Origin of the sequence: Paracholeplasma morum, from assembly GCF_016907055.1 — a bacterium.
Lineage (GTDB): Bacteria > Bacillota_I > Bacilli_A > Acholeplasmatales > UBA5453 > Paracholeplasma > Paracholeplasma morum.
Window position 1 is genome coordinate 115344 of sequence record NZ_JAFBBG010000001.1, and the last position, 115343, is coordinate 230686.

At 35.5% G+C, this 115343-nt stretch carries 105 protein-coding genes and 2 other annotated features (2 of these 107 cut by a window edge); of the genes, 7 read left to right on the plus strand and 98 right to left on the minus strand.

The features are described 5' to 3' along the window. From JN09_RS00545 to JN09_RS00555, 3 genes are all read right to left on the minus strand, one after another. A protein-coding gene (locus JN09_RS00545) for a glycerophosphodiester phosphodiesterase (protein WP_204431849.1) crosses the window boundary here: on the minus strand, positions 1-799 show its 5' portion. It extends 677 nt beyond the left edge of the window; the window shows 799 of its 1476 coding nt (coding positions 1-799); it begins with the start codon at positions 797-799; the stop codon falls past the left edge of the window. Between the two features lie 205 nt (positions 800-1004). After that, the gene (gene gdhA / locus JN09_RS00550) at positions 1005-2345 is read right to left on the minus strand and encodes an NADP-specific glutamate dehydrogenase (protein WP_204431850.1); all 1341 of its coding nucleotides are present in this window, start codon (positions 2343-2345) and stop codon (positions 1005-1007) included. Between the two features lie 154 nt (positions 2346-2499). Further along, positions 2500-3345 carry a glycosyl hydrolase 53 family protein gene (locus JN09_RS00555; RefSeq protein ID WP_204431851.1) on the minus strand — a complete coding sequence of 282 codons (846 nt, stop codon included), beginning with the start codon at positions 3343-3345 and terminating at the stop codon, positions 2500-2502. Between the two features lie 103 nt (positions 3346-3448). Here JN09_RS00555 and ald point away from each other — a divergent pair, with 103 nt between their 5' ends. Next, positions 3449-4528: an alanine dehydrogenase gene (gene ald / locus JN09_RS00560; protein ID WP_204431852.1), complete on the plus strand. Its 1080-nt coding sequence runs from the start codon at positions 3449-3451 to the stop codon at positions 4526-4528. 38 nt (positions 4529-4566) lie between these two features. On the opposite strand, the gene gcvPB is transcribed toward ald, so the two are convergent. The 16 genes from gcvPB to pfkA form a co-directional block, all read right to left on the minus strand. Continuing rightward, positions 4567-6018: an aminomethyl-transferring glycine dehydrogenase subunit GcvPB gene (gene gcvPB, locus JN09_RS00565; protein WP_204431853.1), complete on the minus strand. Its 1452-nt coding sequence runs from the start codon at positions 6016-6018 to the stop codon at positions 4567-4569. Further along, a complete protein-coding gene (gene gcvPA, locus JN09_RS00570) occupies positions 6015-7328 on the minus strand; it encodes an aminomethyl-transferring glycine dehydrogenase subunit GcvPA (RefSeq protein WP_204431854.1) in 1314 nt (437 codons plus the stop codon). Before gcvPA ends, gcvPB begins: the two co-directional genes overlap by 4 nt. 3 nt (positions 7329-7331) lie before the next feature. Further along, positions 7332-7709, minus strand: a complete 378-nt coding sequence (gene gcvH / locus JN09_RS00575) for a glycine cleavage system protein GcvH (RefSeq protein WP_204431855.1) — start codon at positions 7707-7709, stop codon at positions 7332-7334. Between the two features lie 2 nt (positions 7710-7711). Then, positions 7712-8797 (minus strand): glycine cleavage system aminomethyltransferase GcvT, encoded by a 1086-nt coding sequence (gene gcvT, locus JN09_RS00580; protein WP_204431856.1) that lies wholly within the window; start codon positions 8795-8797, stop codon positions 7712-7714. A 1-nt stretch (position 8798) separates the two neighbouring features. Further along, complete coding sequence (gene lplA, locus JN09_RS00585) at positions 8799-9767, minus strand: lipoate--protein ligase (protein ID WP_204431857.1); 969 nt, start codon at positions 9765-9767, stop codon at positions 8799-8801. A gap of 87 nt (positions 9768-9854) precedes the next feature. Next, the gene (locus tag JN09_RS00590; protein WP_204431858.1) at positions 9855-10475 is read right to left on the minus strand and encodes a cyclase family protein; all 621 of its coding nucleotides are present in this window, start codon (positions 10473-10475) and stop codon (positions 9855-9857) included. Beyond that, the gene (gene zwf / locus JN09_RS00595; protein WP_204431859.1) at positions 10475-11845 is read right to left on the minus strand and encodes a glucose-6-phosphate dehydrogenase; all 1371 of its coding nucleotides are present in this window, start codon (positions 11843-11845) and stop codon (positions 10475-10477) included. Before zwf ends, JN09_RS00590 begins: the two co-directional genes overlap by 1 nt. After that, positions 11842-12732 (minus strand): phosphogluconate dehydrogenase (NAD(+)-dependent, decarboxylating), encoded by an 891-nt coding sequence (gnd, locus tag JN09_RS00600; protein WP_204431860.1) that lies wholly within the window; start codon positions 12730-12732, stop codon positions 11842-11844. The genes zwf and gnd overlap by 4 nt, the downstream gene beginning before the upstream one ends. 113 nt (positions 12733-12845) lie before the next feature. After that, on the minus strand, positions 12846-14072 hold the full coding sequence (locus tag JN09_RS00605; RefSeq protein ID WP_204431861.1) for a pyridoxal phosphate-dependent aminotransferase: 1227 nt from the start codon (positions 14070-14072) through the stop codon (positions 12846-12848). Between the two features lie 40 nt (positions 14073-14112). Beyond that, complete coding sequence (locus JN09_RS00610) at positions 14113-14808, minus strand: CpsB/CapC family capsule biosynthesis tyrosine phosphatase (protein ID WP_204431862.1); 696 nt, start codon at positions 14806-14808, stop codon at positions 14113-14115. Beyond that, positions 14801-15499: a CpsD/CapB family tyrosine-protein kinase gene (locus tag JN09_RS00615; protein WP_204431863.1), complete on the minus strand. Its 699-nt coding sequence runs from the start codon at positions 15497-15499 to the stop codon at positions 14801-14803. Before JN09_RS00615 ends, JN09_RS00610 begins: the two co-directional genes overlap by 8 nt. A 1-nt stretch (position 15500) precedes the next feature. Further along, positions 15501-16199, minus strand: a complete 699-nt coding sequence (locus JN09_RS00620; RefSeq protein ID WP_204431864.1) for a YveK family protein — start codon at positions 16197-16199, stop codon at positions 15501-15503. Between the two features lie 101 nt (positions 16200-16300). Continuing rightward, on the minus strand, positions 16301-18052 hold the full coding sequence (locus JN09_RS00625; RefSeq protein WP_204431865.1) for a M3 family oligoendopeptidase: 1752 nt from the start codon (positions 18050-18052) through the stop codon (positions 16301-16303). Positions 18053-18054: 2 nt separating this feature from the next. Next, a complete protein-coding gene (gene uvrB, locus JN09_RS00630) occupies positions 18055-20019 on the minus strand; it encodes an excinuclease ABC subunit UvrB (RefSeq protein ID WP_204431866.1) in 1965 nt (654 codons plus the stop codon). Positions 20020-20082: 63 nt separating this feature from the next. After that, positions 20083-21783: a Na/Pi cotransporter family protein gene (locus JN09_RS00635; protein ID WP_204431867.1), complete on the minus strand. Its 1701-nt coding sequence runs from the start codon at positions 21781-21783 to the stop codon at positions 20083-20085. A 146-nt stretch (positions 21784-21929) separates the two neighbouring features. After that, positions 21930-22883 (minus strand): 6-phosphofructokinase, encoded by a 954-nt coding sequence (pfkA, locus tag JN09_RS00640; protein WP_235985142.1) that lies wholly within the window; start codon positions 22881-22883, stop codon positions 21930-21932. Between the two features lie 153 nt (positions 22884-23036). Here pfkA and JN09_RS00645 point away from each other — a divergent pair, with 153 nt between their 5' ends. After that, entirely contained in the window at positions 23037-24281 is a 1245-nt protein-coding gene (locus tag JN09_RS00645; protein WP_204431868.1) for a 6-phosphofructokinase, read from the plus strand. Between the two features lie 97 nt (positions 24282-24378). Here the strand turns inward: JN09_RS00645 and JN09_RS00650 are convergent, their stop codons facing one another. From JN09_RS00650 to JN09_RS00760, 23 genes are all read right to left on the minus strand, one after another. Beyond that, positions 24379-25152: an alpha/beta hydrolase gene (locus tag JN09_RS00650; RefSeq protein WP_204431869.1), complete on the minus strand. Its 774-nt coding sequence runs from the start codon at positions 25150-25152 to the stop codon at positions 24379-24381. Then, a complete protein-coding gene (locus tag JN09_RS00655; protein ID WP_204431870.1) occupies positions 25149-28109 on the minus strand; it encodes a DNA polymerase III subunit alpha in 2961 nt (986 codons plus the stop codon). Before JN09_RS00655 ends, JN09_RS00650 begins: the two co-directional genes overlap by 4 nt. A gap of 61 nt (positions 28110-28170) precedes the next feature. Beyond that, the gene (locus tag JN09_RS00660) at positions 28171-29541 is read right to left on the minus strand and encodes a hypothetical protein (protein WP_204431871.1); all 1371 of its coding nucleotides are present in this window, start codon (positions 29539-29541) and stop codon (positions 28171-28173) included. Positions 29542-29629: 88 nt separating this feature from the next. Next, positions 29630-31459, minus strand: coding sequence for an ABC transporter ATP-binding protein (locus tag JN09_RS00665; RefSeq protein ID WP_204431872.1), 1830 nt, complete (start codon positions 31457-31459; stop codon positions 29630-29632). Then, on the minus strand, positions 31459-33267 hold the full coding sequence (locus tag JN09_RS00670; RefSeq protein ID WP_204431873.1) for an ABC transporter ATP-binding protein: 1809 nt from the start codon (positions 33265-33267) through the stop codon (positions 31459-31461). The genes JN09_RS00665 and JN09_RS00670 overlap by 1 nt, the downstream gene beginning before the upstream one ends. Positions 33268-33375: 108 nt before the next feature. Then, positions 33376-34557 (minus strand): helix-turn-helix domain-containing protein, encoded by a 1182-nt coding sequence (locus JN09_RS00675; RefSeq protein ID WP_204431874.1) that lies wholly within the window; start codon positions 34555-34557, stop codon positions 33376-33378. 153 nt (positions 34558-34710) lie between these two features. Beyond that, complete coding sequence (gene nth / locus JN09_RS00680; RefSeq protein WP_204431875.1) at positions 34711-35340, minus strand: endonuclease III; 630 nt, start codon at positions 35338-35340, stop codon at positions 34711-34713. Further along, complete coding sequence (locus JN09_RS00685) at positions 35337-35957, minus strand: DnaD domain protein (RefSeq protein ID WP_204431876.1); 621 nt, start codon at positions 35955-35957, stop codon at positions 35337-35339. The genes nth and JN09_RS00685 overlap by 4 nt, the downstream gene beginning before the upstream one ends. Positions 35958-35959: 2 nt before the next feature. Next, positions 35960-36628: a ribonuclease III gene (gene rnc / locus JN09_RS00690; RefSeq protein WP_308699509.1), complete on the minus strand. Its 669-nt coding sequence runs from the start codon at positions 36626-36628 to the stop codon at positions 35960-35962. After that, positions 36621-37634 carry a phosphate acyltransferase PlsX gene (gene plsX, locus JN09_RS00695; RefSeq protein ID WP_204431877.1) on the minus strand — a complete coding sequence of 338 codons (1014 nt, stop codon included), beginning with the start codon at positions 37632-37634 and terminating at the stop codon, positions 36621-36623. The genes rnc and plsX overlap by 8 nt, the downstream gene beginning before the upstream one ends. A gap of 71 nt (positions 37635-37705) precedes the next feature. After that, positions 37706-39655, minus strand: coding sequence for an ATP-dependent DNA helicase RecG (locus JN09_RS00700; RefSeq protein ID WP_204431878.1), 1950 nt, complete (start codon positions 39653-39655; stop codon positions 37706-37708). Between the two features lie 78 nt (positions 39656-39733). After that, a complete protein-coding gene (locus tag JN09_RS00705; protein ID WP_204431879.1) occupies positions 39734-40720 on the minus strand; it encodes a chorismate synthase in 987 nt (328 codons plus the stop codon). Then, positions 40717-41499, minus strand: a complete 783-nt coding sequence (locus JN09_RS00710; protein WP_204431880.1) for a shikimate dehydrogenase family protein — start codon at positions 41497-41499, stop codon at positions 40717-40719. The genes JN09_RS00705 and JN09_RS00710 overlap by 4 nt, the downstream gene beginning before the upstream one ends. Continuing rightward, entirely contained in the window at positions 41492-41761 is a 270-nt protein-coding gene (locus tag JN09_RS00715; protein WP_204431881.1) for a chorismate mutase, read from the minus strand. The genes JN09_RS00710 and JN09_RS00715 overlap by 8 nt, the downstream gene beginning before the upstream one ends. After that, positions 41754-43016, minus strand: a complete 1263-nt coding sequence (gene aroA, locus JN09_RS00720; protein ID WP_204431882.1) for a 3-phosphoshikimate 1-carboxyvinyltransferase — start codon at positions 43014-43016, stop codon at positions 41754-41756. The genes JN09_RS00715 and aroA overlap by 8 nt, the downstream gene beginning before the upstream one ends. After that, positions 42988-44016 carry a 3-dehydroquinate synthase gene (gene aroB, locus JN09_RS00725; RefSeq protein ID WP_204431883.1) on the minus strand — a complete coding sequence of 343 codons (1029 nt, stop codon included), beginning with the start codon at positions 44014-44016 and terminating at the stop codon, positions 42988-42990. The genes aroA and aroB overlap by 29 nt, the downstream gene beginning before the upstream one ends. Beyond that, positions 44013-44834 (minus strand): prephenate dehydrogenase, encoded by an 822-nt coding sequence (locus tag JN09_RS00730; RefSeq protein ID WP_204431884.1) that lies wholly within the window; start codon positions 44832-44834, stop codon positions 44013-44015. The genes aroB and JN09_RS00730 overlap by 4 nt, the downstream gene beginning before the upstream one ends. A 1-nt stretch (position 44835) precedes the next feature. Further along, on the minus strand, positions 44836-45855 hold the full coding sequence (gene aroF, locus JN09_RS00735; RefSeq protein ID WP_204431885.1) for a 3-deoxy-7-phosphoheptulonate synthase: 1020 nt from the start codon (positions 45853-45855) through the stop codon (positions 44836-44838). 211 nt (positions 45856-46066) lie between these two features. Next, a complete protein-coding gene (locus JN09_RS00740; protein WP_204431886.1) occupies positions 46067-46954 on the minus strand; it encodes a hypothetical protein in 888 nt (295 codons plus the stop codon). Between the two features lie 26 nt (positions 46955-46980). Continuing rightward, the gene (gene mscL, locus JN09_RS00745; RefSeq protein ID WP_204431887.1) at positions 46981-47445 is read right to left on the minus strand and encodes a large conductance mechanosensitive channel protein MscL; all 465 of its coding nucleotides are present in this window, start codon (positions 47443-47445) and stop codon (positions 46981-46983) included. Positions 47446-47461: 16 nt separating this feature from the next. Further along, the gene (locus JN09_RS00750) at positions 47462-48097 is read right to left on the minus strand and encodes an HAD family hydrolase (protein ID WP_204431888.1); all 636 of its coding nucleotides are present in this window, start codon (positions 48095-48097) and stop codon (positions 47462-47464) included. Continuing rightward, positions 48094-48540, minus strand: a complete 447-nt coding sequence (rlmH, locus tag JN09_RS00755; RefSeq protein ID WP_204431889.1) for a 23S rRNA (pseudouridine(1915)-N(3))-methyltransferase RlmH — start codon at positions 48538-48540, stop codon at positions 48094-48096. The genes JN09_RS00750 and rlmH overlap by 4 nt, the downstream gene beginning before the upstream one ends. Continuing rightward, on the minus strand, positions 48537-49319 hold the full coding sequence (locus JN09_RS00760) for an MBL fold metallo-hydrolase (protein WP_204431890.1): 783 nt from the start codon (positions 49317-49319) through the stop codon (positions 48537-48539). The genes rlmH and JN09_RS00760 overlap by 4 nt, the downstream gene beginning before the upstream one ends. Positions 49320-49482: 163 nt before the next feature. Here JN09_RS00760 and JN09_RS00765 point away from each other — a divergent pair, with 163 nt between their 5' ends. After that, positions 49483-52320, plus strand: coding sequence for a hypothetical protein (locus JN09_RS00765; protein ID WP_204431891.1), 2838 nt, complete (start codon positions 49483-49485; stop codon positions 52318-52320). Positions 52321-52396: 76 nt separating this feature from the next. On the opposite strand, the gene JN09_RS00770 is transcribed toward JN09_RS00765, so the two are convergent. The 6 genes from JN09_RS00770 to JN09_RS00795 form a co-directional block, all read right to left on the minus strand. After that, on the minus strand, positions 52397-53296 hold the full coding sequence (locus tag JN09_RS00770; protein ID WP_204431892.1) for an HD domain-containing protein: 900 nt from the start codon (positions 53294-53296) through the stop codon (positions 52397-52399). A gap of 1 nt (position 53297) precedes the next feature. Continuing rightward, complete coding sequence (gene pulA, locus JN09_RS00775) at positions 53298-55379, minus strand: type I pullulanase (RefSeq protein ID WP_204431893.1); 2082 nt, start codon at positions 55377-55379, stop codon at positions 53298-53300. Next, the gene (locus JN09_RS00780; RefSeq protein ID WP_204431894.1) at positions 55369-56532 is read right to left on the minus strand and encodes a CCA tRNA nucleotidyltransferase; all 1164 of its coding nucleotides are present in this window, start codon (positions 56530-56532) and stop codon (positions 55369-55371) included. The genes pulA and JN09_RS00780 overlap by 11 nt, the downstream gene beginning before the upstream one ends. 56 nt (positions 56533-56588) lie before the next feature. Next, the gene (locus JN09_RS00785; protein ID WP_204431895.1) at positions 56589-57929 is read right to left on the minus strand and encodes a hemolysin family protein; all 1341 of its coding nucleotides are present in this window, start codon (positions 57927-57929) and stop codon (positions 56589-56591) included. A 117-nt stretch (positions 57930-58046) separates the two neighbouring features. Then, complete coding sequence (locus JN09_RS00790; RefSeq protein ID WP_204431896.1) at positions 58047-59474, minus strand: sodium/glutamate symporter family protein; 1428 nt, start codon at positions 59472-59474, stop codon at positions 58047-58049. Beyond that, positions 59458-60651: a lysophospholipid acyltransferase family protein gene (locus JN09_RS00795; protein WP_204431897.1), complete on the minus strand. Its 1194-nt coding sequence runs from the start codon at positions 60649-60651 to the stop codon at positions 59458-59460. Before JN09_RS00795 ends, JN09_RS00790 begins: the two co-directional genes overlap by 17 nt. 42 nt (positions 60652-60693) lie before the next feature. Here JN09_RS00795 and JN09_RS00800 point away from each other — a divergent pair, with 42 nt between their 5' ends. Further along, positions 60694-61296 carry an IMPACT family protein gene (locus JN09_RS00800; protein WP_204431898.1) on the plus strand — a complete coding sequence of 201 codons (603 nt, stop codon included), beginning with the start codon at positions 60694-60696 and terminating at the stop codon, positions 61294-61296. Here JN09_RS00800 and JN09_RS00805 read toward each other — a convergent pair. From JN09_RS00805 to prfA, 8 genes are all read right to left on the minus strand, one after another. Continuing rightward, the gene (locus tag JN09_RS00805; protein WP_204431899.1) at positions 61279-61482 is read right to left on the minus strand and encodes a DUF1146 family protein; all 204 of its coding nucleotides are present in this window, start codon (positions 61480-61482) and stop codon (positions 61279-61281) included. The genes JN09_RS00800 and JN09_RS00805 overlap by 18 nt on opposite strands. Before the next feature lie 30 nt (positions 61483-61512). Continuing rightward, positions 61513-62139: a uracil phosphoribosyltransferase gene (gene upp, locus JN09_RS00810; protein ID WP_204431900.1), complete on the minus strand. Its 627-nt coding sequence runs from the start codon at positions 62137-62139 to the stop codon at positions 61513-61515. After that, a complete protein-coding gene (gene rpiB, locus JN09_RS00815) occupies positions 62132-62578 on the minus strand; it encodes a ribose 5-phosphate isomerase B (RefSeq protein WP_204431901.1) in 447 nt (148 codons plus the stop codon). The genes upp and rpiB overlap by 8 nt, the downstream gene beginning before the upstream one ends. 101 nt (positions 62579-62679) lie before the next feature. Further along, positions 62680-64491 carry a translational GTPase TypA gene (typA, locus tag JN09_RS00820; protein WP_204431902.1) on the minus strand — a complete coding sequence of 604 codons (1812 nt, stop codon included), beginning with the start codon at positions 64489-64491 and terminating at the stop codon, positions 62680-62682. A gap of 181 nt (positions 64492-64672) precedes the next feature. Beyond that, positions 64673-65914 carry a lysophospholipid acyltransferase family protein gene (locus tag JN09_RS00825; RefSeq protein WP_204431903.1) on the minus strand — a complete coding sequence of 414 codons (1242 nt, stop codon included), beginning with the start codon at positions 65912-65914 and terminating at the stop codon, positions 64673-64675. Positions 65915-65998: 84 nt separating this feature from the next. Continuing rightward, on the minus strand, positions 65999-66604 hold the full coding sequence (locus JN09_RS00830; protein ID WP_204431904.1) for an L-threonylcarbamoyladenylate synthase: 606 nt from the start codon (positions 66602-66604) through the stop codon (positions 65999-66001). 2 nt (positions 66605-66606) lie between these two features. Further along, complete coding sequence (gene prmC / locus JN09_RS00835; protein ID WP_204431905.1) at positions 66607-67452, minus strand: peptide chain release factor N(5)-glutamine methyltransferase; 846 nt, start codon at positions 67450-67452, stop codon at positions 66607-66609. After that, positions 67442-68515, minus strand: coding sequence for a peptide chain release factor 1 (prfA, locus tag JN09_RS00840; RefSeq protein WP_204431906.1), 1074 nt, complete (start codon positions 68513-68515; stop codon positions 67442-67444). Before prfA ends, prmC begins: the two co-directional genes overlap by 11 nt. A 132-nt stretch (positions 68516-68647) precedes the next feature. Here prfA and JN09_RS00845 point away from each other — a divergent pair, with 132 nt between their 5' ends. Next, positions 68648-69082, plus strand: a complete 435-nt coding sequence (locus tag JN09_RS00845; RefSeq protein ID WP_204431907.1) for a Dps family protein — start codon at positions 68648-68650, stop codon at positions 69080-69082. Positions 69083-69137: 55 nt separating this feature from the next. Next, the gene (locus tag JN09_RS00850) at positions 69138-69635 is read left to right on the plus strand and encodes a hypothetical protein (RefSeq protein WP_204431908.1); all 498 of its coding nucleotides are present in this window, start codon (positions 69138-69140) and stop codon (positions 69633-69635) included. Between the two features lie 38 nt (positions 69636-69673). Here JN09_RS00850 and dnaB read toward each other — a convergent pair whose 3' ends face one another. From dnaB to JN09_RS00955, 21 genes are all read right to left on the minus strand, one after another. Further along, a complete protein-coding gene (gene dnaB, locus JN09_RS00855; RefSeq protein WP_204431909.1) occupies positions 69674-71026 on the minus strand; it encodes a replicative DNA helicase in 1353 nt (450 codons plus the stop codon). 9 nt (positions 71027-71035) lie between these two features. Next, a complete protein-coding gene (gene rplI, locus JN09_RS00860; RefSeq protein WP_204431910.1) occupies positions 71036-73471 on the minus strand; it encodes a 50S ribosomal protein L9 in 2436 nt (811 codons plus the stop codon). A gap of 201 nt (positions 73472-73672) precedes the next feature. Beyond that, positions 73673-73903, minus strand: a complete 231-nt coding sequence (gene rpsR, locus JN09_RS00865; RefSeq protein WP_204431911.1) for a 30S ribosomal protein S18 — start codon at positions 73901-73903, stop codon at positions 73673-73675. A 14-nt stretch (positions 73904-73917) separates the two neighbouring features. Further along, positions 73918-74340 carry a single-stranded DNA-binding protein gene (gene ssb, locus JN09_RS00870; protein ID WP_204431912.1) on the minus strand — a complete coding sequence of 141 codons (423 nt, stop codon included), beginning with the start codon at positions 74338-74340 and terminating at the stop codon, positions 73918-73920. A 12-nt stretch (positions 74341-74352) separates the two neighbouring features. Beyond that, positions 74353-74640 (minus strand): 30S ribosomal protein S6, encoded by a 288-nt coding sequence (rpsF, locus tag JN09_RS00875; RefSeq protein ID WP_204431913.1) that lies wholly within the window; start codon positions 74638-74640, stop codon positions 74353-74355. Positions 74641-74767: 127 nt separating this feature from the next. After that, a complete protein-coding gene (locus JN09_RS00880) occupies positions 74768-75238 on the minus strand; it encodes a CinA family protein (protein WP_204431914.1) in 471 nt (156 codons plus the stop codon). 1 nt (position 75239) lies between these two features. Further along, positions 75240-76013: a hypothetical protein gene (locus tag JN09_RS00885; protein WP_204431915.1), complete on the minus strand. Its 774-nt coding sequence runs from the start codon at positions 76011-76013 to the stop codon at positions 75240-75242. Positions 76014-76022: 9 nt separating this feature from the next. Beyond that, a complete protein-coding gene (locus JN09_RS00890; protein ID WP_204431916.1) occupies positions 76023-77084 on the minus strand; it encodes a S1C family serine protease in 1062 nt (353 codons plus the stop codon). Between the two features lie 3 nt (positions 77085-77087). Beyond that, positions 77088-77849 carry a TatD family hydrolase gene (locus JN09_RS00895; protein ID WP_204431917.1) on the minus strand — a complete coding sequence of 254 codons (762 nt, stop codon included), beginning with the start codon at positions 77847-77849 and terminating at the stop codon, positions 77088-77090. 99 nt (positions 77850-77948) lie between these two features. Further along, positions 77949-79133 carry an elongation factor Tu gene (tuf, locus tag JN09_RS00900; RefSeq protein WP_204431918.1) on the minus strand — a complete coding sequence of 395 codons (1185 nt, stop codon included), beginning with the start codon at positions 79131-79133 and terminating at the stop codon, positions 77949-77951. Between the two features lie 88 nt (positions 79134-79221). Then, a complete protein-coding gene (gene fusA, locus JN09_RS00905) occupies positions 79222-81291 on the minus strand; it encodes an elongation factor G (RefSeq protein ID WP_204431919.1) in 2070 nt (689 codons plus the stop codon). Between the two features lie 18 nt (positions 81292-81309). Continuing rightward, positions 81310-81780: a 30S ribosomal protein S7 gene (rpsG, locus tag JN09_RS00910; RefSeq protein ID WP_204431920.1), complete on the minus strand. Its 471-nt coding sequence runs from the start codon at positions 81778-81780 to the stop codon at positions 81310-81312. A gap of 52 nt (positions 81781-81832) precedes the next feature. After that, entirely contained in the window at positions 81833-82276 is a 444-nt protein-coding gene (gene rpsL / locus JN09_RS00915) for a 30S ribosomal protein S12 (protein WP_204431921.1), read from the minus strand. A 218-nt stretch (positions 82277-82494) separates the two neighbouring features. Next, complete coding sequence (gene rpoC / locus JN09_RS00920) at positions 82495-86601, minus strand: DNA-directed RNA polymerase subunit beta' (RefSeq protein ID WP_204431922.1); 4107 nt, start codon at positions 86599-86601, stop codon at positions 82495-82497. A gap of 3 nt (positions 86602-86604) precedes the next feature. Beyond that, the gene (gene rpoB, locus JN09_RS00925) at positions 86605-91056 is read right to left on the minus strand and encodes a DNA-directed RNA polymerase subunit beta (RefSeq protein WP_204431923.1); all 4452 of its coding nucleotides are present in this window, start codon (positions 91054-91056) and stop codon (positions 86605-86607) included. A 112-nt stretch (positions 91057-91168) separates the two neighbouring features. After that, on the minus strand, positions 91169-91765 hold the full coding sequence (locus JN09_RS00930; protein WP_204431924.1) for a class I SAM-dependent methyltransferase: 597 nt from the start codon (positions 91763-91765) through the stop codon (positions 91169-91171). Positions 91766-91828: 63 nt separating this feature from the next. Further along, positions 91829-92197 (minus strand): 50S ribosomal protein L7/L12, encoded by a 369-nt coding sequence (gene rplL / locus JN09_RS00935; protein ID WP_204431925.1) that lies wholly within the window; start codon positions 92195-92197, stop codon positions 91829-91831. Positions 92198-92236: 39 nt separating this feature from the next. Beyond that, on the minus strand, positions 92237-92728 hold the full coding sequence (rplJ, locus tag JN09_RS00940) for a 50S ribosomal protein L10 (protein WP_204431926.1): 492 nt from the start codon (positions 92726-92728) through the stop codon (positions 92237-92239). Between the two features lie 16 nt (positions 92729-92744). After that, positions 92745-92866, minus strand: a sequence feature (ribosomal protein L10 leader region). Then, positions 92867-93559, minus strand: coding sequence for a 50S ribosomal protein L1 (rplA, locus tag JN09_RS00945; protein WP_204431927.1), 693 nt, complete (start codon positions 93557-93559; stop codon positions 92867-92869). Between the two features lie 87 nt (positions 93560-93646). Next, positions 93647-94072 (minus strand): 50S ribosomal protein L11, encoded by a 426-nt coding sequence (gene rplK, locus JN09_RS00950; protein WP_204431928.1) that lies wholly within the window; start codon positions 94070-94072, stop codon positions 93647-93649. 100 nt (positions 94073-94172) lie between these two features. Next, positions 94173-94595, minus strand: coding sequence for a hypothetical protein (locus JN09_RS00955; RefSeq protein WP_204431929.1), 423 nt, complete (start codon positions 94593-94595; stop codon positions 94173-94175). A 75-nt stretch (positions 94596-94670) separates the two neighbouring features. Between JN09_RS00955 and JN09_RS00960 the strand changes: the two genes are divergently transcribed. Continuing rightward, on the plus strand, positions 94671-95504 hold the full coding sequence (locus tag JN09_RS00960; protein ID WP_204431930.1) for a VOC family protein: 834 nt from the start codon (positions 94671-94673) through the stop codon (positions 95502-95504). A 20-nt stretch (positions 95505-95524) separates the two neighbouring features. Here JN09_RS00960 and nusG read toward each other — a convergent pair whose 3' ends face one another. The 21 genes from nusG to tmk all read right to left on the minus strand — a co-directional run. After that, positions 95525-96073, minus strand: a complete 549-nt coding sequence (nusG, locus tag JN09_RS00965; RefSeq protein WP_204431931.1) for a transcription termination/antitermination protein NusG — start codon at positions 96071-96073, stop codon at positions 95525-95527. After that, positions 96070-96483 (minus strand): preprotein translocase subunit SecE, encoded by a 414-nt coding sequence (secE, locus tag JN09_RS00970; protein WP_204431932.1) that lies wholly within the window; start codon positions 96481-96483, stop codon positions 96070-96072. Before secE ends, nusG begins: the two co-directional genes overlap by 4 nt. 10 nt (positions 96484-96493) lie before the next feature. After that, positions 96494-96643: a 50S ribosomal protein L33 gene (gene rpmG, locus JN09_RS00975; RefSeq protein ID WP_204431933.1), complete on the minus strand. Its 150-nt coding sequence runs from the start codon at positions 96641-96643 to the stop codon at positions 96494-96496. A 77-nt stretch (positions 96644-96720) separates the two neighbouring features. After that, positions 96721-97251, minus strand: coding sequence for a hypothetical protein (locus tag JN09_RS00980; RefSeq protein WP_204431934.1), 531 nt, complete (start codon positions 97249-97251; stop codon positions 96721-96723). 9 nt (positions 97252-97260) lie between these two features. Beyond that, a complete protein-coding gene (rlmB, locus tag JN09_RS00985; protein ID WP_204431935.1) occupies positions 97261-97956 on the minus strand; it encodes a 23S rRNA (guanosine(2251)-2'-O)-methyltransferase RlmB in 696 nt (231 codons plus the stop codon). 27 nt (positions 97957-97983) lie between these two features. Then, complete coding sequence (locus JN09_RS00990) at positions 97984-100446, minus strand: HAD-IC family P-type ATPase (RefSeq protein WP_204431936.1); 2463 nt, start codon at positions 100444-100446, stop codon at positions 97984-97986. Between the two features lie 4 nt (positions 100447-100450). Next, positions 100451-100834, minus strand: coding sequence for a Mini-ribonuclease 3 (locus JN09_RS00995; protein ID WP_204431937.1), 384 nt, complete (start codon positions 100832-100834; stop codon positions 100451-100453). Then, complete coding sequence (gene cysS, locus JN09_RS01000; protein WP_204431938.1) at positions 100834-102147, minus strand: cysteine--tRNA ligase; 1314 nt, start codon at positions 102145-102147, stop codon at positions 100834-100836. Before cysS ends, JN09_RS00995 begins: the two co-directional genes overlap by 1 nt. 89 nt (positions 102148-102236) lie before the next feature. After that, positions 102237-104060, minus strand: a complete 1824-nt coding sequence (locus JN09_RS01005; RefSeq protein WP_204431939.1) for a DUF2779 domain-containing protein — start codon at positions 104058-104060, stop codon at positions 102237-102239. 160 nt (positions 104061-104220) lie between these two features. Next, positions 104221-105879 carry a hypothetical protein gene (locus tag JN09_RS01010; protein ID WP_204431940.1) on the minus strand — a complete coding sequence of 553 codons (1659 nt, stop codon included), beginning with the start codon at positions 105877-105879 and terminating at the stop codon, positions 104221-104223. Continuing rightward, entirely contained in the window at positions 105879-107219 is a 1341-nt protein-coding gene (gene gltX, locus JN09_RS01015) for a glutamate--tRNA ligase (RefSeq protein WP_204431941.1), read from the minus strand. Before gltX ends, JN09_RS01010 begins: the two co-directional genes overlap by 1 nt. A 90-nt stretch (positions 107220-107309) precedes the next feature. Beyond that, complete coding sequence (rpsI, locus tag JN09_RS01020) at positions 107310-107705, minus strand: 30S ribosomal protein S9 (protein WP_204431942.1); 396 nt, start codon at positions 107703-107705, stop codon at positions 107310-107312. A gap of 1 nt (position 107706) precedes the next feature. After that, positions 107707-108141 carry a 50S ribosomal protein L13 gene (rplM, locus tag JN09_RS01025; protein WP_204431997.1) on the minus strand — a complete coding sequence of 145 codons (435 nt, stop codon included), beginning with the start codon at positions 108139-108141 and terminating at the stop codon, positions 107707-107709. A gap of 149 nt (positions 108142-108290) precedes the next feature. Further along, on the minus strand, positions 108291-109190 hold the full coding sequence (locus tag JN09_RS01030; RefSeq protein WP_204431943.1) for a YitT family protein: 900 nt from the start codon (positions 109188-109190) through the stop codon (positions 108291-108293). A 1-nt stretch (position 109191) separates the two neighbouring features. Then, positions 109192-110745, minus strand: a complete 1554-nt coding sequence (gene metG / locus JN09_RS01035; protein ID WP_204431944.1) for a methionine--tRNA ligase — start codon at positions 110743-110745, stop codon at positions 109192-109194. 76 nt (positions 110746-110821) lie between these two features. Next, positions 110822-111022, minus strand: a binding site (T-box leader). A gap of 95 nt (positions 111023-111117) precedes the next feature. After that, entirely contained in the window at positions 111118-111966 is an 849-nt protein-coding gene (rsmI, locus tag JN09_RS01040) for a 16S rRNA (cytidine(1402)-2'-O)-methyltransferase (RefSeq protein ID WP_204431945.1), read from the minus strand. Continuing rightward, positions 111966-112376 carry a hypothetical protein gene (locus JN09_RS01045; protein ID WP_204431946.1) on the minus strand — a complete coding sequence of 137 codons (411 nt, stop codon included), beginning with the start codon at positions 112374-112376 and terminating at the stop codon, positions 111966-111968. The genes rsmI and JN09_RS01045 overlap by 1 nt, the downstream gene beginning before the upstream one ends. Continuing rightward, positions 112351-113109, minus strand: coding sequence for a tRNA1(Val) (adenine(37)-N6)-methyltransferase (locus JN09_RS01050; protein WP_204431947.1), 759 nt, complete (start codon positions 113107-113109; stop codon positions 112351-112353). The genes JN09_RS01045 and JN09_RS01050 overlap by 26 nt, the downstream gene beginning before the upstream one ends. Further along, a complete protein-coding gene (locus JN09_RS01055; protein WP_204431948.1) occupies positions 113093-113899 on the minus strand; it encodes a PSP1 domain-containing protein in 807 nt (268 codons plus the stop codon). Before JN09_RS01055 ends, JN09_RS01050 begins: the two co-directional genes overlap by 17 nt. A gap of 14 nt (positions 113900-113913) precedes the next feature. Then, complete coding sequence (locus tag JN09_RS01060) at positions 113914-114849, minus strand: DNA polymerase III delta subunit-related protein (protein ID WP_204431949.1); 936 nt, start codon at positions 114847-114849, stop codon at positions 113914-113916. Continuing rightward, positions 114837-115343, minus strand: partial view of a dTMP kinase gene (gene tmk, locus JN09_RS01065; protein ID WP_204431950.1) — the 3' portion only. 108 nt of this gene lie beyond the right edge of the window; the window shows 507 of its 615 coding nt (coding positions 109-615); the start codon falls outside the window, past its right edge — the gene reads right to left on this strand; the stop codon is at positions 114837-114839. The genes JN09_RS01060 and tmk overlap by 13 nt, the downstream gene beginning before the upstream one ends.

Here is a 115343-nt window from a genome sequence, read left to right on the forward strand (position 1 = left end):
TTCCAGTATCCTTTATTTGACTATGGAAATAACTGAGTGTTGGCAGAACTTCATCCGTAGGAACCCCTTGATAAGTCATTTTAATAGATTGTAGAGACTTAAGGTTATCCTTCTTGATTACATAGTCTTTCTGATAAGTCCTTCCCAAGGACTCATCATGGTTTACGACGATATAATTATCTTTCGTCATATGAAAATCTAGTTCAATAACATCCGAGTGAACATCAACAGCTTTTCTTGCAGAAGCAACACTGTTTTCTTGGACATCTTTATGTAATCCTCTATGTGCAATAACAAATGGCGTAAAAGCAAAATCCCCTTTGATATCTAAGTCTTTTTTAGTGATGCCATTGCCAATGACACCATCAACGCCTGACAAAGCAGCTTGATATAAATCAAGACTCTTTTCAACACGAACAAAAACTGTCATTCCGTATAGTTTTAGTCTTCTAACCATTTGACTGGATACATATTGACTCTTTAGACATACTGTATGAGCATGGTTACTTAATGCTTGTTTAGATAAGTCTGGTAGACTGTTGAATGTGTTAGGTTCATAGACAAGTCTAGCATATGGATAAATTCTGTATACGATTTTTAATAATGTCTTAGAACGTGAAAAAACAAAGATATCGAATAGTTGGTGTTTATATAGAAGTCTTCCCAATTTCTTCGCATCTTTGATACTATTAATTTCGATGGCATTCAATCCATTTAAGATTGACTCTTCATCGAAAGAATCCAGTTTTTTAATATCCGAATCCGGCATATTTGATATAACAATAATCTTTTTTAACACAGACATCTCTCCAGTATATTAATCATATAACAAAACTATTTATAAATCAATCATTTCTTACCTTAATAAACCTTTTTCTATACATGTTTTCCACCATACAAAACGAATGAATAATCACAGTTAATCATTGAGAAATAAACACCAAAAATTCCAGGTTCATAGATAAAAATAAAGGCATCTTGAAAGATACCTTTATCACGCTTGTTTATACAATTCCCTCTTCCAACATAGCTTCGTATATTCTAAGGAATGAGGCGATATTAGCCCCACTAATCAGATCGTATGGGTCTTTGTATTTAATGGCTGCGCTGTAACATTTGATGAATATGTCACGCATAATACCTTTTAGTTTTTCATCGACTTCATCGTATCGCCAAGGGTAATGTTGTGCATTTTGGCTCATCTCAAATAATGAAACGGCTACACCACCAGCATTGGCTGCTTTTCCCGGTGCAAACAAAATATTTTGTGTTCTAAAATAGTTTTCCGCATCTAGAGTACAAGGCATATTTGCGCCTTCAGCAACTAAAAAACATCCATTTTTAACAAGTGCTTTCGCATCTTCTAAGTTCAACTCGTTTTGAATCGCACATGGCATTGCAATTTCACATGGTTGTTGCCATAAATCTCTAGGGTTATTGCCATATATACACTCATGTGTTTCAATATATTTCTTTGTCAAATCCCCATTCACACAAAGATCACTGACTGCTTTCATATCAAGTCCATTTTGGTCATATATAAAGCCATTTATATCCGACATACCTACAACTACCGCCCCTAATTCAAAGGCTTTAATAGCGGCATGATAACCTACTTTTCCAGAACCTGAAACAATTACTTTTTTATCTTCTATTGTATCTCTTCTGTAAGTTTTTAGCATTTCTGTAACAAAATAACACAATCCATAACCAGTAGCTTCTTTTCGTACTAAAGATCCTCCATAAGACAATCCCTTTCCAGTAAGAACCCCAGTGTGTTCATTCTGAATTTTCTTATACATGCCATATAAGTATCCTATTTCACGATTACCAACACCAATATCACCAGCAGGCACATCCGTGTTTGGTCCAATATGTCTATAAAGTTCTAACATGTAGTTTTGACAGAACCTCATAATCTCTTGATCCGACTTTCCAATCGGATTAAAGTCACTTCCGCCTTTTGCCCCACCAAGTGGTAAGCCCGTTAAAGCATTCTTAAATGTTTGTTCAAAACCTAAAAACTTCATGGTTGATTCATTAACGCTTGGGTGAAATCTAATGCCACCCTTAAAAGGTCCAAGCAGTGAATTAAACTGAACGCGGTACCCCCTGTTAATCTTTATGGATCCTTGATCATCAACCCAAGTCACTTTAAACTGGATGAATCGTTCTGGTTCAATTAACCGTTCCATAACTGCATTTTTCTCAATTGAAGGGGTTTGGATGACTAACTCATCCATCGATAAAAAGAAAGTCTCTACAGCTTGAATGAATTCAGGTTGATTAAGATCTTTATTTCTCACTTCATCAAAAACTCTTTGTAAGTACGGACTCTTCAACATTTACTTTTCCCTCAGATAGTATATTTTTAAAAAATCGAGTATATACCTATATTAAACCGAAATGACGATGTATTGTCAATGTGAATAAATCATAAAAACCGCCTTTATGACGGTTTTTGATAATTCTTTGTGAAAACGCTATCTTTTAGGTTTTTTATCTGTTGAATATTTCAAAGTAAGGTGAGTGTGGAAACAAACTATAACGTATTTTTCGTTTGAATGCTTCATAGATAAATACCTGGATATCTGTCTCATTTTGAAATTTCATAAGCGCTTCAATGTATGACGTTTGGATTTGTTTGTTAGAAATAATTGACGGATTATCAGATTGATAAGGATACCCCGTCTCACTAACAAAAACAGGTTTACCAAGGTTTTCTTTAGTTGCTTCAACAAAGGCTTTCAAATAAGGAATCGCCTCTTCAAAAGGCTTATTTTGGAAGAATGGATGCAAGTTAATACCAACAACATCAACCTCTTTAGCTAAAGCACTTGCTTGTGTATTCCAAAAATATGCATTCTCACAATAAGTAACTAGAGCCTTGGTTTCTTTCTTAACCATTTTGATATACTTTGTAAGTTCTGGAATTGATACCATTTGGATTGTCCATGATGTTTGTGATTCATTACCTACTGAAACCATTGATATGATCGATTCATATTCATTGGCAAGTTTGATTAACTTCTCCACCTTCAACTGATTTTCACGTTTATTAAAAATGATATCTTTTGTTTTTAAGATTTCATTATTGTAAGTATTTTGATTGATTACTTCACCTTTAAATGAGATACCTAATAACACTTTAATTGGAATCTTTTCTTGATAAATTAGTTTTAACAATGTTTCGGTATACGCTGTTATATCGTATAAACGAATCAGATGATACTGATTCTCAATAAGGGCTTTTAAATCCTTTCTTAATTCGTTTTCAATTATTTCTTCTTTATCTGTCTGATCAAAATCAGGTTCCTGATAACAAATCGCACGTGTTTGTGACATCTTAATCACCTCTCTTTTTTTATTGTACCATAGAGAAAAAAACCTTACTGGTTTTATGCATACACATGAATCATGTGATAGAATACAATAAAGAGGTGAATTTATGATTGTCGGATGTGTAAAAGAAATAAAGAAGTACGAATTTAGAGTTGGCGTTACACCTAGCGCAGCTAATGAGTATGTTCGAAATGGACATAAAGTGCTTATAGAGACTGGTGCTGGTTTAGGTTCGGGTTTTAAAGATGAAGCTTATTCTAATCTTGGCTGTGAAATCATCAAAGATGCTGCCACAGTTTGGAGTAAAAGCGACATGATTATTAAGGTAAAAGAACCATTAGTTTCCGAGTTTCACTTACTTAAAGAAAATCAAATTCTATACACATATTTACACTTAGCTTCGAATAAACCACTATACGATGAATTAAAGCGAAAGAATGTAACTTCCATCGCCTATGAAACCATTGAGTTAAATCACACCTTACCATGTCTTGAACCAATGAGCATGGTTGCTGGTCGTTTATCTATATTAGAAGCTGCGAAGTTTAGCCAATCCTTCTATGGAGGAAATGGCGTTCTTCTTTCTGGGTTACCAGGGACACCTAAAGCCAAAATCACGATAATTGGGGCAGGAACGGTTGGTCAGAACGCATGTAAAATCGCTATAGGAATTGGGGCAGACGTAACCGTAATTGACCTTGATGTCAAACGACTTTCTCAACTAGAGGATTTATACAGCAGCAAAGTAAAAACTCTCTATTCTAATGAAGAAAACCTGAAAAAATCAATCATTGATAGTGATATTGTGATTGGTGCCGTTCTACTACCGGGTGATAAAACTCCAAAATTAATTAAAGACGAATACCTTGATTCGATGAAACCTGGGGCAGTAATTGTAGATGTAGCAATCGACCAAGGAGGTATCTCTAACCATTCAAAAGTAACTTACCATGATGACCCTATATATAAAGTAAAAGACGTCCTATTTTATGGAGTAGCAAACATGCCGGGGGCAGTGCCTAAAACGTCCTCGATTGCCTTAAGTAATGTAACCCTCAAATATGGATTAGAGATTGCGAACAAAGGCATTGAAAAAGCGCTTGAAAACCCAGTGATATTAACTGGCCTAAATACAAAAGATGGGTTGGGTACTTATCCAGCACTGATTCATTTATTTGGAGCATAACAACAATAAAAGCCAGCAAAAATGCTGGCTTTTATCATCTATAAATCTGTATATTTTACGATTGGTTTTCTAGCTGCCTGAACTTCATCAAGTCTTCTAACCACTGTCGTATGGGGTGCACTCTTTAAGTAATCAGGGTTAGTCTTAGCTTCTAATGCGATGTCTTTCATGATTCCAATAAAATGATCTAGCGTTTCTTTAGATTCATTTTCAACAGGTTCAATCATCAGTGATTGATGGAATACTAGTGGGAAATATATCGTTGGTGGATGGACCCCAAAGTCAAGCATTCTTTTAGCAACATCCAAAGTGGTCACTCCTGATGATTTATCGATTAATCCATCAAAAACTACTTCGTGTTTGCATAACCCTTTGATTGGTAGATGGTAATAATTTTTTAGAGATTCTTTAATGTAGTTCGCATTAAGTACAGATAACGCACCAACCTTTGACAAGTTTTCTTTGCCCAATGTCATCATATAACTATAAGCTTTGATGATGACCGAGAAGTTTCCATAAAAACTTGAGACATGTCCAATGGAATCCTTAGGGTTAACTAGAGCAAACTGATTACGTTTCTTCTCGACAAGTGGAGATGGTAAGAAATCTTTCAACTTCTTACATACACCAACAGGTCCAGAACCTGGTCCACCTCCGCCATGTGGCGTAGAGAAGGTTTTATGCAAGTTGATGTGGATAATGTCAAACCCCATATCGCCAGGTCTAGCATAGCCTAATAACGCATTGAGGTTTGCACCATCATAGTAGAGTAATCCGTCCACTTGATGGATAAGGCGTTTGACCTTTAGTATGTCTTTTTCAAAAATACCTAATGTATTTGGATTGGTTAACATGATTCCAGCAATATCATCTGATATCGCTTCTTTTAGAGATTTAATATTGACTGTGCCATCCTTATTGGACTTAACTTCAACAATTTCAAAACCTGCAACAGTCGCGGAAGCGGGGTTAGTTCCATGGGCAGAATCTGGCACAATCACTTTGGTTTTGTGTTTATTACCTTTCTTGTGATGGTATGCCTTCATAATCATCAATCCTGCAAGTTCACCTTGTGCACCAGCATATGGATTAAGTGAGAATGTATGCATTCCAGATAACTCACTAAGCATTTGCGCAGTCTCATAATATATTTGAAGAGAACCTTGTGCCGAAGATACAGGCTGTAATGGGTGTATATTTTTAATGCCTGGAATATCAGACATTTCTTCATTTATCTTTGGATTGTACTTCATAGTACAAGATCCTAGTGGATAAAACCCTGTTTCAATCCCAAAGTTCTTTCTAGATACGTTAGAGTAGTGTCTTACAACATCCAGTTCAGATACTTCAGGTAAATAGGTTTCTTTTTGTCGTTTTAGCGATAGAGGAATTGAATTATCTAAAATGAACTCACTTGAAATCGGACCTAAAGATGCTCCGATTCTTTGTTCTTTAGAGAGTTCAAAAATTAATTTGTCATATGGTGTCATGCCTTAAACCCCCTAATGAGAGAAACAAACGTATCTATTTCTTCTTTGGTTCTTTTCTCAGTAACAGAGAATGCTATCTTATCTTCATCCATCTTCAAACCTGATAGATACCCCTTTTTAAGTAGGTAACTTTCTAGCTTATCAATGTCTAAACTTGTCTTTAAAACAAATTCCTTGATGTAAAAACCTTCGTGTACCTTTGAGAATAAGCCTGTCTTGATTAATTCGCTTTCTAAATAGTGACTATTGGCGAAACAGTGATCATTGACTTCTTTAAGTCCTTGCTTACCCATGATTGAAAGGTAGACAGTTACCCATAAGGCCATTAATGACTGGTTGGAGCAAATATTCGAGTTAGCCTTTTCTCTTCTAATATGTTGTTCACGAGCTTGAAGGGTTAATACGAACCCTCTTTTACCATCTACGTCTTTGGTGATGCCACAAATCCTACCTGGCATTTTCCTTAACAGTTTATCGGTGGTTGCAAGATACCCTAAGTAAGCCCCTCCAAAAGAAAGAGGAACTCCTAATGATTGGGCATCGCCACAAGCGATATCCGCACCCATTTCACGTGGAGATTTAATCACACGAAGTACTTGTGGATCTGCATAAACAATCATAATGCCATTATCCTTTTTGACCAATTCACTCGCTTCTGTGAAGTCTTCTACAAGCCCATATTTATTTGGAGTTTGTCCAATAAAGCCCGCAAAATCCAACGTCTTTGTAGATAAATCCATTAAGTCTGTTAATCCATCTTTCTCACTAACCATGACGACTTCAATATTTCTATAAAGTGCATACGTCTTAATAACCTCAATGACGTGAGGAAATACGGTATTTGAAATAAGTATTCGTGGTTTTTTGGTTTGGCTAGTAGCCATGAACATAGCTTCTGCTGCAGCGGTTGATCCATCATACATCGAAGCGTTTGTTACATCCATACCGGTTAAGTCTGTAATCATACTTTGGAACTCAAAGATGTATTGAAGTGTCCCTTGTGCGATTTCAGGTTGGTAGGGTGTATAAGCTGTAAGGAACTCCTCGCGTCTTACAATATGAGGAATAATCGAAGGAATATAGTGATCATATGCCCCAGCACCTCTAAATATAACCAATTCTTTATTCTTTTTTGCAAGCCCACTAAAATGATTTCTTAGTTCAATTTCAGAAAGCCCGCGGTCAAGTTTATAGTCCGGTCTTTTCAATTGTTTTGGAATATCCAAAAATAGATCATCGAGTGTGTTTACACCGATTTTATCTAACATTTCCTGGATGTCTTTATCCGTATGTGGGAAGTATTTAAACATAAATTAATGAATGCTCTTTTCGTATTCTTTGTCAGATAACAATGCTTTTAGCTCTGAGTCATCTGTCAGTTCTATTTTGATAATCCAATTTGAATATGGATCTGTATTTAATAGTTCTGGGTGGTCTTGTAGAGTGTCATTTACTTCAATGACTTTACCAGATACTGGCATCATCAAATCAGAAGCAGCTTTAACGGATTCAACCGCCCCAAAAGCTTCTTTTTGATCAAAAGTAGCACCAATGCTTGGTAAGTCAACGAAAACGACTGAGCCAAGTGTTTCTTGAGCATAATCGGTAATGCCAATCAAAGCATGATTGCCTTCAACTTTAATCCATTCGTGTGTTTGAGTGTAGTGTAAATCTTTTAGTATTTTTGACATTGTTATTCTCCTTTAATGTACTTTTTCTCGTAATATTTACGGTTTCTAATTTTCGCATTTACCATTTTATTTCTAATTTCAACCTGAACGATATCTCCAAGTTTAACCGATTGGTTTAACATCACGTTACCATATGATTTTATTGTGTTTGGAATCATATAGCCTGTTGTGATATAGCCAACCATTTCATTGTCTTTGTAGACTGTATAGCCATCTCTAGCAATATTTCTTTCTAGGAGTTCCAGTCCCATCAATCGTCTTTCAAGGCCGTTTTCTTTTTGTTTAAGAAGTGCTTCTTTTCCAATAAAATCTTTGTGGAATTTGCAGAAATAACCTAATTGTGCTTCGAGAGGGGTAGTAAATCCATTAATTTCATGACCGTAAAGTGGTAACCCAGCTTCAAATCTAAGAGTGTCTCTAGCACCTAATCCACAAGGTTCTACACCCATTTGGATGAGTTCATCAAAGAGTTTAACAATGGTTGGATTCGAGGCATATATCTCAAAACCATCTTCGCCTGTATAGCCACTCCTTGAAATAATCACTTCTTCTTCATTGTAGAGAAAGTAACCAAACTTCATAAACTCTAACTTAGTGACGCCAATGATTATTTGATCCATAATGTCTTTGGATTTTGGCCCTTGTAATGCAAGTTGTCCATAAAAGCCTGAGACGTTTTCCAATAAACAATTAAAGCCATCTAGGTGTTTTTTTAACCATTGATAGTCTTTATCGGTATTAGAAGCATTAACAACCAATAAGAACTGTTCGTCATTAATCTTATAAACCATAAGGTCATCAACCACGCCACCAGTAGGTTCTAAAAATAAGGTGTACATCAGTTCTTCTTCTTTCATGTCTTCAAAAGCATTGGTAGACATATAGTTTAAGAACTTAACAGAATCCTTGCCTGAGAGTAATAGTTCACCCATATGTGAACAATCAAACACGCCCACAGACTCTCTAACCGCTTTGTGTTCATCTAATATGCCCTTATAACTAACGGGCATATCAAACCCACCAAACTCGGTCATTTTAGCGTTTAACCCTAGGTGTCTATCGTGTAGACAAGTTACTTTTAGTTTCATCCTATTCCTCCATAAATAATGTATAGAAATCATCATTAGTCAAACCGATGATGTAATCTTCTATCTTAATGTCTGTTAACCCATTGATAATGGATCTTAAATCAAACATAACCCCAAGGAGTTTAGCTTTAATGTCTTCTAAATCCTTTAATGTGAAAAAATCTCCATATATCACTATATCGTTGATTTTTTGTTTGTGAACTAAAACTTTCACCCCAACAGTACCTGCTAGAAATCTTTTCTTATGAGCATACTCGTAAGGGGGATTAAACCCTTCGATAAATGACACTTCACTGAAACGGCTCATTAAGTCAAATACCCTTTTTTCTTGAGATTCCGTAAGGATGTAAGTATCATCAGTTAGAACTGTCTCTATTCTTCTTTCAAAAGCTTCGATTGGTTCATTAATGACATCCTTCATATTGATTACCCTTTGTCTGACTGATTCAATACCTTTACTTATGAGTTTCTCATTGGATGGGGTAATAGACTTAACTAGGGTTTCAAAGTCTGTGTCATATAGGATTGTCCCGTGAAGACAAGAGCCAAATTCATTTCGGTAAAACGCATTTCCTGAAAACTTTTTATCGTTGTATAAAATGTCGTTTCTTCCTGAGATAACGACTGGGATATCTATAGAATCAAATACGCTTTTTATCTTGTGTAAAGCAATTTTGAATAATTCGTCTTTACTGTGTGTCTTTGATAAAAAAGAATATTTGATACACCCTTCATCTGAATAAACTGCTCCTCCACCTGATAACCTTCTAAAAATATCGATGTTGTGAGTTTTAACATACTCTAGGTTGACTTCAGTATCAATCAACTGATTTTTACCAATAATAACCGCACCATAGACATGCCAAATAAAGAATAAATCGTCTTCTAAATCTTCTAATAATATGGTTTCAAGCGCAAAGAAAAAGGGATCTTTTTGTCTGCCGTATTTCGTCAAATCTACTTTCTTCATGTTTGTCTCCTTATGCTCATATTATACAATATAAAACGCTTACATAAAATCCTAAAATGACTAAAGAAAAAAGAAACTTAACGTTTCTTATTTTCCAATCAGTACTGCCCTTACCATTGAGGCATCTCTGTTCTCGAATCTTAATGGCAAAGCAATTAGCGTATACTCATCTGGGGTAATGTCTTTTAATACAATGCCTTCCAATATTATGATGTCTTTGGCCATTAATACTTTATGTGTTTTATGTCCTGGTTGGTTTCGTTCGATACCAAGCGCATCAATTCCAACACCTTTTACATTTTGGTTTGCTAGAAATATGGCCGCGTCTTCAGAAACATAAATAAAATTAGGATTAAAGACAGTATCAAATGAGTTTTTCGTTTTAAATAAGACGAAATCTCCTTTATTGATATAAAGGTGTTCAATGTCTTTTTTTGTGATATAGTCTTCTATATGTGTTAAATCAAAGACTTTGGCTTCAGTAATATAATCTGAAAGCACAATGTCGCTTGAAGTGCTTCCGTCTTTAATCATATGCAAATTAAAATCGATGTGCGTACCTGTGTGAAGATTCATATGAATGTTCGTCTCAAAATGCCCGTTTTCTTCATGGTTTGAAGCTACCTCAAATCGAGGTTTTTTTGACTCATAGTTTTTATATACCGGCATATCTTCTCTAATTACCATTGAAATATCGTATAGTTTCATCAGAAATCCTCCCCAGTTAATGCTTTAATCGTTTGATAGAGATCGTGGTGGTTTTTATATTGAACAAGTTTGGTATTTGAATCCTTAATCTCTTTTCTTAGTTCGTCAATGAATTTCCAAGACAGTTCAATTTCATCCCATCTTGTAAATAGAGACTTATGTCCAAATGCCATATCTAGAAATAACTTTTCATAAGCCTCTGGCATATTTCCCACTGCATTACATGCGATACAGTAATCTAAATCCACTTGTTCAACGGCATTTCTCAATCCTGGAACTTTAGAGTTTAAAGTAAGGCTAATACCATCAAGTGGGGCAATTTTTATGTACAATTTATTAGTTTTTAGCGGTAAATCCCATTTATGTTGTTCAGGCGTTTCTTCAAATTCAATGATGATGACAGATTCTTTTTCTTCTAAAGCTTTACCTGTTAACAAATAAAATGGCACACCTTTGAACCTTGGTGTATCGCAAAATGCTTTTAAGAATACAAATGTTTCTGTTTTTGAGTCTTTATTAATGTGAGGCTCATCTAAGTAGCCTTCATACTGGCCAAGCACAACGGAATCAATATCATACCTCAATTTCTTGAAGACTTTGACTTTCTCGTCCTTGATGTCTTCACTTTGATAGGATTTAGGAACTTCCATTGCAATCAAGGCTAACATTTGAAGCAAGTGGCTTTGAATCATATCCTTCATTGCACCAGCAGTATCATAATAAAGCGCACGTGATAAGATGGTTTCTGTCTCTTTAGCGATAATCTTTACGCTTTTTATGGCGTGATTATGCCAAGAGTTTTCGAATATTTTGTTTGCGAATCTAACCGTTAAAATGTTTTGAATCATCTCTTTGCCAAGGTAATGATCAATACGGTATAGTTGTTTTTCATCATAATAACGCCATAACATTTGGTTGATTTCTTTCGCTGATGCTAAATCTTGTCCAAATGGTTTTTCAAAGGTAATCGAACTCGATAAGTCACCTTTAGTCACAAGTTCAGATACGCCAATGTTGATCGCAATCTCTTTTAGTAAATCTGGCCCCACCGCTAGATAAAATATTTTACGTTCAAAGGTTATTTCATGATTATCAATGTAGTTTTTTAGGTTTTGATAATCACTAAGTTCATTGACTTCTAGTTTAAAATACTCAACATGTCTTTTCAAGTACTCTATATCTAAACTCGTCTTGGCTGTTTTGGTAATATAGTCCAAATAGTCATCTGTTTGAAAATCTCTTCTACCAATAGCAATCACTTTTGTATCTTCATCTAATAAGTGGTCTTTGAGCAGTTTTTCGATTGCAGGTAAGAGTTTTCTACTGGTTAAATCTCCTGTGGAACCAAATATTGTTATTAGTGTTTTCATTTTTTATAGGTAGCGTGGCCGCCAAATTCCTTTCGCATCGCCGCAACCACCTTTTCGGCAAATTTGTTTTCATCCTTAGATTTATATCTAGCAAATAGACTTGCCGTAATCGTAGGCATGGATACCCTCTTTTTGAGTCCTTCTTCAATCATCCACATACCTTCGCCTGAATCATCTACTTTACCGCTGATTTCATCTAGTTTAGGGTCTTTGCTGAAAGCGTTTTGGATGTATCCAATTAAGGCAGATTCAATAATCGAGCCATTATTCCATACTTTTGATAATGCCTCATAATCAATGTCAAATCCACTTTGACTCATTAAGTCATAACCTTCACCAATGGCTTGCATCATCCCATATTCAATGCCGTTGTGAACCATTTTAACGTAATGTCCAGAGGAAGGTCCACCAACGTGGATATACCCATCTTCTATGGCGATACTTCTAAAGAAATCGTCTAACTTATGGATCACATTGGGTTCGCCACCAACCATCAAACAAGCCCCGTTTCTTGCACCATAAGTGCCACCGCTTGTTCCACAGTCAACGAACTCAATTCCGTGCTGTTTCAAGGATTCATAACGTCTTTTAGAGTCATTAAAGTTGGAGTTTCCTGCATCAATCACAATGTCTCCTTTGGATAAATACGGTTTAACAGAATTGATGACATCTTCTGTGATTTTCCCTGCTGGAACCATCAAAAATACTACTTTATCTTCGCCGATGAGCAGTTCATCTAAGGTATCTTTAACGATAATGCCTTCTTTTCTAGCTAAGTTTCTTATGTGATCATTCACATCAAAAGCTTCAACTTGATGGCCATTATCTTTCATATTTAAGGCTAGGTTTAACCCCATTTTGCCTAATCCAATTAGTTTAATATTCATATAAATCCTCCTTATAAGTAATCTAATTTCATTATATCATTTAGACAAAAGAGTTTCTTCTTTCTTGCCTATAAAAAGATAAGACTAAACAGGCGTTTAGTCTTAAAAAAGTATTAGAGCTGTTCTTGGATCTTCTTCGCAAGTCCTTTAATGTCTTTGATAGGTAGTGCACTTAGTGCCACTCTAATTGATCCATTTAATGGCACCACATAAATGTCTTTCTCCATTAATGAAGTATAGGTCTTGTGGGGGTCTTCGCATGGAATGGTAACAAAAAATCCGTGTGTATAAGGATAGGTGACTAGATTAATGCTTTTAGCCTCTTCGATAAATAATGCAGCTCTTGAGTCTAGTAGCGATCTAACGCTATTCAACTCATTAATAAAAGCATCACGAACACGATCATTTTCATCTAAAATGTTTAATAGTTGAATGGGTGTGGTTGGAGGACAACTCCACGTGCTTCTAGCTCTATATAAGGAAATTCTTTCAAACTCTTCTGCAAGTTTTTGATCGCGAGATAGTCCGATGAGTGCACCACCTCTAAGCCCATATACTCCAAAAGTTTTGGATGCTGAAAAACATACGGAAATAATCATGTTGGATTGAACACTTAAAAATTCATTAAAACGTTCTCTAGTTTCTTTAAATGATTGGTCAGCATAATCCAAATATGCGATATCGTAAATAAATACTACAGGGACAATCTTCCCTAATTCATCAAGTGCGTTAATGATCTTCTTAAGTTCTTCTTTTGACAACGAATACCCAGTTGGATTTTGACATGGGTCATTAATTAAAACGACAAGTTTATGCGTTTTGGTTGCTACTTCTTGAGCTTTTTCAATAAACCCCTTTATGTTAAAATGCGCTCCTTCAAACAAAGGATATGTGACATATGAAGCACCTGTTTGGTTAATAATCGCTTGATAATTACTCCAGAAAATATCGGGCAGTAACACCAAATCTCCTGTAGATACATAGTTACCTAAAACTGTACTTAGTGCGCCACTTGCACCCGGAGTCGCTAGTACCTTGCGTGTAAAATGAGAATTAATCTGATCATAATATGGTCCAAAAACCCATTTTGAGACCGCTGTTTTAAAGAGTTCTCCGCCATCCACTGGTGGATAGGCTCTAAGTTTTGTAGAGTCCATTGTTCTAATTTGTTTTTCTATCGATTGGAAAGCTAGTAGTTTCCCTGAATCATCTAGCAAAGCCCCAATGGTCGCATCGATACAATCAGGATTGACGCTTTTTCTTTTTTTGGCTTTTGCACCAATAGACAGAATGTCATCTGCTAACTCGAATGTTTTTGTGAAGTCGTTCGCATAATTCATAATTTATCTCCCTTAGAATAAAAGCCAGCAAATAGCTGGCTTATTGGTTGATTGCTTCAATAATCTTCTTTGGATTATCAATGAAGAGTTTATCTGCATAGGCACGGCCATACTTTTTCGTTACGATGTTGTAAGCTTTGAGTAAATTTGGACGTCTTTTAAGCATGTTGTGTGAATCTGATGCAATAATATCGATTAATTCATTCTTTAAAAGGTATTTAGCGAGTTTTTTTCTCTTAAATCCTTCTGTACCGATAATTGCTGCTGCATTGAGTTGCAGCATTGCCCCAGTTCTCTTAAGTTTTGAGTAATCGTCTTTTTTCAAATACTCATATCTTTCTACATGGGCAATGATAGGTTTGAGTTTTAGAACTTTGAAGTTATAGATTGCATCATCAATAGCCGGATCAACTCTAGTAGAGAACTCTACTAATACGTAAGGCGTTTTGTTGATACAAAGTTGTTCTTCAAGTTCCAATATTTGTTCTTTGTAGTATACTTCTTTACCCAAATAAAGGTTAATATTTATACCTTCTTGTTTGGTTCTTTCAAGTAATTTGGAAAACTGATTCTCAATAAATTTTTGTTTTTCTTCACCATGTCTTTTAAAGTGTGGTGTTAGAATACAATCTGTTACGCCTTGTTTTTCTTGTTCCTTTAACATTTCAATTGATTCTTCAATGCCTTGTGCGCCATCGTCTACATCATTCAAAATGTGTGTGTGAATATCAATCATAGTATTTATAGGTATACCCGTATTTAGAGCCTCGTGATACCTTGTATTGTGTCATGCAAAATCCAATGATTGGAGTCGTAGTCTTTGACAATGAACTAATTGCTTCTTTAACCAATGCTTTCTTCGCTTTAGCATGAGCTACTACGAAGATAATACCATCAGCAATTCTATTGACAAAAAGCGCATCCGAGACAACAATCACAGGTGGTGTATCTAATAAGATATAATCGTAATCCTTTTTAAGTTCTTCAAATAGTGCAAGTAATTTTGCACTTTGTAAAACGTTGGTAATTGACGTTGTTTTTTCACCGGTAGTAATAAAATCAACTTTGTCTTCTGAGTGATTAATCAAACTATTCTTATCAATCTTACCAAGTAGATAATCTGTTAGACCATCTTTGTTGATAACACCATAAACTCGGTTTAGTTTTGGTCTTCTTAGGTCTAAATCGACAGTCAACACTTTTTTACCACGTTGTGCTAGTAAATAAGCTAAGTTAGAGATAAGTGTTGTTTTACCTTCTGATTGAACACTTGAGGTAAATTGTATGATTTTATATTTGCCATCAATGTTTGCATACTCTAAATTGATGATCGTTTTTTGAAGAGATTCTGTTACGAAGGAATTTGGTGAGTCTCTCGAAACTAAGTATTCATAGTTCCCTTGAGATTTCTTTTCAAGAATTTTCATATTATAGTTCCTCCTTAACTTCAAAACTAGGAATCACGCCTAAGACTTGAATATCAAAGTCGTCTTCAAGCTCTGATTTAGAACGATATGTATTATTAGTAAGTTCTTTAATTAAGACGATACCAACCCCGATAATACCACCCAATAAGAAACCAATGATTACATATAGGGTTTTATTTGGTGATGCATAAACACCTGGTTGAGGGTCTGTTGTTGCTTTACTGATCTTGTTTTCAAAAGATGAGAATGTTTCATCTGTATTAGCAATTTTTCTTGCAGATTCAATGATTTGAGCAACAATATCTTTAGCTAAATTCGGATCTACCGATTCATAAGAAATATATACGAAGAATGTGGTTGATGAAGAAGTAACGCTTAATCCTTTTCTGATCTCGTTAGATGTCATGTCTAAATCAAGTTCGTTAATGACATCATTTAACACGATATCTTTCTTCATAAATTCTGCAATAGATGGAACTAATCTAAGTGCTGTTGTATAGTCAAAGCCTAGTTCTGTACTTGCTTCTACTTGGACGATAACATCTGATTTGGATTCATACATTGGTGTTGCGATTCTAAAAGCATAAATGCCTGCGACAACCGTTACTAAGACGGTGGTAATTCCAATTATTAACCAGTTTCTTAGCAATATATTAAAAAGATCTAACAAACTGATGCCTTTTTCTTCTTGATTTTCCATAAAAAATCTCCTTTAAGTTTAATTAATGTCTATCGCTAACTTGATTATAGCATAGACAAAGCTTAATAATCTAGGTTTTCTAACATAACGTCGATAAAAACCTATTTATTTTTCTTCATCAATTCAATAACTTTGTCAATGTCTTTCTTAACTTCTTCTAAAGAAGTAATCCAAAAAGATTTATCCCTAACGTTAATGCCCATTGATAGTGCAGCATCTTCCACACTTGCCTTACCAGTAAGTGCCAATAGTTCATCGTACTTCTTCAAGAAAGTCTCTGAGTCTTTTTGATAAAGACTATATAATCCTTTCCCGAATAATAATCCAAATGCATATGGGAAATTATAGAAGTTTAACCCTGCACTATAATAATGACCTTTGTTTAACCACATATAAGGGTGTAAATAGTTTTCATCTAGCCCATCTTGATAAGCTGCTTTTTGAGCTTCTAACATCCACGACTTCATCTTATCTTTTGAGATTGGTCCGGTTGAATTCTCGAATAGTTTGGATTCAAACATATACCTAGATAGAATGTCAATTATGACTTGAGTGTCACCTTGTAAAGAGATTTCTAAAACGGATAGTTTTTCTTCATCTTTATCCAATGCGTTATAAAGCTTATTCATAACAATGGTTTCACAGAAAATCGAAGCCGTTTCAGCAAGAGGCATTGGATAACTCCAGTTAAGTGGGGCCTCATTTGAGATAACATCTCCGTGATAGCCATGACCTAGTTCATGCGCAAGTGTGGATACATCGGATAATGATCCTGTAAAGTTTAACAAGAATCTTGATTGTTTGATTTGAGGTTGGTTTGAACAGAAAGCGCCACCTCTCTTCCCTTTTTTAGGGAATGCATCTAGCCAACTGTTATCGAATGCTCTTTTTGCAAAATCGCCTAATTTAGGAGAAAAACCATAGAATGCATCTAGGACAGTTTGTTGTGCTTGTTCAAATGTATATGTTTGATTTAAATTACCAATTGGGGCAAATAAATCGTAAAAAGGTAACCCATTTTTATGACCAAGGTATAGGGCTTTTTCTTTCAAATAGTTTGCAAAATAAGGACGATAATCCAACATTGCTTCAATCATGGCATCAAGGGTTTCTTTTTCCATATGTGATGAATCAAGGGTTTTTTGTAAGGCACTTTCATACCCTCTTAGTTCATTCATCATTGTCACTTCACGTTTGATGTTAGATAGGCTCATTGCAACTGCATCCGCAATTGGTTCATATGCCTTAAGTTCAGCTTCATAGGCTTGTTTTCTTATAACACTATCGGCTTCATATGCAAGGTTTCTGACTTCACTTAGTGTGATGGTTTTTCCATTGAGTTCCACAGGTAAGTTAGCCGTTAACAAGCTTTGAAGTTGACCCCATTGTCCAGAAGCTACTTGTCTTAATTTAGCATATAAGACTTCTTCTTTTTCAGATAATAAATGTTTAGAAGCTTTTTGTTCAAGGGAAAGAACGTAGTGATATTGTTTGATTAAGTCGCTTTGATGTCCGAGTGCGTCTAAATCAACGTCTTTAATCCATCTTGAAATCATGACGTTTTCTTTTGTAACGGATGAGAAAAGTTGTTGAAGTTTGGATAAATACCCAAGTGCTTCTTGATTAGTAACATCCGTGGATGTAGTTAGGCTGGCAAAAGCATACAAACTATGTGCAATCAGTTCAATCTCTTCTTGTTTAAGTAAGTAGGCTTCCAAAAACTCAAGTGTTGAATATTGATCCATGGACTCTACTAACTTCTTGTAATCCTCTAATAGGCTTTCAGCCTTCTTAATGTCTTTTAAATAGCTTTCATCAAAGCCTTTGTATAAATCATCTAAATTCCAATTCATAATTAATGTCCTCTTTCTGCTTTCAGTTCAAATAACTGATCTCTAAGTTCTGTGGCTAGCTCAAAGTCTAATTCTTTAGCTGCTTGTTTCATTTCACGTTCAATACGGGCGATGGTTCTATCAAGATCTTTTTGAGTATATTTCTTCTTAGGTTTGTCTTCTTCAAATTCTTGTTTCATCGAGATATCCGCACGAATGTCTTTCTTAACTGTTACTGGCTTAACATTGTATTTGGCATTAAATTCCAATTGAATTTGACGTCTTCGATAGGTTTCGCCAATGGCTTTTTCCATTGCATCTGAGATACTATCTGCGTACATGATGACATGTCCGTTTTCATTTCTCGCGGCTCTACCAATCGTTTGAATTAAGCTTCTCTCACTCCTTAAGAACCCTTGTTTATCCGCATCTAGTATCGCAACCAAGGATACTTCCGGTAGGTCCAATCCTTCTCTTAACAAGTTAATTCCGATTAAGACGTCGTATTTTCCCAACCGTAAATCTCTTAAAATAATGATACGTTCTAGTGACTTAATCTCTGAGTGGAGATAAGCTACTTTGAGACCTAACTTTTTAAAGTATGCCGTTAAGTCTTCACTCATTCTAATCGTTAAGGTTGTAACCAAAACACGTTCGTTTTTTTCAATACGTTTAATAATTTCTGCATATAGATCATCGATTTGACCAAATGATTTACGCACTTCAATTTCTGGATCAATTAAATAGGTTGGTCTAATAATTTGTTCAACAATTGGAAGACCTCTCGAAAGTTCGTAATCCCCAGGCGTTGCTGATAAGTATATTACATTATCTAATCGGTCTTCGAACTCATCAAATTTAAGGGGTCTATTATCTAGGGCACTAGGTAATCTAAATCCAAAATCTACTAACGTTTGTTTACGTGATCTATCTCCGTTATACATTCCTCTAACTTGACTGACTGTCACGTGAGATTCATCGATGATGAGTAAGAAATCTTTGTTAAAGAAATCAATTAGTGTGGAAGGTGTCTCTCCAGCTTCTTTCAAAGACAGATGTCTTGAATAGTTTTCAACACCAGGACATACACCAATTTCTTCAAGCATCTCTATGTCGTATTTGGTTCGCATTTGAATACGTTCGGCTTCAAGGGGTTTTTCTTCATCTTGAAAATACAAAATGCGTTCTTGAAGTTCATTTTTTATTCTTCTTATAGATTCTTTTAGTTTCTCTTTATTGGTCATGAAGTGGGTAGCTGGGAATATCGTAATATAATCTAGAACCTCAAGCGTCTGTCCTGTCAATACATCAAATCGTTTGATGCGGTCGATTTCATCACCAAACAATTCAATTCTAATTCCTGTTTCTCTAGCATTGGAAGGAATTACTTCAATTGAATCGCCTCTAACTCTAAATGTCCCACGGTGAAAATCTATGTCATTACGTTGATAAGTCAGTTCTACTAGTTTATTAAGAATGTAATTTCTTTTGATTTGGTCGCCAGTTCTTAAGAACATAATCGAGTTTTTGTAATCATCAGGATCCCCGATACCGTATATACAAGATACTGAGGCAACAACGATCACATCGTCTCGTTCCAACAAAGAGGCGGTAGCGCTATGCCTCATCTCATCAATTTCATCATTGATGGAAGCATCTTTTTCAATATAGGTGTCGGATGTAACCACATAAGCTTCTGGTTGATAGTAATCATAATAGGATATAAAGTACTCTACTCTGTTTTCAGGAAAGAAAGCTTTAAGTTCACTATATAATTGGCCGGCTAAGGTTTTGTTATGTGCTAAAACAAGGGTCTTTTTACCCATTTTTTCGATGATATTAGAAATGGTAAAAGTTTTACCGGTCCCAGTAGCACCACGTAAAACTTGTTGTTTCATTCCATTAGCAAAGTTATTAGTTAGTGTATCAATGGCTTCAATTTGGTCTCCCATCGGTTGATATGGCGCAACCAATTTAAACTTTGACATAGTATCACTTCCTTTTAGTATCTATTATACATAATAGAGAACAAAAAAGCACGGAAATCGTGCTTATTTGAACGTAACTTCTTCATCATCTAATCTAGATACACGAGAAGGGTTAATAATGTTCTCTGCGATGTTTTTTAAATGGTCTCCAATACGTTCCATATTGGATAATATTTCTACGTAATTGGTTTTGGAAGTAAAGTTTAATTCACCATTTTTAAGTCTTTCAACGTAGTTTAGTCTGAATTTTTCTTCAAGTTTATCTGTGACTGTCTCATACTCAATCGCAAGTTTAGCTTTCTTAACATCATTATAAACAAATGATGCCATCGTCATATCAAACATCTCTTCTAAAACTTTATAATAATGTCTTAAGTCCTCAATACCACCTTCAGATAGTACCTGATTTTCCTCATATCGATTTTTGAAAAATCCTATAAGGTTAGTTAAATGGTCTCCAATACGTTCGAAGTCTCTAATGGTGTCTAGGTCTCTCGATAGTCTATTTGAGTCTTTGAAAGAAAGTTCGTTTTTTCTAACTAGATTGATCATGTAATCGTGAAGTCTCTTGTCATAATCATCTAAGGTGTGTTCATACTTTTCTGCTCTATTTAAACTTTCAGAAGAGTTTTCAAAACTATATTGTCTCGTAAGGAAAAAATAATCTCGTGCAATTGATCCCATCTTATTAATCCCTTTTTTAACATAATAAAGCGCTAATGAAGGCGTTTCTTGTAAGAGTGATTCATTAAAGATCACTTCAAGTTCATCTGAGCGTTTCTTCTCTTTGATTAACCAAGATGATAAATCGATTAGTTTGTCCATGAAGAAGAATAGAATGACTGTAGTAACAACATTCATGAGAATGTGAGCGAATGCTAAAGTAGCCATTGAGTACTGTGTTAAGAATGTGCTTTCCACCCAAGACACCACATGATAATATGGCCATAATAGAATCAAAAAGATGACGGTTCCCAGTACATTAAACATAATGTGTATTGCAGATAATCTTCTTGATTCAATAGATCCATTTATAGAAGCCATTACGCTTGTAATGGTTGTTCCGATATTAGCACCTAAGATTAGAGGTAGTGCACCAATTAATGAGAAGGTAGCGATGCCTGTTGTCGCATTCATATGGTAAAGCTTTTGAATAATACCGATTGATGCTGATGAACTTTGGATAAAAGCTGTAAATAAAGTCCCAAATGTTACACCAAATAACCAGAATGCGCGGTTAGAGGTGTCTGAGAATAACATGAATAAATCTTGTACATAAGGATTATTCACCACTGATTTTAACCCATCAGACATGACTTCAAGTCCGAAGAAAATCAGCCCTAGTCCGAGAATAACTGACCCTATATTTCTAATGATTTTCCTTTTAAAGAAGAATAGCATAACCACAGAAACGAAGATCATCAATAGAGCATAATCTGCTATGGGTAAACCGATGATAATAGATGTTACGGTCGTCCCGATGTTTGCGCCAAATATGACACCAACTGATTGCTTAAGCGTCATTAATCCTGCGGTAACTAATCCGATAACCAACACAGTTGTTGCTGAAGAACTTTGCATAATTACTGTTAATAAAACACCCATTATGATAGCTTTAATTGGCGTATTGGTCGTTTTTTCAATGATTGATCTCATCTTATTCCCGGCTGAGCGCTTCAAAGAGTCGCTCATCAGTTCCATCCCATATAGGAATAACCCAAGCCCCCCTAATATATAGAGGATATTTCTAGTAGTTTCACTCATGTTAATTAATCTCCTTTACTTAATAAACCCACAAAAAAAGATGCTAAAATAGCACCTTTATTAGGATTCTCTTGAACAAATGATTAAGTTCATACTATGAGTCAAAATTAGAATCATATAGTCACCTTAAAAATATTGTTTTTCACTTAAGATAATTTACTTACTAGTTGATACAACTCTTCCATTGATTCGTTTTTCATTTGGAATACTTCTTCAAATGGTAAATAAATCATCTTCGAGTTCATAACGCCAATGGCGACGCCAAATGTTTGATTATTAATTAAATCGATTGCAAAAGAACCCATTCTACCTGCTAGGATTCTATCTTCAGCGGATGGTGATCCCCCTCTTTGAACATAGCCTAAGACAGTGGCTCTACACGCAAAACCACTTTTTTCAGTGATTTCATCTGCAAGTTCATGTACATTAGTAATATTTTCCGTAATCACGATGATGGCATTTCTTCTGCCTTCGCTCTTATGGACTTTTAATTTTTCGATTAAGTCATTTTTATTAAGTTTATGTTCTTGTGTGATAATGAACTCTGCCCCACAACTCAAACCAGCCATGATGGCTAAATCTCCACAGTTTCTCCCCATGGTCTCAACAATCGAACATCTTTGATGAGAGGAAGCCGTGTCTCTTAGTTTGTCAATCGCTTCAACGATGGTGTCCAAGGCGGTATGGAATCCGATTGTAAAATCTGTTCCTGCTAAATCATTGTCGATGGTTCCAGGAATGCCAATCACTGGAAAACCCATTTCAGTAAGTGCTTGAGCCCCACGATAAGTACCATCTCCACCAATAACTACTAGGCATTCAATACCTATTTTTCTCATGTTATCAATGGCAATTTGTCTTACGTCTTTGTTGTGAAAATCCTTCATTCTTGCTGTTCCTAGAATTGTTCCGCCCTTTTGAAGAATCTCAGAAACGCTCTTTCTAGACATCTTTTCAAAGTTACCTTCAACCAGACCTGAGTAACCATCCATAACTCCATAGACTTCATGTCCAGAGTTTAAGCCAGCTCTTACAACAGCTCTAATTGCAGGATTCATTCCAGGTGCATCTCCCCCGGAGGTCAATACAGCTATTTTCATATCCTCACCTCAAATCGACTTCATTATATCATGTAATTTAAATGGATTTTAACCATTTTTTACATTCTAAAATGAGAAAGCGATTTCTTATAAGTATTTTCAATCTAATATGATAAAATGTACTCGAAAGAATATGAAAGGATGCGTATATATATGAAAAATTTAAAAGGCGCTGCTATTTTAGGGCAATCAGGTGGTCCAACAAGCGTTATTAACGCAAGTGCTGCCGGTGTATTTTTAGAAGCTTTAAAACAAGAAAACATTACTGCAGTATATGGTGCTGCCCACGGTATTAAAGGGATTTTAGATGAAGAATTCTATGATATTTCCAAAGAAGATATCAAAGAATTGGAATTACTAAAAAACACACCAAGTTCAGCAATTGGATCTGTAAGATACAAACTAAAACCACTTAAAAAAGATCCAAGTGACTATGAAAGATTACTTGAAGTATTCAAGAAATACAACATTCGTTACTTCTTCTATAACGGTGGTAATGACTCAATGGATACATGCAACAAGATCAGCAAATACTTCAAGAATGCTGGTTGGGATTGCAATGTTATGGGTGTTCCAAAAACAATCGATAATGACTTAACTGGTACTGACCACTGCCCAGGTTATGGTTCAGCTGCTAAATATGTAGCAACCACTATGATGGAGTTATACCATGACGCAACAGTATACAACACACCAATGGTTACTGTAGTTGAAGTGATGGGAAGAAACGCTGGTTGGTTAACTGCTGCTGCTCAACTTGCTAAATCTAAAGGCCAAGGCCCTGATTTAATCTACCTACCAGAAATCGTATTTGATTACGACCAATTCTTCGTTGACGTTGAAAACACTTTAAAAGCTAAAGGTAAAGTCATCGTTGTTGTATCAGAAGGTATTAAAGACAAAGATGGCAAGTATGTTCCAGAACATTACTCAAGTCTATCAACTGACTCATTTGGACATGCACAATTAGGTGGAACTGCTTCGATTTTAGCTGATCAAATCAAAGAAAAACTCAATGTTAAAGTTCGTTCTATCGAGTTCTCATTATTACAAAGAAGTGCTGCACACTTAGCTTCAAAAGTAGACGTTAAAGAAGCGTTTATGGCTGGGGTTAAAGCAGTTAGAGCTGCTGTTAACGGAACAACTGACAAAATGGTTGGATTCGAAAGAGTATCTTCAAACCCATACAAGATCAAATACAAACTTGTTTCATTATCTAAGGCAGCAAACACTGAGAAGAAAGTCCCAGCTGAATGGATTTTACCAAACGGCCAAGGCTTAACTCAAGAATTTGTTGACTACGCATTGCCATTAATTCAAGGCGATGACAAAGCACCACTTGAAGACGGTCTTCCACGTTTCGCAAAACTTAAAAAAGTGTTTGTTGAAAAAAAATAACTGAAATAACTTTAATAATAGGCAAGGATATCTAAAAAATATCCTTGTTTTTATTATAGTAAAAATCCCCAACCTACTATACGAGGTGGGGATTTGATTATTTGTTATTATGAATATTAAACGGTAACTGTCTCAAAAAAGACATCGCTAAGTTAAACCAGTTTTGATTGTGAAGGTTTTCTAACTCAAATCGATTTGGATCATCTTCGTCCTTCTTAACCTCTTTAGTGCCTAAGGATATGCCATGCACACCTTGGTTAAATATATGTAAATCCGTAAGAATTTCGTTCTTCTTTAGAGCATTAAAGAGCTTCAGAGAGTTTTCAACAGGGACTGCCGTATCATTAAGTGTATGAAATAAGAATGTAGGTGGCGCATACTTTGTTACTCTTTTTTCGAGTGAAAATAATGCCCTAGTTTTTTCATTGATTTCTCCATACAGTCGCTTAATAGAATCCTCATGCGCAATGTGTTCTTCGCCCGTGATCACTGGATAACAGAGTATCATCGCATAAGGTGCTTGCAGTTGATAGTGTTGATAAGTTAATCCTAGTTTTGCAATGTAATGACCACCACTTGAGAATCCCATTAAGATGATTTTCTTTTTGTCAATTGGATGTGTACTCTCTAGTATATATTGATAAAAAGAAACCAACTCATCAACGACATCTTCTTTAACTAAGATGGATTGTCGATAATAAATGATTCCTACATGATACCCCTCTTGAACCAGTTTGTCCTTAATTGGATTGGCCTCACGAGGCGACGTTCTTTGATAACCTCCACCTGGCGCAATCAAAACGATTGGTCTAGTTGTATCGTCTTGAATGAATAATTCCATGTAATTGTTTGAACTCATTTGAATAATCATTTTAGTTTCTCCATTTTGCTTACGATGAATTTTAGTCCATCAAAATCATTGCTTCTGATGTCAAATTCAAAAATCGAGGTAGTATCCATCAACTCTTTATACTCGCTATAAGTACTCGAGAAGACCGTCATCTCCATTGATGTATGCCCATCATAAACTTCGATAAAGGCCATTTGTTGATTTTGCTTGGTTTTGATGACTGTAATCTTACTAATCATTCCGATGGTTTTCTTTGAGTACTTCGTTAACTCACTTAAGACATCAATTTTATGTTCGATAATATAGTTCTTATAGGCACTAATTGGTGTCATTGACAGGTTAAAGCCTAGGACCATCTTCTCTTTTTCAATTAACGTTTTCAAGTCATATTCATCGAATTTCTTCTCAACAATATCTGAGACAAAAAGTTCATAAGCTTGAACCACCGTGTTACGTTTCTCAAATAATGTACGTTTATTTAGATTAAACCCATCTAGAGCACTACTAAATATCAAAGCTTCAAGTACGCGTTCGGACAGTTCTGTTCTTAACCTGTTCTTAAAATCATCATAGTCCTTGAAAGGACTTTTTTCTCTTTCTTCTTTAATCTTATTTACAGTTTGTGTCCCGATGTTTTTAATCGAAATCAAAGGATAAATAATCCCTTTTTCGGTCCACTTAAATGTGAAATCTGACTGGTTAATGTCTGGTGGTAATACCTTTATGTTTGCTTTTTTGAGTTGGCTTATGTATTGTGTTACTTGATCAATATTAGACGCAACACTAGATAATAATACCGTCATAAAAGCATCAAAGTAATTGGCTTTTAAATAGGCCATTTGATAAGCTACGATCGCATAGGATACTGAATGGCTACGGTTGAAGCCATAATCTGCGAACTTAACGATATAATCATAAATCTTTTCAGCTAATTCAGCGGTTTTGCCATTGGTGACTGCTTTTGAAACAAACTTTTTACGTTCATTTTCTAAGATATCATGATCCTTTTTAGATACACCACGCCTTAATAAATCTGCTTCAGCAAGCGAATAATTCGCAAACTTGCTGGCAATTTGCATGATTTGCTCTTGATAAATAATGATTCCATAGGTTGGTTTTAAAATATCTTCTAACGAAGGATCTACATAGGCATATTTCTGGCCATTTCTTCTTTCGATATAGACATCAATATTATCCATTGGACCTGGTCTAAATAACGCAAGGATTGCAACTAAATCTTCAAAAATGTTTGGTTTAAGTTTAGTTAGAACGCGACGCATCCCAGGTGATTCTAATTGAAACACCCCTTGCGTATCCGCTCTACTCAATAACTCATACGTCTTAGAATCGTCGTATGGGATTTTATTCAAATCGATGTGGGTACCGCGTGATGAGAGCATCTTCAACACTTCTTGGATGATGCTTAAGTTTCTAATGCCTAAGAAGTCAATCTTTAAAAGGCCTAATGACTCAAGATCGCTTGCCTCAAATTGACTTTGATATAGATTTGAAGCTCCTTCTTGAAAAGGAATAATCCGTGATAAATCTTCGTTGGACAAAATAATCCCTGCAGCATGTGTGCCTGTTTGTCTCGGCAATCCTTCTATTTGCTTAGCAAGTTCAAGCAGTTCAAGTGTCTTAGGGTCTGTAATATCATAAGCACTGGTTGCTTGTTTAACGATTCTATTAGTATCTGCAACACTTAGTTCTTGTGTACGACAAATATCTCTAATCGAACTCTTAACTTGGAGGGTTTGAAAAGTTGTGATTGATATTACTCTACGCTTCCCATACTTTTCGGCCACATATTGAATGACCTCATCTCTTCTAGTATCTGGAAAGTCTAAATCGATATCAGGCATGCTAATTCTTTCAGGATTTAAAAACCTCTCAAAAAGAAGTCCGTATTTTATCGGATCTACATTTGTGATTCCAAGACAATAAGAAACCAATGACCCAGCTGCGGAGCCTCTACCAGGCCCTACCATTATGTCATGGGTTTTAGCATATTTCACGAAGTCCCAAACAACCAAAAAGTAATCATTATACCCCATCTTGTCGATGACAGTGAGTTCAAATAACAACCGTTCCTGGTAAGTTTTTAAATCTTTTATGCCTTCTTGTTTAATGCGTTTATTCAACCCAACAATACAAAGATCCATTAGGTAATCTTTAGAATTAAAAGCTTCATCTTCATTAACTTTCGGGAGTTTGAAAGGCTCAAACTGAAATTGGAAAATAGCATTTGAGAAGGCTTCTTCTAAGTTCATAAATACTACTGGATATTCGGAAAAAAGTCTGATGAGTTCATCTTTGTTTTTGAAACTTAAATCGGCATCATCCAATCGTGTATTTAAGTTATTATCAATTTTGATTAGTGCGTCATATGCGTGTTCATCACGAGGCATATAACAGGTTTTATGAAACGGTAATAGTTTAACACCTGTTTCAGATGAGATTTTCTTAAGCAATGGTGCAATCACCATTTCTTCTTTTAATGTTTGAAGTGACAAGCCTATATAAAAGCTTGCTAATTTTTGTTTGTAACTATATACAAGTTCTAAGGCTTGATCGTATTGGTTTTTGTATAAAGCTTTATTGATATCTGAATCCATTCCTGAAGAGACAAATAAAAGACCTTCTTGATATTTAACCAAGTCATTCATCAAGATGTGTTTATCTTTAGACAAATTGATGAGACTGGTTATAACAACAAGGTTTTGATATCCAACTGAGTTTAAGACATATGCATTAAGCGTAAAAGTCTCGCTATTATATACAGATATCCTCATGCCCAAAACGGCTTTTATTCGGTTCTTAGCAAGTTTGAACAGCTTATAGGCAGCGTACAAATTATTATCATCACTGACAAAAATAGTATCATAACCACCCTTAATCGCTTCATCTATAATCGAGTTTAGTTTAACAGTAGACCTAAGCAGACTATATTCAGTTTGAAGATTTAAGAAACCAACCATTTAATCACTTCCTATTAAAAAGTATATCATAGATATCACCCTTTTTTTACCGGCATGTTACTTAGTGTTGTTTTCTTTTCATATAGTAGCTTAACCCAAAATAAAGAATGCCGAGAACTGAAAGTCCTAGAATGATAACAGCCCCGTAACTATGACTATTTGTTGATGTTGTTATGCCTTTTTGGATCTCAATGGTTCTAGTATGGTAGGTGTGGTTACCATATTTGTCTACCACTAAATATAAGGCTTGATATATTCCTTCTTCGTCCTCGATGTTATGTTCGACCAATCTAATCTCACAAAATCCGGTATTATCTATGCAAGTAACCCCTTTTAGAAGATCGATGTCAACGGTACTAGATACGAGCTTATCAGAAGAGACAGATGGTTTTTCCTTGTCTACTACTGATAATTCAATGATATACTCACTTTTATTGTTTGAGTGATCCATTAATGTGTAAACCACATCATAATACCCTACTTTTTTGGTATCTAAGTCGGTTTCGATTATGACGTCCTCTTTAGTTAATTTTGAATGGTTATCCGAGACCTTGAGAATTATACTTTTCGGGTCAAAGAATGTATCGAGAACGATAGATTGACTTCCAGAAGAAAAGAAGATTAATGGCGCTTCATTGTCCATAATTTCAACAAAAGATTCATATAGAGTTGAATTCCCAGACGAATCTACTACCTGTATACTAAAAGGATACTTTCCTACACTAGTATAATCTACCAATGAGTCATCTATATTAATCTCTAATGAGACTGTGTAGTTATCTTGGATAGAATAAAACGTCATTAAATTATGATCTTCACCAATGTTTAAAACTGGATTTTTAATCTCGGTAACGGTTGGGTTTAAATAATCCTTAACTTCGACTGTGATTTCGCTAATGGTTTCATTCAATGACAAGTCTACAAGCTTAATCCAAACTGGATAGTTCCCTACTCTATTCAGATTGACATGTTCGTCCATAACAATAAGCGTTAAATCCGCTAATGAATCATAGTTATCTTCATACGAAATGCTTTTCTTATAGTCAATGCTTTTTATACCTACAGGAACTTCAACTGGATTCATCTTGATTATTTTAGGTGGAACGTTATCTACTATTTTGATGGTTATCTCAACAGTACTAGATTTTTTGTATTTCGGAGAATGTACTCGAAAATAGAGTTTATAAGATTTTACAATACTAGTATTGATGGTTGATACAAACGTATAGTTAACACCGTTTTTTTCATACCAAATAGAGTTGTCCTCATATCCTTCTGCTAAACTAGCATATGGAATATCTAAATATGGCGTTAAATCCGCATTAAGTGGCACTTCAATGGTCGTATTATTCCATATGAATATACCACTTTTAATGTTATCATTCATTGTAAAAATCGGTAAAAATATTAATGCAATAAAAAGTTTAATCATCCTATCACCCAATTAATATATACCGGACTGTTACCTATTTTACTCTAGAAAAAAAACACTCAAATGATTAGTTTGAGTGTTTATCCGTCTAAATGTGTTTTTCGATTTGTTGTTCGCGTTCGGTTAAGAATTGTCTCTTATAAAGTTCAAAATATGCACCACGTTTAGCAAGCAATTCTTTATGAGTTCCTTGTTCAATGATCTTACCACTCGATAGATAGACAATCAAATCACTATTGACAATCGTACTTAATCTATGAGCTACGATAAATGATGTTCTATCTTTCAGTAAAGTGTCGGTTGCTTTTTGAATAACACGTTCGCTTTCTGAATCGATGGATGAAGTAGCTTCGTCCAGAATCAATATTCTTGGATCTGCAAGAATGGCTCGGGCAAACGATAACAATTGTTTTTGTCCGATTGAAAGCTTGTTACCACCTTCACCGACTTCACTTTGATACCCTTTTTCCATTTCTTTAATAAAACCATCTGCACCAATTGCTTTAGCAGCATTAATCACTTCTTCATCCGTTGCATCTAACTTACCGTAACGGATGTTTTCCATGACAGTTCCTGAGAATAGATGAGGTGATTGGAGTACATAACCCAATCGTTTGTGCAACCAATGAAGGCTGCGTTCCTTATAGTTCTTGTTGTCGATTAAGATTTCGCCTTTTGTTGGTTCATAAAATCTTGATAACAAGTTAATAATGGTAGTCTTACCGCTACCTGTATGACCTACAAGTGCAACAGATGTTCCAGCTTTAACCTTAAGGTTAAAATTGTCTAAGATGACTTCGTTATCAATGTATTGGAATGTAACATTATTAAATGACACATCGCCAACAATCGGTTCCCAGTTTTCATATTTCGGACTTAATAAGTCACCATACTTTTCAATTACTTCATCTGTATCATGAATTTCTGGTTTTGTCTCAATTAACTGAATGACACGTTCAGCTGAAGCTTGTGCTTGCTGAAACTGAGCTAAAATACGCGCGATTTGCATAATTGGATCGAAAAACCTAATTGTGTATTCTACAAACGCGTATAGTGTGCCCACACTAATAACCACACCAAGTACATCTGATCCACCTTCATATGAGATCACGCCAATAACAATGTATGAGATCATTAACATGATTGGTGAGAATATTGCACTAAAGAGAATTGCACGCATGCTTGCGCGTTTTAAACTGTGTGTTTTTTCCATGAACTCAAGCGAGTTTTCTTTCTCAATCGCTAGACTCTTAGTAGTTTTTGCGCCCATGAATGATTCGTTATAGGAAGCGGTGACCTGAGAGTTTATTTTTCTTGATTCACGATAGCCTAATAAGATTTTTCTTCTAAAATAGATAGCAGTAACTGCCATCACAGGAATGGTTAAAGTCACTATTAAAGCCAGTTTAACGTTCATTATGAACATAATCACAAGGATTACGAGCATAATCATTCCACTCCATAAGAAGTCAACTAATCCCCATGAAATGATATTCGCTAATCTTCTTGAGTCAGAAGTCATTCTCGCCATAACCCACCCCTGAGGGGTTTTATCAAAATAGGAGAATGATAATCTTTGTAGGGTTTCAAATGATTGTTTACGAAGTTCGTAGTTTACTGAAACTTCGATTTTCCCTGCTTGATATATGAATCCCCAAATAGTGAATCCAAATAAAACTGCTATTACAATGTTAATAATTACAAACGGAACGAATGTATCAAATTCTTTAGCCTTGAAGAAAGTGTCAATAGCGTATTTATTCAGTAGCGGTGTTAGTGATTCTAATAACGCTAGACCTACTACAAATATAATAAGCAACGTGACATTTTTCTTAGACTTTAGAACGGTCTTTAATATTTTTTTCCAAGTGTTGAAGTTCACTTTTTCTTCTTTAAACTCTTGTTCTTCAAAGTTCATTATTTCGCCTCCTCTATCAATTGCATAAATTCAGCTTCTAGTTGACCTTGGATTTCCCATAGTTTTTGATATAGTCCCGGTTTCTTCGAAAGTGTTTCGTGAACACCAATATCTGATATCTTACCTTCTTCAAGAACAACGATCACGTCTGCTTGTTTAGCAGTTGTGATACGATGTGTAATAATAACTGTTGTCGATTTAGAATCTCGGTCATTTAACGCATTTCTGATCATCATATCAGTTTCAGTGTCAACAGCTGATAATGAGTCGTCAAATACTAAAATAGGTTTATTATCAATCAAGATTCTGGCAATGGCAACGCGTTGTTTTTGGCCACCTGACAACGTTGTTCCTCTTTCACCAACAATGGTGTCATACCCTTTTTCAAATGAAGAGATGTCTTTTTCAATAGCCGCGATTTGTGCCGCTTTTAAAACGTTATCTCTGTCAACGGTTGGATTTGAGATTGCAATGTTATCATAAACAGTTTTTGAGAATAAAAACGGTTCTTGTAAAACAATCCCCATCTGTTTTCTCAAGTAATGTTTTTCTATATTCTTGATATTTACATCGTCAATAAATATGTCCCCTGACGAGGTTTCAAGCATTCTTGACAACAAATTAATGATGGTTGTCTTACCGCTACCTGTGCGACCAATAATCGCGACAGTTTGTCCAGCTTCAACCTTGAAGCTTACACCATTCAATAGGCTATTTTTGCCGTCAGGGAATTGGAAATGTACATCTTTGAATTCGATTTTCCCCTTAATCTCTGGTGTGAGTGTTCCATTAACTTCGAACTCGCTTTTCTTCTCAAGGATTTCAAAAATTCTTTGAGTAGAAACTAAGGCGCGTCCAAAATCACCAATCATTCTTCCAAGACCTCTAATTGGCCATATTAACATTCCGAGTAACATTAATACTGCAATAATTTGTCCACCAGTTATGTCGCCGTTATTTCTAACAAAAATAACACCGATCATGATGGTAACTAAATACTGTAGCATTGCTATTGTGTCTGAGAATCCCCAGTATTTTGAGGAAATAGATTGGAACTTAAGATATTCATCGCTATATTTTTTATTCTTTTTTTCTAATTTTTCGATTTCAAAAGATTCATTGGCAAACGCTCTAACGATTTTTGAACCTGAAAGGTTTTCTTGAATAACTGTCATCATTCCAGACTCAGTTTCTTCAATGACCTTGAATGATTTATCAACTTTTTTGAAAAACCACACAGAGGCTATCGCAGAGATTGGTACCATTGAAAGTGCAACCAATACCATGGTTGGGCTAATTACAAAGATTTGTACTGCCCCAAATATAACTGTAGCAAATAGTCTGAAAAATTCAGGAATTCTGTTTGAGACAAAGTTACTCATTGCCTCGATATCGGATGTAACTCTTTGAACTAAATCTCCAGTGTCCGCATTATTATGATACGTATAATCAAGAGATTGAATATGATTATATAAGCGGTTTCTTAATTTTTCACTAATGTTTTCTGTCAAACGTCCTCTTAAGTAGTCTTCCATAAAGACCATCGTAAAACGTAGAAGTTGATAGAAAACTAATGAACTTGCAACAATTAAAATAATTGTTTTCTTGTCATTGCTCAACTTAAATATATCTGTGATGAACGAAGGAAAATTGGCAGTAGAGGTACCAACATCTAGAATATCGATGATATATTGTGTGAACAAAGGCACATACGAATAGGTTAATCTATTCAGTACTACGAATATGATAATCAAAAACAGTACTGGATAAAAGCCTTTTGAAACGGATAATAACTGTTTAAAACGCATACTATGCCCTCCTTACGTTCAACTAATAATTGTACTAAAAAGAGATGTGAAAGTCAATGTGCAAGGTGCACGTTTTTTTCCGCTATATTTCCTTATTAATGCGATTTTCTATGACCAATAGTAGTTTTCTTTAATGTATTTTTTTCGCTCTGATATATACTCTGTTACTTTGACAGCGTCTTTATATTTATGGATTTTAGCATATTTAGAAGCCAGTATATATCCATAAAAGTGAATTAGGATATGATTATTCATCACAAACTTATCTATAAAAACAATATTTCTTAAGGTATGTATGCAGTCCGGGTTATCTTTCGTTTTATGAAGATAGTCTAAAATGTGTGTTTCAATCCTATGTAGTTTAGTCTTATCAATTTGATTGAAGGCGTGTTCAAAATTGGCTTTATCTTCAATAATCCAAAATGCAATCGATTTGACAAAAGCTGATGCTTGATCATCCAGAATAATCATGTCAACAATGGACTGATCGCTGTTATAACACAACTTATTGAGATAGCCCATTGATCGAATTGAGTGACATTCACTCACCTTTTCTAATTTGAGAAAATAGTCCGGTGGCGCAATAAACTGCCCATAAGCTAGAAAGTCCGCATCAATCTCTTTTACGAAGTGTTCAAGTTTGTGCTTTCGAAGTAGTAACGTTGTTTCTTCGTATTTTTTTTCTATAAAAGTGAAATTCCCACTTAACAATGCGAGTTTATACTCCATGACTTTAATCCATATTTGAAGCTTCGAATTCTCAACAGGGGTTTCTTTCATCAAATCTAGGTAATTTACAGCAGATGTATAATCTTCTGTGATATAAGAATAGTGAGCAAAAGTCATCATTAGTATACTACTTTCAATGGCTTTCATTTTATCAATTTGGTTTAAGAGTAATGTCACATGCATTTCTGATCCATGAATTTCTTTGTTGATAATTCTTAAAGTAAAATCTATGAGTTTGGCTTGAAAATCATCTCTCGAGTCGATTAAGTCGAGTAGGTCAGAATAATCCTCTTTGGTTTTCAATACGACGCTAAGTAGCTCATCATACCAATAAGACATGTTTTGGTTAATTAAAAGTACATCCTCATTAATTGATAACTCATTAACAATTCGTTTACCATTTTTATGAGTAACTTGAATGATGTTATTTTCCAGCTTACTCAAATAAGAGATGGACATTTTAGTTTTCTTACTAATGTACTCTAGTGTTTTCTTTTGTTTAATCCTATGATACTTTAATGTGGTTCCAATCATCGGTTTTGGATCATACTCTTTCTTCAAGGAGTTCCTTATTTCGTTTAATTTGTGATTTGGTTTCATGTATTGTTATTATCCCTTTCTATTAATCCAACAAACATTGTACATGATAAGAGTGAATAACAAAAATATTTTTTTTCATAAAAAAAGTAATTTCTGAAACGAAATTACTCTATATTATTTTTTTACCTTAAATTCGTACTTACAATCCTTGAAAAACGGGCAGTCATCGCATTTAGGATTTTTTGCCAAACAATGATATCGTCCAAAAAAAATCATTTGGTGGTGTACTTTTAACCACGAACTTCTTGGTATTTTCCGATTAAGTTTTTGTTCAATTTGGAGAACATTGTCCATTTTCTTGGCAAGTCCTAATCGCACTGAAATTCTAGCTACGTGAGTATCTACTGCAAGTGCTGGAATATCAAAGGCATTAGATAATACGACATTTGCAGTTTTTCTACCAACACCGGGTAATGATTCTAAGTCTGCCCTTTTGTTTGGAACTTGTGAATCATAGGATTCATATAGAATTCTTGCTAGCTCAATGATGTTTTTCGCTTTATTTCGGTATAGACCGATTGTTTTTATATGCGATTCCACATCTTCTTGTGTTGCTTTACTTAAAGCCTCAGGCGTCTGATATGCTTCAAATAGCGTTTTCGTAACTTTGTTAACTGCTTTGTCTGTTGTTTGGGCAGATAAAACAACTGCGATCAATAGTTCAAATGGGTTAGTATAATCGAGTTCAGCTTTTGCATTTGGAAACATCTCATTAAGCGTGCTTAAGAAAAACTCTATATTCATCTTATGCCTCTAATTAGTTTATGAATTGTTTCTTTTTTCGACTCATTGATTTCTTCTTTGAACTCATCCTTACTTCTTAATACACGGTCCATATAGTTGGTTGTTTTTCGGTTGTGGTTTCTGCATGTTTCAAGTGCTTTATCCATCTCTTCTTTTGTAAAGCCTTCAATAAACCATTCTTTAATCATTTCTAAATCAAAAGGTGTTACAGATTTCTTGAAAGTTTCTTCGATTTGTTGAATGATTAATTGAATGTCTTTTTCTTGTTTGGATTGATTTACGATTTGGATGTCTGCTTTAAACAGTTCTTCAATTTTAGTGAATAATGGATCTAAAGAGAATACCTCTTTTTCTTTTCCATCAGACTTCAATTCAAGTTCTGTATGCACTAGGTTTCTTTCGATTAAGTGATTGAACACTTCACCTGTTCTTTGTGTGTTTAGGTTGGTCAGTTTGGCTAAAGCTTGCACAGAAACGTTTAATTTTTTCTTTTCAAGCAAAGTAATAAGTGCAGATAATATCACTATTTCATCTGGAGATACTCCTAGACGTGTTTGTTCTTTCAATAAAAGTTTATGGGCATTTAAGTACCCATCTTCGATTAATCTTTTAAGCATGGTTACTCCTTTGCAAGGCGACTTAACGCTTCTTTAGCTGCATTTTGCTCAGCTTCTTTTTTGCTCTTACCTTTTCCTAACCCGAGAATAATGTCATCCATTCTAACACTGACAGTGAAAACCCTGTCGTGTGATGGGCCTGATTGATTCTCTAAGTAATAAGAGATGTTTCTTCTATCTGTTTGAACCAACTCTTGTAAAGTGGACTTATAATCTTTAATGTCTAGTACTTGATCTAAATAAGGCACAACGATACGAGCGAAAAGTTTTTTCGCTTCATTAAAACCTTTTTCTAAATACACAGCCCCAAAAATGGCTTCAAATGCATTCGATACTATGGAAGGGGTATCTCGTCCATTCGATAATTCTCCACCTTTTCCTAATAAAAGAAAACTAGGTAGTCCGATTTGAACAGAATATTGATATAATGCTTCTTCGCATACAGCTTGTGCTCTTTTCTTTGACATTTCTCCTTCAGTTGGAATTCCTTTTTTAAACAAAAGTTCTCCCATTAATAATCCGATAACAGCGTCTCCTAAAAACTCAAGTCGCTCATTATTTGGGCAATTATTTTCATTTGCATATGTAGAATGCGTTATTGCTTGTTTTAATAACTCTTTATCTTTGAACTCAACGCCCAAAATATTCTCTAATGTCTTAATGTTACTCACTACTTTCTATAAATTCAATGTCTTTTAATGCATCGCTAACCTTCGCGACAATTTCGTTTTTGACGAACAATCTCGCTTGTCTAATTGCGTTAGAGAACGCATATGCATTAGACGATCCATGTGCCTTTATGACTGGTGCATTGATACCAAAAATCATGGCTCCACCAATCTCTGAAGCATCCATACGTTTTTGGAATCTCTTCAAATTCTTTTTCATGAATAAGTATCCAATTTTACCACCGATTGAAGACTTAATTTCTTCTTTTAGCATGCTCCCCATTGCTTTAGCTGTTCCTTCAATGGTTTTCATCATTATGTTACCTGTATACCCATCTGTAAGGATAATATTAGCAGTGGTGGACATAATTTCTTTACCTTCGATGTTTCCAAGAAAGTTAATTATAGGGGATTCTTTAAGAAGTTTAAAGGTTTCTTTTTCAAGTTCTCTACCCTTACCTTCTTCTGTTCCAATATTCATTAAAGCAACTGTTGGATTATCTATACCTAAATAGGACTTTGCCGTCACAGTCGCATAAATAGCAAGTTCAAGCATATGTTCAGGTCTAAGTTCAATATTAGCCCCAACATCCAGTAAAATCCTGCCTTTTTGGTCTAGAGATGGAATAATTGGAGCAAGTGCTACGCGGTGCATTTTTTCCATTCTTTTAATGATTAGATGGGCACCAACGATTAAGGCTTGTGTTGGCCCTGCGCTAACAACTGCTTGTTCTTGACCTTCTTTAACCGAACGCATAGCTTTAACTAAAGATGCGTCTTTCATGGATCTAATCGCAGAAACAGGGTCTTTAATACCCATGTCTATCACTTGTGTCGTATGAACAATCTTTACTCTATTATCACTCTTTAAATGTTTCTTAATCTCTTGTTCATCTCCATAAAGAACAAGTTCAATATCGTCAAACTTACTTAAAGCAAGTTCACACCCTTTTACAATCTCAATTGGGGCGTTGTCGCCTCCCATGGCATCTATCGCTATTTTAATCATAGTATCCTCCATTTTTATTCATTATATCATACATTAAGACATATCTTAATGTTAATTTCATGTTCAAAGCATTAAGGTTTTAGTCCGTTTATTTTCCTGTAATACGAGTCCAATGTTTTAGTTTTCAATATGGTATATGCGTCAAGTTTTGCCTTAGTAAATAGATCAAAATCATCGGTAATATTCGCATAATCAAATCTCAAAATACCACTTTGTCTTACCCCTAAAAACTCTCCTGGTCCTCGTTGTTTCAAATCGTATTCTGATAACATAAATCCATCGGTAGTTTTTGAGAACAAACTAAGTCTTTCGATGTCTGAATCTTTTGAAAGTACATAACAGTAACTTTGAAGATCGCTTCTTCCAACCCGTCCTCTTAATTGGTGAAGTTGGCTAAGACCAAAATACTCTCCATCAAAAATAACCATCATGGTTGCGTCTTTAATATCCAATCCTACTTCAACAACAGTTGTGGATACAAGTATTCCACCTTTTGAATTAGCGAAAGAGTCCAGTGTATCATTTTTTTCTTTTGACGAGAGCTTGCCATGCAATAAATAGACATCGTGTTCTTTAAAGACTGCAGAGGCTCTTTCATATAAACTAAGCACGGTTTCTCCACGTTCTAAGGCATCAATGGATGGTGCAATAAAATACGCTTTATGACCAAGATTAAGTTCTTTTTTGACATGTTCAAACACTGCATGCTCCTGTGTACCTGAAAAGTACCTAGTGATTATTTCTTTTCTGCCTTGTGGCTTTTCCTTAATGACGGATATTTCCATATCGCCAAAAAGTACAATCGCAAGTGTTCTTGGAATAGGTGTTGCCGTTAGATAAACGACATCAGCATTACCTTTATCTTTAAGTGTTTCTCTGGTTTCTACGCCAAAACGGTGTTGTTCATCAATAATCACAAAGCCTAAATTATGGAAAACGACATCTTCTTCAACCAGTGCATGTGTCCCAATTAAGAAATCGATTTTTCCTGCTTTTAAGTCTTCTTTAAGTTGTTTTTTATCCTTGGTTGAACCTGTCAACAAACCGACTTTCATATCTTTAAAAGTCGACTTGAAAAACTCATAGTGTTGGAATGCTAATAATTCTGTAGGCGCCATCAATGCACTTTGAAACCCACTGGTTTTAGCGCCCATAACAGCAATCCCAACGACAATCGTCTTACCAGAACCAACATCACCTTGAATGAGTCTTTTTGTTGGATGAGGTTTCTTAAAGTCTCTAAAAATATCATTAACCGCGTCTTTTTGATCTTGGGTTAACTCAAATGGGATATCTTTAATAAATGATTTGACTTGAGAAAGATCATAGTGTTTTATCGCTTTCGAGTCGTTTTCCAATTCTAATCTTTGTCTCATTAAATCATATTGAAAGGCTAGAGCTTCTTCATATTTAAGTCTGGTATAACACTTTTTTATGTCTTGTTCAGATTTTGGTTTATGGATCAATTCAATCATATCTTTACGATTAATTAAATGATGTTTTTCTATGAGTTGTGGTGGCAATGTTTCATAAATATCTACTTGTTGATAGGCGAAAATATTCGATATTATTTTGGAGACTACGGTATCATAAATCCCTTCAAGCCCATAAACTGGTTTAAACTCTGTCTCCATCTTTTTTGTAAGTATTTGTGAAGCTGTGATAAGTTTCTTCTTTTTCTCAAACTTACCTTTAACTGTTAACTCCATGTTTTCTATCAGTTGATCTTTCAGGTATTCTCTTCTAAAAGCGACAACTTTTACGATTTCATGTTCAACCAATAATTCAAAATGAAGGCTTTTTAATGATCCTCTATGGTTGACTATTTTTGGGATAGATACCAAGGTGCCCTTAACTGTAATAATGGATTTATCTACAGCCAACAGTAAAGAATCCTCAGTAAAGGATTCGTACTTTTTTGGATACCTCGTTACCAAGTCATAGGTCGTGAATATTCCATTATGATTAAATTCTAATTGGAGTTGTTTTCCTACCCCTTTAACTTGTATGATATTTGTCATATATAACACCTTGTAAAGGTATTATAACATTTTTTCATGATTTGAAAAAAAGGATGTTTCCATTTAAGGAATCATCCATTATTCTCTAGATTGTTTTTCTAAGTATAGATCAGCGAGTGCTATTGCACAAGCAGCTTCAATCACCACTAATGCACGTCTCGCAATACAGGCGTCATGTCTGCCTTTGATTTGTAAAGTTTTGATTTGCTTAGACTCAAAGTCAAAGGTTTCCTGAGGTAAAAAGATTGAACTTGCTGGTTTGATAAAGACTCTAAGTACGATATCGTTCCCGTTTGTAATCCCACCATTAATTCCACCGTTATGATTGGTGATTGTTTTTCCTTTTTCATCGATAATCAAATCATTAAACTCTGATCCCTTTAAGGTTATCCCTTTAAATCCAACACCAAACTCTACACCTTTTACTGCTGGTATTGAAAATAACATATGGCTTATTTTGGATTCTACTGAATCAAAAAACGGCTCACCTAAACCAATTTCTGGATTCTTCACAGTGATTTCAATAATGCCACCAACTGAATCAAATGATTCACTAATCTCTTTTAGATAACTGTCCAATCCATTAAGGTCTGTTAAGTCTCCTACTTGAATTAACTTGGATTCAATCTGATGGTTAGTAAGCATTTTGGCAAACGCTCCGGCAGCAACAATCGTAGTTGTAAGACGTCCTGAGAAGTGTCCGCCACCTCTATTATCATTGAAGCCTTTGTATTTATTATATGCGACAAAATCAGCATGACCAGGTCTTGGTTGGGTTAATAAGTTTTTATAGTCCTCGCTACGTTTATTCATGTTTTCAAACATAACGTGAATCGGTGACCCAGTCGTATATCCATTTAAGATTCCTGATGTAATAACCGGGTTATCATCTTCAACTCTAAGGGTAGTGCCGACCGCACCAGCTTTTCTTCTTTGTAGATCATTTAAGAGTAACGACTCATCAAAAAGAACGCCAGGTTTCATCCCATCGATTATAACACCAATCGCACTTTGGTGACTTTCACCATAGATACTTATCCTAAATAAATTGCCAAATTGATTCATTCTATTACCTCCAACAATCTTTCATATAATACATTTGGTTCAGGAATCTTTAAATCATTCCATAGTATTTGAGCTTTGAGTGCTTGTCCAATTAACATGATAGATCCATTGATTCCGAAGTTAACCATTTTCATCAATAGTGTTTCACGAGGATTGTAAATTAGGTCTATCACAATATTTGTTTTTGAAGCTACACTGTTTGAAACTGGCATTTGATTAACGTTTGGGGTTGTGCCTACAGGTGTTGTGTTGACGATACAATGAATCTTTTCTAGCTTATCCAAGAACGCATAGGACTTTGTAAGTTGATTTGTGGATGGGTGTTCATTTCTTGATATAATAACAGATTTCGCACCAACTTGATTGAGTGCGTAGCATACTGCCTTTGAAGCACCGCCAGATCCTAAAACATACACTACCTGATTATTTAGATTAATGTGATAGTAGTCTAGAATAGCCTTAAAACCAATGTAATCGGTGTTATCACCAATCAGTTTTTCTTCTTTCATATAAAGCGTGTTAACTGCATTGATTTTTCGGGCATGCTCAGTAAGTTCATCACAAAAGTCAATAATTGACTCTTTGTAAGGAATGGTAACATTCAACCCTTTATAGTGTCCGTTTCTGAGTTGATTAACATGAGAAGATACTTCCAATAAATCTTTAGAATCCAATATGTCATAGCTAATTCTTAAAGATAGAATCTCACCTATTTTTTCATGAATCTTTTTTGAGTATGAGTAGCTAATGTCTTTACCAACTAAACCATATCTACTCATAATGATCCTCTTGAAACTTCCTTGATATTCTCAAGAGTTCCTCAAAAAACATATCATAATAAGGCTTAAGTTTATCATCATTAAACAAATGGCCTTTTGATTGTTTAATCATTTCTTCTCTTTTTGCATCAAAAACTGGTAGATGATTGGCCTTCTTATATTCTAAGACACTACCTACTTCATTCATACGTTGTTTGAATAACTCCATCATTTTCATATCGATATCATCGATGTTTTTTCGAGCTATTTCTAGTTTATTCATACTCAATCACACCACCTAATTTTTGATAATCTTCAAAGAATGTTGGATAAGACTTGTTGATGGCTTCTGCATTTTTAATACGGATTGGACCATCTACTTTTATTGCGGCAATCGCAAGAGTCATAACGATTCTGTGGTCATTCCAAGAATCTAAATCCATACATGATCTGAGTGTTTTAACACCTTGGATTTTCATACCATCTTTAGTCTCGGTAATCTTTGCTCCAAGTTTTCTAAGTTCGGTTGATATACTAGTAATTCGATCAGATTCTTTAATTCTAAGTCTAGACGCGTTTATTATCTCTGACTTACCTTCTGATAAAGCGCATAATAAAGCCAAAATCGGACCTATGTCTGGAGATTGAGATAGATCATGTATTTGACCAATCGTCTTAGATTTTTTGGCCGTTATAGAGCCATTTCCAATCATTATGTCTCCATTCATATTTTCGATGAATTCTATCATTCTTTCATCTGCTTGATGCGTGTTTATATCCAGCCGCTTAAGTTCTATATTTGCCCCTAAAACACCTGCTGCCAAGAAGAATGCAGCTTGTGAAAAATCGCCAGGAATCTCATAATCGTTTTTACGATAACTTTGATTTCCTTTGATGTAAAATATGTTGTTTTTAACCATGATATCTATACCAAACTTCTTCAGAATAAATATCGTCATTAAGACATAATCCTTTGATTCGATTGGGGTGTCAATGATGAGTTTCGAATCCCCATCTACCATTGGTAAAGCAAATAGCAAACCAGTGATAAATTGAGAGGAAATATCGCCTCTCATATGATATTCACCAGACTTGATTTTTCCTTTGACTCTTAGTGGTAAATTTTCCGAAATCTCTTCATATTGAAGTCCCATTTGCTTAAAAAGACTAATGTACTCTGAAAGTGGTCTTTTACGGAGCCCTGGTTTACCGTCAAACGTGACTTCGCCTTCATTTAAGAGGGCAATCGGGATTAGAAATCTCAAGGTAGAACCAGATTCATTACAGTTAAGTGTTTCAGTTGGAAGTGATAAACCGTTGCTATCAACGATGATTTCTTCTTGGTTGATTTGAAACTTGATCCCCATCTTACTTAAGACATCTATTGTCGCATAGGTGTCTTCAGATAGAAGTGGTTTAATAATTCTTGATTGTCCTTTCGAAAGGGCTGCTGCAATTAATGCCCTGTGTGTCAAAGACTTTGAAGAAATCATATCTAATGTTCCACCACTAATGGGTTTCTTTATGATAACATTCATAGATTTCCTCCTTCGTAATTGGGTAGATAATGGAATCGCCAATGTCTTTTACTAGAATTAAGTTTAGTTTACCATTTTTAAACTTTTTATCGAATAGTAATTGATCTATTAGTTTTAACGGTTCTTCTTTTAATTGTCCAAGATCATATTTATCCATCACGTTATGCATTCGTTTTAAAACCATTTTATTCGTAATGTTTAGTTTAATTCCCGTCTTAACGGCAAGAACCATTCCTTCAGCTACTGCGAACCCATGGGGAGTCGTATAACCACTTTTTTGTTCAATCGCATGCCCAAATGAATGCCCGAAATTCAGTAACATTCTCAAGTTTTCTTCTTTAGGATCAAGGTCAACGATATGTTTTTTGACCAATATACTTCGTTCTAACATTTCTAGTAATCCAATGGAATTGTTTTCTAGTTTTTCGAATAAAATCGAATCTTTTATCATGGCTGCTTTAATAATTTCTGCCATACCATTTTTGTATTCTTTATCAGGAAGTGTTTCTAAAAAAACAGGATCAATGATAACAGCTTTTGGTGTATAAAATGCACCCACAAGATTCTTACCCTGTTTTGTATTGATACCGGTTTTTCCGCCAATACTTGAATCAATCATACTTAATAAAGAGGTTGGAATTTGTATATAATCAATCCCTCTATAGAGTGTTGCTGATACAAAACCAGCCAAATCTCCGATAACACCACCGCCAAATGCAATGATTAAGCTGTTTCTTTTTATGCCTTTTGAAATTAAAGAATTAATAACACTCTCGTAAGTTATAAACGATTTAGATGATTCACCTGATTTGACAACTTCAAAAATAGGATCTTTTTCTAATGATTCTATAAGTCTTTTTGCATGGATATGATACAAAATCTCATCTGTTATTACAAAAACTTCTTGATAATTCTTCGTATAGGATTTTAGATCATTCATTGAATTAAAGTCTAAATGAATGTCATAAGATCCAGTTTCAATTGGCATATTAATGATCATTTGAACTCTCTCCTTCTTTGGGTTGATTTGATGAACAATGATTTTAATGCTTCTCGATCATTGTTACTGATTGCTTCTTTTATTTTGTCTAGTTCTTGTTCGAATACATTGATAGCTTGTAATAAATTATCTTTGTTCTCAAAGAATAGTTCACTCCAAAGCAATTCATTAATGACGGCAATTCGAGTTAAATCTCTATAGGAGTCCCCTGTAAAGGACTCTGTTTTCTCATGTGTGTTTGAGTTAACTAAGGCAACTGCCATCGCATGAGGTAATTGTGAGGTATATCCAATCAATTCGTCATGTTCTTCTGGTGTGATGATACTCACCCGTTTAAACCCCAAATCATTGGCCAATTGCCGAATCGCGAGAATAGCATCTTCACTTGAGTGCTTTGTCGGAGTGATAATGAAGTTGGCATTCTTAAACATTAAAGAACTCGCGTTTTCTATGCCTCTTTTTTCTCTTCCGGCCATTGGATGATGACTACAGTATTTAACGCCTTTAGGAAGAATCTCTTCGATTGACCTTGTCATATCTTTTTTAATCCCAGATACATCTGTAATGATCTGGTTATTTTGTAATCGGTGACTGTGTTCTTTAATAAAAGCAACATTATCTGTTGGATAAAAACCCAAGATTATCATTTCTGAGTCTTTGATGTACTCTAATCCTGCCTTCAAGATGAAATGATGTTTAAGCGCATAATCAATCGTTTTCTCGTGAGGATCATATCCATATACTTCATGTCCAGCCTTGGTTAGCCCTTCGGCATAAGAGCCCCCAATCAGACCTAATCCAGCGATAAATACCTTCATACTATATCTCTTTATCTAACACTTCGGCAAGTTTTTTTAGAGAATCCATCATGTGATCAAACTTGTCAAGTTTTAAGGATTGAGCTCCGTCACTTAGGGCATGTTCTGGATCAGGGTGTATTTCAACGATGATTCCATCCGCACCTACAGCCAAACTTGCCATAGAAAGCTTTTCAATCATTGAGTATTTTCCAGCAGCATGTGAAGGATCAATTACGACAGGTAAATGAGACAACTCTTGAATCGCAAGAACGGCACTGATGTCTAGTGTGTTACGAGTATACTTCTCAAATGTACGTATGCCTCTTTCACATAGAATAACATTAGGGTTCCCACTTGCCATAATGTATTCTGCGCTCATTAACCATTCTTCAATGGTTGATGATAACCCTCTTTTTAGCAATATTGGTTTTTGAGTTCTCGCACCTATTTGTTTTAATAGATGAAAGTTTTGCATATTACGCGCCCCAATTTGATAAATATCGACATAAGGTTCAAACGCCTCAATCATATCTTCACTCATAATCTCCGATACAACTGCCATATCAAACTCATCTGCGACTTTTCTTAATATTTCTAGCCCTTCAACTCCCATTCCTTGAAATGCATAAGGGCTTGTTCTAGGTTTAAATGCGCCACCTCTTAAAACGGTTGCACCACTTGCTTTAGCACGTTTTGCAATTTCATAAGTATTCTCATAGGACTCTACTGAACAAGGTCCAGCCATCACTATAAATTTATCTCCACCTATTTCCAGGCCATTTCTTATTTTGATGATTGAGTCTGTTTTCTTGAATGATCTAGATGCCAGTTTATAAGGTGTAGATACTCTCGTGACTTGAGATACCCCTTCAAAGGCTTCTAAATCGGTTGCATTTAGACTCTTTGTGTCCCCAATAATCCCAAAAACCATGATGTTTTGAGAAGAGACATCCTTTATCTCAAAACCTTTTTGGATTAAAAATGCAGTTATTCGATCAAATTCGGTTCTTGTTGCTTGTGGTTTCATTTGTACAATCATTGTTATATCCTCCTGGGTAAAAAAGAAAAATCCTTAGGAATGTCCTAAGGATAGTGTGTTATCATTTAGTACATTTCCTATTATATTCAGCATAAAAAGGAATGCACTACATTCCTTTAATCTAGATAATAATAGTAATAGGAAATACTTCTTCTGATACTTAGCATTGTTAATCAAGCCTTCTTTTTAAAAATATTATCATAGAAAAGCCTTAATTACAACACCTTTCGTATGCTTTAATAAAACGTAAATTCTTAATCGCAACGATACCATGCCATTTGAATGATTGAACATCAAACCCTTCATCGTCATTCATCCATGTCCAGGTAATATCCCAATAACTTCCTTTGAAAGTCTTTTTTAGATAATCCAGTGATGCTTTGACTAAATCGATATCCATTCCATAGTTTGAAGGTTCTAGTGGATAATCTATTGGCGTGGTAGCATAGCCTTCCCACATGGTTACCGGTGTAATTGAGTTTCTAATTTGATTAAATAGGACGTCTTTGAATGTTTCGTAGTTCCCTAAGTCTTTCATGACTTGATAAAGATAAGCGATACAAATTAGATCGTGTTTTTCACTAGTTGGGTTATTCATAAATCCTTCTATAAGGTTATTGGCGATATTGAACGCTTTGTTATAAAGAGCTCTTTTCTTGGGCGTTAAAATCAATATCGAAGCCAAGATTGAAGCAGTTGGATTATAAGGCGTCGTTTCTTTCGGATGTTTCCACCAAACTGCACAAGGAAAATCATTATTGGATTCAATCGTAATTGGCCAGCGATCATTTAATAAGGTTTGATCTAGATACTTTAAAGCTTCTTCAACCATCGGGGATGAAAACTCATCTAAGTTGGAGGCGTTAACACCGAGATCAGTCAATACTTCAAGGGCAACAGACGTTTGAAAAGGGGATGAGTTGGGATTCGTTAAGTCTGGTTCAACCCCATGAAACCCACCATCTTCATTTTGAAATAAAGACAATGAGATAATGGCATTCTCATTAGAATCTCCCATAAAGTGATAGTTGAAGATGGCAACTTCTAAGTCTCTAGCCTGATTATATAATTTATTCTTTATTGCATCAAAATCGATCATCTTTGTCTCCTAACAGTTAAAAAGCACTATTTAGTGCTTTCTTTTTTTAATAAATCTCTAATTTCTTGAAGTAGTTGAATGTCTTCTGGTACAACCACTGGTTTTGGATTTGCTTTTTCAAGTTCTTCTTGGCGTTGTTTTTCTTCAAGAAGTTTGCGTTCTTTTCTAGCTTGTCCTTTAACCAATTGGACAATAAATACATATATAAATAGTGCGATAATTAAAAATTCAAAAGTTACTTGAATGAAGTTACCATAACGCATAGATGCGTAAATTGGTTGGTTGTCTGCATTAACACCAATTTGTCTAATGTTCCAAACCAAGTCTTTGAAATCTGCTTCGCCAGCAAGTGCAGCGATTAAAGGGAAAATAATGTCATTAATCATTGAAGACACAATCTTACCGAAAGCACCACCCATAATGACCCCAATAGCTAAATCAAGAATGTTACCTCTACTAATAAAAGCCTTAAATCCACTAAGAAGTTTCATATTACTGCCCCTTTCACTAACTTATATACTTAATTATATCACTTATTCTTTGAATAACATCCACATTTAGTGCATTTAAACGCTTATTGCTTTGGTGGCCTCCATCAAATAAAACGACTTCAACTCCCATTGCCTTGGCAACCTCATAATCGTGTATCGTATCCCCAATATAGATGACTTCATCTTTGTTAATTTGGTTGTCGTTCATAAACGAAATACCACGTTCAACTTTACCAACTGCTTTGACATTATCTGTTCCAATCACGTAGTCAAAGTACTTTTCAATCTTGAAATGTTTAATTTGTTCTTTCAAGTTATCGGTTTGAGATGCCGACAATAAAACATTTTTCATGTCGTGTGACTTTATGTAACTGAGGGTCTCTATCACATCTTTATGCAATGATTCTTTTAAACTTAAAGGTTGATATAACTCAATAAACCAATTAGACAGTGCATCAAATGAGATATTCTCAAATGAAATGCCTGCTTCTTGATAATAGTCTTTGATTGGAAATCCGAAGATATCTTTATAGTTTTCGACCGTTATCGGTTGTTTATATTGTTGGGCTAACATCTGATTCAATAAATCTAGACAAAGCTCTAAATCATCTAAAATGGTTCCGTTAAAATCCCATATTACGTACTTTTTCATTTGTGATAAGGGTGTCCTTTCAATATTTGAAATGCGCGATAGATTTGTTCTACTAAGATAACGCGCATTAATTGGTGTGGAAATGTCATCTTTGAGAAACTAAGTAAATACTGACATCTATCTTCAACTGCTTTAGTAAATCCATAAGACCCACCAATGATAAAAGTAATATCTTTTTGTTGATAAGTCATAATATGATCGAATTTTTGAGCAAAGGCTTCACTAGATAGAGCGTCACCTTTAATCGCTAATCCGATGCAGTAATCTTGATCTTTAACCTTCTCTAAAATTCTTTTCTCTTCAATGACCATACCTTCTTTATGCTTTTCATCTTGAACTTCGATCATTTCAAACGGATAAGGCATTTGTTTAATATAGTCTTGCATAGCTTGTAACAAATAATTCTGTTTGATTTTTCCAACGCCGATTACAGTGATTTTCATAGTTCAATTACCTCCAAAGGTTCTTGAGAAGCAAAATAGACTTTATAATTATTAATATCTAATTGATGTGCCATAAAGACATCTTCATATGTTTTGTGGATTTTTTCTTTCGTATTACATTCGCTAGAAATATGTGCCATAATAATCGTCTTTGTTTTAGGGCCTACTAGCTGTGACAAATAATAGGCAGAGTCTTCATTAGACAAATGACCTTTTTCAGTTAGAATTCTATGAATCGTATAATAAGGTCGATTAGACTGTTTAAGCAATACTGGATCATGATTCGACTCAAAATAGTAAAGATCACAATTTTTGAGCGGTTCGATATTGGATTCACGGATATAACCTGTATCTGTAATATAGCCGATTTTCTCAGTCTTTGTTTCAAAGATAAATCCCAAAGGTTCAATCGCATCGTGTGATAACGGCAAAGGTGTCACCTTAATACTGCCAAGATTAAAAGGCGAATATGCTTCAATCATTCTTAGATGGTCTCTAATTGTATCATGGTTAAGAAACTTCATCGCTTCAATGGTCCCTTTTGAGGTATATAATGGCACATTGAGTGTTTTAAAAAGCACATTGATTCCTCTAACATGGTCAATATGTTCGTGTGTTAAAAGCACATGTGTCACGTCTTTAATGTTTAAACCTTTAGCTAAAAAAGCATCACTAATACGTTTAAAGGTTACACCTGCATCAATTAATATTTTTACGTTTTCGTGTTCAAGATAGGTTGCATTTCCTGATGAACCACTTGCAATAGAGTATAGTTTCAAAATATCACCAAACCTATTTTAACATGAACCCCTTTTATAACCAATAATATTGTATATTAAGCCTTTTGTGTGAGATTGTGAAAACCAATAAAAACGATTGCAAAGGCCCTATATGTATGTTATATTATTAGTGCTTGTGATTAAAATTCAAGGAGTGAAAAAAGTGAACAAAACTAATCTCATCAAGAAGTTAGCTGCCCTAACATTATTAGTAACAGGTGCACTAACACTCGCTGCATGCGGCGACAAATCATTAAAAACCCCTTATGGAGACCTTAAGGACACTGTCTATTTAAGTGGGGAAGGTTACAGCATCACAGAAAAAGAATTATACGAAGAAATGCGTTTAAGTAGTTCATCTATTTTAATTGAAATGATTGAAAAAGAACTATATAAAGACGAATTAGCTACAATCGAAAGCAACCTTTCAACATACAAGGAAGACTTAGTGAAACTAGCTAACGAAGCAATCTTTGGCATTACTGACTTAGATACACTAAAAAAATTAGATGCTAATGTGATAACTCAAAAAGTGTTATCATTCATTGATTCCTTCTATTTAGTGGGTATTAATATTACAAAAGAAGATATTAATGCGGTCGATTTTGAAAGTCACAGTAGCAAGGTTCTTGACTATTACAAACTAAGTGTTGCGAAAAAGCTTTATGCTAAATCCATCTTAGAAAAAGAAATCGTTGATAAGAATTCAACTAGTTTCATTGATAAAGATAAAGACCTACAAACTTACTTTGCAGCAAACGTTCAAAATGACTATGACATGAGCGCAATCACAATTCGTTTTGCAAACCTTAACGAAGCAAACGCTACATTGCGTCATTTCAGCATTAAAGCACTACGTGGTTTATGGTATCAATTACCAGATCCAAGAAAAGCTGCTTTAAATCCTGATAATGAACTACACAAATATGCGCTAACTGTAATGGCGGATCTTGGTATCGAAAATGATGGTAAAGTTTCTGATAAAGATTACCAAAACTACTACAATGCATACAGCATTAATGATGCTAGATCACCAATTTCTCAAGCAGACATCGCATTAACTGAAGATGAAACATTAAAGAAATTCATTGAAATCTATAACTACATCTACAGTTACCGTGATCCAATTGATACAAACTACACAGTAGAAACATTATTAGCTGATTTGGACAATGTTGAAGTATTAACTAAAAAGTATGAAGATTTCAGTAATACAAGCTTACGTTCATACTTATACCAAACATTAAGCACTGAAGAAGGTCAAACAAGATTTACTTCAAGCCCAAGACAAACAAATAATTACTACCATTTAGTATTTAAACTTAAAGGCCATGACGACCAAGTTAAGACTTGGATGGATGCTGATAAGAAGTTAATCGTTTATACAGAAACTAACGAATTAACTGAAAAAGCACAAGAAATCTATAACAAGGTTATGGAAGCTAAATTAACTAAGAGTTATATTACAGCTAAATCTACTGAAAGACTTAAAGAACAAAACATCGTAATTTATGATGAATTAGTTGAATTATATCTATCTCAAAGTTTAAGCACTGTAAAACTTGCTTCTAAATCAAGTAAAGATGTTGTTGTAAAATACGGAGACCAATCCATTACTGTTCGTAAGTTCTATGAAGAACTAGAAAAGAAATTGGGTGTATCTGTAGCAATCGACTTAGCAATCAAAGAAATTCTAAAAGCTTCTGAATACACAGAAACGATTACAGCTGACAAGCGTAAAGAATTCAAGACAAACATCGAAAACATCATTAAACAATTTGGACAAAACTACTATGCAAGCTCTGGATATCCAGCAGAAATTGGTAGAAAGAATTTCTTAATGTTAGCATTCCGTGCTGAATCAATCGATGAAGCTATTGAAAATGTATTTGTTGCAAGTGCCTTAGAAGAAGCTTACTTAGCAGACTTCGAAAAACACTTCGGAACAGACGTATATTCAAAACTTGTAGGTGTTGCAAACAAACTACAAGACCAATACTTCTCATTAGCAGCTTCTCATTTACTAATTTTCGTTGATATGGATGAAGATGAAAATCCGGATGATCCAAAAGATTTCTTCGAAGAATTATCTGTTGCAAAACAAGATGAAACTAAAGCACTAGTAACTGAATTAATGCAAGTTATCTATGACAGAGCTACTACTTATTCCTCGTTCTCTACTGGTTTATCAGCAATCGTTGATGAATTCAAGACTGCAGGAAGACTTGTACCAGAGTCATGCACAGTTGCTCCACTTGACGTAACTCCAGAATGCCGTTGGGCTAAATACAAAGCTGCTGGTTTAAACATCATGTTTGAACCACTAAATGCTATCACAAATAGTACAAACACACTTGGTTCTAAACAACCACTTGACCAAAAGTTCTATGATAGAGCAGTTGAAGTATATACAAGAGTTAAAGAAGAGTTCTATGACGCAGATAACAAATTCCCATCTCAAGAACTTGACGTTAGACCAACAAATTATGATTCATTATTAGAATCTTCATTCGGATGGCACTTAATTTTAGCAACTGGTGGTCAAGTATCCACTTCAGCTAAATTCACTGCAGCTGATGACACTAAGAAAGAATCCACTGATGAGTATTACATCTACGAACATATTAAATATGAAGACAAAGATGGTAACGAATATTTCTTAAATGCTCATAACGCAAATGATGCTATATCTGTTGATCAAGCTAGAATCTACATCAATGAAATCAAAGATGAATATGGTGTTCAAAACTTACCATCAAAGGTTAAGACAACAATTACATCATACTTCGCTCCAGTTTACACAAAATATGTAGGTGAAAATACTCAATTACACTTACTCTACAAATTATTAGGTACAACAAACTATAACTTTGCTAATGCAGACAATAACGCAAAAGCAGCAAGACTAGTTGAAATTAACCAAGACCAATTCTTCTCATACGACTTCGAAAATGAATCATTCAACGAAGTATATGGCAATTGGTGGACATTATTTGCATAATAATTAAACCCGTCAGCTTGACGGGTTTTTTTTATAGTCGCATTTAGAAGTTAAAAAAAGACCAAAATGAATTGGTCTAGAATTTGTGTTTATATACTCTTGATTTATCTAATACAGGAATCGATTGAGTAAAATCACCTGCATCTGTTTTCGCTAATTCTTCTCCAAGAACAGTGAATTTGGAATCGATCGTATCGATATACCAAATTAAAATTGCTTCAGGCGTCATTGGTTTCTTAGCCGCACCAAAGTTTGGTAAACCATGATGAGATAGTAAGATATGCGTTAACATTAACACTTCTTCCTTATCAACTAAATCAAGTTTACGAGCCATTTCTTTTATCTTCATTGCTCCTAATACTAAGTGACCTACTAACTGGCCTTCTAGGGTGTATTCTCCACCTTCAAATCCATTTAGTTCATCTACTTTACAGATGTCATGTAACAGGATACCAGCAATTAATAAGTCTTTGTTTAAGTATGGATAAATTTCCTTAAAACGCATCGCAATATCGATCATTGTTTTAGTATGATAGGCTAATCCACCGATATATGCATGATGAAATCTTACTGCAGCCGGATACATGTAAAAGCTGTTCTCATATTCTTGATAGACGCCTTTGGTAATTTTTTTGATCGTTTCGTTTTCTAATTGGTCTAGAAAACCTTGAATAGAGTCTTTCAATACTTTCATATCAATTGGGGCATATTCATAAAACGATGCCAGTTCCAACTTAAGTAAAATAGGGTCTTTAATGTGTTCAAATATTCCTACAAAATCAACCACTTTAAGTTGTTCTTTTTCATTATGAGTATAAGTTTCCACGGTAAAATGGTAAGTTTTCCCTAGTTCAAGACGCTTAAGTTGATCTTGATCAAGCTTAAGGTTTTTCTTTTCACCATCTTTAAGTAAGACATTAATATTTTGAAATTCTACTCCCACATTCATGGTTTCTACTTTTGCATTAAATTCCATATTATGCCTCCTTCACGAATAGATAAACACCAGGCGTGTTTACTAGGTAATGATTAACTTTCTCAGATACTCTTTGTTTCCCATCAAATATACATTGATAATGGTCTCCAACCGGGAGTAGTTCGTCTATATATGAGTTCTTGAAGAATACTTTGATCGTTTGATTAAAGCCGGTTAAAACAAATTGAACTGTGGTTGTTTGAACCGATTGTTCAACAATTCTTATTGACTGTTTAATGTCAGTAACTTGACGTAATCTAAATAGTTTATAGTCTTTTCTAATGTTGATTAAATCTTTTACAGATTCGACTAAGTCGATATGTTTTTCTCTTAACGTCCAGTCGACTTGGTTAATAGAATCTGGTGATTTATATGAGTTTTCAACTCCATTTTTGGATCTTAAGAATTCTTGACCTGCATGAATAAATGGAACACCTTGAGATAAAATCACAAAAGCTAATCCTAATCTAGCATAGTCCTTAATCTCTTTTTCGCTCGGATTTTTTAGTAGTACCTTAGCGCGATCATAGAACGTGTGGTTATCATGACATTCGATATAGTTGATCGATTGATTTGGATTAAAGAAACGGTATTGGTCTACAGCGCTTCCTGTAAATAAGTAGAATAAATCTGCATTAGAGACTTTTCCACCAAGGGCAAATCCCAAACTAGAGCTAAATGTTCCACCTTTTATTTGTTCTCTAAAGGCATCATTAAAATGCGCAATATAAGGCATAAATTGTTGGTTTCCCATGTGACTTCTCTTTGTATCAGGTAACGTATTAGCCATAATCCAACCTTCACCATAAACAAATGCACTTGGATCAATGGATTTGACTAATGCATCTACTTTATTCATCGTTTCGATGTCTAAAAGTCCCATCAAATCAAATCTAAACCCATCAATATGGTAAGTATTCATCCACCATTTAATTGAGTTTAGAATAAAGCGTTGCATCATTGGACGTTCACTTGCGATATCATTCCCACAACCTGAAACTTCCGTTCTAATACCTTTAGAATCAAATCGGTAAAAATACCCTGGAACAATCTTTTCAAATGGGAAAGTCCCCATGTCATAAACGTGATTATACACCACATCCATGTTTACTCTTAACCCTGCACCATGATATTCATCGACAAGTTTTCTCAGTTCATTGATTCTTGCGTAAGCATCTTCTGGTGCTTTTGAATACCATCCTTCAGGTACATTATATTGACTTGGATTATATCCCCAGTTATACTCTAAGTCTTTTTCTACTTCATCAGTGCCTTCAAAATCATAAACTGGCATTAATTGCACATGCGTAATTCCAAGGTCTTTAATATGGTTAATACCTTCGTTTGCTAGATCTTCATGCATACCTTCATAAAGCCCCTTATTCAAAGCTTTAGAGGTGCTTGAAATGGTATAGTCCCTTACTGATACTTCATAGATAATCGCATCTACTTTTCTGCCAGAGAACTCTGGCTTAGTGTTTTTAAATGAATAGAACTTGTTAGTATCGACAACAAAGTTATATTCACCGTTTGCGTCAGACGCAATCGCGTAAGGATCAGTTGTAACATTAAATGTTTCATTAACTCTAACACGGTAACGGTACTTATATCCATCTAAGTTTCCAAAGACCGTTAAAGCCCATACACCACGTTCTTGGTATTTTAAATCAATAAATTGTTTGATCCCTTTTAAGTCAATTAGCTCAAGCTCAATTTCTTTAGCTACAGGACTCCACAATTTGAAAGTTGTGCTTATTTCTGTGTAAGTAATCCCAAGATCATCTTCATCATAGTCATACATCATATCGAATAGTTCAGTTCTAACAATACTACCAGTTCTTAAAAACGATTGATTTTTCGCTTCATCAAATATCATGTAGTTTTGATTTAGGTATATGTTATCATTGATTGAACAAGAGTATTTTACTTCTTGTCCAATTAATTCCTTAGTTAAAATGGTTAATGTGATGGTTTGGGATTCATTAACCAAAATGAATTTTTTGTGGTCATTATCTAATCTCTTTGGTACTAAGATACTAATTAAATTGAACCCGTCTAAATAAGAAAAGAAATCACTTTTCATGGTTTGCCTCTTTCTTTAAAACATACGCTTTAATCGAATCATATGTATTCTCAATTTTTTGTTCCAACACTAAAATAGTGAGTTCATCAATATACTTAGATACCCATGCCCCTTGTTTTTTATTTAGAAGTTGAATGAGATCATTTGCTCTAAACTTCAAGTCTAGAGAACTCTTAATTGGTAATGTTTCAAAACGCTTTTCCAAGGCTTGTTTTTGAAAGGGTGTATAATTCAAAAGGAATGAAACCTTATTAGCTAGAAGACAGATTTCTAGGCCATATGTGAATAAATCCACATCGGTTAAAGGTCTTCTCATGTTGACAAGGTGTACAGTTTTCTCGTATTTGTTCTTAGCAACATTAGAGAATTTCCATTCAGAAGGAACGCTTCCGTTTAATGTAAAACATAATGCGAAGAATGTATCGATGAAAAGCGGTTCTTTTTGAGTTTCTACAATATATTTAATCCCTTTATCTAACCCCGGAAGTATCCTTGATATACCGGTTGTATCTAGGGTTTTAAGTGCCTTCAGTTGTTCTTTTTCTTTTAAGATTTTGAGTGTTTCATTTAGCACACGTTCTTTAGCCAAATTATGAATCAACTCTTTTTGCTCTTCCATAGCTGTTCTTGTGTTCTTCTCTATTTGGAAACCGAATTTCGCTTGGAAGTAAACTGCACGTAAGATACGTAAAGCATCTTCATTAAAACGTTCAGTCGGTTCGCCAATGGCTCTAATCATTTTATTCTTTATATCGTCTTTTCCACCAACATGGTCGAATATTTGCATGGCATCATTCATGACCAAACCATTGATGGTAAAATCTCTTCTTTTAACATCTTCTTCAACTGTTAAAACTTCTTCTACAGTTTCAGGATGTCTATTGTCTATGTATACGCCATCTTTACGATAAGTAGTAATTTCTATACTATAGTTTTCGTTTGGAATGCTTACTGTTCCGTATTGAATGCCAGTTGGTTTTGCTTTCTTAAAAACCTTCATTACTTCATGAGGTTTCGCGTTAGTTGTTATATCGATATCATTGCTATCTTTTTTCATCAAATAGTCTCTTACACATCCACCGACAAAAAAAGCCTCATATCCTGATTTCTTCAAAGCTCTTAAAACATACATTGCATCTTTAATAGTTGCCATTAATATCACCTTTCATATTATATCATAATATGGTCGTAAATAGAAAAAAAACAGTCTTATTCAGACTGTTCATTTGTTTCTTCAACCGTTTCCACAGAGTGGATTGTAAGTAATACTTGATCGATTCTCTTTTCATCCATTTTCTCTACTTTGATTGAATATTTATCAAAATTTAGAATGATGTCATCTTGTTCATTTGGAATATACCCAATGTGTGACAAGACAAAGCCAGCAATCGTTTCGTATTCATCATCTTCTTTAATATCAAGATTCAAGGACTCGTTGATTTCTTCGATGGAAATCAATCCGTTAATTAAATATTGGTTAGGCGCAATTTCTTTGATGTCAGATTCTTCTTCATCATACTCATCGTAGATATCACCCATAATTTCTTCAATTAAATCTTCGATTGTAACAATTCCTTGAAATCCACCATATTCATCCACTAAAATCCCCATATAATTTTTGGAGGCTTGCAGTTCTCTGAATAAAGCATTGATCTTTTTACGAGAAGGGACAAAATAAGGTTTGTTAATAATTTTTCTTAAATCGATATTGTCAAATCCAACTCTTCTAGCTTCTCTAAAAACGTCTTTAATATAGATTATACCGATGATATCATCTGGTGATTCATTATATACTGGAATACGAGAGTAGTTTTCCTCAATCATTTGATCAATGGTACTTTGTGAAAACTCATTGATATCAATCATAAACACTTCGGTACGAGGTGTCATAATTTCTTGTGCTGTAATATCGTTAAACTCAAATATTGAGCTTATCATTTCTGATTCTTCTTCGTTAATACCACCGAACTCAGCCGATGATTCAATGATAGAAATAATTTGTTCTTCTGATACTGCTTCAGCGCGTTCTTTAGGATTTATCCCGAACAATCTTAAGAAAAGATTTGTGATTGCAGTGCTTATCCAAACAATCGGTGATAAAATAGCCATCGCAACTAAAAGGGTTTTATAGGTTCTAAATGCTGTGGTTTCTGGATGTCTCGAAGCGATTCTTGAAGGAACTAGTTCACCTAAAGAAAGGGTAACAATCGATAAAATGATTGTAAACACAATAAATCCAATAATATCAGAAGCATTGACATTTAAACCAGTTAGTTTTGATAACCAGTTTCCAAAATCATCTACGATGTATCTCGCAGCAATAGCACTCGTAAAGAATCCCAATAAAGTAGTGCTCACTTTAATGGTAGTAATGATTTTCTTTGAGTCTAAATCCAGTTCTAAGATTTTTTTGGCTTTCTCGTTACCTTCTTCAGACATCGTTTTTAATTTGTTTTTATTCACAGATACAATCGCCGTTTCGCACAAGGCAAAAAAAGCGTTTGTAGAGATAAGTACAACCAATAATAAGATTATCAGCGGCAGTTCCATATAGTTTTCAATTCTCCAATCTTTGGCAAGATTATAACATTTTCGGCTATTAAAGTCAAAGTTTTAAACAATTTTTGTTTATTTTCGATATTATTTTACCATTTTTTTTAGGTAGAATCATGCTTTTGGATGTTGTTTATACATGAACATTACAAATACTATAAATAAAACAGATAGCACAGCAAAGGAAATGAGCGATTGTAAAATCCCTTGAGGTGCGTAACTTGCGATCAGTAATATTGGTAGTCCGAATAGAATTGCGGTAGTTGTACCGGTGACTAAATCGGTTGCTGCAGGCGTTTTGTAGTAAGGATCCACTTCTCTAAGTAAAGCGATTCCCGAAGATGCAGTACCTGTTAACATCCCATACATACCAGCAAATGCTTCTAAAGCATATTCCTTATATATACGTTTAGTCAAATAGTGTAAGTAAATCATTGTTAATACACCACCTACGGTTGAGATGAGTAGGAATGCAATCCAAATATTGCCGGATAAATCTTCTACATTAATGGCTAATATTGAAGAAATAACCATCACATCAAATACAACCCCTGCAATACGGTTTAACATAAAGTTATTTGGGTATTGACGAGTCATTAATCCGGTTTTTCTTAAATACACAAATAATTTCTTCGCAACAATCGCTAATACCATACCAAATATAAAGTTAAATCCCCAAATAAGTGGATTGACCATTTTATAGATGCCATCATTTAAAGATACCAGTTTGGATAAACCGAACATCATTAGTAAAGTTGCACCATAAACAGCTAGTATTAGGGCAATTTGAACCGTCATCTTATCCATTGATTCTGCAACTGGTATTTCATCAGGTGTTTCGATTTCTTGAAGCGATGTAAGTGTAGAAACGCGTTCCTCACCAGTTACCTTCATCTTCTTAAAACGGTTTAGATAGAATACGCCACCGATTGAAGCCCAAATGAAGCCCATTGAAGCCATTGCTAACCCATAGGATTGAGCACCTTGAAAACCATTTGGATCAAACAGTTCATAAATTAACCCAAAGTTATTGGCTTGCCCTGGCCCTTGGCCATAACCGAATGGCAATAGTAACCCGGTAGCAAGTCCTGGACCTGTTTTAAATACAGGTAAAACCGTATAGGCAAGTAATAAAGTGATACCTATCCCGATAATTCCTTGTAGTAAGTAAGTTGAAACTATAACCATTCCATTATAGTAACTGTGTGCTTTATTTGTCTTAATTTCAATCTTCTCATTGATCTTAAGTCCCATCGCAATAAACCCGATGGCTAAAGTGTGATAAGTAACTAAATTTAGAAACTGGTTAAATAGTTCTAGGTTGGCCATCGAGAGTATGATATCTCTAGACGCTAGCGGTTTTACAAGTAACTCCTTGAGTACTAATCCTAATAACCCCGCAATAACTGCTGTTGGTAATAATGATTTTCTAAAAATAGGAATTTTACGTCTGATGGTATTACCCACCAACATTAATATACTTAATGTAACTAAATAGAGGATTGCTGTCCATGTAGAAGAGGACTCATAATTCTGAATCATAATTCAACACCACTTTCTGATATGCCTTCGCAAACATAACGTATTTCAATGCACAAAACCTTTCATTTCCTGTGAAAAAAATGGTATGTTCGTTAGTCTTATTATAACAAATAAATGTATTTGAGTATTGTACAGCTGGATAAATATCGTCATACTTCCATATAATGGTTTCGTTATTCATCGTATATGAAAAATGATCCTTATACAAACTTAAACTGGTTTCACCCAATAACTTCTTCTTTCGTCCTTTTAATTCATATAGCGAAACCACATCTACCGAAAGAACCTTGTCATCCGATGAATGGATCACTTCTTCAACTACTTTCGATTGGAAATTATACCAATCCGTGGTTCTTTCAAAGTACTGAGTTCCACCTAAGTTTTCTAGCAACCCATAGTGGTTGTACTTGAGTTTTAAAGCTGAACTTGTGTCATAAACATAGTCACCTTCTGAGTAAATGGTTCCTAACTTCTTAGTTACTGGAGATATGAAAAAGGCTCTTTCGATGTACTCAGCTTTATCTTTACCTTTAAATGGACGGGGATTGATTTTTTGCATATCAAAGTCGTTCACACCCAACCCACTAACGATATGATTGTAAATCTCATCGATAGACAAATCTTTATAGTCTTCATAAGTCCATGTTTGATGAACGTATCCTCTGACTTTTCCTCTTCTATATTTCTTACTCCAACGAGGCGATGTTAAATATCCGCCTTCGATTCGATAAAAAAGCACCGGAAGTTTTAATAGCTTAACAAGCTTGGCAGTAGAAAAAGGAATGGTCATCGGTTTTCCACTAAACGTTCTGTTCCCTTCTGGGAAAATCCCAATTGAACCACCAGACTTCGAAACTCTAATCATGTTTTTTACTGTATCTGTATCTGCCTTATACTTAGATTTGGATATAGGCTGAACGAGATAAGAAATGATTTTTGAAAGTACTGGAATTGTGAATATCATATCAGAGGCCACAAAGTAGATTGGCTCTCTAAAACTCAGGGCAAGCATGAAAGGGTCGGCATTCATGGTATGATTACCTAGGATTAGGTATGGACCTTTGACATCTTTGTTTCGGTATTTTTTACCCCAATAACGATATCTAATCCATATTCCAATCCGGAAAAGTGGCCTAAATAACGTATAAAAGAGCACATGTCTAAATCTTTTTTTCATTGGTTTCCTCCAATTGTTTGATATAATGAATGAGGTGATACTATGAAATATATCCAGTTCCCTATTCAAAATGAGTTAATCATTGATAAGTCACGTTTTATTACAAATATATATCCGGTTAAGTCACTTGAGGATGTCTTAGCCATTTTAAGTGAGACCAGAAAAACTCATCGTGATGCCAATCACAATTGTTATGCCTACATTTTAAATGAGGGTAAAGAAGTGAAAGCAAGCGATGATGGAGAACCTTCTAAAACGGCTGGAGTGCCTATTTTAGAGGTTTTAAAGCACCATGAGTTAACGGATTGCCTTTGTGTGGTAACACGTTATTTTGGCGGTGTTAAACTCGGTGCGGGGGGATTAATCAGAGCCTATTCTAACAGTACATCCAAAGCGCTTGAACAGGCAGTATTTTTCAAAAAAGAACTGAGAAAAAAACTAGAACTTAATCTATCTTATCCTTTATATGATGGGTTTATGCACCATTTTAAAGATAACATGGAAATAGTAGAACAATCCTTTAAAGAAAACATCACCCTAATCGTAGTCTTAAATGGGGTTGATGTCTCAGATATAAAAGACAAATACCATCAAATCGACGTTTTCGATATGGGTGAAGTTATTGTATCAGTTAAGTTGGAATAGTTCAAATACTCTTTCAATAAACGAGGCAATCAAATGCGCGCCAACTAATGCGATGACCACATAAAACGACTTGATTTGCCAGACTTTATTTTGCTTAAAAGCCTTCTCAAAATTAGAGGCTTTCAAGATTTCAATCATCCAAACTGCACTAAGCAACAAGGCAATTAAATAGATTTGATTATTCATAAGTCCTCCAAATGCGTTTAACGCATTTTTTTATTTTGTACCAAAGAGACGATCTCCGCAGTCACCTAGTCCTGGAATGATGTATCCTTTTTCATTAAGTTTTTCATCCATTGCAGCTAGATATATATCTACGTCAGGATGATCCGCCTGGAGTTTCTTAACGCCTTCTGGACAGCCTACAAGACCAACGAATCTTATGTCGGTTGCACCACGTTTTTTTACCATTGTGATTGAAGCTGATGCTGAACCACCTGTTGCTAACATAGGATCTACGATTAGAACCGTTGAGATGTTCATATCTACCGGAAACTTCGCAAAGTACTCATGTGGTTCGAGCGTTTCTTCATCACGATATACGCCAACATGTCCAATACGAGCGTTTGGAATGATATTATGAATGCCTTCAACCATGCCGAGTCCAGCACGTAATATTGGGACAATCACAACTGGTTTCTTAAGAACATTACAAATGGTTTTTTGAATAGGAGTTTCTACTTCTTTTGGAACCGTTTCAAAGTCTCGAGTAATTTCATAAGTGATTAGCATTCCGATTTCAGATACGGTTTCACGGAACTGTTTTGTTTCTGTCTGTTTATCACGTATTTTCGCCATCTTGTGATCAATTAATGGGTGGTTTACAACAACCACTTTACTCACAAGAATGCTCACTTTCGTATTTAGACATTTTATCTAGTCTATTTTGATGGCGAGATTCAAATACTTCATTTTTAAATGCTTCTACCATTTCAATGGCTTTATCGACAGGGGTTGTTCTACCACCTAAAGCGATTACGTTTGCATTATTGTGTTGTCTTGCTAGTGTAGCTGTGTGAACATCATAAACTAGAGCACATCTAACACCTTTAACTTTGTTAGCAGATATGCTAATCCCAATGCCTGTGCCACAAATCACAATCCCAAACTCGAAACCGCCTTTTACGACTGCTTCTCCAACTGTGATGCCGTAATCTGGATAATCAACGGACGCTTCTCCATTGGTCCCAAAATCTTTATAGGCATAGCCTTTTTCATTAAAATACTCAATTAAAGCTTGTTTTAGTGTATAACCGCCATGGTCACTGCCAATTGCTATCATATACATTCTCCTTTTAAGTTTTATCAGTATTAGTATAACATTTTTTCATATCTTATACACAAAAAGAAAACACCAAGGCTAAAAATGCTTTGGTGTTCATACTATATTGTGTATTTATCTGATTTTTTACGTTCGTTTGTTTTTAAGATACGTTTTCTTAGACGAATGTTTTTTGGCGTAATCTCAACTAATTCATCGTCATTGATGAATTCTAAACATGCTTCTAGGGATAACTCTCTAGCTTTCTTTAAAACAACAGTCGAATCCTTTGAAGAGGATCTCATATTGGTTAATTGTTTTTCTTGAGTCACGTTAACAGCTAAATCAAACTCTTTATTTGCCTCACCTATAATCATGCCTTCATAAACGTTAACACGTGGTTCAACAAACATCGTTCCACGGTCTTCAAGACGACCAATCGCATAAGCCGTTGTCATACCTTCAAGAAGGGAAACGAGCGCACCAGTTTGTCTTGAACCAACCTCTACGTGTTCGATAGGTCTATATTCTAAGTAAGAGTGCGAAATGATTCCATAACCTTTAGTTGCTGTCATGAAATCCGTCATGAATCCTATTAATCCTCTTGAAGGCATCGTATATGTTAATCTTGATTGATTAACATGGTTATGCATGTTATTCATAATGCCTTTACGGCTACCAAGCATTTCAATAACGGTTCCAACCACTTCGTTTGGACAGTCTACTTGTACGAACTCATATGGTTCATGAGGCACACCATTTATCGTTTGAATGATAACTTGTGGTCTAGAAACTTGGAACTCAAATCCTTCTCTTCTCATATTTTCAATTAGAATACCTAAATGGAGTTCGCCTCTTCCAGATACGATCCATTCTTCTTTTCCACCAAGTCTTTCCACTTTAAGTGAAACGTCTTTTTGGATTTCTTTAAATAATCTTTCTTCGATTTTTGAAGCAGTAACAAATTTACCTTCTTTACCTGCAAATGGGCTGGTGTTTGTTCCAAACGTCATTTGAACAGTGGGTTCATCAATGTGTAGGATTGGAAGTGCTTCTTCGAACCCAACTTCACACACAGTTTCACCAACGTTAATGTCAGTTAACCCTGCGATTGCAACAATATCTCCTGCATAAGCTTCTTCAACTTCTACACGGTTTAAACCAATGAAAGAAAACAGTTTTTGTATTCTAAATGGTTTGATGGTTCCATCAAGTCTAACGCATGATACTTGTTGGTTAACTTTAATGGTCCCTCTATTGATTTTACCAATCCCAATTCTTCCAACATAATCGTTATAGTCTAACAGTGCTGGTTGAAATTGCAGTCTTGAATCTTTATCTTGATTAGGTTTTGGACAATGCTTTATAATGGTTTCTAATAGAGGTTTCATGTCTTTCGCATCTGTAAATTCGTGATTAAAGGATGATAGTCCTCTAATACCTGATGCATAGACGATTGGGAAGTCTAGTTGTTCATCGTTGGCACTTAGTTCAACGAATAAATCAAACACCTCATTAACGGATTCAAGCGGTCTTGCGAATTGTCTGTCAACTTTGTTAATAACAACAATAGGTTTTACATTAGCTTCTAGTGCTTTCTTCAAAACGAAGCGAGTTTGTGGCATCGCACCTTCATAGGCATCAACAACTAATAAAACGGCGTCAACCATTTTCATGATTCTTTCTACTTCACCACCAAAGTCAGCGTGACCTGGGGTATCTAAAATATTGATTCTGTAACCTTTATACTCAATTGCGGTATTTTTAGCAAGGATTGTAATACCTCTTTCGCGTTCAATATCGTTTGAGTCCATTGCACGTTCCACGATTTGTTCGTGGGCGTTTCTCTTTTCTGATTGCTTTAATAATTCATCTACAAGCGTCGTTTTACCATGATCGACATGGGCAATGATTGCGACATTTCTTATTTCCATATTCTCACTTCTTTCTAAAAGCCTTTTACATTATAGCACACTCTATAAAGTCTGATATTTTTTTTAACTTAATTATAGAAAAAAAGCGTTTTTATAAGGAAAGCAAAGAAAAAACCTCGTATTACAACGCTTTATTGTGCGTTATAACCCAGAGAGGTTAAGTGTTTAGATAAACAATTACTTAAATAGATTGCTTTTTGATCTTGTATAACTCTTCGACGGCAAAATGAAGTTTTGTAACAACTTTCTTTTGATTAATAGGATAGATGTAGTATGTATTGTCATTAGTCGATAAATCAATACAATCCCCTTTACCTTTATAGTTGTATTCTATATGTAATCCATACATAGAAAGTGGTTCTTTTATGAGTTCAAATGGTTCATTGTTAACCGTACCAGTAAGTCTAAACCCATTTAAGTCATGAATGAGTTTCATCTTGCCGAGTTTATGGAATCCTTTGGCATTTGGAAGGCTTTCTACATACACTTCATCTTCAAAATAGTATGTCCCGTTATCGATTTGTTTTCGGACTTCTTGTCTTTCGAACTCATACCAATCTGGGATATGTTCAAACTTGGTTTCTCCGGTTGTAGCTTTAAGTCTTCCATAGGTATCTTGTAGGTAAGTTTTGCCACAAGCATCACAAGTGATTTTGTTCAAACTTGAAGTCATCACATGTTCTTTCTTGCATGCAGGACATTGATACAATACACTATCAATCCCTTGCATACGATTCTTATCTTTAATTTCAATCTTATTATCTAATTGATATTTGTATTCATCGTAAACAAAGGCTTGATTAATTCTTTGATTGATTTCATTAACGCTTATGGATTCGATATCCTCTTTTGTAATAATTTGAGTCATATCTGCAGTAAGGTTATGATGCGTCTTCAGTTTAAGGTTCCATTGTGGTTGACTTAAATAATTTCCGTGCATGTTTAATACCACTACTGGATAACCTAAGCTTCTTACTAATTTGCCTAATGAATCAGGCAATATGGCGTTAGTACCCACAATTGAGTATCTAGCTTCAGGATAGATTGCAACAACCCCTTTTAAGTCATCTAAAACATACTTGATGTGTTTATATAACTTGATGTCGTTGGTAAACTTCCTTTTACAGATAGCACCCACACTACGCAATAAGGTTTCTCCAAATAAAAAACCATCGATTGCAACGATAAAATTAAGTCTAGTAGGAAAGGTTGCGGCAGTTGTAACTTTGAAATCTAAAAATGCATGATGTGTACACAGTAAAATATAGGGTGGTTTTAACCCTTCCATATTGATTTTATTGATGGTTAGTTTTCTCTTCCAAACAGTTGGATATGATAAAGCCCACGCGAGAGGCATTAAGATACGTTTTTCCCTAACTGGCTTTTTTGCCATGTCAAACGGAGTTAAGTCCGGTTTTTTCATTTACTCATCCCCTTAATTAATCGTATTATACCACAAAGAAAAACAAAAAAAGAATAGAGCTTTTTCCATTCCTTTTTGAAGTCTTTATATTTGAAAATCTGGTGCTAAAATCGCTTCTATTTGAGACTGAGTAATTGAACCTACCCTTAAATACTTAATCTTTTCTTCAGTCAGATCCACAGTAGTAGAAAGCATGTTTAGATTATAGTCCTCATAGTCTTCGTATATGAAGTCTACTTTATCCTGATAAGTCTTATTGATTTCTTCAATATCCATCATTGGGGTTAGTCGATCTAAACTAATAGAGGTTGTTACTAGTGGTCCGTTTTGTTTGATAAGTCTAAGAGCGGCATTATGATTTGGAATTCTAACACCAATAACCTCTTCGCCAGTTTTCTCATAATGAGATCTTGAGCTCTTAAGTATGATGGTTAATGCTCCTGGCCAGAAAGCCATCATAAGGCGCTTGGCGCGTTCATCGATAATTGCTAGGTCATTGACTGATACCAATGTATCACATAATACTGCAAAATAATGATTACTGCTCTCATTCTTTAGGGCGCGGATTTTGACCAATGCTTCATTATCGTATAGTCTTGAGGCAAACCCATATACCGTATCGGTTGGGAAAATAACCACAGAGCCATCCGTCATGAAACCTTCTTCAAGTGAGTATTCATCGACCATCATTATCATTCACCTACTTTAATAAATGTCATTCTATCCTTACCAGATAAGTCTTTTATCTGAGTGATTTTGGCACCCGATATGTAGTGATTAACCAGTGCTTTAATTTCTTCATTTTTATCATAAGCATGTTCAAATGCAATTAATCCATTTGGTTTTAAGTAATTTAAGGCATCTTTTAATATACGTTCGTAGAAAATAAGACCTGTATCCCCACCAAACAAAGCAATATTTGGTTCATGCAACAATACAATTTTTTCTACATCTTCACTACTTGGAATATAAGGTGGATTGGAGACGATAATGTCAAACTTCATGCCTTGAAAAGGCTTTAGCAAGTCACCTTGTCTAAAACTAACATTCCCACCTAACTTCTCATTATTCTTTTTAGCTACTTCGAGTGCTTTATCGGAAATATCACTTGCATAAACAGTCATTTTGTCTTCTTCTTTAGAAAGGGTGACTGCGATACATCCTGATCCTGTCCCAATGTCAACCACATCTACTTGTTGTCCTTTAAAGTAATCATCATAGAAGTATAAAACATTTTCAACCAATTCTTCTGTTTCTCTTCTTGGGATTAAAACGTCGTTATTTACAATAAAGTCATATCCATAGAACGTTTGATATCCCATGATGTGTTGCATAGGGACAAAACGCTTTGTATAATCCTCAAGTGCTTTAAGAAAACTTGCCTCAATTTTCGAATCTACTTCTGATTCAAAATCTAGATAGAACTGTGCAGCTGTTTTATTTGAGAAATGCATTAATAAGAACTTAGCTACTTCTAGTTCTAAGCCGCTCTTCTCAATTTCTTTTTCAGCATGTCTTAATAGTGTCTTATACGTCATGTTTTTCTCCGACTAATTGTCTTCTTTGGAATTCATTAAGAAGTGGTTCTAACACCAATTCCAGTCTGCCTTCCATAACAGCATCTAAACGTTGTAAAGTTAAATTAATGCGGTGGTCGGTGATTCTATTTTGAGGGTAGTTATAAGTTCTAATCTTTTCTGAACGGTCTCCTCTACCAACCAATGAACGTCTTTGAGAGGATTCTTTCTCATTTTGTTCTTGTAAGATTTTGTCATAGATTCTAGTTTTAAGTAGTCTAAATGCTTTATCTTTGTTTTCGTGTTGGCTCTTACCTTCTTGGCAGGCAACAACGGTATTGGTTGGAATATGAGTTAATCTAACCGCTGATTTAGTGGTATTAACAGATTGTCCACCAGGTCCACTGGAGTTGTATGTATCAAAACGAATGTCATTCCAACTGATTTCAATTTCGACTTCTTCCGCTTCAGGCATAACTAACACGGTTGCTGTTGAGGTATGAATACGGCCTTGTGATTCAGTTTCTGGAACACGTTGAACACGGTGAACACCAGATTCATACTTTAAGAATGAATAAACGTTTTCACCACTAACCATGAATTCTAGTGCAGCAAAGCCGCCCATCGAACCTTCCATAGCGTTAAGTATTTCGATTTTCCATCCGTTCATTTCTGCATATTTCGAATACATTCTATAAAGGTCTCCTGCAAAGAGGTTTCCTTCATCTCCGCCAGCTGCCCCTTTGATTTCCACAATTACGTTCTTATCATCATTAGGGTCTTTTGGTAACAATAGTATTTTTAAGTCTTCCAATAGTTTTTCTATTTCTTCAGGCAAACCTTCTAATTCTAAAGATGCCATTTCTTGGATTTCCTTGTCTGAATCTTCTAACAATAAATTCAAAGATTCTTCCTGTTCAATTTTAGATAAGTAGAGTTTGTAAACTTCTACTGTGCGTTCCAATTGTCTTTGTTCTTTCAAAAGTTGTGTCATCTTCTTAATATCTGATGAAACTTGTGGATCCATAAGCAATTGGTTTAATTCTTCATATCGTTTTACGATTAAATCGAGTCTTTCAAACATATTATTCACTCCTAAGCCTTTTTTATCATATCACAAAACCTTAGATAATTCTATTATCTTATTTCTGTTTACATCACTTATTCACTATAGATTTCAATATGGTATAATAGAAACATAAATGGAGGTATCATAATGAACAAATTAGAACAACTACTAAACAAAGAGGTGTCCAACTTTGCAGTTCTTTACACTAAGTTGCACAACTACCATTGGTATGTAAAAGGCCCTTATTTCTTCCAATTACACGAGAAATTTGAGGAACTATATAATGAGGCTACAGAATTCTATGATGAGTTCGCAGAACGAATCCTAATGATTGGTGGAAAACCAGTTGCAACATTAAAACAATCCTTAGAACTTGCTACAATAGAAGAAGCATCAGGATTAGAAACCAAAGATGAAATGATCAAAGTCATCATCAGCGACTACAAACAGATTAATCAAGAATTACTTGAAGGTCTTGGCATCGCTGAAGAGCTTGACGATGATGTTACTGCAGATTTATTCACAACAACAAGAGCATCCTTACAAAAACACATCTGGATGTTATCTGAATTGCTGAAGTAACATATAAGCCGCTCTGATGCGGCTTTTATTTTATATTTTTTATAGAGGAGATATGATGAAAAAAAGAATTTTGGCTTCAATGCCGATGGTTAGTTTATTGTTATTTCTATGGGCTTGGTTATTCTTAGAGAAACTAGGTCTAGGTTTGAGTTTCTTCTTATTGGTGCCCCTCAGTGCGATGTTACTTACGGGAAACATATTCAAAAGACTCAACGAGGCAATGCCTTTTATCGCTTTGTTGGTGTTTTTATGGATTGGATTTACAACAGACATCTGGCATCCAACATGGGTAGTATTCTTCTTAATACCGATTTCTAACATCGTATTTGATCGAAAACTAGAGCCTAGAAGATTGGTAAGTTTAGCTGTAACCGCAGCTTACATTACACTTGGAATTATCTATGGATACTGGCATCCATATTGGATTATGTTCCTACTTATACCAATTATTAATACATTATTTTTCCCAAAGAAGAATGCTTATTTTACAGTAAATAGTAACTTTACATCCAGAGTTAGAAGAGTCATTAATGACGATGAGGATGAGCTTTAACAAATAGTCCAAACCGATTTAAGGTTTGGACTATTTCTTTAATCACGACCCATGTCTTCTTCTCTTCTTGTGATTGGAAGGAATCGTGAATATTCTTTTTCAAACTTGAATAGTAATACGTTACCAACAGACCCTTGTCTGTTTTTTGCGAAGGATAATTCTGTTTCGCCATTGTCTTCTTTGCCATGTGAATAATACTCATCACGATACAAGAATAGTACAATATCGGCGTCTTGTTCAATTGATCCGGATTCTCTTAAGTCTGCTAATACAGGACGTTTATCGTCACGTTTTTCAACGCCACGAGAAAGCTGTGATAACGCCATGACAGGAATCTTTAACTCTCTGGCCATTTGTTTTAGCTGTCTTGAGATCTTTGCAACTTCTTCTTGACGGTTTACACCGCCACCTTTTGACTCATCACCTTTAATAAGTTGAAGGTAGTCAATGACAACAAAATCGAGTTTGCTTTCTTGTTTTAGCTTACGACATTTAGAACGAATGTCTTGGACGGATATCGCAGATGAATCGTCAAAGAATACATTTAGTCTTCCAAGAGATTCTGCCGCTGAATCCACAAATTGCCATTCTTTTGGTGTTAATTCACCCGTTTTAATTTTACGGTTTTCGACACGAGACTCACTGGCCATCATACGACCAACAAGTTGTTCGTTTGACATTTCTAGCGAGAATACTGCAACTGCAGCTTTTTGATCTTTATTATGTTTTGCAGCATTAAGTGCAAGGTTCATCGCAAACGCACTCTTACCCATTGAAGGACGGGCAGCTAAAATAATAAGTTCTTCTGGTTGAAGTCCCGAAGTGATTTGGTCCATGATCCCAAAGCCTGTTGAAAGACCTGTTAAAGATCCTTTGTTTTTTCTGCTTTCGGCCTTTTCTTTAACCTCGTTAACCACTTCATTGATTCTAACAAACTCGCTTGCCTTACGTCTTCTAATTAATTCAAAGATTTTTTCTTCGGTGTCATCGATATACTCTGTTGCACGAATTTTATCATTAAAACCATCTTCGACAATTTGGCTTGCGGTCTTAATCATTGCGCGCTTAAGCGAGTATTCTTTAACAATATCTACATAAGCATCTAAATTGGTTGTCGTTGGAACTAAGTCAGTGATTTCAGATAGATAGGATACGCCCACGTCTCTCATTGCACCTAGTTGTGCTAGTTCAGTTGATACCGTGGTATAGTCCATTTTCTCTTCTCTTAAAAACAAATTCTTTAGCGCATAAAATATACGTTGATTTCGTTGATCATAAAAATCATCTTCGTTTAGTTTATCCATCAAACTAACCATTACTGCTGGGCTTAGAAATACTGACCCTAAAACGGACTGTTCTGCTTCTAAGCTATACGGCATGGTGCGACTCATATAATCACCTTATCTTTCTAATACATTAATTTCGAATTGCGCTTTAACATCTTTATGTAGGGATACACTTGCAGTATAAATACCTACAGAGTTAATGTCAGAAACAAGTTCAACTTTTTTCTTATCGAGACGAATACCTGTTTGTTCTTCAAACGCTTCAACTACTTGTTTGGTTGTAACACTACCGAACAATTTGCCATCGTTACCCATGTTAATATAAATCGTAACCGATTTGGACTCGATGTCTTGTTTAAGTTTGTTCATTAGTGCTAAATGCTCTTTTTCACGTTCTTTAATCATTTGTTTTTCTGTTTCCAAAGTTTTAATGTTTTCATCTGATGCGATAATGGCTTTAGCGCTAGATAATAAGAATTGACCATAACCATTGGCTACATCAATAATATCGTCTTTTTTACCTCTACCTTTCACGTCTTCAATTAAAATGACTTTCATTCTTTCGTCTCCTTCGTCATGTTCTCTTAATAATAGTGTCTTAAGTGTATCAAATACTTCTTCAGGTGATTGATTCTTGATTTGAGTAGCTGCAGAGTTAAGATGTCCGCCACCACCCATTTCTTCCATAATCACTTGTACGTTTACTTCATCATAACTTCTTGCGCTAATCCCAATAGAATCTTCGTCTACTCGAGCAATTGTAAAGCCTGCTTTTACCCCTTCAATATCCAAAATACGTTCTGATACTTGTGCTAACAATACGCGGTCTCTAATCTCTGTAGATTGATCAAATACTACCGCAAATCCTTTTGTAACCACAGTAACGTTTTGAAGTAATTCATTGATGAGTAAAGTTCTATCTAAATCCAGTCTCAACCATTCTTTAACTCTAACAGAGGAGGCTTCATGTTCTTTTAAGTATGCAGCCGCACCAAATGTTCTCATACCGGTACGGTAGGAGAAAACGTTCGTATCCACAAGAATACCACCATACATGATGGTTGCTTCAATCGGAAGTAAGTCGATGTCTTTTTGGTAGAACTCCATCATTTCTGCAACAAGTTCAACTGAGCTTGATGCGTATGGTTCAACATACATAAACTCACCATCAAATGTGTTTTCACTGTGTCTATGGTGATCGATAACTGCAACTTTACTTGCTTGATTATAAACATCGATGTTTGCGATGATATTTGGTGATTGTGTATCCACAATGACTACAAGTGTGTGTTCACCAATAACCTTTAAAGCATCTTTGGATTCAGTAAATGATTTAAATAATTCTGGATCTTCTTCTTTAATGTAAGGAATTAACTTCTTAACTGTATTATCCATTTCAGGTAAGTCAAATACGATTTTCGCATCCACTTTGCTTGCAACAGACATTCTAAACACGCCAATCATGGCACCTAGTGCATCAATATCGGCTTGTTTATGGGCAATAATCACTACGTTGGAACTGTTTTCTAATAGTTCTCTAAAGTTCTGTGATTGAACACGAACGTGTACTCTTGAACTCTTTTCTGAAGCATTGGTTTTACCACCAAAATATGCAATCTTTTCGTTTTGAATGTTAACTACTGCCTGGTCACCACCGCGTTTTTCAGCAAGTTCAATTGCATTTTGGGCAAGTGTCCCCAATTCTTCAAAGGAAACTTCCCAAGAAGCAATCCCAATTGAAGCAGATACTCTAATTCTATGTTTAGAAGATACCTCACGAATGCGGTTTAATATCTCAAACTTATTTTGAATTACTTTTTGAAGTTCTTCATAATGCATTGCGATAATCATTCTGTCTTCAGTATAAAGTTTCAAATACCCTTTATGTTCTTGAATCCAGTCAGTGATGATACCTAAGTATTCACCACGAATATTTGATCTTTCGTAGATGTCAAATCCTGAAAGTGCCTCTTCAACGTTGTCTAGGTAAAGTACTCCGAGTGCTGTTGAACGTGATTGGTATTTTTCTTTAATCTCTTCACGACTCGTTACATCGAAAAGATAAATTACTTGGTTTTTTAAACTGCTAATCGCATCATACTTCTTATTACCGACTGTAAATAATAAAGCCGCTGAACTGGATTCTATGTTTTGATCAAATACAGGATTAAGTTCTTTAAGTAGATGATTTTCAATATCGAATCCAAACACTTTATTAGCATATGGATTACTCCATTTCACGGTGTGTGTATCTTTGTCATACAGCAAAATACCGATTGGAAGTTCGTTAAAAGCTTCATCTCCAATTTGTTTAACATGGTAAGATAAGCTTGACCAAGCGGTTAGTCTGTTATTTAATGATTTAATTTTTTGCTTTCGATTGTTATTTAGTATAAATTCGATTGAAATAACGATAAAACTGATGAATATCACAATCAAAATATAGTATATTAAAAAGTCTCTATCGTTAAATGCGCCTTCTTGGTAAGCAATAACGCCAGAAACAATGAAACCCGCAATCGATAAAATTAATCCAATAATGCGTTTCATATATCCACCCACTTTATAATAGTATACCAAAATCAGCCTTTTATATCAATATAAAAGGGTGACTTAGAATGATTAGAATCTTGTTCTATTGAAACTTAAAACGATCGATAAACAGTAAATATTTCCTTTGAAATGAACTTAATCTATTGAAATAAGTATACAAAAAAACCACTATTTCTAGTGGTTTATATTAGTATCGTACTATTCTTTAACGAATGGTAGTAATGCCATATGTCTTGCACGTTTGATTGCGACTGCAAGTGGACGTTGCCATTTAGCTGATGTTCCAGTTACACGACGAGGTAAAATTTTGCCTCTATCAGAAATGAAACGCTTTAATAGTTCAACATCTTTGAAATCGATATGATCAACTTTTGCTTGTGTAAAATAGCATACTTTACGACGTCTTTTAAATCCGCCTCTTTGTTGCATATTAAGCCTCCTATTTAGAATGGTAAATCTTCTTCACTAGCTAGACTTTTATTACTTGAAATGAATGGATCATCGTCTTCTTCAACTTGATAAACTGGTTGAGGTTGTGAATCTTGTTTTTTAGATTCTAAGAATGATACTGAGTCACAAACGACTTCTGTAACATATCTTGTTTCCCCATTTTGAGTTTCATAGGTTCTTGTTTGAATTCGACCTTCAATACCGAGTAGTGCACCCTTTTTTACATAGGTTGCCATGTTTTCGGCTTGTTTGCGCCATACCACACATTGAATAAAATCAGCTTGTCTATCCCCGGATTCACTTGAATATTGACGATCAATCGCCAAAGTAAATGAAACCACTGGAATATTATTTTGAGTTCTTTTTTGTTCAGGGTCCTTGGTTATACGACCAACTAAAACTACGCGATTAAGCATCTTGAGTCCTCCTTATTCGCCGTCTTTAACAACGATATGGCGAATGACTGATTCTGTGATACCAACGACACGATTGAATTCATCAATAGCTTCTGTAGTGGCGTTAACTAGCTTCCATACATAATAGCCTTTTTTGATGTGGTTGATTTCATATGCAAGATCTTTTAATCCGATTTCCTTAAGCTCTAAAACTTCAGATTGTCTTTCTGCGAAAATGTTGCTTAATGTCGCAATCACGTTCTTAGTTTCTTCACTTTCTAGGTTCGGACGAATGATATACATAATTTCATACTTCTTCATCTTCTTACCTCCTTATGGTCTTTTGGTCACACTCTATGGTATGACAAGGATGGTTAACAAAAACCATGCTTTGATATTATAACATAGTTATATCTATTATACAAATATATTTTATCGATATAATCTCTTATTTTGTGAGTAGTTTATAAATCATTTGATAAACTACTTTGATCGCATTCTCTAAAATGAGTTCACGAGGTTCATCTCTTAATTGAATATGGTAGCTATAAACTTCTTCCTTATAGGCAATCGAAAACCATATTTCTCCTACTTGAGAGTTAGCTTGAGCTGTAGGTCCGGCATTACCTGTTATTCCTACACCAATATCCGCTTTAGAAAGTTTCTTTATTTGAGAAGCCATTTCGATTGAGATGACTTTTGAGACAATGCCGTGGACATCAAATAGCGTTTCATTAATAAGAAGTACATCTCTTTTGGCTTCTTTTGAATAGGTCACGACACTATATTCAATCACGTTGGATGCCCCAGGATTCTTGATTAACTCATAAGCCAATCCGCCACCTGTGACGGACTCAGCGAATGCTATTTTATAGTCGTAATTGATTAAAACATCGAGTACTTTCTTAGAGATGTCCATGTTATCTCTCCCTCAATGGTATCGCATTTTTTAACGCCGAATACGCATCATAACTTATACGGAAAACCGCTCCATTAAGTAGTTTTAAGGTTATAAAATGATAATCATCCATTCTTGGATCTTGATCCAAAAATGTTTGAAAAATGGGAACATATTTTTTATTTCTAGGTTTTTTGGTTGGTACTATATCATCACTTGAAAGGTGAAAGTAATCTATTTCAGAAATCGAAATTGAAAGTCGAGATTGATCGTTTTTTGTAGGGTCAAGTACTCGTAAGAATATTTCTGATCCATTACCATATACCTTTGGAAGTTTATACTCTGTATCTTTAAAATAATCATCAATAAAGATTAGTTGCTGATGATTTGAGAGTAAGTAAATTTTACTTGATCTAAGCGCTTTAACGTGAGGGGACTTGTGTTGACCTATGTAGTATAAATCAAAGTGTTCTAATCCAGCAAATTTGGTTTCATAAAATGTATCGACTGCACTAAAGTACTTAGAAAGACGTATACTTCTTGGCACAAATAAAACGTAAATTAAGAGCCCAATTAAAACGACACTAATCAAGTAAGAGACTATGCTTGGTAGCGGTTTAAGGGAATCTGTAACACCAAGTAAAACCATGAGGAATGCCAATAGCACTAATACTACATGTAGGACTGTTCTTGAAAAACTTGGTACAAGCCATAGCTTTTTAGCCAGTTTTTTCTCATGAGACTCTCCAAGAGGTTGTCCTGTTTCAATTTTTAGTAACAAGCTGTTTAATGTCATTTAGGCCTCCTAGAGCGTAAGCTCAACTACGATAGTAGAAAATACTCCTAGAGAATATCTTCTTATGGTTAAATTAAGTTTATCTCCAAATTCTATTTCGCTAATGAGTAGTCTTAACTCGTCGATGCTTTCGATTGGTTGATCATTAACATGAGTGATAATATCTCTTTCAAAAATTAATCCCTCAGATGGTCTTAAAGGCGTTAGTGATACTACATACACACCTTTGATTGATTCTTCGATGTGTTCTGGTCTAACACCCGCATAATTCTTCTCGATAATGTCTGAGATATTTGAGACGGTTACGCCAAGTTTCGGTTGTTCAAACACGACTTTTTTTTCGTGTCTCATCTTATTTACAATAGGCACTGCTGTTAGCATAGATATTGCAAACCCAATCCCTTCAACAGAGATTTCACCTTCCGGTGTTACGACTGTTGAACGTTTCCAAGTGTTAAATCCTAATAGATTCCCATTCAGATCAAAGAGTGGTCCTCCACTATTTCCTGGATTGATTGACGCATCATGTTGAATCACTTTTGGATTGGATGTTAATCCAACAACGCCTAATGTGGCGGTATTAAAGTAGTCCAAATCTAGTGGTGTTCCGATTGCGATCACAAATGATCCAATTGTAGGTCTAGCAAAGACTTCACCATCAAACTGTTCTGTTCCAAAATATTGTAAATCTTCAGTTGTTTCAAAGGTTAATAGAGCTAAATCTTCAGGTTCATTCAAAGCATACACTTTTGCATCATAGTATTTGGATGCCAACACTCGTAAATAGCTTTGCCCTTCAATAACATGATAGTTCGTAATAACATAGTAACGATAAGATCCTTCAAGGTCTTCTCTATCATAAATCAGACCAGATCCGTGACCGACACTTAAGTCATATGCTTTTGTATCATATGAGACAATAGCAACCGTGACAGGGCTCAATTCTTCGTAAACACTAGATATTTGGCTTTGAACATCTTCAAGTGTAAATGTCGTTGTTTCTGTGTTATAACAACCCGATAAGGTAATACTTGCGATGAATAGTAAAGCTAATCCTAAAAATTTCTTCATATATTAAACTCCTTCTAATCTAAATAATTCTATAGCATTTAAGGTGGTAATTTCCTTGATTTCTGATACAGTCATTCCTCTTAAATTTGCGATTTCCTCTGCTACATACTTGGTATAAGCAGGTTGGTTTTCTTTTCCTCTATAAGGACTAGGTGCTAAATATGGGCTATCTGTTTCAATGACTAGTCTATCTAGTGGTACTAACTTAGCCAGCTCTTTTCCTACGAGATTCTTCTTATAGGTGACTGGCCCACCAATACCAATGTAAAAGCCAAGTTCAATGAACTTATTTGCCCAAACGATGTTTTCACTGAAACAATGCATGACACCACGAACCTGTTTATACGCTTTTAGCACTTCATAAACTTCATTTACACTGTTTCTCATATGGATTACAACAGGCAAATCTAGTTTGATTGCAAGTTCTAGTTGCGCTTTGAAAAGACTTATTTGTTTCTCTAGGTTATCTTTTACCCAATATAAATCAATGCCAATCTCTCCGATTGCAACTACTTTCTTATTCTTAGTAAATTCAATAACATCTTCTTCAATATAAGGCTCATCCACATAAGATGGATGTATTCCTACTGTGGCATAGAGTTCTGGATACCGATTAGCAAGGCTAACGGCATCTGTGTTTGCTTTTGGATACATTCCAATCACGATCATTTTTTGCACATCAGAAGCCTTTGCGAATGATAGTGTTTCTTCAATTTTGTTTTCAAACTCCTCTATATTTAAGTGGCAATGGGTATCAATAATCATAAATTCACCTTCTATACTATTTTAACACAGATACGTTAATTCATGATGAATATCAAAAAAAAACCACAAGCTTTCACTTGTGGTTAGTTGGTTTAAAAACTATTCAATAATTGTAGTAACTGAACCCGCACCAACAGTACGTCCACCTTCACGAATTGAGAACTTAGTTCCTTCTTCGATAGCGATTGGGTGAATTAGTTCAACGTTCATTACTGTGTTGTCACCTGGCATAACCATTTCTGTACCTTCTTGTAAAGTAATGACACCTGTGATGTCAGTTGTACGGAAATAGAATTGTGGGCGATAGTTTGAGAAGAATGCTGTATGACGTCCACCTTCTTCTTTTGAAAGAACGTAAACTTGAGCTAAGAATTTGCTATGAGGTTTAACTGAACCTGGTTTAGCTAATACTTGACCTCTTTGGATTTTGTCACGTGTAACACCACGTAATAAAGCACCGATGTTGTCTCCAGCTTCTGCCTTGTCTAATAGTTTACGGAACATTTCTACCCCAGTAACTACTGTTTTTTGAGTGTCAGCGATACCAACGATTTCAACTTCAGTGTTGACGATGATTGTACCACGTTCAACTCTACCTGTTGCAACTGTACCACGACCTGTGATTGTGAACACGTCTTCAACTGGCATTAAGAATGGTTTGTCGATTTCACGAACTGGATTGTCGATATATGTATCAACAGCTTCCATTAATTCTTCGATTTTGCCAACCCATTTAGCGTCGCCTTCAAGAGCTTTTAACGCTGAACCACGGATGAATGGAACATCATCACCTGGGAAGTCATATTCTGATAGAAGTTCACGAACTTCCATTTCAACTAAATCGATTAATTCTTCGTCGTCAACCATGTCGCATTTGTTTAAGAATACAACTAGTTTAGGAACCCCAACTTGACGTGATAGTAAGATGTGTTCGCGTGTTTGAGGCATTGGGCCGTCTGCAGCTGATACAACTAGGATACCACCGTCCATTTGTGCAGCACCTGTGATCATGTTTTTAACATAGTCGGCGTGACCTGGGCAGTCTACGTGTGCATAGTGACGTTTTTCAGTTTGGTATTCAATGTGTGAAGTATTAATAGTAATACCACGTTCTTTTTCTTCTGGTGCACTGTCAATTGCAGCGTAATCTCTCTTTTCAGCAAGACCTTTGCCTGCTAAAACAGTTGAAATTGCAGCTGTTAAAGTTGTTTTACCGTGGTCAACGTGACCAATGGTTCCGACGTTAACGTGTGGTTTTGTACGTTCGAATTTTTGTTTTGCCATTTTCTTATTCTCCTTATAGTATATGTTTTTTGTTTTTCTGTTTGTACCAATTAATATTTTATATTAAATGAAGGTCTTTTGCAAGTACCTAGGCGTTACGCTTTTTGATGATTTCTTCGGCGATTGACTTAGGTGCTTTTTCATAATGGTCAAATTGCATTACGAATGTTGCACGGCCTTGTGAATTTGAACGTAATGCTGTTGCATATCCGAACATTTCAGATAGTGGAACATTGGCTTTAATACCAATTGCATTACCTCTTGATTCTTGAGCTTCAAGTCTACCTCTACGAGATGTAATGTCCCCAATAACGTTACCTACGTATTCGTCTGGTACAACAACTTCAACCTTCATGATTGGTTCAAGAATTGTTGCATTACATTTGTCTTTAGCTGCTTTTAAAGCGATAGCTGCGGCAATCTTATAAGCCATTTCAGATGAGTCGACATCATGGTATGATCCATCGAATAGGGTTGCTTTAAGATCAAGAACTGGATAACCAGCTAAGATACCATTTGGAAGGGCTTCTTCAAGACCTTTTTGAACAACACCAATATATTCTCTAGGAACGGTACCACCAACAACAGCATCAACGAATTCAAAGCCTTTGCCTGGGTTTGGTTCAAACTTGATCCATACGTGACCGTATTGACCTCTACCACCTGATTGACGGATGAATTTACCTTCAATGTCAGCTGCGCTTGTAATCGTTTCTCTGTAAGATACTTGTGGATTACCAACGTTAGCTTCTACTTTGAATTCTCTTCTCATACGGTCAACGATGATATCTAAGTGTAATTCACCCATACCAGCAATGATTGTTTGACCTGTTTCTGAATCTGTGTAAGTTCTGAAAGTTGGATCTTCTTCTGCTAATTTTTGTAAAGCAGTAGACATCTTATCTTGGTCGTTCTTAGTTTTAGGTTCAACCGCGATGTGAATAACTGGTTCAGGGAACTTCATAGATTCAAGAATGATATGATCTTTTTCGCCTGCAAGTGTATCCCCAGTAGTTGTGTCTTTTAGACCGATGGCTGCTGCGATATCTCCTGCATAAGCTTCTTTGATTTCTTCTCTGTGGTTCGCATGCATTTGAAGTAAGCGACCAAGACGTTCTTTTTTGTTTTTGGTTGTATTTAGGATATATGAACCACTTTGTACAGTACCTGAATATATTCTAAAGAAAGTTAATCTTCCCACGAATGGGTCTGTCATAACTTTAAATGCTAGAGCAGTGAATGGTTCTGAATCGTCAGATTTTCTGATCATTTCATTACCGTGTTCATCATGACCAATTACGTCAGCAACATCATTTGGAGCTGGTAGATAGTCAATGACTGTGTCTAACATTAGTTTAACACCTTTGTTTTTGAAAGCTGATCCACAGATAACTGGGAAAAATTCAACTGAAAGTGTTCCTTTACGGATTGCTCTTTTTAACATTTCAACTGTGACTTCTTCACCTTCAAGGTAAGAAACCATCATTTCTTCGTCAAATTCAGCAACTGCTTCGATTAATTCAACACGTTTTTTAGCAACGATGTCTTTTAAGTTAGCAGGGATTTCAATTTCAGTATAGTTTTCATCCGCATTACCATCATAGTGGTATGCTCTTAATGTTACTAAGTCAATGACTCCGTCGAAATTAGCTTCGGAACCAATTGGCCATTGGATTGGTGCTGCTTTAACACCAAGACGGTTGTGGATTGTGCCGATTGAATATTGGAAGTCTGCACCTGTTTTATCCATTTTGTTAATGAAAATAACACGTGGAACTTTATATTCAGTAGCTTGACGCCAAACAGTTTCTGTTTGTGGTTCAACACCTGCTTGTGCATCTAATACAGTGACAGCTCCATCTAGAACTCTAAGGCTTCTTTGAACTTCAACAGTGAAGTCAACGTGGCCTGGAGTATCGATAACGTTAACACGGTGTCCTTTCCAAAATGCAGTGGTTGCTGCAGATGTGATCGTAATACCGCGTTCTTGTTCTTGTTCCATCCAGTCCATTTGGGAAGCTCCATCGTGAGTTTCACCAATCTTATGAATTTTACCTGTATGGTAAAGAATACGCTCTGAAGTTGTCGTTTTACCCGCGTCGATATGGGCCATAATCCCAATATTACGCGTCTTATTTAGTGGAAATTGACGAGACATACAAATAACTCCTTCTGATTACCAACGATAGTGAGCGAATGCTTTGTTCGCTTCAGCCATACGGTGGGTATCTTCACGTTTCTTAACTGCTGCACCTGTTCCATTTGCAGCGTCTATAATTTCTTTTGCTAACTTCTCTTCCATAGTTCTTTCGTGTCTAAGGCGAGAGTAGTTGATTAACCATCTAAGTCCTAAAGTTGTTTTACGCTCTGCACGCACCTCAACTGGAACTTGATAGTTTTGTCCGCCAATACGTCTTGAACGAACTTCAAGTACTGGCATAATATTTTTTAAAGCTTCATTGAAAACATCGATTGGTTCTTTACCAGTTTCAGCTTTGATACGATCAAAAGCTCCATAAAGGATGCTTTGAGCAGTACCTTTTTTGCCATCTAACATGATTGTATTGATCACGCGAGTTACAAGTTTTGAGTTGTAAATTGGGTCAGGTAAAACATCACGTTTTACGATATGTCCTTTTCTAGGCATATTAATATCCTCCTTTCAGATATACTGAATTAATAGTTTGTTTGTTTAAAGTTTATTTTTTCTTTGCTGGTGCAGCTGCTTGACCTGGTTTAGGACGTTTAGCACCATATTTTGAACGAGCTTGTTTACGGTTAGCAACACCAGATGAGTCTAATGTTCCACGAACGATGTGGTATCTTACCCCTGGAAGGTCTTTAACACGACCGCCACGAATTAGTACTACGCTATGTTCTTGTAGAGAGTGACCGATACCTGGGATGTAGGCATTAACTTCAACACCGTTAGATAATCTAACACGTGCATACTTACGTAAAGCTGAGTTTGGTTTTTTAGGTGTCATGGTTGTAACACGAACACATACCCCGCGTTTTTGTGGTGAGTTAACACTTGTTTCTTTCTTCTTTAAAGTGTTTAATCCGATTCCAAGATATGGAGATTTAGATTTTACAACTTTGTCTTGTCTACCGTTTCTTACGAGTTGTGCAATTGTAGGCATATTCTTTCTCCTTTCTAAGTAAACACATGACCGTGTGTTTCTTATTTTTTTCAAAAAATTTATTTTGGCTTTATTATCACCAAAATGACTTTAACTGTGCGTAATTTTTACAGCGTTTTAATTATACCTTTTAAACGATTTATTGTCAACCATTTTTATAGGATTTAACATAAAAATATCATAGCGCGAGCATAATGCCCGCGCTATGCGATTTTATATTAAGCAATATCTAATTCTTCGTCGTCGTACTCTGGTTTTTCATAGTGGAAGAACTTTTCTTTCAAGATACCTGTACCAGCAGGGATTAATCCACCGATGATGACATTTTCTTTCAAGCCATGTAGTTCGTCTGTCTTACCATGAATTGCGGCATCTGTAAGAATACGTGTTGTTTCTTGGAAGGATGCAGCTGATAAGAATGAATCACTTTGTAGAGACGCGCGTGTGATACCTAATAATTCAGGTTGTCCAACCGCTGGTCTTAAACGATTCTTAATTGCTTTAAGGTTTGCTCTCTTGAATTCAGCAATTGATACTTTAGAACCTGGTAGTAATTCTGTATCACCTTCAAAAATGATGGTGATCTTTCTTAACATTTGGTTAACAATGATTTCAAAGTGCTTATCGCCAATTTCTACCCCTTGTGAGCGGTATACTTTTTGAGCTTCTTCGACGATATATTTTTGAACAGCTTCAGCAGAAGCTACTCTTAATAATTCTTTTGGATGGATAGATCCTTTATTTAGTCTATCTCCAGCCTTAACAGCTTGTCCACGTTTTACTAACAATTGAGCGCTTGAATCTAAAGTATACTTGTATTCTTTAGGTTCTCCGTCTTTCATTTGGTTAGAAATTACAGTGACCATAAAGCCATTCTTAGAGGATTCAATAGACTTAATCTTACCGTTAACTTCTGTGATAACAGCTTGACCTTTTGGCTTTCTCGCTTCGAATAATTCTTGAATACGTGGAAGACCGGCTGTGATATCTGATGCAGAGGCAACCCCACCGGTGTGGAATGTACGCATGGTTAACTGTGTACCTGGTTCACCGATTGATTGAGCGGCAATAACACCGACTGCTTCTCCGACTTCAACAGATTTGTTTGTAGCAAGGTTTCTACCATAACACATCTTACATACACCATTAACTGAATTACATGTTAACACGCTTCTGATTTCAACTGCAGTAACACCTGCATTTACAATCATTTCGCCAAGTTCGTTTGTAATTAACTTATTAGCTTCAAGTAAGACTTCTTTAGTTTCTGGATGGATAATGGATTGAGAAGTATAACGGCCGATAATACGGTCATATAACGCGACTGTATCTTTACCGTCATTATCCTTAACTGCTTCCATTACAACGCCCTTTTCAGTGCCACAGTCTTCAATATCAACAATAACGTCTTGCGATACGTCAACTAAACGTCTTGTTAAGTAACCTGATTCAGCTGTCTTTAAGGCTGTATCGGTAGAACCCTTACGGGCACCGTGGGTTGAAATAAAGAATTCTGATACGGATAATCCTTCTCTAAAGGATGCTTTAACTGGAATTTCGATGGTTTCCCCTGATGGGTTAGTCATCAGACCACGCATACCTAATAGTTGGGCGAAGTTTGATTTGTTACCACGGGCTCCTGAATCGTAAATGATATACATATGACCTGTCTTATCAAATTCGTCCATAACGCCTGCTTGAATGTCAGCACCAGCTTTTGTCCATTCATCGACAACGAGTTTAAGTCTTTCGCTCTCGGTTAATACACCGTCATCGAAGAACTCATCTAGTTGAGTAATTTTGGCTTCTGCTGCGCTAAGTCTTTCTTGTTTCTTAGAATAAACAACCATGTCTGAAGCAGATACGGTAATACCAGCTACAGTTGAGTATTTAAATCCTAAGTCTTTTAATTTGTCTAGCATCTTAGAAGTTTCATTGATTTGGAATTGTTTAAATACTTCCGCAATAATTAAACTTAGATACTTCTTACCAAATGCCTTTGGCGTTTCCATATTCTTAATGTATTCTCTAACATTTAGACCCTTCTTAACAAAGAACTTATCTGGTGTCTTGTTTAATAGGTTGTCTTCTGAAGGTTCATTCAAGAATGGGAATGATTCTGGTAAGATGTTGTTGAAAATTACTTTACCAAGTGTTGTAACCAAATACGAATTGCGTTGTTCTTCAGTGAACGCGCTGTTAAGCGATTTTGGATCAAATACAATTTGTGTATGTAAAGTAATGATGTTGTTCTTATAAGCCATGTAAGCTTCGTTAAATCCTGTAAAGAAGTGGCCTTCATTATCTTCGCCTTTACGAGTCATAGTTAAGTAATAGTTACCTAAAACCATGTCTTGTGAAGGGGTAACAACTGGTTTACCATCTTTAGGGTTAAGGATGTTGTTTGAAGCAAGCATTAAGAGTCTAGCTTCAGCTTGAGCTTCGTGTGATAACGGTACGTGTACCGCCATTTGGTCACCGTCGAAGTCGGCGTTGAATGCTGTTGTAACAAGTGGGTGAAGACGGATTGCTTTCCCTTCAATTAGTTTAGGTTCAAATGCTTGAATACCTAGTCTATGTAGAGTTGGGGCACGGTTAAGTAATACTGGATGTTCTACTACAACCGCTTCTAATGCACTCCATGCATCGTCATCTAATGCTTCATATGAGCGTTTAGCTGCTTGGATGGTTTCTTTACGTTTTGTAAGTTCTCTTAATACGAATGGTTTGAATAATGTGATCGCCATTTCTCTTGGAATACCACATTGATACATCTCTAAGTCCGGTCCAACGATAATAACTGAACGACCTGAGAAGTCAACACGCTTACCAAGTAAGTTTTGACGGAAACGACCTTGTTTACCACGTAACATATCTGATAGTGATTTTAAGTGTCTGTTTCTTTCAACAACCGCTTTTTTACCACGTTTAGCGTTGTCAATTAAAGCGTCAACCGCTTCTTGTAACATACGTTTTTCATTCTTCATGATTAAACGAGGTGCATTTTGTTCTTTTTGACGTTTTAGACGGTTGTTTCTGTTAAGAATACGTCTGTAAAGGTCATTAAGGTCAGTGGTTGCGAAACGGCCACCATCTAGGGCAACCATTGGACGAATGTCTGGTGGAATAACTGGTAGTACATCCAGTACCATCCATTCTGGTTTGTTGTCAGAGTTGTTGAAAGCTTCAACCACTTCTAGACGTTTGATAACACGGTCGCGTTTTTGTTTAGAAGGGGATTTAAGTTTCTTTCTTAAGCTCTTAACTTCTTTGTCTAAGTCGATATCTTGTAAAAGCTTTTTAATCGCTTCAGCACCAGTCATCGCTTTGAACTTGTTGCCATATTGTTCATAGTATTGGTTGTATTCCATTTCAGATAAGATTTGTTTCTTAGTGAGTGGTGTATCTCCAGCATCTGTAACAATATAACTTGCTAAATAAACAACTTCTTCAAGTTCTTTAGCTTTAATGTCTAATAGTAAGGCAATCTTAGATGGGGAGTTCTTTAAGTACCAAGTATGAACAACTGGTGCTTCAAGTTCAATGTGTCCCATACGTTCTCTACGAACTTTGGATTCTGTGATTTCAACACCACATTTGTCACAAATTTGACCCTTATCTAAATTACGTTTTTTACCACATAGACATTGGTAATCTTTGGTTGGACCGAAGATTCTTTCGCAGAATAGTCCGCCTTCTTCAGGTTTTAAAGTACGGTAGTTAATGGTTTCGTGTTTTAAGACTTCACCATAGCTCCATGCTCTAATTTCTTCAGGAGAAGCTAATCTAATCTTTAAATGAGAATAGTCAGTTGAACCGTAAGTTTTTGGTTTTGGTTTTAGAAGTGCCGCTTTAACGAAAGCATCTACACTAATAGGTGTGTTAACTTCTTCCTCTACTAAGGTAGCTTCAACATGTTCATGGTGATGAACAAGTTCGCTCTTATCTGGCATGTTGACGCCATACATAGCATAAATCACTTCTAATTCATCATATAATAACCCATCATGTGCAATTACATCATGTAGTTGTTCGGCATTTAAAGCTAATAAGGCTTTTGTTTCAGAAATATTGATTTCTTCTAAAGCTGATTCTAGTTCTTTCGATAAAGCTAGGTTTTCAACTAATACAGGCAATTGATATTTCTTTAAGACATTGGCTGCCACTTCATCGAAAGCAGCCTCTGTCTTTAATAATAGTCTTAATTCTTTTAATGTGAATGTATTGAAATCCTCAAGGGTATCAATACCAGAAAGGGTTAAATATTCTTTTGTTTCTGAAGAGAGTTTTAAATCTTCAACAAGGACTTTTTTATCTTTTGCCATATGTTAGAATCCCCCTTTTCTTTCAAACGGATTGGTTTGATCTACCAGTGATTTATTAACTTCATTTTCACCAGTCTCAGCATCAATTAATTCAACGTATAAACCTAAAGATTGAAGCTCTCTAGTCAATACGCGGAAGGATTCTGGAATGTGTGAATCTGGAATTGGTTTACCATCGGTAATCGCACGGTATACTTTGTTACGTCCGATGATATCATCTGACTTAACAGTAAGAATTTCTTTAAGTGTATGAGCAGCACCATAAGCATAGAGTGCCCAAACTTCCATTTCCCCGAAACGTTGTCCACCATTTTGGGCTTTACCACCCATAGGTTGTTGGGTAACGAGTGTGTATGGTCCAACAGAACGAGCATGTAGCTTGTCATCAACCATGTGGGATAACTTGATCATATACATGACACCTACAGAAACTCTATTTTCATAAGGTTCGCCTGTACGGCCATCGTACAATGTTTGTTTTCCATCAGGAGCCATGCCAGCTTCAGCCATAATATCAGCTAAGTCAGCTTGTGTAAGTCCATCAAATACTGGTGTTGCCACTTTAACACCTAACTTCTTAGCAGCCATACCTAAATGGATTTCTAAGATTTGTCCGATATTCATACGTGAAGGAACCCCAAGTGGGTTTAACATGATATCAATAGGTGTTCCATCTGCCATGTACGGCATATCTTCTCTTGGAAGAATTTTAGAGATAACCCCTTTATTACCGTGTCTTCCGGCCATCTTGTCACCTTCGCTAATTTTACGTTTCTTAACGATATAGACACGAATAACCTCGTTGACGCCTGGCCCGAGTTCATCGCCATTAGACTTCGAGAAGTATTGAATGGATTGAACAATCCCGCCACCACCATGAGGTACTCTTAATGAAGTATCTCTAACTTCTCTAGCTTTTTCATTAAAGATTGCTTGTAGAAGTTTTTCTTCTGGTGTTGGTTCAGTTTGTCCTTTTGGCGTAATCTTACCAACTAAGATGTCGCCTTCTTTAACTTCAGTACCTAAAACTACGATACCTCTGTCATCAAGATATTTTAGAGCATCCGCAGATGCGTTTGGAATTTCTCTTGTGATTTCTTCTTTACCAAGTTTGGTATCACGGCATTCAATTTGATGTTCATCAATGTGAATTGAAGTGTACACGTCATCTCTGACTAAGTTTTCACTCATGATGACGGCATCTTCATAGTTATAACCTTCCCAAGTCATAAACGCTACTACAACGTTTCTTCCTAGGGCAAGTTCAGCTTTACTAATGGATGGTCCATCAGCGATTACATCACCTTTTTGAACATATTCTCCAATTGAAACGATTGGTTTTTGGAGAATCGCAGTGTCTTGGTTAGAACGCAAGAATTGAGTAAGTGGATATGCTTCAACCTTAAGAAGATCTGTCATCTTAGCTTGTCTAATTTGATCATAAGCTTCCCAGTTAAATGCTTGGTCCTTATCATAAACTACTTTGCCACGAGGTGTCTTAAGTGACGCTTCTGGTTTAATCGCAATTTTGATGATTCTTGAATCGGCATACACAACAATACCTTCAACGCCAGAGACAATCGCACTACCAGAGTCTTTTGCGGCTCTGTGTTCAATACCTGTACCAACAATTGGTGAATCCGGTATTAATAGTGGAACTGCTTGACGTTGCATGTTCGCACCCATTAGGGCACGTGAGGCATCATCGTGTTCCAAGAATGGAATCGATGAAGTCGCAACCGATACAATTTGTTTTGGAGATACGTCTTGGAAATCTACTCTTGAAGACGGGAATGCCTTCGTTTCACCCATAAAGCGTCCAATAATTGTTTCTGTTTGGAAACCACCATCTTCATCTAGTTGAATGTCAGCAGAAGCAATAACGAATTGTTCTTCTTCACCCGCTGTTAAGTATACAAATTCATCTGTAACGACGTGGCGTTTTGGATTGGACTTATCTACTCTTAAGTATGGTGTTTGAATGAATCCGTATTCATCTACACGAGCATAAGATGCTAAAGATGAAATCAGACCAATTGATGGACCTTCAGGTGTTTCAATTGGACAGATTCTACCATAGTGAGATTCGTGAACGTCACGAACTTCGACGCCGGCTCTGTCTCTTGCAAGACCACCAGTACCTAGGGCAGAAACTCTTCTCTTTTGAGTTAACTCAGCAAGTGGGTTGATTTGATCCATGAACTGAGACAATTGAGAGCTTCCGAAGAATTCCTTAAGTGATGCAGTTAATGGTTTGATATTGATAAGAGATTGAAGGCTTGCTTCTCTAGCATCAGCTGTAGACATCTTATCTTTAATGTTCTTCTCAAGTTTAGCTAAACCGATTCTGAACTGATTCTTTAATAGTTCCCCAATTAAACGTAAGCGTCTATTGGATAAGTGGTCAATGTCGTCTGTCTTACCAACACCATCGTATAGGTTTAGGTAGTAAGAAACAGAGGCAATGATGTCTGAAACTGTAATGTGTAATCTAGATTCTCTAGAGTCATGTCCAATGATTTCGATGACTTCTTTAGAATCGCCAGTCGCTGGTTTAACCAATACAGATTCAACATAAGATGCACGACGTTCAGATTCTTTTCTGAAGAATTCATATTTTTTACCTGATACCAAGAAGTACTTGATGACGTTTTCATCTAGTTTGTTTCTATGGAATTGTAGGTCTAAAAGGTTGGATTCTGTGATTTCTGAACCGGCATAAATGATAGGTTTGTGGTCTTTTGCTACTTCAGCTGTTTCGTGACGTCTATAATCTTCAAGAATATCGATGTCGCACTTAGCGTAAACAGTAGTATATCTTAAATCTTCAATAGACTTAAGGTTGATTTTGTTTGCATAAATTTGATGATAAACTTCATCAGTAACTTCAGTACCTTCGTAGAATAATACAGAATCATCCATTAATAGAATGTCTTTTTCAACAAATGTACGTAAGTATCTTAGTGATTGATACGTTAAGCCTTCGCGGTTCATCAACAATGTATGTCTAACATCACTTGTTAATGGTGTGCCAGCTTCAACGATGATTTCACCAGAAATTAAGTTAACAATGTTTTCTTCAACAATGATTTCTTTTTTGTACTCAATTGGGGTAACACCATCAATTTTTCCATAAAGTTCTAATAATTGTTTTGCCTTGTTACCATCTTTTTCATAAACAACTGTGCCATGTTCATCTTTCCTTTGGAACATGATATTGTTTCTGTTTTTGTATAATAAGGTTCTGATTTCAGGTGTAATCTTAGTACGAGCAGCTACGAGTAAGCCAACATCTTTAGAATCTGCTGGCATGAAAAGAATGTCTTCTTTAGCGTATTGTTCGAATAAGTCAGATGTTTTAATACCGAACACTTCTGTTTCAGACTCATTTTGTAAGCTTGCTTCTTTAGAAAGAATTACTTTTCTTAAAGCAGCTTTGTTTTGCTTGATTACTTCAATGGATTCAACATCCACGATTTGGTCTTTTTCAATCAATACTTTTTTAGTGATTGGATCAATGATGTCTTGAGCATAACGGTATATAGCAGGTTGGTTTGACGCTGTAATACCTTGTGCAATGGTCATCAAGCGCGAAACAACATCCAGCTTTTGTTTGTATTTGTAACGTCCAACTTCTTCTAAGTCATAACGTCTTTGATCAAATAAACGGGTTCTTACGAACTCTTTGGCAGCTGAGACAGGAATTTTTTCACCTTGTCTTAGTTTTGCATATAAATCTTCGATAGCAGCATCACTGGAAATGATGCCTTCTTTTTCATCTTTTTTGAAAGTTTCATCCAACATTTTCTTATAGGTTGGGAATAATTTCTTGATTTCTTCGATGCCGTCAAAACCGAAAGCTTGAAGTAAAGCTGTTAAAGAAACTTTCTTAGAACGGTCAAGTTTACCGTAAAATATATTCTTTGCACCCATTTCATATTCTAGCCAAGCACCACGAGTTGGGATGACTTGAGATAAGAAACGATGTGTATTCGTCTTTTTGTCAAAATCACTTGTGTAATAAACCCCAGCAGAACGAACAATTTGTGAGACGACGACACGTTCAGCACCATTAATGATAAAAGTACCGACTGGAGTCATGTATTGGAAATCACCCATAAAGAGTTGTTTTTCAATAACGGTCCCTGCGAGTACGTTTTCAAGTCTTACTGTTACAAACAGTGGTTTTGAATAACTTGTGTCTCTAATCTTTGAATTGATAATGTCATACTTAGGTTCTTCAAATCGGTGGTTAGTAAAGTACAGTTTGAAATCACCATTATACGATTCGATAGGCGAAATATCTTCGAAAAGCTTTGCGAGCCCTTCATTAACAAACCAATCAAACGATTTAGTCTGAATTTCGATCAAATCTGGCAATTCAATCTCATGACGCATTTTCGAGTAGTTGCGTCTAACTGCTTTCTTACCGTACTGCACTGTACGATATCCCATATAGCCACTCTCCTATCTTTCTTCGAGCCGATGCATTATATTATATATAATCAATACATCTTTTTGCATTTTACTATATTATCACATATATTCATATATGTCAATAAAATTTTCAAATCTTTTGAGATTTCAATATGAAATACCCTTTATTTTTCTTGATTACTTCACAGTTTCCAAATAAGTTTTTTAATTGTTTTTGTGAAGATTCTGCCCCTTGTTTTTTCTGGATCACAATCCAAAATTCACCCATTGGTAGTAAGTGGTTATACGATTCTTCATAGAGACGATAGATAACTTCTTTCCCAGCTCGAATCGGCGGGTTTAACCAAATAACATCGAACTGATCATGGATGTTGGTATAACCATCACTAGGTATAATAAGCGCTTCTACTTTGTTTTCTCTCGTATTAACCTTAGCAATTTCGCAAGCGCGTTCATTCACATCACTCATCGTAAGACTTACCTTAGGGTATTTTTTTGACATCAATACGCCTATTGGACCATATCCACACCCTAAATCAAGCGCTTTAAATGGTTTATCTTCATAAGTAAATGCATTAATTAACGTCTCACTGCCAAAGTCTAAATAATCTCTTGAGAAGATTCCGCTATCAGTCAAAAAACGGTAAATATTACCGTTAAATTTGAACTGATAGCTTCTAATTTCGTGCTTTAGACTTGGATTGTTATCAAAGTATTGTCCACTCATTATTTATCCTCATTTGTAAAGCGAAAAACCTGAGGTATACTCAGGTTTAACATATGTTGTTAATTACTTAATTTCAACATCTGCGCCAGCTGCAACTAATTTTTCTTTAGCTGCTTCAGCGTCTTCTTTCTTAACTTTTTCTTTGACTACAGCGCCTGCAGTTTCAGTCATAGTCTTCGCTTCAACTAATCCAAGACCAGTTAATTCACGAACAACTTTGATTACGTCTAATTTCTTAGCGCCGAATCCCTTTAAGATTACATCAAATTCAGTTTTTTCTTCAACTACTGCTGCAGCTGCTGCTGGAGCTGCTGATACTGCAGTTGGATCGATACCGAATTCTTCTTTTAAACCGTCAACTAATTCTTTGATTTCAAGAATTGACATTTCTTTTAATGCTTCAATAAAAGCTGCTTTAGTTAATTTTGCCATTGTTATATTCTCCTTATAAGTTTGTTTTTAATAATTGGCTTATTCTTCTGGATTAGCAATCATGTTTAATCCGATTGCTAATTCGCGCACTGGCATTAACATACCAGCTGCAAGTTGAGTAAGTAATGTTTCGTATGATGGTAATGTAGCAAGTGCATATAGTTCTTCAACTGATGCAGTTTTGCCTTCAATGATACCAGTGCTCATAGAAACGTTCTTGTGTGTCTTTGCGAATTCATAAATAACACGCGCAGGTGCAACTACGTCATCATTTGAGAAAACGATAGCTTTAGCACCAACGAAGAATTCAGCAATTTCGGCATGTCCTGTTAAAGCAACAGCACGACGAGCAATATTGTTTTTGTAAACTGTCGCATCGCATCCATTTTTTCTTAATTCGATACGAAGTTCAGTAAAATCTTTAACTGATAAACCTGGATAATCAAAAGCAACGATCGTTTTTGCTTCTTGGATTCTTCCAACCAGTAGATCTACCTGACTCTTTTTGCGCTCTAAAATAGCGTTGTTCATCTGGTTTCCTCCTATTTTTTTAATAATAAAACCCTCAATGCCAAGACAAAAGAGGGTTAAAAATTCACAAGTTAATTTCCTCGGTAGGAAATTAAGCTCATGGGCACCTACTGTCTTTGGCAGTATTAAGTTTTTAAATTATGCCTTTAATGATTCTTCATCAAGGCGAATACCAGGTCCCATTGTAGATGATACAGTGATATTCTTCATGTATACACCTTTAACAGTAGTTGGTTTTAGACGATTCATTGTTTGATAAATTGCTTTCGCGTTTTCTGTTAGTTTTTCAACTCCAAATGATACTTTACCAATTGGGGCTTGAATGTTACCAACTTTGTCTACGCGGTATTCGATCTTACCATTTTTGATTTCATGAACAGCTTTTGTTACATCCATAGTAACTGTACCTGTCTTAGGGTTCGGCATTAGGCCTTTTGGACCTAAAACTCTACCTAATTTACCAAGTTCAGCCATCATATCTGGTGTAGCTACCATGACATCAAAATCGAACCAGCCACCAGCAATTTTTTGGATCAAGTCAGAATCACCGACATGGTCAGCGCCTGCTGCTTGAGCATCTTTTGCTTTTTCACCGCGAGCAATAACTACTACGCGTTGAGTTTTACCGGTTCCGTGAGGTAATACAATGGCACCACGAAGATTTTGTTCAGCCTTACGTGGGTCAATGTTTAAACGAAAAGCAATTTCAACGGTTGCATCAAACTTCACTGTGGATGTTTTTGCAACTAAGTCAAACGCTTCAGCTGTTGAGTATTTGACATTTTTGTCAACTAGCTTTGCAGCTTCAACGTATTTCTTTCCTCTTTTCATATTGTTTCCTCCTAAAATGTGGTCTAGCGGGATATCCTCCCACAATTTAGATGATGATATCTAAATTATTTAAAACGTGAAGACAAATTAGTCTTCGATTACAACGCCCATGTTTCTTGCAGTACCTTCAAGAATGTTCATCGCTGCTTCAACAGTGTATGCGTTTAAATCTGGCATCTTAATTGTTGCAATTTCTCTTAGCTTATCGCGTTTGATAGTTGCCACTTTATTCTTCTTAGCGTTACTTGAACCGCTTTGAATGTTTGCCGCTTTTTTGATTAAGTCACTTGCTGGTGGTGTTTTTAAAACAAATGTAAATGAACGATCATCATAAACTGAAATCACCACTGGAACGACATAACCTGCTTTGTCTCTTGTTTGTTCATTAAATTGAGTGCAGAATTGAGGAATATTAACGCCTGCTTGACCTAGTGCTGGTCCAACTGGTGGCGCTGGATTTGCCTTGCCTGCTGCAATTTGTAATTTAACAACTTTTACGACTTTTTTAGCCATGTGACACAACCTCCTTTATCCTATGAGTATGTGGTCAACGGAATACTAATCAGTAATCCTTCCACTTCGGTGTATCCGTACACGCCTTTGTATTTTATCATTAGTCTTCGACTTTGTCAACAACATTATTTGATGTTCCGCTTAACGACTCAATCTTATTGAAGAAGCGGTCGACGTTTATCGCATGATATGGGTATTTATTACGCTTTAAAGAATAGTTAAACGCAACAAACCTTTCATCCTTCAAAATGACCTTCATATACCTCTCTTTGAAGTTGTATTTTCCCAGTTCAATTTCAATAATATCGCTATACTTAATTTCATAAAAATCACCTATGTAAGTAAGCTTTACTAAACCATCAAATGTATATATTTTAAATCCCAAATCATCAAAGTCTAGTATTGCTTCTGGAAATCCCAAAATAATGTTTCCATCGTTGGGTAATATTCCTATTTTAAATGGATGATTAAGGTGTGTTTTTGTAGCTTCTTCTATTTGAATAATCATCTTGTCTATGTTCATAAAAGCCTCCTTGAGCAAATGTTTTGATATTTCGATTTCGAACTATTATAATAAGTGGTGTATAGAGGTGATACCATGTCATTATACCATAATAATCAGGCGATTTATCCAAAATCAATCGCTTTAAACGTCAAGGATCTCAAAAAAATGGTCCAGTTCTACAAAGATATCCTAGGATTTAAGTTACACGAATCAAAAGAAGGTTTTGCTAGTTTTACGGCTAATGGAAAAGATGTTCTATTAGAACTTTATCAAACAAACAGTGTTAGTACAAACGTTGCACTATACCATGTAGCCTATTTGTTCAATTCTAAAGAAGCTTTAGCTAGCATATTCAGACATATCTTAGTACAAAAGTACCCTATGACAGGTGGCGCAGACCACACTGTAAGTGATGCACTATACTTAGATGATCCAGAAGGCAACGGCATCGAGTTGTATTTTGACACACAGCCTGATGCTTGGGATGATATTGAAGCACATCCAGAAAGGCTTCAAAACTATCCATTCCCATATGATGAGTATTTACGTATGGCTAAAAAGTTTTACTCTATCGACTCTAATACCATTATTGGTCATATACACTTACACACAATAAACTTAAAAGATGCAGTGAAGTTTTATGAAACGGTTTTTGGATACGATACGATTGCGAAAGTGCCATCAGCATATTTCATGTCTAGTCAAAGATACCATCATCACATCGCATTAAACACTTGGCGTGTTCCAACCGTATTTGACGATAAGAATCTTGGGTTAAAATACATTGTGCTTGAGACCGAAGCTAATGAGGTCAGAGAACAACTTCTTAACCGTATCAATCCTTTGGACAACGCTACTTCAAACAATGATGTAGTATTGTTCAAAGATGCTAACGGATATGCTTACAAGATCAAAACTCAAAAATAAAAAAACACCGCGAGGTGTTTTTATTTTGATATAACTTTGCCTACTTGGTCAAATGAGAATTCAGTCGGTGTTCCACGACCAAACATTTCAATTGCAATAATAACTGTTTCTTTTTGGTTATCAAAGGAAACGACATCACCAGCTTGACCAGCAAATGGTCCACCAATGATTTCGACACGATCACCAATAGCGTGTTTAAACGTAGGTTTTTCAATGATTCCAACCTTAAGAAGGATTTGATTAATTTCTTCTTGTGGAAGTGGAACTGGTTTTGTTCTACCACCTGAAGACCCTAAGAATCCCGTAACTTTCGGTGTATTTCTAATCACGTGCCATGAATCGTCTGTGATAATCATCTCAACGAATACATAACCCGGGAACATTTTACGAACTTTCTCTTTTACATTACCATTCTTGTCTTTTTCAGTATAATGCTCTTCTGGTAACACCACACGGAAAATAAGGTTTTGCATCCCCATTGACTCGATTCTTCTTTCCAAGTCTTCCTTGACTGAAGATTCATAGCCAGAATAGGTTTGCACGATATACCAGCGGCGAGGATTAATCATTCAAATAAGCTCCCCGTAATGTTCGCTAATAATAAATCATATAAGAAGAATAATAACGCAAAAAATATAACGAATACTAAGACACGAACACCAGCATCAGCGAATGTTTTCCATGATGCCCATGACATTTTCTTTAGTTCTGGTAATGCTGGAACAAAGAATGGGTAGATAACCAATAATAAACCTAGGATAGAAATCCCTAATAAGATTCCTGCGAATAAATTAGGATAATCAGAAATAATAGGAATTGGGCCATCTTTTGTGCTCAATATTCCACTTAAAATCATGATAGATAGTGCTAAAGATAAAGACGCTAACACACCTAACAATAGATTTTCCCATGGATAATCCGTTGTTAAAATCTCAACAATCTTACTCTTCTTTTCTGTATTTTTCTCTTTTACTGCCATAAGAAGCCTCCTATTTACTTTCTTTGTGAGTCGTATGTTTATTGCACTTTACACAGAACTTCTTAATTTCCAAACGCTCTTTTTGAGTTTGTTTGTTCTTAGTTGTTGTGTAGTTTCTACTTAAGCATTCCTCACAGATTAAAATCACTTTTTCTCGCATAAAAAAACCACCTTTGTGGTCATTTGCACATGTATTTTAACATTTACAAATGACTTAGTCAATATATTATACCCTATTTACATAGATTGTGATAGTTTTTTCTTAATTCGATAAATTGCATTATAAACTTGTTTAGATGCTAAATTTGTGCGGTTTGCAATGCTAGAAATCGATTCTTGATTAAGATAGTAACTACGGTAGATTTCTTCCTCTAAAGGACTCTTGAAGCATAAAGGTCTAAAATATTCTTTGGGTTCTTCCTCTATGAATAAGGGCGCCCTTCTAGCTTCGTCAATCAATGTATCTATTTGGTTGTAATATTTCTTTCTTTTATTAGTCAGATTGATAAACTTTCGTTCTAGTATGGTCTCAAAGTATTTAAAGAAGGTTTTATTGAAGCTTTCCTTAAACGTCAATATGGCCTTATGTAGCATGATTAAGCCTTCCTGATGAAAGTCCTCACGCTCACTATCAAAAACATAAAACTGACTGATTTTCTTGTGTATGAATTTATCATACTTTTCAAACATAATCTCTAAAGCCATCATGTCCTGTTGATCACGAACCAAATAGATCAGTTCGTAGTCATTGTAGGCTTTATAATTCATATGTCTCCTTTATAGATCTGCAATTTGATATAGAATCAGTGCTGCGGCAACACTGGCATTCAATGAATTCACTTTGCCTTTCATTGGGATATTAACTAAGTAATCACATGATTGTTTAGTTAAGTGTGAAATACCTTCCCCTTCATTGCCGATAATTACAGCAATACTTACGGAGGTATCGATTTGTTTATAAGTTTTATCTGCGTGCATGTCTGTACCAATCACCCAAAATCCGTTTGATTTAAGCTTGTTTATGGTTTGATTGATATTTCCCACTTGGATAACATTCACGTATTCTAATGCACCAACTGCTGTTTTAGCTACTGTTGCAGTTAACTCTACGCTTCTATTTTTAGGAAGAATAACTGCATCAATTTTAGTTGCTTCAACACTTCTTAAAATAGCGCCTAGATTATGTGGATCTTCGATTTGATCAAGGATGAGTACTTTTTTCTTGCTTCCATCAAATAAAAACTCTAAATCCTTATATCGATAAGGTTCGACATCTGCAACAATCCCTTGATGGTTTTGGTTGTCAGTCATCGTATTGAGCTCGTGTTTGGAAACCAATTCAAAGGATAGCTTATTTGAGTTGATAAAATTGATCAACTTCTGATCGGTTTTCTTTTCGTCTAAAAAGAGTTTATAGATCGCTCTCTTGGCTACAATTGCTTCTTTTACTGTATTTTTTCCATATATAATCATATATACCCTCTTTTTACTTTTTTTACTTTAAATGTTTGCAAGTTTCATCAATATGTTCTTGATTTGTTGTCTAATAAATCCAGGTATTGAAGACACAACAGTCATAAGTGGGTATGAAGCTTGTAGTAAAACAATTAATAACAAGAATTGCTCCACCGGTAACCTTGAGACCAATTCACCAGTTCCCGAAGTGAAATAATCTTTCCACAATGAGTTAAACTCAAAGAAATCCGGGAAGACAATAACCGCTACGATGAATAAGCTGAACATTACTGTAAATAGAATTTTCCTTGTTCCTGTAAATGGTCTTAATACACGTAATAAAACCATAAACCCAGTAAATGTCGCAGAAATAACGATTAAGGTTGAAGATTGTGTTTTGTCAATGTTTAATATCGGTGTTAATGCGAATATCACAAGTGTGTTTAATACAACTACAATCGCACCAGGTAATGCCCTCTTCAAGACGTTCATCAAGAATTTACCTCTAACCTGATTGGTATTAGGCTCTAGTGCAATCACAAAGGACGGAATACCAATTACAAGGAAATCAATCATGAATAATTGAGAAGTAGTGATTGGATATGACCCTTTGGATAATATCGCAATAATCGCTAACATGAAGGAGAATATTGTCTTCGTTAAGAATAATACAGCACCCTTTTGGACGTTGTTGATAACGCGTCTTCCTTCATTAACTACTTTTGGCATGGATGAGAAATTCGAATCCATTAAAACTAAGTGGCTGACGTTTCTCGCTGCTTCACTACCTGAAGCCATAGCGATGGATGTGTCCGCCTCTTTTAGGGCTAAGATGTCATTAACACCGTCGCCAGTCATTGCGACCGTTCTACCACTTTGTTTAAGTGATGCGATTAAAAGTTTCTTTTGACCTGGGGAAACACGCCCAAATACCGTGTATTTATCGGCAGCACGAATAACATCTTTATCACTCATACCATCTAGGCTAATGTACTTATCCGCATCATCAATACCAGCACGTTTGGAAATATGCGAAACCGTCATTGGATTGTCACCAGAGATAACTTTTACATCAACACCATGTGTCTTAAAGTATTCAATGGTCAAAATCGCATCTGGACGAATGGTATCTTCAATAATGATCAAACCAATTGCTTGAACATCTGATGGGAGTTTATCTTGATCAATGCCATTTTTTGAATGGGCAAGTGCTAATACTCTATAGCCTTCTTTTGAGTATTTTTCAACATCCTGAGAAATTTCTTTATAGGCCTCACCTTTTAATGCAAACTCCGGTGCGCCTAATACGAAGGTTCCATATTTATCAAATTCAACTGCAGAGAGCTTTCTTGAACTTGAAAATGGAATCACATTGGTTGTTTTGATTTTTCTGGCAGTTCCAAATTTTAGTTCTAAAGCCTCTGAAGTGAGGTTTTTTTCTTCTAGAGAAGCCATCATTGTCGGAATCGCCTTTTTAACTGGCATTCCTGAAGCATTGACGTATTCAATGACTGTTTTCACAGCCATTGTCCCATCCGTGATGGTACCCGTTTTATCTAAACACAAAGTATCGATTCTAGCTAACATTTCGATACAATAAAGTTCTTGAACGAGTGTGTTATTTTGAGCAAGTCGTAATACCCCAACGGCTAAGGTTGTTGAAGTTAATAAGAATAATCCTGAAGGAATCATCCCTACAACCGCACCAGAGGTTCCTCTTACAGCTTCTTGATACGTTGCCCCACCTTGAAGTTGCATCCAGAAAAGCACGGCGCCAATTGGGACGATTAGTAACCCAACGGTTCTAATGACCATACGTAAAGACTTCAATAAGTCTGATTTAGGTTTACGATATTTCTTAGCTTGTCTTGATAGGTTTTCGATATAGGACTCTTTACCTGTTTTAGTCACTTGAGCGAAACAGTGTCCGGAGACAACGAATGAACCACTTAATAACTCATCACCAGGTTTTTTTAAAATAGGATCGGATTCACCTGTTAATAAGGACTCATTTACTTCGATTGAGCCACTTCTTACCACGCAGTCAGCACTAATTTGCTTACCGCTTGATAGTTTAAGAATGTCATCCAATACCAAATCTTGAATCATGATTTCTTGTTCTTCTTTATCGCGAATAACTGAACCAGTTGGCGCAGACAAAAGACTCAACTTATCAATGGTTTTCTTAGCTCTAATTTCTTGATAGATACCAATACCAACGTTAAGTGAAATGATGACAACAAAAAACAAATCTTTGAATGCGCCAATGGTAATCAACCATGTCGCAATCCCAATATTCAATAGGTTAAAAAGCGTTAAGACGTTCGAAAGTACAATCGCTTTGATTGTCTTTGAACTACCTGAAGAAACCTTATTGGACATCCCTGCATGAATTCGTTGTTCAACCTCTTCATAGGTCAATCCGATTGTTAAGTCAGGATCGTGACGAATTACTTCAATAACTTCTGTAACTTCATGTTTCTTGGATTTAGGTTTGACTTGTTCCATCAGATTACACCTCCCTGTTGGCGATTGAAATCGATAATTCAATGACTTCATCTGCACGTTTGATATCTTTTAAATACAAATAGCCAATGAGTGCTTCAAAACCAGTTGATCTTTGATAGTCTTCCATATCAATGTTTTTTCTGCCTGGTCCTGAGGCATTACGGCCTTTTTTGAAATAGTTAGTTTCTTCCTCTGTGAGCGTACCTTCGTTAATCAAAGTCATAATGATTTTAGATTGTGCTACCCCAGAAGTGTAATGAATTGCTTTTTTATGCAAACTGTTAACTTTAGTAATGCCCAATGAAAGCAGGTACTTACGAATCGATAATTCATAATAAACATCCCCAATATATGCTAGGGCAACGCCATTAAGTAAGTGCGCCTCCATTAAAGGACACCCATTTCAACAAGTTGGATTCTAAGTTTATCGGCTTCTTGGTATCGTTTTTCAGCTCTGGCTTGTTGCCAAGCTAAGTACTGCTCGATTTGTTCTTTGGATAAAGGCATCAAATCGAGTTCGATTCCAAGAATGCGTAACATTAAAGCGATGGTATGATAGCCTATCGCAATCTCTTTTACGTCTTTTGAACGATTCATATTTTTCAATTGTTCATAAATGACGCTTAATGCGTTTGCAACATTAAAGTCATCATCCATGGCAGATTTAAATTGTTCTAGAGCTTCTAGGTTGAGATCCACTTGATTGTGTTTGTTTACAGAAATCTCCAAGAACGCTTGTTTCATCGCTCTTTTGATTCGTTGCCATTCGTTATCAAACTGTTTCATCAGTTCATCTGTATAATTGATTGGCTGTCTGTAATGGTGAGACAACAATAAGAGTCTATATGATTGGTATTCATAGCTTTCTAATAAGTCTTTGACTAAAATGATGTTGCCAACAGACTTACTCATTTTTTGATCGCCAAAATTGAGTCTACCGACATGCATCCAAATGTTTGCTAACTCATGGTTGTCATGCGCACAACTTTGAGCCATTTCATTTTCATGGTGCGGGAACTTCAAATCAGATCCACCACCATGAATATCTATTTTGTGATTGAAAATCGTATGGTTCATGACCGCGCATTCTGTATGCCAACCAGGTCTGCCTTTCCCCCAAGGAGAATCGAACGCAATCCCTTCTGAGGTTTGCTTCCACAATGTGAAATCAAATGGTGTTTCTTTTTGACTATCCAGCTCAATCCTTGCACCGACATTTAAGTTTTCTAAAACTTGTTTACTCAATTGACCATAATCCTTGATTCTAGTTACTCTAAAGTACACTGAATCTCCACTATGATAGGCATAGCCTTTCTCAATTAAATCGTTGATGTAGAAAATCATATCTGCGATGTAGTTGGTTGCTTTTGGCATTAAATCTGGAAGTTCACTGCCCAAAGCAATCGAGTCTTTGATGAATGCGTCTGTAAATGTTTGTGTTAAAACCTTCTCATCGATTTTTAACTTCTGAGATTCCTCGATAATTTTATCATCAACATCCGTAATGTTCGAAACATACGTAACTTGATAGCCCAAATAAGTGAAATACCTCTTTACAACATCAAAAAACACAACTGGTCTTGCGTTTCCTATGTGAATGTAGTTGTAGACAGTTGGTCCACATACATACATGGTTAATTTATTTTCATGAACTGGCTTAAAAACTTCTTTCTCACCAGATAACGTATTGAATAATTTCAAATTTCCACCTCATTATTATTATATTATAAATAATAATACTCAAAAACACAAGTTTTTAGGCGTTTTTGAGTATTGTCTTTCTAAAGGGATTATCTAATGCCTGCAGTCTTTCGAAGTTCATTAAGTATTTCAACCATCGCCCATGTATCTTGTTTACAATAATTCTTCAAATCACGGTAGTTTCTTTCGAATGTTTTAGGATCCATTTTTGGGAATAATGAGTATGTTACCAATGCTTCTGATCCATTTCCAATTGGCATCCCTTTATAGGTTAAATTAGAAAATAATGGCAAGACTTTTTTAATTGAATAGGAGCCGTTTAAATCTGTATGGTAATAATTGATCTTTTTTGCCTCTTCTTCATCGTACCCTAAGTTCTTATACAGTTTGGTGTTTCCTTTAACAATGTCCATTAAATCAAACAGTCTATCTGCGATGTCAAGCAAGCGTTCTTTATATGCAGGAAATAGCCTAGCTAACTCATTTATACGTGTTTTTTCAAACGCTATGTTATAGACTAAAACAGAGCCTCCGTCTGGCTTAATGACGTCGATCATTCCTTTAATTAAAGCCTCGCGTGGATCATCATGATCTTTAGCTAGGAAGCCATAATGATCGCGTTCTTTATCACATACGCCGGGCGTGCGTTCGACATGTATTGAGTATTGAAATAAAGACTGCATATAAGGGACTTCGCCTTTATACCTAGGCAGTGGACAAGGAAATGATTCAAAGTCTAAATGGTAAATTGGGTACCTTAGTTCATGAATTCCTTCCCTTATCTTTCGGTAATTGTAATATGGTTCCTCGGATTCAATCACACGTCTTTGTATGATGTTGTTTTCTCTAGTTAACCAAGACTCATCAATATCCAGTGCATTAACAACACCTTCGTTGATTAAATCATATCTATCGTGTTTTTCTCCAGTTGTATCGGTAAACCCGTGATGGTTATTAAGATAGGTTAATATGCTATTCTTAGCAGGCACATGACTCCAGCAAATATCATAGAATTGACATTGCTTACGGTCTTTTCTTTGGCAGTGCTTCCCAACAGGTACAGGGTTAGCATTCATTGTATTAAGGTGATCAATTACCACATTCATATCCGCTTCTATAATCGGCATATACCGTTCTGTGATTGATGTAAAATCGATAAAAACAATGATGTTATCTTGATAGACTGGTTGGTTGTTTAGGTCGTATGTCCCATCAAACACATAGTCTTTATTTAAAACAGCTAGGTAATACTTACCTGGCTTATTAGGCGTATCTTTGGAATGCTCAATCACATACCTTTGAAATGCTAAGTCATAAACATATCTACCAACGTCTGAAAATCGGTCTAATAGTTTATCTAATTTCTTCTCGTACTTATCATCTACTGAGAATCCCAAATCTTTTGTAAGCATTAAAATGCCTTCAGGCGAGAAAGCAAACATCGATTCTTTTTCATGCTTCATATCTAAATATTTTCTAGAAGTGGTTGCCTTAGTTTCAAAGATTCTAAAGTGATTTTCTTCTTCTAAATAGCCATCCAGAAAGCAGTAAAAGTAATACCCATTCTTTTCCATCTCGAACTTCTTTTGTTTATAAGTATCTAACATGTTAAACGTGAATTCACCACTAAACTTCCCTTTAACCGCATTTGCAGTTAATCCTTCTATTGCGTTATAGTAGGGCATCATCGCGTTTAATTGAATGTCTTCTTTTTCAATGAGGTCTTCGTCATTTTCATCGTACATGTCACTAAGCAGTAACTCTGTTTTCGCAAGATTTTCTGAAGTCATTAAATCGTCCATGTTGTCAGAAAAAGTAACTAGAGCATTGCGTTTTTTACGATAGATTTCTTCTAGTGGAGCATATCTAGAACATCTAATAATATTGGTAAAACCGGTTTTGGAAATCTTCATATTAGCACCTCTTTAGAGTTATTGTACCACAGGATGGTTTTGGGTAAAGTATCTAATTATATATATCTTTATATATAATTTTTAAATCCGTTTTTCAAGGATAAATAAAACCCCATGTTTTCCAAACGCTTGGATAAAACATGGGGTTAATAATTTTGTGTTAATTAACTAAAATTTGATCTAGGATTGCGTTAACAAAGTCAGATTCAAAATAACTTTCTAAGGCTTCCCCATCTAACTCAAGATTGTCTAGTGTAACAATTGTGTCATTAGCGAAATTGTATACGATTTGCCCTTCATATGAGACGTCGTTAATTTGAAGTGTCCCACCAAAATACGCAGCGTTTGCAGTCACATTATTACCAATGACGTTTGAAACTCTTAATGTATCTAGGGTAGTTCCAATCACATTGATATCAAAGTTTAATGATACACTTTTTGATATTCTATCAGGTGCTTGATAGCCGATTAAGCCTGCAAGATAGATATCTTCAAATGCAGTAACCACTTCTTTACCTACCTCACCTAGAGTGATGGATCCTGTTGCTAGTCCTTCAGTGACTACATTATTGGATGAACCAATAAGACCACCAACTGCTAATTGGTCATCATCTGATTGAATTACGGCATTGTTTGAAAGATTTTTAATTAAAATATCTGCATTTGCATAAGCATAATAAATATCACTATTACGATTAGATCCTAGTAATCCACCTACATAAACGCTTGCTGGAGCATCTACTTTATTCTCAGTGATTAAAGTGATTGCTACAGTAACATCCACTGTAATGTCTACAGTTGACTTAGCATTTTCTAATTTAGATTTAACTTGATAATCATTATCTAGTGAACCGATTAATCCACCAATATAGCTGGTATCTGACGAGTTTACGGTTAGCGTTCCACTAGATTCTACATTGCTGATTTTTGAAGCTTTCGCACGGCCAACTAATAGCCCTACATATGGTTCTGTTCTTCCAGATGTGGTAACAGACATGGTTAGGTTTTCAACTTTTGTATCTTTAATTTGACTTGAAGGTTCTGAATAGCCTACTAGACCCCCTAAAAAGATTTCACCAGTTCTTGAGAACACGGTAGTGAAACTTGAGTCTTTAAGGGTAACATTTTCGACAATACCAGCATTTCTACCAGAAAGAATTCCGATGTATTGGCTGCTTGATTTCAAGTTTAATGTAACATTCTCAATCACTAAGTTCTTAATGGTACCTTTATTATAACCAAATAAACCTGTGTATGTGGTTAAGGCTTCCATCTTCAAATTCTTAATGGTTTTGCCGTTACCATCAAACTTACCATTGAATGCGCTAGATCCTAAAGCATTTTGGAAGTTTGCATTTTCAAAGTCTAAGTCGTTCATTAGTTTATAGTAAGCTGTTAAGTCGTTTTTAATGTTTTTAAAATCATCTATTGTTTGGATAAGTTTTGGTTCTGTCTCTGATCCACCCAATGTGGTTGTTGTACCTTTGGATGAAGCCATCTTATGATTCTTTCCATCGTAACTTGCATATACATTCACTGTGTAAGTATATCCAATGCTTAAACCATCAAAAGTGACCGAATATTCACCGTTTGATAATGATGGTGATTTACGTGTGATTTCTTTTCCATCATAGTAAATCACAACTGTAATCAAATTAGGCGTTAATTCTTCATCTGGGTCAGTAACTTCTAAATCAAACGACATAGATGTACGTTGTGCTTGTAAATTAATAATCTCAATCTTAATTTTGGATGTCGATTGGCAAGCTACTAGTAAAGTAGTTGCAAACAAAGCGATGATTAACCATAGTTTCTTCATTAAAAATTCTCCATTAATTCTAAAGTTTTTTCGATTCTATCTAGGACAAGTTCTTTACCTAGTAACGATAATGATTTAGGTAGGTCTGGGCCGTGTAAGATACCTGTAGTCGCAATTCTGCATGGCATGAATAAGGACTTACCTTTAACTTCTAATCCCTTACCTACTTCTTTAATTAGATCTTTGATTGCATTAGCTGAAAAATCACTTTGAGTTAAACCTTCTTTAAATGCTTTGATCACATTTAAAGCATTTGGTTCTTGTTTCAAGAATTCAATCGCTTCATCTTCTACCACAAAAGCTTGATGGAAGAACTCATGGTGTAACTCAACAATTTGCGCCCCATATACCGTTCTATCATGTAGTAGTGAGCATAGATCACTTACCCATTCTTTGTTTGCCACATCAATGTTAGCTTTTTCTAAATGAGGTGTACATAATTCCACGAAGTCTTCATGAGACATTTTCTTAATGTATTCCTTATTGATATAAGCTAATTTTTGAACATCAAACATTGCTGGTGCTTTAGATAATCTTGAGGAATCAAAGTTTTGAATGATTTCTTCAAGTGATAGAATTTCTTGATTGATAGATGGACTCCATCCAAGTAACGCAATGAAGTTTAACAAAGCTTCTGGTAGATAGCCTAATTCGCGATATTGTTGTATAAACTGAACAATAGAGTGATCACGTTTGGATAGCTTCTTTTTCTTTTCATTAACAATGATTGTCATGTGTCCAAATGTTGGTATATCCCATCCAAAGGCTTCATAAACCATCATTTGTTTAGGGGTATTAGTAATGTGTTCTTCACCTCTTAAAACGTGTGTAATCGCCATTAAATGGTCATCGATAACAACCGCAAAGTTATAGGTAGGAATCCCGTTATCCTTAACCATGATCCAGTCTTCTACTTCTTTAGATTGGAATCTTAAGGTGCCTCTAACTAAGTCATTAAAGACATATTCTTTATTTTCAGGCACTCTAAAACGAATCGCAAATTTAGTCGATCCTTCTTTGTACTCTTTATAGGCATAACCCATTTCTAATAGCTTTAGAGCATACTCTTTGTAAAGGTCTAAACGCTCTAATTGACGATAAGGTCCATAAGCGCCACCTTTGTCTGGGGATTCATCCCAATCTAATCCTAACCAACTTAAGTTAGAGAGTTGTGATTGCTCTCCACCAACAACATTTCTTTTAATATCCGTGTCTTCAATACGAATAATAAAATCGCCATCATGACTCTTGGCATATAAGTAATTAAAAATTGCAGTTCTAGCGTTACCAATGTGTAATAATCCCGTTGGGCTTGGTGCATATCTAACGCGTACTTTCATACAAAAACCCTCTTTCGCAAATATAATTATAATATAATTAATCCATATAAACAAGAAAAAAAAGGGCAATCACATGATTGCCCACCAAAATTAACGTTTTGAGAATTGTGAAGCTCTACGAGCTTTCTTAAGACCGTATTTTTTACGTTCTTTAGCACGTGGATCTCTTGTTACTAAACCAGCAGGTTTAAGCGTTAATCTTAACTCTTGGTTTACTTCAAGAAGTGCTCTAGTGATACCGTGACGGATTGCTCCAGCTTGTCCAGTGATGCCTCCACCATAAACATTTACAGACACATCAAAGCGACCTTCATTTTCAGTTAGTGCTAATGGTTGTAAAACGTCAAGGCGTGTAGCTGCTGAAGGAATATATTCTTCGAATTCACGTCCGTTAATAACAAACTTACCTGAACCTGAAGTTAAAATTACTCTTGCAACTGAGCTTTTGCGGCGGCCTGTACCTAAATATTGAACGACTTTTGCCATATTATAATACCTCCAACTTTTCTGGTTTTTGTGCAATGTGTGGGTGTTCATTACCTGCATATACGTATAATTTCTTATACATATCTCTACCTAATGTAGTATGAGGTAACATACCTTGAACTGCTTTTTCAACCATTCTTGTTGGGAATTTAGCCATTAAGTCTTTCGCTTTAGTTTCTTTCAAGCTTCCAGCGTATTCACTGTGTTGGTAGTAGATCTTATCGTTCCACTTTTTCCCTGTTAATTCAATTTTTTCTGCATTAATAACGATAACATAATCTCCACAGTCTACATGAGGTGCATATTGTGTGTTTAGTTTTCCTCTTAATACTGACGCTACTTGAGTCGCTAAGCGGCCAAGTGTTTTGCCTTCTGCGTCAATCACATACCATTTTCTTTGAATGGTTTGTGCGTTAGGCATTGTTGTTGTTCTCATCATTTGTGTTCCTCTCCTTATAGTAAGATATAAGGGCTATTTTTGGGCTTTTAAAACGTACCGAAGATATCTTACTATAAGTAAGTATAAATGTCAACATAAAAGAGTATCATTTTATTTCAACATTTGTTTTAAAATCCAATAGAAGCCTATACAATTGTTTTGCGTTTAAAGTTACCTTGAATGGTTTTGACTGGTTGCGTAATCATGAACGCTTTAGGATCAAAATCCTGAACAAGTTTGCGAATCTTCGATAATTCATATGAAGAAATCACAACCATAACCATGGTCTTTTCTTGGTGCGAATATGCCCCTTCGACTCTGCTTAGGGTTACACCACGATAGACTTGTTCCAAAATAAGTTGACATAATTGATCTGGATTTTGCGTAATAATTTCTACTTTTAAGAAATGATACGCTGTGTGAATCTTGTCAGTAACAATGGTTGATACAATGATACGAATGATCGTATATGCAGCAACGCTTGCTGAACCGAATACGAGCGCACCGGCTAATGCAATCGTAATATTTAAAACCAATGATACGAAACCGACGCTTGTACCATGTCTCAATGAATAATACTGTGCAACGATGTCGAGTCCGCCTGTAGAGGTACCATATTTAAGTGCTCCACCAACGCCAACACCGACTAATAATCCACCCATTACAGCTAAGACGAAAGTATCAGTAATCCCAACATCAACTATCGGAATAAATCCTAAAATTGTTGTTTGAATTAAGACAGATACGATAGAGTAAATGGTGAATCGTTTTGACACTCCAAACCAACCTAATATAAGAATTGGAATGTTTCCCAATAAAACAAATATCCCTAAAAACGTATTTCCGGCATTCACGTTAAATCGCGTTATTAAGATATTTCTCACTAATTGCCCTAAGCCTGGAATACCTCCAGTATAAAGCGGTTCTAAAGAGGCTTCTAGAAACCACGCAACCCCAATACCATAAATAATGGTAAATACAGTTACTGTGATTAGAGCCCTAATCTCGAGCCAAAGTTTTGGATTATTTGAAATCAGTTTCGACATGTTATCCCTTTAAGATTTCTTCAAGTTTTTCTTCTGGATTAAAACGTTCAAATAAAACTTCTGGTTTGTTCAATGTTGTTGTTTCAAACCCACCAAAAGTAACGATTGAATCAAAAGTATTTTTGGTTGTATTAATTTGATTTAAGATCTTTTCCGCAGTTTCCGGAATGAAAGCTTGGAGTAATACTGCTGTGAAACGGACGGTTTCAATCAGTTCATATAACACACCATCTAGTTCATCTTGACTGGAATCATCTTTGAACAATTTCCAAGGTTCTGTGACATCAATGAACTTGTTTGCCGATCTAAGAACTTTCATGATTTCTTCGATGGCATCAGACACTTTATATGCATCCATTTTTTCTCTAACTTTATTCAATAGACTATTACATGCATCGACTAAAGAAATTTCGTAAGCTACTTTGGTATTAGCTTTTTTGATTACGCCACCTCTATATTTGTTAGCCATACCGATTGTACGGTTAACAAGGTTACCAAGTGTGTTTGCTAAATCTGTATTATTACGTTCAATCAATAACTCATAAGTCAGATTACCATCAGCTGCATATGGAATTTCGTGTAATACATAATATCTTAACGTGTCTTTCTTAAAATGTGTTAAGATATCGTCCACATATAGTGTATTACCAACTGATTTACTCATTTTACTCTTATCGATTAACACCCATGGGTGTCCAAATACCGTCTTAGGTAGTGGTAAATCTAACGCCATTAACATGATTGGCCAGTAAATCGTATGGAATCTCAAAATATCTTTACCAATTAAATGAATGTCTGCTGGCCAGTATTTTGAGTATTTCTCTGAAGGGGTTAAAGATCCATCTAACCCTAAGCCACTAATATAGTTTGTTAGAGCATCGATCCATACGTAGGTTACGTGTTTCTTATCGAATGTTGGAATACCCCATTTAAAGGATGTTCTAGATACCGATAAGTCTTGAAGTGGTTCTGTTAGGAAGTTGTTAATCATTTCATTCTTTCTGGTTTCAGGGAGAATGAATTCAGGGTGTGATTCAATGTAGTCAACCAAACGTTTTTGATATTTTTTCAAATCAAAGAAATACGTTTCTTCTTCAGTCCAAACCAGTTTGTCTCCATTAGGACCCTTACCATCTACGATGTCTTTATCGGCGATGAAAGATTCTTCAGAAACACTATACCAACCTGAGTATTTACCTAAATAAATATCTCCTTGGTCATAAAGCTTCTTGAAAATAGCTTGAACGACTTCATAATGATTCTTATCTGTTGTTCTAACAAAATGATCATATGAAACATCAACTGAAGCATAAATGCGTTTAATTTCGCCTGAAATCTTATCTGTAAATGACTTTGGATCAAGGTTATGTTCCATAGCTCTTGATTCAATTTTTTGCCCGTGTTCATCAGTTCCTGTTTGAAAATAAACATCGAAGCCGTCTAATCTTTTAAATCTGGCGATTGCATCCGCTAGGATTGCTTCATAGACATTCCCCACGTGTGGAATGGCACTTGCATATGCAATTGCTGTGGAAATATAAAACGGTTTTTTCATAGATTCACCATACGATACTCAATAGATGATTGAGTAGCCTTTCTTCATTAATACATTAAAAAACGCCCTTAAAAAATCTAAGGACGAAAGATCGCGGTACCACCTTAGTTCTAGACGAATCGTCCAGCACTCATACACTTAACGCGTGCTCACGGCTTAACCTACCTATCGGAAAAGCGGCTCGAGAACCATGTTCATTTCAGTCTCTGTTTGTTTACACCACCCACAAACTCTCTATTAGAAGACAAAAAACTACTCTTTCTTTCATTGCCTATTCTTATTATATATAATATAATCTCTAAAAACAATCAAAACTTTAAGGATGGCATTTTTTACGTAAATCGGCTCATCCTAAAAAGAAAAATCAAACAATTACTGTTTGATTCCACCCTTATTAACAACGGTTTGATAAACCTCATTTTTATGTACTTTATAGTCTTTAGCAACTTTTTTGATAGCATCTTTTTCCGAATAACCAAGTTTAACATAGTCTAATACGTCTTGATACATATCGCCACTATTAAGTGTCTCGTTATCTCTACCACTCACTAAAATAACAAACTCACCTTTTTCGTTGATGTCTGTTTCAATCAGTTTTGAGGCAGTTTCTTCATAGTAGGTTTCAAATTGCTTGGTAAGTTCTTTCGCTAACACTACTTTTCGGTCTCCAAGCGTCTTTAAAACACTGGCTAACGTTTGTTTGACTCTATCGCCACGCTCATAAAAAATAAGCGTATGAGGTAAGCCCGATAACCGGTTGAGTTCTTCTTCACGTTTAGATTCTGTACGGTCGAGGAATCCAAAGAATGTGAACGGTTGTGGTGCTAACCCGGAGGCAATTAGTGCCGTTACAAACGCGGTTGCTCCTGGTATGGCTACAACAGGATATAAGTCTTTTACTTCAAGAACTAAATCGTATCCTGGGTCCGAAATCGCTGGCGTCCCTGCATCGGTTACAAGCCCAACCGATTCCCCATTGTTCAAGTGATTTAGGACTAGTAAAGCGGCTTCTTTCTTATTGTGTTCGTGATAACTCTTAATCGGTTTTTTAATTTGATAATGACTCATTAGTTTGAGCGTGTTTCTAGTATCCTCAGCAAAAACAACTGAAACCGTCTCAAGTGTTTCAATTGCTCTTAGTGAAATATCTTTTAAATTGCCAATTGGGGTTGCGATTAGATAGAGTGTTGGTTTTTGATCCACAAAACTTTGTCTAATCATTAGTCAATCACAACGCGTTTAGCTTGTTCATGCCAATCGCGTTCTGCGTAAATAATACGCATGAGCTCTTTACGTTTTGCAACACCAATTTTAAACTTTCTACGACAGGTATCGATAAAGAAATGTTCTGATGTATTATATAAATCATCAAACATGGATAGTTTAAGTAAGTTAAGCAAGACAATGTGTCTCGTTACTTTTGGAGTTGAAATGAAGAAATCAATTGTTACATCCAAGTCAGATGCAAGTGAGTAGGTATACTCTTGATAAATATCATCACCAACTTCAGCAAGCATCATGTTCAAAATACGCTTTTCAAAGCTGGTTGGTTCACCATCGACTGCAACCATGTGAATGGCCAAGTCTAGGAATTTAAGTTTTTCTTTACGGTTTAATAGACTCAGTAACATATGAATCCCTCCCAATGTTATATATGTCTAAAATGGCTTTAGTCCATCTATCTTTATTATACACGATTAATGGTTTTAATACGACTAACCCACCTGGTTGTCTGCCCTTTACAGCTTCGATCAACACATGGTTAGGATTCGTATTCCTTCGTGGTAAAACAAACTGCATTCTTTTGGGCTCAAGATTGTACTCGCGTAATAGACTTAGAATATCTGTGAGTCTATCCGGTCTATGGATCATATAAAATGAGCCACCATTATTTAGAAGTTGGTTTGCTTCTTTGATTAAATCTTCCAAAGTCATTTTGACTTCATGACGCGCAATCGTCAAATAATCGTTTTTGTTTGTTCTTGAAGTGTGATCGACTTTAAAGAACGGCGGATTAGAAATGACTATGTCAAATCCAAATTTACCAACTTTGTTGGATATCCCAACAAAATCGTCGTGAATGATCTCAATTTGATGAGATAGTTGATTGGTTTTTACATTCAGTTTTGCGAGTTCATACGATTTTTCTTGAATCTCAACACCAATTATTTGAGCCTGTGTGGATATCGATAAGTAAAGTGGTATGGCCGCATTTCCTGTCCCTAAATCAATCATTTTCTTCAACTTTTTATTATGTCTTACAAATGAAGCTAGTAAGATCGAATCAATTGAAAAACTGAACATTTCTGAGTCTTGAAAGATTTTAATTCTTTCATACCCTAATAAATCATTTTGAACGAGCATCTTCCAGTAATTCCTTTAGAGGTATTTGTCCAAATGAACCATCTTCATAAGCAAGTTTAAGTGTTTGTCTCAAAATATTGATGGAGATAACGGTTGCGTGGCCATCTTTGGTTTTAACTTTTTGGCCAACGTCTGGCATGTTCTCTCTTAATTCTTCATAAACGCTATTTTCAAACTTAATGCAGCATAATAATTTGCCACAGTTTCCACTAATTTTTTGTGGGTTCAATGATAGGTTTTGATTCTTAGCCATTTTAATGGATACGTTATCAAACTCACCAATAAATGTTGTACAACATGTAATTAGGCCACATGGTCCAATACCGCCAATAAATTTAGCTCCGTCTCTTGAGCCTACTTGTCGTAGTTCAATTCGAGTACGGTACGATTCAGACAAGTCTTTTACAAGTTGTCTAAAGTCTACTCTGCCTTCTGATTCAAAATAAACCACTAAGCGATCTCTATCTAAGGTATATTCCGCTGCCAAGAGCTTCATATCAAGACTGTTTCTTCTTGCAAGTTCCTTGGTTTTTTGGAGAACCTCATGTTCAAGACTCTTATTATATTCGTGTTCAGAAATATCGTTTTCTGTTGCTATTCTTAAGATTGGTTTAATCTCATTTTGTAAAGATAATTCGTCTACTTCGACTAACTTGCCGACTACTTTACCCAACTCAACACCTCTAATGGTTTCAACAACAACCTTTGTTCCATCAGCGACATTAAAGCTCAAAGGGTTGAAGTAATAGCGCTTGCCAGCTTGTCTAAACTGTATTTGTGCTACAAGCATATATTCACATCCTCTTAGTTTTCTAAGGACAACACCAATTGTATAAATGCCATCTCTATATTAATATTATAGTTTAATCTGTATAAAATCTCTTGAATTTGTTTCAAAGAATTCGAGATTTTTTCTAAAGACATATTATCGCATAAGATGCTATAGTCTTCTTTGAATGTATTAAATGCGATTACTTCATCGGTTTTACTCTTTAAAATATCCAAATAATATACCATTAAAAGTTCTAAGAAATAAACTAGTAATTGTTTTTCACTTCTAAATGTTTGGAGTTTTGGTTCCAATAAGAACCACAAAGAATCTTTTTTTAGTAGGGCTTGATGATACCCCTTTAAACTATCAACAACAAAATAGATTTGATCGTTTAAGGCCATTGCTGACACAACTTCCTTATCTTTATTCAAATAAGGTAAACATTCGGCCATTAATGGGTCTATTCCATCTTGTATCAGTTCTTCTGTTAAGTCTTTTTCACTTCTAGGTTTTAGATAAATGATTTGACTACGAGATTGAATCGTTGGTAAGACAACATCTTGATTATCTGTCAATAAAATACCAATCGTTTCTTTTGAAAGTGGTTCTTCTAAGAACTTTAAAAGGCCATTAGCTGCTGCTGTGGATAACTTATCGACTTCATCAATGATATAAATACGTTTCCCACTGGTTAATGATGTTTTAGAAAACTCATTTTGTAGGCTTGCGATTTGCTCCTTTTTAATGTTTTGTCCAGAGGGTTCAATGAACATTAAGTTAATATGTCCTTCTGTCTCTAGTTTTTCCTTGGTATAACCTTCTTTAAATAAAAAGGCAGCAATCGAAAAAGCCAGTTCTTTTTTACCAGATCCCTTTGGGCCTGTAAATAAGTATAGGTGGCTTAATCTATCTTTATTCACTGCTTTTTTAAACATATCAAGAATGGTTTGTTGTTTTATTTTTTCCATAGATGCACATCCTTCAAATGTGCTTTGACATCGTTAATTAAACCCTCAATTGACTGATCGCCATTGATGATAATATAGCGTTTGTCATAGCGTTTAGATAGTGCTAAGTATCCTTCTCTTACTTTATGGTGAAAGTCTAGTTGTTCCAAGTCTAAACGGTTATTAACGCGTGATTGGATTCTAGCCATTCCCACTTCTGGTGCTTGGTCTATATAAAATGTAATATCAGGCATATAGTCCAGGGCAAATGTATTAATTTTTAGTACTTCTTCAACCCCGAGCCCTCTTGCATAACCTTGATAGGCTAAGGATGAGTCAATAAAGCGGTCGCATAACACTACTTTATTGTCATTTAATGCTGGGATAATGACTTCTTCTAAATGTTGAACTCTACTAGCAGCAAAAAGTAGTGCTTCTGTTTTCGCCTTAATGCCTTTGTTGTCGATATCTAGAATGATTTGTCTAATCTTTTCGGCAATAATAGACCCGCCCGG

Excerpts from the sequence above, each read along its gene's own strand:
- gdhA (WP_204431850.1), bottom strand. The coding sequence starts at position 2,345 with ATGTTGAAGAGTCCGTACTTACAAAGAGTTTTTGATGAAGTGAGAAAT.
- JN09_RS00555 (WP_204431851.1), bottom strand. The coding sequence starts at position 3,345 with ATGTCACAAACACGTGCGATTTGTTATCAGGAACCTGATTTTGATCAG.
- ald (WP_204431852.1), top strand. The coding sequence starts at position 3,449 with ATGATTGTCGGATGTGTAAAAGAAATAAAGAAGTACGAATTTAGAGTT.
- gcvPB (WP_204431853.1), bottom strand. The coding sequence starts at position 6,018 with ATGACACCATATGACAAATTAATTTTTGAACTCTCTAAAGAACAAAGA.
- gcvPA (WP_204431854.1), bottom strand. The coding sequence starts at position 7,328 with ATGTTTAAATACTTCCCACATACGGATAAAGACATCCAGGAAATGTTA.
- gcvH (WP_204431855.1), bottom strand. The coding sequence starts at position 7,709 with ATGTCAAAAATACTAAAAGATTTACACTACACTCAAACACACGAATGG.
- gcvT (WP_204431856.1), bottom strand. The coding sequence starts at position 8,797 with ATGAAACTAAAAGTAACTTGTCTACACGATAGACACCTAGGGTTAAAC.
- lplA (WP_204431857.1), bottom strand. The coding sequence starts at position 9,767 with ATGAAGAAAGTAGATTTGACGAAATACGGCAGACAAAAAGATCCCTTT.
- JN09_RS00590 (WP_204431858.1), bottom strand. The coding sequence starts at position 10,475 with ATGAAACTATACGATATTTCAATGGTAATTAGAGAAGATATGCCGGTA.
- zwf (WP_204431859.1), bottom strand. The coding sequence starts at position 11,845 with ATGAAAACACTAATAACAATATTTGGTTCCACAGGAGATTTAACCAGT.
- gnd (WP_204431860.1), bottom strand. The coding sequence starts at position 12,732 with ATGAATATTAAACTAATTGGATTAGGCAAAATGGGGTTAAACCTAGCC.
- JN09_RS00605 (WP_204431861.1), bottom strand. The coding sequence starts at position 14,072 with ATGAATTATGCGAACGACTTCACAAAAACATTCGAGTTAGCAGATGAC.
- JN09_RS00610 (WP_204431862.1), bottom strand. The coding sequence starts at position 14,808 with ATGATTGATATTCACACACACATTTTGAATGATGTAGACGATGGCGCA.
- JN09_RS00615 (WP_204431863.1), bottom strand. The coding sequence starts at position 15,499 with ATGAAAATTCTTGAAAAGAAATCTCAAGGGAACTATGAATACTTAGTT.
- JN09_RS00620 (WP_204431864.1), bottom strand. The coding sequence starts at position 16,199 with ATGGAAAATCAAGAAGAAAAAGGCATCAGTTTGTTAGATCTTTTTAAT.
- JN09_RS00625 (WP_204431865.1), bottom strand. The coding sequence starts at position 18,052 with ATGAATTGGAATTTAGATGATTTATACAAAGGCTTTGATGAAAGCTAT.
- uvrB (WP_204431866.1), bottom strand. The coding sequence starts at position 20,019 with ATGTCAAAGTTTAAATTGGTTGCGCCATATCAACCGATGGGAGACCAA.
- JN09_RS00635 (WP_204431867.1), bottom strand. The coding sequence starts at position 21,783 with ATGAGTGAAACTACTAGAAATATCCTCTATATATTAGGGGGGCTTGGG.
- pfkA (WP_235985142.1), bottom strand. The coding sequence starts at position 22,883 with ATGAAAATAGCTGTATTGACCTCCGGGGGAGATGCACCTGGAATGAAT.
- JN09_RS00645 (WP_204431868.1), top strand. The coding sequence starts at position 23,037 with ATGAAAAATTTAAAAGGCGCTGCTATTTTAGGGCAATCAGGTGGTCCA.
- JN09_RS00650 (WP_204431869.1), bottom strand. The coding sequence starts at position 25,152 with ATGATTATTCAAATGAGTTCAAACAATTACATGGAATTATTCATTCAA.
- JN09_RS00655 (WP_204431870.1), bottom strand. The coding sequence starts at position 28,109 with ATGGTTGGTTTCTTAAATCTTCAAACTGAATATAGTCTGCTTAGGTCT.
- JN09_RS00660 (WP_204431871.1), bottom strand. The coding sequence starts at position 29,541 with ATGATTAAACTTTTTATTGCATTAATATTTTTACCGATTTTTACAATG.
- JN09_RS00665 (WP_204431872.1), bottom strand. The coding sequence starts at position 31,459 with ATGAACTTTGAAGAACAAGAGTTTAAAGAAGAAAAAGTGAACTTCAAC.
- JN09_RS00670 (WP_204431873.1), bottom strand. The coding sequence starts at position 33,267 with ATGCGTTTTAAACAGTTATTATCCGTTTCAAAAGGCTTTTATCCAGTA.
- nth (WP_204431875.1), bottom strand. The coding sequence starts at position 35,340 with ATGAATATAGAGTTTTTCTTAAGCACGCTTAATGAGATGTTTCCAAAT.
- JN09_RS00685 (WP_204431876.1), bottom strand. The coding sequence starts at position 35,957 with ATGCTTAAAAGATTAATCGAAGATGGGTACTTAAATGCCCATAAACTT.
- plsX (WP_204431877.1), bottom strand. The coding sequence starts at position 37,634 with ATGATTAAAATAGCGATAGATGCCATGGGAGGCGACAACGCCCCAATT.
- JN09_RS00700 (WP_204431878.1), bottom strand. The coding sequence starts at position 39,655 with ATGACAAATATCATACAAGTTAAAGGGGTAGGAAAACAACTCCAATTA.
- JN09_RS00705 (WP_204431879.1), bottom strand. The coding sequence starts at position 40,720 with ATGAATCAATTTGGCAATTTATTTAGGATAAGTATCTATGGTGAAAGT.
- JN09_RS00710 (WP_204431880.1), bottom strand. The coding sequence starts at position 41,499 with ATGAGTAGATATGGTTTAGTTGGTAAAGACATTAGCTACTCATACTCA.
- JN09_RS00715 (WP_204431881.1), bottom strand. The coding sequence starts at position 41,761 with ATGAATAAACTAGAAATAGCTCGAAAAAACATCGATGATATCGATATG.
- aroA (WP_204431882.1), bottom strand. The coding sequence starts at position 43,016 with ATGAATGTTATCATAAAGAAACCCATTAGTGGTGGAACATTAGATATG.
- aroB (WP_204431883.1), bottom strand. The coding sequence starts at position 44,016 with ATGATCATTAATATGCCAATTGAAACTGGATCTTATGACATTCATTTA.
- JN09_RS00730 (WP_204431884.1), bottom strand. The coding sequence starts at position 44,834 with ATGAAGGTATTTATCGCTGGATTAGGTCTGATTGGGGGCTCTTATGCC.
- aroF (WP_204431885.1), bottom strand. The coding sequence starts at position 45,855 with ATGATTGTACAAATGAAACCACAAGCAACAAGAACCGAATTTGATCGA.
- JN09_RS00740 (WP_204431886.1), bottom strand. The coding sequence starts at position 46,954 with ATGATCGATTTTGATGCAATAAAGAATAAATTATATAATCAGGCTAGA.
- mscL (WP_204431887.1), bottom strand. The coding sequence starts at position 47,445 with ATGAAACTTCTTAGTGGATTTAAGGCTTTTATTAGTAGAGGTAACATT.
- JN09_RS00750 (WP_204431888.1), bottom strand. The coding sequence starts at position 48,097 with ATGAAAAAGTACGTAATATGGGATTTTAACGGAACCATTTTAGATGAT.
- rlmH (WP_204431889.1), bottom strand. The coding sequence starts at position 48,540 with ATGAAAATCACTGTAATCGGCGTTGGAAAAATCAAACAGAATTATTTG.
- JN09_RS00770 (WP_204431892.1), bottom strand. The coding sequence starts at position 53,296 with ATGGAATTTAATGCAAAAGTAGAAACCATGAATGTGGGAGTAGAATTT.
- pulA (WP_204431893.1), bottom strand. The coding sequence starts at position 55,379 with ATGAAAAGTGATTTCTTTTCTTATTTAGACGGGTTCAATTTAATTAGT.
- JN09_RS00780 (WP_204431894.1), bottom strand. The coding sequence starts at position 56,532 with ATGGCAACTATTAAAGATGCAATGTATGTTTTAAGAGCTTTGAAGAAA.
- JN09_RS00785 (WP_204431895.1), bottom strand. The coding sequence starts at position 57,929 with ATGGAACTGCCGCTGATAATCTTATTATTGGTTGTACTTATCTCTACA.
- JN09_RS00790 (WP_204431896.1), bottom strand. The coding sequence starts at position 59,474 with ATGATTCAGAATTATGAGTCCTCTTCTACATGGACAGCAATCCTCTAT.
- JN09_RS00795 (WP_204431897.1), bottom strand. The coding sequence starts at position 60,651 with ATGAAAAAAAGATTTAGACATGTGCTCTTTTATACGTTATTTAGGCCA.
- JN09_RS00800 (WP_204431898.1), top strand. The coding sequence starts at position 60,694 with ATGAAATATATCCAGTTCCCTATTCAAAATGAGTTAATCATTGATAAG.
- JN09_RS00805 (WP_204431899.1), bottom strand. The coding sequence starts at position 61,482 with ATGAATAATCAAATCTATTTAATTGCCTTGTTGCTTAGTGCAGTTTGG.
- rpiB (WP_204431901.1), bottom strand. The coding sequence starts at position 62,578 with ATGATAGCAATTGGCAGTGACCATGGCGGTTATACACTAAAACAAGCT.
- typA (WP_204431902.1), bottom strand. The coding sequence starts at position 64,491 with ATGGAAATAAGAAATGTCGCAATCATTGCCCATGTCGATCATGGTAAA.
- JN09_RS00825 (WP_204431903.1), bottom strand. The coding sequence starts at position 65,914 with ATGAAAAAACCGGACTTAACTCCGTTTGACATGGCAAAAAAGCCAGTT.
- JN09_RS00830 (WP_204431904.1), bottom strand. The coding sequence starts at position 66,604 with ATGATGGTCGATGAATACTCACTTGAAGAAGGTTTCATGACGGATGGC.
- prmC (WP_204431905.1), bottom strand. The coding sequence starts at position 67,452 with ATGACGTATAAGACACTATTAAGACATGCTGAAAAAGAAATTGAGAAG.
- prfA (WP_204431906.1), bottom strand. The coding sequence starts at position 68,515 with ATGTTTGAAAGACTCGATTTAATCGTAAAACGATATGAAGAATTAAAC.
- JN09_RS00845 (WP_204431907.1), top strand. The coding sequence starts at position 68,648 with ATGAACAAATTAGAACAACTACTAAACAAAGAGGTGTCCAACTTTGCA.
- JN09_RS00850 (WP_204431908.1), top strand. The coding sequence starts at position 69,138 with ATGAAAAAAAGAATTTTGGCTTCAATGCCGATGGTTAGTTTATTGTTA.
- dnaB (WP_204431909.1), bottom strand. The coding sequence starts at position 71,026 with ATGAGTCGCACCATGCCGTATAGCTTAGAAGCAGAACAGTCCGTTTTA.
- rplI (WP_204431910.1), bottom strand. The coding sequence starts at position 73,471 with ATGAAACGCATTATTGGATTAATTTTATCGATTGCGGGTTTCATTGTT.
- rpsR (WP_204431911.1), bottom strand. The coding sequence starts at position 73,903 with ATGCAACAAAGAGGCGGATTTAAAAGACGTCGTAAAGTATGCTATTTT.
- ssb (WP_204431912.1), bottom strand. The coding sequence starts at position 74,340 with ATGCTTAATCGCGTAGTTTTAGTTGGTCGTATAACCAAGGACCCTGAA.
- rpsF (WP_204431913.1), bottom strand. The coding sequence starts at position 74,640 with ATGAAGAAGTATGAAATTATGTATATCATTCGTCCGAACCTAGAAAGT.
- JN09_RS00880 (WP_204431914.1), bottom strand. The coding sequence starts at position 75,238 with ATGGACATCTCTAAGAAAGTACTCGATGTTTTAATCAATTACGACTAT.
- JN09_RS00885 (WP_204431915.1), bottom strand. The coding sequence starts at position 76,013 with ATGACATTAAACAGCTTGTTACTAAAAATTGAAACAGGACAACCTCTT.
- JN09_RS00890 (WP_204431916.1), bottom strand. The coding sequence starts at position 77,084 with ATGAAGAAATTTTTAGGATTAGCTTTACTATTCATCGCAAGTATTACC.
- JN09_RS00895 (WP_204431917.1), bottom strand. The coding sequence starts at position 77,849 with ATGATTATTGATACCCATTGCCACTTAAATATAGAGGAGTTTGAAAAC.
- tuf (WP_204431918.1), bottom strand. The coding sequence starts at position 79,133 with ATGGCAAAACAAAAATTCGAACGTACAAAACCACACGTTAACGTCGGA.
- fusA (WP_204431919.1), bottom strand. The coding sequence starts at position 81,291 with ATGTCTCGTCAATTTCCACTAAATAAGACGCGTAATATTGGGATTATG.
- rpsG (WP_204431920.1), bottom strand. The coding sequence starts at position 81,780 with ATGCCTAGAAAAGGACATATCGTAAAACGTGATGTTTTACCTGACCCA.
- rpsL (WP_204431921.1), bottom strand. The coding sequence starts at position 82,276 with ATGCCTACAATTGCACAACTCGTAAGAAACGGTAGACAAGACAAAGTT.
- rpoC (WP_204431922.1), bottom strand. The coding sequence starts at position 86,601 with ATGGCAAAAGATAAAAAAGTCCTTGTTGAAGATTTAAAACTCTCTTCA.
- rpoB (WP_204431923.1), bottom strand. The coding sequence starts at position 91,056 with ATGGGATATCGTACAGTGCAGTACGGTAAGAAAGCAGTTAGACGCAAC.
- JN09_RS00930 (WP_204431924.1), bottom strand. The coding sequence starts at position 91,765 with ATGAGTGGACAATACTTTGATAACAATCCAAGTCTAAAGCACGAAATT.
- rplL (WP_204431925.1), bottom strand. The coding sequence starts at position 92,197 with ATGGCAAAATTAACTAAAGCAGCTTTTATTGAAGCATTAAAAGAAATG.
- rplJ (WP_204431926.1), bottom strand. The coding sequence starts at position 92,728 with ATGAACAACGCTATTTTAGAGCGCAAAAAGAGTCAGGTAGATCTACTG.
- rplA (WP_204431927.1), bottom strand. The coding sequence starts at position 93,559 with ATGAAAAGAGGAAAGAAATACGTTGAAGCTGCAAAGCTAGTTGACAAA.
- rplK (WP_204431928.1), bottom strand. The coding sequence starts at position 94,072 with ATGGCTAAAAAAGTCGTAAAAGTTGTTAAATTACAAATTGCAGCAGGC.
- JN09_RS00955 (WP_204431929.1), bottom strand. The coding sequence starts at position 94,595 with ATGAACATAGACAAGATGATTATTCAAATAGAAGAAGCTACAAAAACA.
- JN09_RS00960 (WP_204431930.1), top strand. The coding sequence starts at position 94,671 with ATGTCATTATACCATAATAATCAGGCGATTTATCCAAAATCAATCGCT.
- nusG (WP_204431931.1), bottom strand. The coding sequence starts at position 96,073 with ATGATTAATCCTCGCCGCTGGTATATCGTGCAAACCTATTCTGGCTAT.
- secE (WP_204431932.1), bottom strand. The coding sequence starts at position 96,483 with ATGGCAGTAAAAGAGAAAAATACAGAAAAGAAGAGTAAGATTGTTGAG.
- rpmG (WP_204431933.1), bottom strand. The coding sequence starts at position 96,643 with ATGCGAGAAAAAGTGATTTTAATCTGTGAGGAATGCTTAAGTAGAAAC.
- JN09_RS00980 (WP_204431934.1), bottom strand. The coding sequence starts at position 97,251 with ATGAATTATAAAGCCTACAATGACTACGAACTGATCTATTTGGTTCGT.
- rlmB (WP_204431935.1), bottom strand. The coding sequence starts at position 97,956 with ATGATTATATATGGAAAAAATACAGTAAAAGAAGCAATTGTAGCCAAG.
- JN09_RS00990 (WP_204431936.1), bottom strand. The coding sequence starts at position 100,446 with ATGGAACAAGTCAAACCTAAATCCAAGAAACATGAAGTTACAGAAGTT.
- JN09_RS00995 (WP_204431937.1), bottom strand. The coding sequence starts at position 100,834 with ATGGAGGCGCACTTACTTAATGGCGTTGCCCTAGCATATATTGGGGAT.
- JN09_RS01005 (WP_204431939.1), bottom strand. The coding sequence starts at position 104,060 with ATGAAGATTTCCAAAACCGGTTTTACCAATATTATTAGATGTTCTAGA.
- JN09_RS01010 (WP_204431940.1), bottom strand. The coding sequence starts at position 105,879 with ATGAAGAAACTATGGTTAATCATCGCTTTGTTTGCAACTACTTTACTA.
- gltX (WP_204431941.1), bottom strand. The coding sequence starts at position 107,219 with ATGAAAGTACGCGTTAGATATGCACCAAGCCCAACGGGATTATTACAC.
- rpsI (WP_204431942.1), bottom strand. The coding sequence starts at position 107,705 with ATGGCAAAAGTCGTTCAATATTTAGGTACAGGCCGCCGCAAAAGCTCA.
- rplM (WP_204431997.1), bottom strand. The coding sequence starts at position 108,141 with ATGAGAACAACAACAATGCCTAACGCACAAACCATTCAAAGAAAATGG.
- JN09_RS01030 (WP_204431943.1), bottom strand. The coding sequence starts at position 109,190 with ATGTCGAAACTGATTTCAAATAATCCAAAACTTTGGCTCGAGATTAGG.
- metG (WP_204431944.1), bottom strand. The coding sequence starts at position 110,745 with ATGAAAAAACCGTTTTATATTTCCACAGCAATTGCATATGCAAGTGCC.
- rsmI (WP_204431945.1), bottom strand. The coding sequence starts at position 111,966 with ATGATTAGACAAAGTTTTGTGGATCAAAAACCAACACTCTATCTAATC.
- JN09_RS01045 (WP_204431946.1), bottom strand. The coding sequence starts at position 112,376 with ATGTTACTGAGTCTATTAAACCGTAAAGAAAAACTTAAATTCCTAGAC.
- JN09_RS01050 (WP_204431947.1), bottom strand. The coding sequence starts at position 113,109 with ATGCTCGTTCAAAATGATTTATTAGGGTATGAAAGAATTAAAATCTTT.
- JN09_RS01055 (WP_204431948.1), bottom strand. The coding sequence starts at position 113,899 with ATGCTTGTAGCACAAATACAGTTTAGACAAGCTGGCAAGCGCTATTAC.
- JN09_RS01060 (WP_204431949.1), bottom strand. The coding sequence starts at position 114,849 with ATGGAAAAAATAAAACAACAAACCATTCTTGATATGTTTAAAAAAGCA.